This is a genomic window from Rhizobium sp. 01L410 (assembly GCF_056400165.1).
Genome location: NZ_JBFTST010000008.1, coordinates 56,483 through 167,033, shown reverse-complemented (window position 1 = coordinate 167,033; position 110,551 = coordinate 56,483). Strand labels below are relative to the sequence as shown.

Here is a 110,551-nt window from a genome sequence, read left to right as displayed (position 1 = left end):
GAGAAGGAGATCAGCTTGGGAGGACGCTGATCGCCTGAATTAGCGGGCGGCTGCCTCGCGAGCGACGCGATGGATCTCCGACCGGTCGATGCCGAGGTCGTGCAATTCGCGGTTGCTCATGCGGCCGAGTTCGCTAACGGTCTGACGGTACTTGCGCCAGTTGTTGAAAGAGCGAGTAATGTTCATTTTGATCCCCTTTCCGAGGGTTCGCATCTGCCAGCTGCAGCCTATCCGCGCTGGCTTTCATTTGATGGGCTGAATATATGCTGCGCCGCAAAGAACGAATAGAGACAAGATTTCAAGTCACCTATGCGCTTTGCGCAGGTCTGGCGCCGTGAATTACATGATTTTGCCGCTTTCTGGTCAATGAATAGGCAGAATGATATTCCCCAGCGTGCCTATTGCCGGTGGTCCGGCGCCAGCTGCGGCTGAGAGTGTTTTTCGAGGCGCGCAAAGGGAGGCCGGATGCCCGGAGTAGGCGCCGCCGCGGCAGCGCTCAACATTTCCGGCTTACGGCAGGATATGTATCTATAGCTTCTCGCGCGCCGCCGGCTCCATCCGCAGACATCAAGCGGCATATATGCATTCCGGCTGATTTAATCGTTTAACCACCCGTTAAACAAAACGCCCACCGGGGGAGGATCCGGTGGGCGTCATGTAGGTGACTGACAACTGGGAGGAGGAGTGTTGTCAGTCTATCGGAGTGCGCTGGGAGGAGGAGTGCGCATCTCCGAATTCTTTATACGGACATCATATCCGCAGGCTTCCGGTTAACCGGGCCGGGCTGCCACGCCCGCGCTTCTTGAAGATCTAAATAGTATGACTAATCATTATTTTGCAGTGCAATATTTTCATAGTGGCTATGCGCATCGTGCATGCCTTTCTACAATGACCATATATTAGAACATTGGCGTTAATTGTCGGTTAAGAAGTGCACCAAGTTCATGCAGGGCGTTTCTTGCATTTCGAGCGCGGGATTGCCTAACCGGATCACCGGCGATAACGCTAAGGGATGCCATCACGGGGGCGGAGGCTGATATGTATCGAGGCAGGTTGGAGCGTGATCTTTCGGTGTGGGTCGGCAAGGGATTAATCCCCGAGGCGACTGCCGAACTGCTGCTCGGGGAATATGACAGCCGTCCGGCGAGCTTCAGTCTCGGCCGGGTGCTGATGGTACTGGCCGCTGTCCTGCTGGGTGCGGCCCTGCTGCTGCTCGTCGCGTCCAACTGGGAGGCCATTCCACGGCTGGTGCGCGCCGGCGCGATCCTGGCGGTGATCTGGATGGCCTATCTCGGCGCTGCCGCCCTGTTTGCCCGCGGCGCGATTGCCGCAGCCAATGCGCTGCTTGTCGTCGGCGTCCTCAGCTTCGGCGGGGCCATATCGCTGATCGGGCAGATGTATCATCTGTCCGGCGACGAGCAGACGGTCATGTATCTCTGGTTCGCCATCGCTGCCATTTCGGCCGCGCTCTTCCGCTCGGGTCCGGCAACGGCAATCGCGGGCTTTCTCTCCTGGGCGTCCTTTGGTGTCTATCTCAGCAATTACGACACCCGCTGGGTCGGTGCCGGCGCCTGGGCGCCGCTGGCAATGAGCGTCGTCCTCATTGCGCTGGTTCGCTACACCGACGCCGGCCGGTCACGCCACCTTGCCTACTTCCTGGTGGTCGGCTGGCTGGCATGGCTTTATACCTTGCACGACGATTTCTGGCTGGCCGCAGCGTATGTGGTCTGCGGTCTCGCGGTGTTCCTGGCCGTCAGCCTGCCGCCGTTACGCAATTCCGCCTTCATCAAGGCCGCGGGGGCTGCGCCGGCCTTCTACGCATTCCTGATCGCCACCGTCGGTTTGCTGCTGCTCAATATAGAACTTCAGAAAGGCGGCGCGCTTGTCGTTCTCAGCCTGGTCACGCTGGCCATCGCCGTATTGGCAATCGCGCTGCAGGGCCGGGATAACGGTGCCGTTCGCTATCTGGCCTATCTGATGTTCGCAGCCGACGTTCTCTATCTGGCATCGGAGACGGTCGGCTCGATCCTTGGCACATCCAGTCTCTTCCTTCTCTCCGGCGTCTTCGTTGCTCTGGTCGCCTGGCTGGTGATCCGGCTGGAACGGCGCTTCGGTGGAAAAAAGGCGGAGGTGGCCCAATGAGCGCGATCGTCTCGAGCCGCAATCCGGCAAGGCGTTATATGGTGGCGGCGCTTGTCGCTGCCGGTCTGCAGACCGCGGTACTCGGCTATATCATAGAGAGCCGTGCTGCTATTCTGCGCGGCGGCGCGGAGGTCGTCCTCAAGACTGCGCCCGTCGATCCGCGCGACTTCCTGCGCGGCGATTACGTCGTCCTGAACTATGACATCTCCTCCGTGCCGGTCAGCAGCGTCAAGGGCGGGCTTCCATCTGCCGCCGGCGAACAGGTGCTGTGGGTGCGGTTGAAGCCGCAGGCCGATGGCTTCTGGAACGTCGCCGAATCGTCATTCTCTGCGCTGCCGGAAGAGAGCGGCAGCGCGGTGATCAGAAGCCAGCCTTTCTATAGTTATGGCCCGGCCGGCGGCGACAGCATGCGCGTCGAGTATGGCATCGAGCGCTATTATGTTCCTGAGGGCGAGGGCAAGCCACTTGAGGAGGCCCGGCAGGATGGTCAGGTCTCGGTTGCGGCCCGTGTTTCGGCCGATGGAACGGCGCAGATCAGGAGCCTGCTCGTCGATGGGAAGGCAGCCTATGAGGAGCCGCTTTACTGATTGGAGGAGAGGCCTGTGGATTGCCGCTCGCCGGGCGGTTGATCGCTGTCATCCGGCCTTCATTTTTCCTTTGCCTCTACCAAATCGGGTGATATAGAGACGCCGCGCTCCGGAAGGCCTCATGCGCAGGCATATGCATGCGGTTTTGCGAACGCGGGTATGGTGAAATTGGTAGACACGCCAGATTTAGGTTCTGGTGCCGCAAGGCGTGGGAGTTCAAGTCTCTCTACCCGCACCAAAGCTGGCTTGCAGGCGGGATATCCCGATTACCCGGCAGGATGGCGCCGTCCCCCTTAACGGCGGGATGTATTGGAATTTGAAGAACAAAGCCACGCGCGGCCAAATTGTCCGGCGTCGTGCTCATCGAAACGAAGGCGTCTGGGCACGGCCGCCAACGAAATGAAGGTAGGAAGACATGCAGGTTATCGAAACGCTCGCTGAAGGGCTGAAGCGCGAAATCAAGGTCGTTATCCCGGCCAAGGACATGGAAAGCAAGCTGAACGAGCGTCTTGCCGACGTGAAGGACAAGGTCCGTATCAACGGCTTCCGTCCGGGCAAGGTACCGCCGGCTCATCTCAAGAAGGTCTACGGCAAGTCGATCATGGCCGACCTCGTCAACGAGATCGTCCGCGAACAGCCGACCCAGATCCTTTCCAGCCGTGGCGAGAAGTCCGCTACCCAGCCGGAAATCGCCATGACCGAAGACAAGGACGAAGCCGAGAAGATCCTCGCCGCTGAGAAGGACTTCGAATTCACGCTGTCCTACGAAGTCCTGCCGCCGATCGAACTGAAGTCCACCAAGGGCATCAAGATCACCCGCGAAGTCGTCGATATCTCCGACGACGAAGTCAACGAACAGGTCCTGAAGGTTGCCGAGAGCGCCCGCTCTTACGAAACCAAGAAGGGCAAGGCTGCTGACGGCGACCGCATCACCATGGACTACGTCGGCAAGGTCGACGGCGTTGCCTTCGACGGCGGCACCGATCAGGGCGCCGAACTGGTTCTCGGCTCCGGCCGTTTCATCCCGGGCTTCGAAGAACAGCTCGTCGGCACCAAGGCTGGCGACGAAAAGACCATCACCGTGACGTTCCCGGCCGATTACCCGGCCAAGAACCTCGCTGGCGCTGAAGCCACCTTCGACGTCACCGTCAAGGACGTTGCTGCTCCGGGCGAAACCGAAATCAACGACGAACTGGCCAAGAAGCTCGGCCTCGAATCGGCTGACCGCCTGCGCGAAATCGTTCGCGGCCAGATCGAATCGCAGTACGGCTCGCTGACCCGCCAGAAGGTCAAGCGTCAGATCCTCGACCAGCTCGACGAGATGTACAAGTTCGATACGCCGAAGTCGCTTGTTGACGCTGAGTACAACGGCATCTGGAGCCAGGTGAACAACGACCTCGCACAGTCGGGCCGCTCGTTCGAAGACGAAGGCACGACCGAAGACAAGGCGCAGGAAGAGTACAAGACGCTCGCTGAACGCCGCGTCCGCCTCGGCCTCGTTCTCTCCGAAATCGGCGAAAAGGCCGGCGTCGAAGTCTCCGAAGACGAAATGCAGCGTGCGATCTACGAACAGCTGCGCCAGTATCCGGGCCAGGAAAAGCAGATCCTCGAGTTCTTCCGCAGCCAGCCGGGTGCAGCCGCTTCGATCCGCGCTCCGATCTTCGAAGAGAAGGTCATCGACCATCTGCTGACCGAAATCGACGTCACCGACAAGAAGGTCACCAAGGAAGAGCTGCTCGCCGACGAAGAAGGCGAAGGCTCCGACAAGGACGCCAAGAAGACCGCCCCGAAGAAGAAGGCAGCTGCCAAGGCTGAAGCTTCCGAAGGTGAAGAAGCAGCTCCGAAGAAGAAGGCTGCTCCGAAGAAGAAGGCTTCCGAAGGCGACGCTGAATAATCGGCTGATCCCTTATGGATTTTCGAAGGCCTCGCCGCTTGCGGCGGGGCCTTTTTGTTTGTCATCGAGCGTCCTGACTCCGAGCTGTGAAGAAGTTTCATATTTGCTAATCAGTGCCTTGCAGTGTGAAGCTGATCCTTTACACTTCTGGATTGCGACGATGTGCAAAGGGGAAAATCTTGGCCTTCCAGAACAGCGCCATTGAGTCCGAACAGGCCGATTGGCAGGCGGCAGAGTCCGGCTTTTTCACCTGGGATATCGTGGCGAACCTGCTCTATGCCGATGGTGCGGTCGCTGAGCTTTTCGGCCTTGATTACGTCAAGACCGAGCACGGCCTGCCGCTGGATATCTATATCGAGCGCATTCATCCGGAAGACCGCGCGAATGTGGCTGCGGCCATCCACGAATCGATCGCGACAGGCGAACCGGAGCAGCAGAGCTACAGGACGCGCCAGGCTGACGGTCGCTACAGCTATGTGATGGTCTTTGGCCGCTGCTTCCGCGACAAGGCGGGCATTCCGTCGCTCTATGCCGGCATCATTTGTCCGGTGTCCGATGAGCCGATGCTGACCAAGCCATTGGTGAAATACTGCCTCACGGCCTACGATATCGCCGTTCGCGAAGGTAACCACGCTGTTGCCAAGCACCTGCAGGCGGCGCTTGGCGAACTCGACTGGATGAAACCAGATGGTTTGCTGGCGAATTGAGCCGGCTTAGCCGGGAAGCGCTCTAAAGCTCCGACTTGATATCGCCCATGCGGTTCCAGGCGTCGAGGCCTGCAATCTTGTAGGCTTCGGCAAGCGTCGGATAGTTGAAGGTGTTCTCGACGAAATATTCGACGGTACCCTTCAGGTTCAGCACGGCCTGGCCGATATGAACGAGCTCGGTGGCGCCTTCGCCGACGATATGGACGCCGAGCAGGCGCCGCGTCTTCAGCGAGAAGATCAGCTTCAAAAGGCCGGTATCGAGGCCCATGATATGGCCGCGCGAGGTCTCGCGGAAACGGGCGATGCCGCATTCATAGGGAATGCCGCGTTCCTTCATCTCTTCCTCAGTCAGGCCGCAGGTGGAGATTTCAGGGACGGCATAGATGCCGTAGGGGAAGTATTTCGGCGGCTCCTTGGCAACGGCGCCGACGGCGACGCGTGCCGCGATGCGGCCCTGTTCCATCGAGGTCGAGGCAAGGCTCGGAAAGCCGACGACGTCGCCGGCGGCATAGATGTTCGGTACCGAGGTCTGGAACGTTTCCGGATTGACCTTCAGGCGGCCGCGATTGTCGGCTTCGAGGCCAATGGCCGGCAGGTTGAGCGTATCGGTGGCACCCATGCGTCCGGCGGCAAACAGCACCATGTCGGTGACCAGGTGGCGGCCATTATCGAGTGTCAGCTGCACCTTGCCATTGTCGAGCTTCTCCACCTTGTCGGCCTTCTGGCCGAGCAGCAGTTTCATGTTGCGGTCACGCAGCTGATAGGTGAAGTCCTCGATGATTTCCTTGTCGATGAAGTCGAGCATTGTCGACTTCGGATCGATGACGGTCACGGCGGTGTCGAGCGCGCTGAAGATCGTCGCATATTCGATACCGATAACGCCGGCGCCGATGACGACCATCGAGCGCGGCAGTTCCTCGATATCGAGCAGCTCGTCGCTGTCGATGATCGCCTTGCCGTCGAAGGGCATGTAATCGGGCCGGAACGGCTTGGTGCCGACAGCAAGCAGCACGCTTGCCGCGGAGACCTGGATCGTTTCACCGTCATCCTTGACGACCTGCAGCGTCGCGGCGTCGATGAAGCTCGCCTTGCCGCGCATATGCTGCACGCGGTTGCGGGCGAACTGATGTTCCAGGACTTCGACTTCATGATCAAGGGTGATCAGCAGGCGGCGGCGAAGGTCCTCTGCGCTGATCTGGTCCTTGACGCGATAGGCCCGGCCGTAGAAGCCGCGTTCGCGCCAGCCGGAGAGATTGAGCGCCGTTTCGCGCAAGGTCTTGGACGGGATCGTACCGGTATGGACGGAGACGCCGCCCACCCGCTTGCCCTGTTCGATGACCAGAACCTTCTTGCCGAGCTTGGCTGCCTGAATGGCGCCACGGCGGCCTGCGGGGCCGCTGCCCACAACAACGAGATCGTACTGGAACATGGCTCAGCCCCGGCTGGAAGAGGAATCAAATATTGCGCCGCAAAAATGTCGCGCATTCACCGGTAGCTGGTCAATGTTACAGATGGTTTAAGGCGCTGGTATCAAGAATTACCGAAGCCAAGCAGGGGTTCCATCTTCTCGAAGGTAATATCCATCGGGAAAGCATGCGAAAACGAGTAGGGGATATGGCCGTAAAGCAGCGACAGCTGGCCCTCCGCGACCTTTTCACTCTTGCCGGCGATGGCAGCGAGATAGAGCGCCGAAGCGAGCCCCGTACGGTCTGCGCCTGCCTGGCAATGGATCAGGAGCGGCTTCGGCGCGTCGCGCATGATGGCGATGAGCTGCAGAGCCTGTTCAGGCGTCAATTCCCTCGAGGAATTCATCTTGAAATCGATATGCTTGATCCCAAGCGCGTTCGATTGGGCGATCTCGCTGTCGTACCAGCTCTTGCTGCCGTTCTCGCCCCTTAGATTGAGGATCGTCTTGATGCCGTAGCTGCCTTCCAGCCGGGCGATCGCCGAGGCGGAAGGCTGCGAGGAGCGATAGACTTCCCCGGGCACGACGGCGTGGAAATTGTTCGTCGCCAGCAGATGGACATAGTAGCCGCCAATCAGCAGCACGAGCAGGCCGGTGAGGCTGAGAATGCGTTTGGCGATCGGGGAAATGGTCAGGCGCGGAAATCTCGGTGTCATCGAATCTCAAGCTCGGGTCGCGCTGCGAAAAGAGCAGCATGCGCTCTTTGCAAGTCGAAGCTGACAGACACCTGAAGGAAACTGTGATGGTAGCTAGATTAGCCTGAGCCCCTTAAGGCTGGCATGGCCGTCCTTGCCAATGATGATGTGGTCGTGAACCGTTATGCCGAGCGGCTTTGCCGTATCGATGATCATCTTCGTCATATCGATATCGGCGCGCGAAGGCGTCGGGTCGCCGGAGGGATGGTTGTGGACCAGGATCAGCGCGGTTGCCGAAAGCTCCAGCGCGCGCTTCACCACTTCGCGCGGATAGACAGGCGTGTGATCGACCGTGCCGCGCCCCTGCACCTCGTCGGCGATCAGCGCGTTGCGTTTATCGAGGAAGAGAATGCGAAACTGCTCACGGGTTTCGTGCGCCATCGCCGCATGGCAATACTGGATCACCGACGACCAGGAACCGAGCACTTGCTTGTTGCGCAACTCGCTCTTCAGCGTGCGTTGCGCCACCGCGGCGATCAGCTTGAGATCCAGCGCCACCGTCTCGCCGATGCCCTTGACCTCCTGCAGCAGCCCGGCCGGCGCGCCGAAGACGGCGGCGAGCGTGCCGAAGCGGTCGAGCAGGGCTTTGGCGATCGGCTTGGTGTCGCGCCGCGGGATCAGGCGGAAAAGCAGAAGCTCCAGGATTTCGTAATCGGCCAGCGCCCCGTCGCCATTTTCGCGGAAGCGGTTTCGTAGCCGCTCGCGGTGGCCGTGATAATGCTGCTCTCCGCCAAGGGCAGGCGGTGCTGAAGCCGCTTTCGCCATCGAGGGTTTTGCGGGCTGCTCGGCAAAGAACAGGCGCTCGTCGATATCCGGTTCGCCGACAGGCAAATCGTCGAAAGGCAGTTCGTCATCGGAAGTCAGAACCGGGCCTTTCGCCATCTTCGTTTCACCCGTTGAGCGGCGCGAGCCCCGGACGGTCGAGACCACCGGGCGACAGTGTGAAGATCTCGCATCCGCTGGCGGTGACGCCGACGGTGTGTTCGTATTGCGCCGAAAGCGAGCGGTCGCGGGTGACTGCCGTCCAGCCGTCGGCCAGAACCTTCACATGAGGACGCCCGAGATTGATCATCGGCTCGATGGTGAAGATCATGCCTTCCCGCAATTCCGGCCCCTCGTTGGCGCGGCCGTAATGCAGGATATTCGGCGAATCGTGGAACAGGCCGCCGACGCCGTGTCCGCAGAAATCACGCACGACAGAGCAGCGCTCGGCTTCGGCATAGGTCTGGATCGCTTCGCCGATCGCGCCGGTGCGGGCACCCGGACGCACGGCGCCAATTCCGCGCATCAGTGATTCATGGGTGACCTCGAGAAGCCGTTCGGCCGCGCGCTTCAGCTGACCGACCGGATACATGCGGCTCGAATCGCCGTGCCAGCCGTCGACCACATAGGTGACGTCGATATTGACGATGTCGCCATCGCGCAGTGGCTTGGCATCGGGAATGCCGTGGCAGACGACGTGATTGATCGAGGTGCAGGTCGATTTCGTGTAGCCGCGATAATTCAGTGTCGCCGGATAGGCGCCATTGTCCATGCCGAATTCGAAGACGAAACGGTCGATCGCATCAGTCGCAAGCCCGGGCTTGACGATCGCCGCCAGCTCGTCGAGACAGCGGGCGGTCACCTGGCACGCCTTGCGCATACCCTCGAAAGCCTCGGGGCCATAGAGCCTGATTGCGCCGGTATTTTTCGGCGGCGCCGATGCGGCTTCGATATAATTCACCATTGCAGGGCCTTAGCGGAAATTGTCCTTGTCGTACATAATGCAGCTATGCCGGGTTCGTCCATGCCGATCAATGGGCCTGTCGCGATTTGTGCCAGCATAACGCAGATGAGGCGGCCAGTTGCCTGGGCCGCCTCATCGATCAAATGCAGATACTGGACTTAGGATTGCTTGGAGAAGAGCGATGCCAGCGTCGATTTGGGCGAGGAGCCCGTCGAGCCGCCGGTGTATTTCGGCACGACGACGAGCTGTTTGACTTCGCCGCGCTTGAAAGCGGCCAGGAAGCGCTTGTAGTCCCTGAACGATACGCAGCCGTTGGAATCGCCACGCTTGCCGAGCATGTAGGTGTGGGCAAGCAGCCCGACGCGGTCATGGATGGCGCCTGGGCCGCCGACGGGATGCAGGCGGATTGCCTCGACGCCGTGGAACAACGCTTCGCGCATCTGGAGATTATAGGTATGCGGCGGCGTCGGTCCGCGCATCTTCTGGCTAACATAGCGCGGGTTGTCGCGCATTGCGCCAAGGCCGGAATGGGCTTCGAGGCGCTCGCCGTTCGGCATGTACACAGTGCCGGCGGAAATATCGTAGATCGCAATGCCGTTGCGGGCGACTGGGGCAAGCGCCGGCCGGCCGATCTTCGGCATGTCGCCGTCATCGTCGTCCTGATCTACCTTGGCATAGGCGAGTGCGGCGACCGGTGCATCGGCAGCAGGCTTCGGCCGGTTAGGGCGTGCCATCGGCAGCGGCACGTCGCCGCTTTCCGACAGAACGAGGCCGAACGGTGCGTCGGAAACGACGCTCTCGGCAAGCGCGGTCTCGACGGCCGGTGCAGCGGCGGCTTCCGGCTTCTGTTGTGGCAGAGCTTCTGCAGCTGCCATGGTCGGCGCCGGTTGCGGCGCCTTGACCGTGGCGACCTGGACTGGCGCAGGGAGGGAGGCCGGAACCGTGACGGCAGAGAATGCCGCAGCGCTTGCAATCGTTTCCGCCTGCTGCTTCAGGGCAGAGGCAATTTCACTGCCGTTGTTGCGCATGGCAAGCGCCGAGAGCCCGCGGCGCTGCATCAGCGCCACCATGTCCTTGGAGGATTTCGACTGCACCTCTGCCGTCATGCGATCGGACACGGTGATCTGGCCGGGCAGCCGGGAAAATTTGCCGATGTGGACGAGCGTATGGGCAGCCGATGCGTTGTGATGCACAGGCGCCATCGGCGCGATGGCGATATCCGCAAACAGCCGCTTGTCTTCGCGTTCCGGCATAGCCGACGAGTGCATCGTTGCGACCGATGCGAGCGCCCATGTCGATACAGCGGCCCCAAGGCCGATGGCAGCGATGACCGGCACGAGCCGGAGGAGCTTTGCCGAGCCAAAAATCGCCCAGCCGAAAGGGTTGACGCTTTCACACGTCTCGACAGCAAACGCCATATTACTCGGTTTCCAAACGCGTCACTCTACCGGCGGCTTACGCAGGACGCTTTCGCCGGAGCCGATAATGAAGCAAGAGGGCCTAATTGAGGCATCCCGCACATAATCAACTGTCTGGAACTATGCGGGATTATGGTTTCCAATTTCTTTATAAGCATGAAGGACCGCCCAAAAAAGATTCTGGTTCGGTTCTTCTGGCGGCGAAATCGGGCTAAAAATCGGCCGATCGGAGGCAGGTATAGCCTATGCCCGTTCCATCACGTAGCTGCCCGGTGCTTCCTCGATCGCATTCAGCGAGGCGCCGCCGGGCTTGCGGGCGGGCACGCGCTTGCCGTCCTTGGCTTCGATCCACGCCTGCCAGTGCGGCCACCAGGAACCTGGATTTTCCTCGGCCTTGTTGAGCCAGCTGTCGTAATCGCCTTTGGCAGGGCCGCCGGTCCAGTACTGATACTTCTTCTTGTCCGGCGGATTGACGACGCCGGCGATATGTCCCGATCCGGTGACAACGAAATCCACCTTGCCGCCAAAGAACTGGCTGCCGAGGAATACCGACTTTGCCGGAGCGATATGATCCTCGCGGGTCGCCAGATTGTAGATCGGAATCTTCACGTCCTTCAGCGACACGGTCTTGCCGTCGAGGATCATCTCATCCGCGGTCAGCGCGTTCTTGAGATAGCAGTTGCGCAGATAGAAGGCGTGGTTGGCAGCCGCCATGCGCGTCGAATCGGCATTCCAGAACAACAGGTCGAAGGGCATCGGCATTTCGCCCTTCAGGTAGTTGTTGACGAAATAGGGCCAGATCAGTTCCGAAGCGCGCAGCATGTTGAAGGCCGTCGCCATCTTCGAGCCGTCGAGATAGCCGACAGATTGCATATGCGCTTCGAGCGCCTCCAGCTGCTCCTCGTCGACGAAGACCTTCAGGTCGCCGGCATGGGTGAAATCCACCTGCGTGGTGAACAGCGTTGCCGAGCGGATGCGCTTGTTCTTTTCTTTGGCATGCAGCGCCAGCGTTGCGGCCAGCAGCGTCCCGCCGACGCAATAGCCGACGGCATTGACCTCCTTTTCGCCAGTCGCCTTCTCGATCGTCTCCAGCGCGAAATCGACGCCCTCGCGGGCATAGGCCGTCCAGTCCTTGTCGGCATGGCGCGAATCGGGATTGACCCAGGAGATCACGAACACCGTCTGCCCCTGATCGACGCACCACTTGATGAACGACTTCTGCGGATTGAGGTCGAGGATATAGAACTTGTTGATCCAAGGCGGGCAGATCAGGAGAGGGCGCTTCAGCACCGTCTCGGTCGACGCCTCGTACTGGATGATCTGGCAGATATCGTTCTGGGCAATCACCTTGCCCGGCGTCAGCGCCATATCCCGGCCGACGGCGAATTTCGTCATGTCGGTCTGGCGAAGCTTCAGATCGCCGTGCCCGGCAACGATATCTTCTGCCAGCATCTTCATGCCGCGCACCAGGTTTTCGCCGCTGCTGGCGATGGTTTCCCGGTAGAGCTGCGGGTTGGTGGCGACGAAATTGGTGGGCGAGAGCGCCGCGGTGATCTGCTTGATGTAGAAGCCGGCCTTGTGCTTTGTGTGCTCGTCCAGACCCTCGGTCTGCGTCACCATCTTCTCGGCCCAGTCGGCGGTGATGAAATAGACCTGCCGCAGGAAGTCGAAGAACGGGTTCTTCTCCCAGTCCTGATCGGAAAACCGCTTGTCCTTGCGCTCGGGCTCGGGTTCCGCCGCTTCGCCCTGCATCCGCTGCATCGAGCGCATCCAGACGCCGAAATAGCTGCTCATCAGCTGTGTCTGCGCCTCGAAGGTGCGGCGCGGATCGGACATCCAGTATTCGGTGATCTTCGACAGCGTCTTGACCATGTCGGTCATCGGCTCGGCGGCCTTGTCGCTGACGTCGCCCCGTTCGCGGGGCGCCAGCCATGCGGATGCGGCCTTGCCGAGATTTTCGAGGGCGCGGGCAAAATTCATCGCCATCGCCTCGGGATCCTTCATCAGATAGGGATCGAGGTCTGCCGTTTCGAAGCCTTGCGGCTTTCCCTTGTCGCCTGTCTTGCTGTCGGTCACACGTTTCCTCCGGGCGGCAGCAATCATCCTGAAATCGAATTGTACATCGTGCAAGATCGATAAAACAAGTTCAACACAACCACGCTCGTGCTATTGCTTTGTTGCTGCGACAAATTTAACAGTCGCAGAGGCTTGAGGATTTGGAAGATCTGGCATGACGAACAACGGCAGCTCTGGCATCGCAATCGCAACCCGCATGGTAATCATTGCCGCGGCCGCGGCGATGACGCTTGCCGGCTGCACGTCGACGCCGGATGAGAAGGCAGCCCTTGCCGCCAGGCGAGCGGCCCCCACGGCGGTCGTGATGACCGCCACCAAGGGTGAGGCTCCGGCCGAGAGCGGCCTTTCGCACTACAGGGACGGTTATCCGTCCTTCGGTGCGCCTCTGACGGCCGCCAACGTTCAGATGAACGATGACGAGGCAAAGGGCCTGCAGGCCAAGCTGACTGCGCTTGGCGCGCAGCGCAAGGCGGGCACGATTTCCGAGGCTGAGTATCAGCGCCGCGTTGCCGAATACCGCAAGCTTGCGGCCGATCACGGCACCGACACACTCTCGGAAATCACCAAGTAGGCCTTGCCTTTCAGGCAATTTGCACGCAAAGCCTTCCGCAGCTGGCGGGAGACGTAAATTTTCCCGATAATGCTTCGCAGCTGCGGCATCCGTCAAAGAATCGCCGCCTGCAGACAGTCTGATGAATACGGCGCATGCGATTCTGAAGTTCGTATCGCAAGCAGCCGGGAACAGGACGAACTTCGAGCGCGGCCGCGGTGGCCGCATTTCCATGGGGAATGAAATGGAAGAGTTTCACAAAGTCCGGCGTTTGCCGCCTTATGTTTTCGAACAGGTCAACCGTTTGAAAGCAAGCGCGCGAGCGGGCGGCGCCGATATCATCGATCTCGGTATGGGAAACCCTGACCTGCCGACCCCGAAAGCCATTGTCGACAAGCTCTGCGAAGTGGTCCAGGACCCGCGCACGCATCGCTATTCGTCCTCCAAGGGTATTCCGGGCCTCCGCCGCGCGCAGGCCGCCTATTACGCCCGCCGCTTCGGCGTGAAGCTCAACCCGGATACGCAGGTCGTCGCGACCCTCGGTTCCAAGGAAGGCTTCGCCAACATGGCGCAGGCGATCACCGCGCCTGGTGACGTCATCCTCTGCCCGAACCCGACCTATCCGATCCATGCCTTCGGCTTCCTGATGGCAGGCGGCGTGATCCGTTCGATCCCGGTCGAGCCGGATGAGAATTTCTTCGCGCCGCTCGAGCGCGCCGTGCGCCACTCGATCCCGAAGCCGCTGGCGCTGATCCTGAACTATCCGTCGAACCCGACGGCCTTCGTCGCCACGCTCGATTTCTACAAGGACGTCATCGCCTTCGCGAAGAAGCACGACATCATCGTGCTGTCGGACCTCGCCTATTCGGAAATCTACTTCGACGGCGAACCGCCGCCCTCCGTTCTGCAGGTTCCGGGCGCCATCGACGTCACCGTAGAATTCACCTCGATGTCGAAGACCTTCTCCATGCCCGGCTGGCGCATGGGCTTTGCCGTCGGCAACGAGCGCCTGATCGCCGCTCTGACGCGCGTGAAGTCTTATCTCGATTACGGCGCCTTCACGCCGATCCAGGTTGCGGCGACCCATGCCCTCAACGGCGACGGCTCCGACATCGCTGAGGTCCGCAACGTCTACAAGCGCCGCCGCGACGTCATGGTCGAAAGCTTCGGCAAGGCTGGATTCGAAGTGCCGCCGCCGGCAGCCACGATGTTCGCCTGGGCGAAGATCCCGGAGAAGTTCCGTCATCTCGGTTCGCTGGAATTCTCCAAGCTGCTGGTCGAAAAGGCCGACGTTGCCGTGGCGCCGGGCATCGGCTTCGGCGAAATGGGCGATGACTACGTTCGTCTCGCACTTGTCGAGAACGAGCACCGCATCCGCCAGGCTGCGCGCAGCATCAAGAAATTCCTGTCGACGGCCGACGAGACGATGCACAACGTCATCTCTCTGAACGCACACCGCTGATAGACACCTCCCAATCGGCAGCCGCGGTCCGCGGCTGCCACTCATGAACATTCAGGATCGCTTCATGGCAGACGCCCTCAAAATCGGCATTGCGGGTCTTGGTACCGTCGGTGCCTCGCTCGTCCGTATCATCCAGAAGAAGAGCAACGAGCTTGCTGCCACCTGCGGGCGTCCGATTCACATTACGGCCGTGACGGCACGCGACAAGACCAAGGATCGCGGCATCAATCTCGATGGCATCACCTGGTATGATACGCCGGAAGAGCTGGCCGCCAAGGCCGATATCGAGGTTTTCGTCGAGCTGGTCGGCGGTGCCGAAGGCGCTGCCAAGGCATCCGTCAAGGCGGCCCTCGATCGTGGTCTCCATGTGGTGACGGCCAACAAGGCGCTGCTGGCCTATAACGGCGTCGAGTTCGCCAAGATCGCTGAAGAGAAGGGCTCGCTGCTCAACTTCGAAGCGGCTGTTGCCGGCGGTATCCCCGTCATCAAGGCGCTGCGCGAATCGCTGACCGGCAATTCGATCTCCCGCATCTACGGGATTATGAACGGCACCTGCAATTACATCCTCACGAAGATGGAGAAGGAAGGCCTGTCCTTTGCCGATTGCCTCGCCGAAGCCCAGCGTCTCGGCTATGCCGAAGCCGATCCGGCCTTCGACATCGAGGGCAACGACACGGCGCACAAGCTGTCGATCCTGACGACGCTCGCCTTCGGCAACCAGATTGCCGCTGACGACATCTATCTCGAAGGCATCACCAACATTTCGATCGAGGACATCCGCGCGGCCGCCGATCTCGGCTACCGCATCAAGCTCCTCGGTGTTGCCCAGCGCACCGAAACCGGCATCGAGCAGCGCGTTCATCCGACCATGGTGCCTGTCGATTCCGTCATCGCCCAGGTCGATGGCGTTACCAATGCCGTGGCGATCGAATCCGATATTCTCGGCGAACTGCTGATGGTCGGCCCGGGTGCTGGCGGCAATGCAACCGCCTCGTCGGTTCTCGGCGACATCGCCGATATCGCCAAGAGCCAGCCGGGCGCCCAGCGCGTTCCCGTTCTCGGTCATCCGGCCAAGTCGCTGGAGCCCTATCGCAAGGCGCAGATGCAGAGCCACGAAGGCGGCTACTTCATCCGCCTGACGGTTCTCGACCGCACCGGCGTTTTTGCCAGCGTCGCCACCCGCATGGCCGAAAACCACATCTCGCTGGAATCGATCGTGCAGCGCTCGCAACAGCACCTGTCGCCGTCGCATCACCAGACGATCATCCTCGTCACCCATGCGACGACCGAGGATTCGGTTCGCAAGGCGGTTGCCGCGATCAAGGGCGAGGGCTATCTCGTCGGCGAACCGCAGGTCATCCGCATCGAGCGCCCCAAGGAAGACTGAGGGTAACGGCAGCCCGGGCGTTGCCACCGGCCTTAAGCCTGCATAAATGTGCTCATGCAATTTTTGCCGCCCCGTCACGGGGCGGTGACATTATGGGGCATTGGCAGAATGGTGGATATAGCCGCTGATCCGGTACAGCGCGCGTTCCTCGGGGTGGAGAAATCCATTCTCGACAATCGCTGGATTTCGCGGCTCGACCAGGCCGGGCAGAACCGCGCACTCGCCATGTCCCAAGTCCATGGCCTGCCGGATCTGATTGCGCGCGTGCTTGCCGGCCGCGGCGTTGCTGTCGATGAAGCCGTCGAGTTCCTCGATCCGACCATCCGTAGCCTGATGCCCGATCCCTACAAGCTGACCGATTGCGAGAAGGCGGCAAAGCGTCTGGCGGAAGCCATCCGGCGCGGCGAGAATGTTGCGATCTTCGGCGACTATGACGTCGACGGTGCCGCCTCATCGGCCCTGATGTACCGCTTCCTCGCCCATTTCGGCGTCAAGGCCGAGATCTATATTCCGGACCGCATTTTCGAAGGCTATGGACCGAATGCTGCCGCGATCAACCAGCTGATCGACAACGGCGCGAAACTCATCGTCACCGTCGATTGCGGATCGACCAGCCACGAGGCGCTCGACGCCGCCAAGGCGCGCAATATCGACGTCGTCGTCATCGATCACCATCAGGTGACACACGCGCTGCCGCATTGCCACGCGCTGGTGAACCCCAATCGCGAAGACGATCTTTCGGGGCAGGGACACCTCTGCGCCGCCGGCGTGGTCTTCCTGGTGCTGGTGGCCACGCTCCGATTGCTGCGCGAAGCCGGCGACAAGCGCATTCTGGCAATCGACCTCTTGCAATGGCTGGATATCGTGGCGCTCGCCACGGTCTGCGATGTCGTCCCGTTGAAGGGTCTGAACCGCGCCTATGTCGTGAAGGGCCTCGTCGCCGCGCGCCACCAGAGCAATGCGGGTCTTGCCGCGCTGTTTCGCAAGGCCAGCCTCTCCGGGCCGGTCACACCCTATCATTTCGGCTTTCTCGTCGGCCCCCGCATCAATGCCGGTGGCCGTATTGGCGACGCCGCCCTCGGCAGCCGCCTGCTGACGTTGGACGATGCCGGCGAGGCGGAGACGATCGCGCAGAAACTCGACGAACTGAACCGTGACCGCCAGGTCATGGAAGCCGCCATGCTGCAGGAGGCAGAGGCCGAGGCAATGGCTGAGTATGGCGATGGCCAGGGTGCTTCCGTCATCGTGACTGCCCGCGACAAGTGGCATCCCGGGATTGTCGGCCTTCTGGCCGCACGTCTGAAGGAGAAGTTCAAGCGCCCGGCCTTCGCCATCGCTTTCGATCCATCGGGCCGCGGCACCGGATCCGGCCGCTCGATCAACGGCTTCGATATGGGACGCATGGTCCGCGCCGCCGTTGATGAGGGGCTGCTGATCAAGGGCGGCGGCCATGCGATGGCCGCGGGTCTGACGGTCGAGCGCGAAAAGCTCGGCGCCCTGCGCAGCTTCTTCACCGAACGCGCCGAAAAGACCGTCGCCAGTCTCGTCGCCAACGAAACGCTGAAGATCGATGGCGCGATCGGTGCCAGCGGCGCGACGCTCGATCTCATCGACCGTCTGGAAACCGCAGGTCCGTACGGCTCCGGCCATTCGCAACCGGTCTTCGCCATCCCCGCTCATCGCTTGCGCGATGTCAGGACGGTCGGCGAAAAGCATGTCAAGGTGACGCTGGAAGCCATGGACGGCGCCCGTCTTGATGGCATCGCCTTCCGCGCCGCCGATACCGCTCTCGGGAACCTGCTGCTCAATTCACGCGGCGCCAATCTGCATGTCGCAGGCTCGCTCGGCGCCGACCATTACCAGGGCTCGCGCCGCATCCAGCTGCGCGTTTCCGATGCGGCGCCGGCGAAGTGAGCCCTACCAGTCGGCCGAGAGCTTGGTGAGATACTGCCCATAGGCGCTCTTGCCGAGCTTTTCTGCAAGCTTCGCCAGATCGTCCTGGCTGATATAACCCATGCGCCACGCCACTTCCTCGGGGCAGGCGATCTTGAAGCCCTGGCGCTTCTCCAGCGTGCTGACGAAGGCGGCCGCATCGAGAAGGCTATCGGGCGTGCCGGTATCCAGCCACGCATAGCCACGGCCCATCAGCTCCACATAGAGTTCGCCGCGCTCCAGATAGGTGCGGTTGACATCGGTGATCTCCAATTCACCGCGCGGTGACGGCTTCAGATTGGCGGCGATATCGACGACCTGCTGGTCGTAGAAATAGAGGCCGGTCACCGCCCACTGCGACTTCGGCTGCTTCGGCTTTTCCTCGATCGACAGCGCGTTCATCTTGCCGTCGAATTCGACGACGCCGTAACGCTCGGGATCGGTGACGTGATAGGCAAAGACCGTGGCACCCTTGCTGCGCGCCGTCCCCGACTTCATGATCTCCGGCAGACCGTGACCGAAATAGATGTTGTCGCCGAGAACCAGCGCGGAATTCTGGCCGTTGATGAAATCGGCGCCGATGATGAAGGCCTGCGCCAGGCCATCAGGGCTCGGCTGCACTGCGTAGTTCAGCGAAATGCCCCATTGCGAGCCGTCGCCGAGAAGCCGCTTGAAGGCCTCGACATCGTGCGGCGTGGTGATGATCAGGATGTCGTTGATGCCGGCCAGCATCAGCGTCGTCAGCGGGTAGTAGATCATCGGCTTGTCGTAGACAGGCATCAGCTGCTTCGACACCGCCTGGGTGATCGGATGAAGCCTGGTGCCGGTGCCGCCCGCTAGAATGATCCCCTTCATCTCAGTCTCCTCAAATCGCATTTTTCAAAATGGCTTTGACCGCAATTTCCGTCGAGCTTTTCCAGCCGGGCAAGCGGATGCCGTAGGTGGCAGCGAGTTTGTCGCCCGAAAGCCGCGAATTGGCGGGACGTCTCGCGGGCGTCGGATATTCGGCAGTGGTGATGGGCGTAACGACGGCACTGTTGCCGCCGATCGCTCGCGATTGCGCAAAGATCTCGGTGGCGAAATCGGCCCAGCTGGCTTCGCCGGTCCCGGTCAGATGAAACGTGCCGCGCAGCGCGGGATCCGCATCAGCTTTCAAACGCGCCGCAATGGCGAGGATCGCATCGGCAATATCAAGCGCCGCTGTCGGGCACCCCCGCTGATCGGCGACGACGCGCAGCTCGTCGCGCGTTTCGGCAAGCCGCAGCATCGTCTTCACGAAATTGGCGCCGAAGGGCGAATAGACCCAGGCGGTGCGCAGGATGACGTGATCGGCATTGCCCGCCGCCACCCGCAGCTCCCCTTCGAGCTTGGTGCTGCCATAGACCGAGATCGGACCGGTTGGGTCGGTCTCGACATAGGGCGCAAGCTTCTCGCCGGAGAACACGTAGTCGGTAGAGAGATGGATGACGGGGATGCCAAGCTTGGCCGCCGCTTCGGATACGGCGCCGGCACCAGCTGCATTCACGGCAAAAGCTGAATCAGGCTCGCTCTCGGCCTTATCGACAGCCGTATAGGCCGCGGCTGAGACGATCACGTCGGGCTGTGCGGCTGCCAGAGCCGGCAGCACACTAGCGAGATTGGCAAGATCGAGCTCAGGACGGCCAATCGCGATAACCTCAATGCCTGAGGGTGCTGTCGCCAGAAGCGACCGAGCGACCTGACCCTCTCTACCCGTTACGGCGATGCGCATCGTCATCGTCCCTTGAAGACGCCAAGGCGTTCGCCGGAATAGACGTTGTCGCGCAGCGGGCGCCACCACCATTCATTGTCGAGATACCAGCGCACGGTTTTGTCGATGCCGCTGTCGAAATTCTCCGCAGCCTTCCAGCCGAGCTCCGTCTCCAGCTTGGTCGCGTCGATCGCGTAGCGAGCATCGTGGCCAGGCCGGTCGGTGACATTGGTGATCAGGCGCGAATGCGAGGCCTTGTCCGGAAACACGGTGTCGAGAATGGCGCAGATGCGCTCGACCACCTCGATATTGCGGCGCTCGTTGCGGCCGCCGACATTGTATTTTTCACCCGGGCATCCGCGGGACGCGATCGTGAACAGCGCACGCGCGTGATCCTCGACATAGAGCCAGTCGCGGATATTGGCGCCGTTGCCGTAGACCGGCAGCGCCTTGCCATCTAGCGCGTTGAGGATCATCAGCGGAATGAGCTTTTCCGGGAAGTGGTAGGGTCCGTAATTATTGGAGCAGTTGGAGACCACGACCGGCAGCCCGTAGGTCCGGTGCCAGGCGATCGCCAGGTGGTCGCTCGCGGCCTTCGAGGCCGAATAGGGGGAGGAGGGGTCGTAGGCGGTCACCTCCTCGAACAGGCCCTGATCGCCGAGCGAACCATAGACCTCGTCCGTCGAGACATGCAGGAAGCGGAACGCCGCCTTGGGTCCCGCATCGAGGCCATCCCAGTAGTGTCGCGCGGCATCGAGCAGGCTGAAGGTGCCGACGATATTGGTCTGGATGAAATCGCCAGCACCGGAGATCGACCGGTCGACATGGCTTTCAGCGGCCAGATGCATGACGATGTCAGGGCGGAACGAGGCGAAGGCTTCCTGCATCTTCGCCCGGTCGCAGATATCGGCCTGCAGAAAGCGGTAGTTGGCGGCGTTCTCGACAGATGTCAGCGAGGCCAGATTTCCGGCATAGGTCAGCTTGTCGATATTCAGCACCTCGGCGCCGATCTCGCTCACCAGATGACGCACCAGCGCCGAACCGATAAAGCCTGCTCCCCCCGTTACGACGACACGCATTGCCGGAAATCCCCTGAATTACTGTGCTGAAAACTGAAAATGGCCTGGAATATCGGAAAGCTTCGGAAGCTTCCGGTCCTTGTCGGAAAGCACAGCATGCGCCTCATCGACCGGCCAGCGGATGCCGATATCAGGATCGTTCCACAGGATGCCATGGTCGTGTTCCGGGCTGTAGGGCGCCGTCACCTTGTAGCTGATCACGCTGTTCGGAGCGAGCGTCACGAAGCCATGTGCGAAGCCTGCCGGTACCCAAAGCTGGGCACCGTTATCGGGCGTCAGTTCTTCGCCGAGCCACTGGCCGAAGGTCGGAGAGCCCTGGCGAATATCGACGACGACGTCGAGAATGGCGCCCTGAAGGCAGCGCACCAGTTTTCCTTGGGCGAGGGGTGGCGTCTGAAAATGCAGCCCGCGCAGCGTGCCTGCTTGTCCCGAAAGCGACTCGTTGTCCTGGACGAAGGTGACGTCGGCGACATTCTCGCGAAACCATCCGTCCTTGAACACCTCGGAAAAATAGCCGCGGTGATCGCCATGCCGCGCCGGCGTGATCTTCAGGATACCCTCGATCGTCGTGGTCTCGATGCGCATGGTCTTTTTCTATCCGGCCTGCATCACGCTCATCAGCATATCCGCCTGCGAGCGGCTTTGCATGGCTGCAAATCCATTCGCTGCGATGAGCTCGCGCTCCTCGTCATCGGCAATAAGCTCCTTGCAGCGCTCGACGAGATCTTCGTAAAGCTCGACTGCCAGGCCGCCCATGAACGGCTCGAGATCCGGATCCTCGATATCGCCTTCGGTCAGAACGCAGACGCGGTTCGCCAGGAGATAGGAGATGCGGACGATCTCGAAGACGCCGCTTTCATAGTGGTGGATGTTGATGACGATCTTGGCGCGGGCGATCGCGGCGTCGCGCTCGGCACCGTAGACGTTGAAGAGATGGACGACCTTCAGCCCCGCCTCGTGGAGAGCCATGAGGATATCGCGACGGCGATCGTTCATCGAGCCGTAGAACAGGACGTCGATATCCTTCACCGGCGCCCATTCGATCTGCGTCAGCACCTCGCTGTAGCCGATTTCGAGAACGCCGGCGTGATCGATACCCTTGGCCGCCAGGTTCCGCCTGTTGCGCGGGCTGTAGTCGAGCACGGGAAAGGACTTGAGAACGGCGGTATAGCGCTCGTTCATCCAGGTGCTGTCGTCTGATACCTGCTCGAGATTGACGATGACGCTGTCCTTCGGCAGATGCGCGGTGATCTCCGGCGGCAGCAGATTGCCGCCATAGACGATCGGCGAGCGGCCAGCAAATTCGCTCATCTCGCGCACGATCGGCGCCGAGCCGCCGAGCTCCTCGAACGCGCCCTGCAGCCCGAGCGCCACTTCATCGAAGGCATGGCTGTGATTGTAACCCTTGGGCGTGACGATCCAGATGCAGTGCCGGTCCTTATGCGCATCCCAGCCGCCCTCGAACGCTTGCAAGCCCGAAAGACCTGACGCAACCGGTTCTGCGACAGAGAGCGGTGCCAGAGGCTGACTCATCGCCTGCAAGGCGGCGGCATTCGGTGCGGGCAGCGATTGGTCGCCGGCGCTTGACGCGCTTGCCGGCCGCGACTTGCCCTTGGGGAAATTGCCACGCGGCGTCCAGTCGGGCGGATCGTCGCCGGTCCAGATCAGCTGGGGCTGCTTGACGATAGGCATCCGGCCTTCCTGCCACAGCTCGAGCTTCGCCGGATCACGCGTCTGCAGGAACGCTTCCTTGCGGCCGTAGAGGCTGTGGAGCAGCTGGCCGGTCCGGGTGCCGAACTTCCATTCGAAATCTTCGGCGGAGGGCACGAAGGCGGAGACTTTCATGCCGCTTGCCACCGCATGCGGGATGTAGAGCCCAAGCAGCCGTTCGATCACGAAGGGCCGCATTGCGGCATCGCCGTCGCGGCTGTAATTCGCCGTGCCGCTATAGGCACGTCCGGCCGGCGTGCCGCGCGCCGCCTCCTGCTCCAGAGCCTGCAGGATATGTTCGCAAAAGGCGAAATAGCCGGACCAGAATTTCTGGTTTCCGACGAAATAGTTGCAGAAGAAGAATGAAGTGCGGCCCTGCGGCGGCGCGATCGGATAGCCCATCTCTTTGAGATGGCCGAAAACCGGCTCCATGCCGGGATGGCCGCCCATCATCGCGTGTTCCCAGACGTTGCTGTAAACAGCGGCGTGGCCGATCAGCGGATTGTAGAGATAGGCATCGGCGCCGCCGGCGCGCGCTTTTCTCGCCTCGGAGATGAAGGATTGCAGACTGGAGACCGATTTGGTCTCGAACTTGCTGGACAGCAGCCCCCAGAACACGTCCTCTTGCAGCCCGGCCTGCAGATGGTGTTCGTGCAGTATCCGGAAGAGTTCATATTCGCGCGTCGTCGATTGCGTGTTGAAGGAAATGTCGAAGGGCAGGGCGGCCGAATCGACATTCGCCCGCTGTTTAGCGTCGAGATAAGGCTGGTAGACGATCACCGATCCGGATTGCTGCGCCTTTCCGGTCAATTGCTGAAGGCTCGGCAATCCTGCGGGCAGGGTGGTCGGAATCTGCTGGTTGATCGTCAAAGTCGCGTCCTTCGAATGCCGCCTCCGCTGGAAACAGAGATTCCCGCGAGGCTATCCGGGCCGGACTATTGGCATTGAAGCTTGCGCCACCCTGTTGGATGCGCGGTGCATGCGACGGGCGGATATCGCTACGTCGAGTGTGTGTGTTTGCTTTAGCGTGAAGGTCCACGAAACTTAAAAACATTCTCTCAGAAATCGAGAGAGATGTGGCACGCCCTAGGGGAGTCGAACCCCTCTTCCCAGAATGAAAATCTGGTGTCCTAACCGATAGACGAAGGGCGCTTCCTTCGTGGTGGCGCCCTTATAGTCAGCACCTTTCTGACCCGCAAGCGGTAAAATGCGAAATTCCGTAGATTTTTTCTGAGCTTGTGGAAATACCTTGCAGCAGGCGCCGAAGTCCCTGGAATACAGGGGATGCCGCGCCTCGCAGTAAGATCGGCAGGACACGGTTTGCAGCCACTGACCCAAAAAAGATTGAAACGAATTCCGCCGCCACCGGTTTTCCAGATGTCACCACCTCAACAATGGAGACAGATATGAGCAAGACTGATGTGAAGGAAATCCAGAAGCGCGCCGAGCGCCAGGTCGAAAACACCAGCGGTGGCGGCCATCTCGGCGGAACCTATTTCGGCCAGCAGCCCGACGGCAAGACCGCCTCGGTGAGCAGCAAGGAAGGTCCGAAGGCGAGAGCCAATGACGGTTAAGGAGAGAGCCCCGCTTCGGCGGGGCTTTCTTTGCCGGCCGCGCACCAAAGGATTCGAATCGCCATCCAACGATGACAATCCGCCGTCGCGAAGAATACTCGAAAAGCCAGTTTTTCTGGATGGAAACAGGAAGAAGCAGATCACTCTGCAAGCGTCTCGATCATTGAAAATGAAAGAGAGAAGTGGCACGCCCTAGGGGAGTCGAACCCCTCTTCCCAGAATGAAAATCTGGTGTCCTAACCGATAGACGAAGGGCGCTTCCTTCGTGGTGGCGCCCTTATAGTCAGGGTCTTTGAATCCCGCAAGCGGGAAATTCGTATTTCCTTCAAAAAAATGACACGCCAACATCAGCGGGATTTTTTCGAGTTAAATCAACGCTCTGCGCAAGCTCTTTCGGAGACGCATAGTGGTTGACTTTGCGTTAGGGCAAAAGCGGCGCGGTGTCAGATGGCGCGGGCGCTTGGCGGCGTGTTGCGCCGGGCGCCGCATCCCCAGTTCCAGTCGCGATTGTTTCCGGTGTCGAGATGGACCGAATCCGTGTGGCAATACGTGCCGACGCCGCCGCGGCCGGGAAGCGAGCGGATATAGCTGGCGATATCCCATTTCGAGACGCCGTCGATCTGGATGTCGGCGGCATCGCAGCTCTTGTGCATCGATTCCTCGGCGCCGCCGACCTGACGGTTGTGCTCCGGATCGCGGTAACCCGACGTGACGATCACCGGGCGGCCGAAATGGGTCTCGACCGTTTTGATGACGTTCAGGAGGTTGGGCTTGAAACAGCTGACCTCGACATTGGCGTTCTGCACATGGATGCCATTCGGCGCCACGCGTGTCATGCCGGGCAGCGAGGCCTTCTGCAGGAGCCCGGAGAGGCTGCCGAGCAGATTCTGCTTCGGCGCGGCATAAAGCGCGTTGGTGGAGGCGCCCTGCAGGCTGCCTGTTGCCAGCGACGCTGCCTGATAGGGCGCAACCTGAGTGCTGGTATTCTGCGACGATTGTTGCGGCGGCAGAATCTCGCCCTGCGGCGCCTGTTGAGGCTGCTGTTGCTGTTGGGGCGTCCCGAAGACGCCGCCGCGCGACGTTGCAAATCCGCCCTGCACCGGCGCATAGGCGTTTGCATCGGCCGGCTGGATGACCGTCGAGGTGCGGTTGTTTTGAGGCGGTGCGGGCTGCGCCGAGAAGATGCTCATCGCATTGGCATTGATGCGGGTCGATTGCATCGCCATGCCGCCGATATTGGCGGGCTGCATCTGCGGTGCGCCGGGCGGCATGTTCGCGGCATTGGGATCCATCGCCGCTGTCTGCTGCTGGCCTCCGGCCGCTGCCACCATCGGGTCGCGATAGCCGGCCGTCTTGGAGCCGGGCTGGCCGGCGGGAGCGCTCGCCGCTTGCTGCGCGGCGGCTGGCGCGGGTGCAGCAGCCGCAGAATCAAGTGCCTTCTGGTCGGACACGCAGCCTGCAAGCGCAAGCGTCGAGACTGCGGCAAGAAGCAGGCACGGACGGGTTCGAAGATGGGGCAAGCGTAGGCTCTCCGGTCAAAACTGAAGCAGCCCGGCGCTAGCCCGACTGCAGGAATTGACCGGAAGGTGCCTGCGGCGGTTGGATGCGGCAAGTGCGAACCGGCGTCTCGGGCCGGAAATCGCAAAAGCCGCAAGCCTCACTAAAGCCTCAGCCTACCAGACGCCGGTATTGCCCATGGAAAGCCAGGGTTCGGCTGCCGGCAAGCTGCCGCTCTTCTGCAGAATCTCGATCGAGATGCCGTCCGGAGAGCGGACGAAGGCCATGCGGCCATCGCGGGGCGGGCGGTTAATGGTGATTCCACTGTCCATCAGCTGTTGGCAGGTGGCGTAGATGTCATCCACCTCATAGGCGAGGTGACCAAAGTTGCGTCCACCGGTATAATCCTCCGTGTCCCAGTTATAGGTCAGCTCGAGGCAGGGGGCGCCATAGGCTTCAGCGTCGGAAATGTCGTTGGTGGCAGCAAGGAAAACGAGCGTGAAACGGCCCTTTTCGTTCTCCGAGCGACGGATTTCTTTCAGTCCGAACAATGTGCAGTAGAAATGCAGCGAGGCATCGAGGTCCTTCACGCGGACCATGGTATGGAGATAACGCATTCTATTTCCTTTCGAATGTTGGGTCGTAACCCGGATAGGCGAGCGGACGTCAGCTTCGGGCAAGACATGACGCTAAAATCAGCAACTGGGAATAACCGAAAACAGGACTTGCGCTTATCCGTTACCAAGATGTTAATCTTGATTTCAAGAATCAGTTAACCGTAACAGTGTGACGCGTAATGAGGGGCTGGCGACATGGCTGATAGGATTTCATCGAAGGAGTTCATTGAGCTCGAAGAGCTATCGGGGGATAGCGTCGATCTCATTGAAATCACCGGTGTCGTTAAGTGGTTCGATGTCGCCAAGGGATTCGGTTTCATCGTCCCCGATAACGGCATGCAGGACGTGCTCCTTCATGTGACCTGCCTGCGCCGCGATGGCTATCAGACGATCCTCGAAGGCACCCGCATCGTCGCGCTGATCCAGCGCCGCGAACGTGGCTATCAGGCCTTCAAGATCCTCTCGATGGACCAGTCCACGGCAATCCATCCTTCGCAGCTGCCGCCGGTGCGCACCCATGTGCAGGTCACCGCGACGAGCGGCCTGGAGCGGGCTCTGGTGAAGTGGTTCAACCGCACCAAGGGCTTCGGCTTCCTGACACGCGGCGAAGGCACGGAAGATATCTTCGTCCATATGGAAACGCTGCGCCGCTTCGGCCTCACCGAGCTGCGTCCCGGCCAGGTCGTGCTGGTGCGCTTCGGGCCCGGTGACAAGGGTCTGATGGCCGCCGAGATTCACCCGGATATGCCAAGCCCGGCAAGCCGCGCCCACTGATGTTCAGGATTGATGAGAATGCATAGAATCAAAGGCGCCTTATTGGCGCTTTTTTTCATTGTGGCAGCACCCGCTTTTGCCCAGCAGCAACAGCCGATGGCCTTCGACAAGGAACCGCTGGCCGTGCAGACGGCCTCCGGCAAGATGCTGAACTTCACCGTCGAGATCGCCTCGACGAACGAGCAGCGTCAGTATGGGTTGATGTATCGCAAGGAAATGCCTGAGAATGCCGGAATGCTGTTCGACTTCGGGCAGTCGCGCCGGGTGACGATGTGGATGGAGAACACCATCCTGCCGCTCGATATGCTGTTCATCGACAGCAAGGGCGTCATCCGTCACATCAAGGAAAATGCCGTGCCCTTTTCGGAGGACATCATCGATTCGATGGGCGATGTGAAATACGTCGTCGAGCTGAACGCCGGCACAGTCAAGAAGCTCGGCATCAAGACCGGCGACAAAGCCGCCAGCGCGACAATCACGAAAAAATAAGGGGAAGCTTACTGCTTCTTCTTTGCAGCCTGCGCCTGGGTCACCGCAGCCTGACGCATGCGTTCCATGAAGCGCGCCATCTTCGCCTTGACCGAACCATAGGTGCCAAGCTCGAAATTGCAGCTGTAGCAGCTGATGATGTCGTTATCGAGCGGCTGCGGGCGCGGGAAATTCATCCGGGTCTTGCCGCATTTAGGGCAGGGGATTTCGACTTGCATGACCGGCTCCCGTACCAGCGGATGACCGCCTGCTTACCGTAGAAATCTAGGGAAAATGGTCGGAGTGGAGAGATTCGAACTCCCGACCCTCTGGTCCCAAACCAGATGCGCTACCAGACTGCGCTACACTCCGTCTGAGGGGGCAATACACGCTTCGCCGGGGGGCCGCAATATCAAAAACGCGTTTGTCCCATCCTTAAATGCGGCTTTTGCATTCAGGATAGTGTCAGGAAGCCTCTCCATGGTCGCCCGGATTTTAAGATGGGCGGCCAGAGGCTTGAGTCGATGGTCCGCCCGGCGCGGAGCGAACCTGACAGCATGGCCATGACACTGAAGACGGCGCGGATGCGCCCCAAGATCGGCAGCATTACGCTCGCCGTCATCGTTTCGCTCTATATTCTCGCCGTTGCCAACTACACGTTCTGGAGCCGGGCCTACATCTATTTCGACGGTCACCGGTTGGCTTTCGCCGGATTCGTTATCGGCATGATCGCGCTGACGGTGGCGATCGCCGTCACCGTTTCCGTCAAATATCTCATCAAGCCGGTGCTGATTCTGCTTTTGCTGGCGGCTGTCGCGGCCGCCTGGTTCACCGACAGGTTCGGCGTCATCATCGACCGCGAGATGATCCGCAATGCCGCCGTCACGACGCAGTCGGAAGCGCAGCACCTGATCACCACGAAATTCATTTTCTACATGCTGCTGGCCGGCGTCCTGCCGTCGCTGTTCATCGCGGCCGTGCGCGTCGTCCACCGGCCGTTCCCCAGCAAGTTTCTGCACAATATGGCCGTGATCGTGCCCTGCATCACAGTCATCGCGGTGATCGGCATGGGCTTCTATCCGACCTATGCCGCCGTCGGCCGCATCCATCGCGATCTGATGATGACCATCAATCCGCATTTTCCGCTGGGCAGCGCGGTCTATTTCACCGCGACCTATGGCGACAATCTCAATCTCGTGCGTCAGCCGATCGGCACGGACGCGCACCAGATCCCGGCGGCTTCGCCGGCCAAGCCGCGTGTGCTGATCATCGTTGCCGGAGAGACGGCCCGCGGGCAGGACTTTTCGCTCGGCGGCTATGGCCGCGATACCAATCCGGAGATGAAGGCGCGCGGTGTCACCTTCTTCCCGGATGTCACCAGCTGCGGCACGGAGACGGCCGTCTCCATTCCCTGCATGTTCTCGGTCTACAAGCGGACGGAATACAGCTACCGCAAGGGGCTGGTCACCGATAACCTGATCGATGTTCTCGGCCATGCGAAGGTCGGCGTCGAATGGTGGGACAACGATACCGGCATGTACGGCGTCGCCGACCGCATCAAGTACAAGTATCTGCCCGACAGCCGCGATCCGCGGTTCTGCAAGGACGGCGAGTGCCTGGACACCATCCTGCTCGACAAACTCGATGACTGGCTTTCCAGCGTCAAGGGCGACAGCGTGCTGGTGCTACACCAGCTGGGCAGCCACGGCCCGGCCTATTATCTGCGCTATTCCGACAGCGCCCGGCGCTTCACCCCCGATTGCCGCGCCGCCGATTTCGCCACCTGCAAGCCGGAAGAAATCACCAACGCCTATGACAACACCGTTGTCATGACCGACCAGGTGCTGGCCGCGGTGATCGACAAGCTGAAGGCGCATCAGGCCGCGCTGGCCGGTTCGATGATCTATCTCTCCGACCACGGCGAATCGCTGGGCGAAAACGGCATCTATCTGCATGGCGCGCCGTATTTCATCGCGCCGAAGGAGCAGACGCATGTGCCGATGGCGCTGTGGCTGTCGGATGATTTTGCCAGCGAGACGCGGCTCGACACCGCCTGCATTGCCGCTCGCGCCAAGCTGCCTGCCTCGCACGACAATCTCTTCCACAGCGTTCTCGGCCTGATGGAGGTGGAAACCAGCGTTCGCGACGCGTCGCTCGACCTTATCTCACCCTGCCGGCGGCCCACGGACAAGCTTGCCGCCAAGTAAACTGCGGCAGTTGGGTCTGGCTCGGCTTTTTTCTTGAAACCGCAAGGATTCGCGGATAAGCAAAATTCATCTCTTTGCGCTAGATGGCGCAGAGGGAACCGTGCTGGCGACGGCGCGACAGTTTGAAATTCCAGCGGATGTTGTCCGCGTATCCGGAGGCGAATGCAGCGATGTCTGCCAAGATCTACCGTCCAGCCAAGACCGCCATGCAGTCCGGCAAGGCCAAGACGCATCTCTGGGTGCTCGAGTTCGATCAGGAGCAGCCGCGCAAGATCGATCCGATCATGGGCTACACCTCTTCGGGCGACATGCGCCAGCAGGTCAAGCTGACCTTCGAAAGCCAGGAACTGGCCGAAGCCTATGCAAAGCGCAACGGCATCGAATACCGGGTTCTTCAGCCCAAGGATCCGATCCGTCAGACTGTCGCCTATCCGGATAATTTCCGTTATACCCGCACACAGCCCTGGACGCACTGAGCGTCCGTGCATGCCGCGTTTCGCCGCTATCGCTGGATAGCGGCTGGATGGCCCCTTAGCTCAGCTGGATAGAGCACCTGCCTTCTAAGCAGGTGGTCGCAGGTTCGAATCCTGCAGGGGTCGCCAATTCTTTTTTCCGAAAATTTTGAACGCAAAAGCGGCGCCTTGGTGCCCCTGCCGAGGAATTGAACCTGGATCGGCTGCTAACGGCGCAGCTGCTCTGACGTTGAGCTACGAGGGGCGTGAGGCATTGTATGCCTCCGGCGTGCCGCGGCTTCAACGCGTTCTTCGCCGGACGGTTAGCCGGTAAGCTTAATGCACATGATGCCGAAGGCATGATGATTGAAAAAGGCCCGGTGATGAACCGGGCCTTTTCTCGTTTACTGCGGGGTGTTGCCACCGGCTGCGGGCGGCGTAGCCGGGGCCGGAGTAGCGTTTGTATCGGCCGGTGCCATCGGCTTGACGGGAGCCGGTGCCGGGGCGGCCGGTTCCGACTTCGTAGAGGCCGTCGTCTGCGGGTCTGTAGTCGGCGTGCCGTTCCACTCCGTATAGGCAAAGGCCGCGACGGCGACCACGGCGATCGCTGCCACCCAGCCGACCCAGGCGTTGGATTTCTGAGCACCAACGGGTGTGGTCCGGTAGTCGGGAGTGCCCGCCGGATCCAGCGGGCGGTTCGGGTCATTCAGGTTGTTCGGATCGTATGTCATTGTCTCTTCTCCTCTTCACATGGGAGGGAAACTGACATTCACGCTTATTTGTTCCCGAGGCGGTCATTGCTGTTGCCGCTGTCCGGCCCGTGACTGCATCGCAGAGCCGTTCCATGCGGCAAGGGACGAGAGCAGGAGCGCCACCGGAAACGCAGGCCTGTTTGCCGGAATCAATCGTTCCAGCGGAAGATCGGGCGATAGACGCGATTGGCGATCATCAGGCTGCGGTCCGGCCGGATGATGTAGGTTTCCTCGACCTCGCGGCCGCGATTGTCGACGAAGGTGTGCGGAAACTGCGAGCCGATCGGCGACTTGGTCAGCTTCGTCCGGGGTTGGCCATTATAGGTGATGCTGCCCGGGATCGGTGCCAAGCCTGGGCCGGAGATATCGCCGGTCGCAGTGCAGCCAGAAAGAACAGCACCCGCGATGATCGCTGCGGCAAGAGAGAGTTTCATCGGGCGCTCCGTCGGTTGTTTGTTATCTCAGGCAATTAGGCTTTCGCTCGCTCTTGTCTATGGCCGGTATCACAGCGATTCGCCAACCGCCGCCTGTTGACGAAGAAGTGTATGCTTCCGGCACGCTTTGGCCGGATCTTTGCTTCGCGGTAACCGTGGCTCATTGTTGCGTGAAACAATGCTAATATTACTGCGTTCGCTTTTCATGGACCTGACCGCGATGGCCAAGTCCACGGACCGGCCAACGGCCGTGTCCAAGGACCGGGCTGGAGGCCCTGTCCATCTGATCGAAGGTGCGCGCGTTCCGTCGATTTTCGGCTGCCGGTGATCCGGCATTGAGAAAACGGAGGAATATCATGACTTACGCTCATTCGAGGACCGCGATCGCCGTCCTTGCATCCGCCTGCTCGATTTTCGTCATGCCGGTCAGTTCTGTGCACGCTCTCGATATCTCTATCGGCGGCAGCAACGGCGTCAATGCCAGTGTCGGCCTCGGCTCCGGAAGTTCCGGCGGCCTTGGCGCCAATGTCGGCGCTTCTGTCGGCGGCTCCGGTGGCATCAATGCGAATACCAACGCAACGGTCGGCGGGTCCGGCGGTCTCGTTGATGCCGATGTGAAAGCCAGCGTCGGCGGCAGCAATGGCGTGAATGCGGCGGTCGGCGCCAATGCGGGCGGCAGCGGTAACCTCGCGGACGTCGATGCCGGCGTATCGGCTGGCGGCGGCAGCGGTGTGAACGCCAATGCCGGCGCAACTCTCGGCGGCAGCAATGGTAATATCCTCGATACGGATGTGACCGCGTCGATCGGCGGATCGAACGGCATCAACGCCAATGTGGGCGCAAATATCGGCAATGGCGCAGGCGCCAATCTCGGCCTTGGTATCGGCGGCGGCTCGTCCGGTGGTGGTGCATCTGATGGCGGCAGTGGAAGCGGGATGACGCCGAGTGCGGTGACCCGCGAATTCAGCAGGATGGATGCCAGTGATCAGAGGAAGATGCTGGTTCGCTGCCGCGACATTGCCTCTGGTGGCTATGATGCCGGGCTGACCGGTCTCTGCAAGATGCTGCGGACGCTGGCATCCCGCTAAAGCCGCAAACAAAAAAGCCGCCGGATCGCTCCGGCGGCTTTTTTTGATCTATGATCGCTTAGTGCAGGATCTGGCTGAGGAACAGCTTGGTACGCTCGTGCTGCGGATTATCGAAGAACTCAGCCGGCGAATTCTGCTCGACGATCTGGCCCTGGTCCATGAAGATGACGCGGTTGGCGACCTGGCGGGCAAAGCCCATCTCATGGGTGACGCAGAGCATGGTCATGCCTTCTTCGGCCAGACCGACCATGGTATCCAGCACTTCCTTGATCATTTCAGGATCGAGCGCCGAGGTCGGCTCATCGAACAGCATGATCTTCGGATTCATGCAGAGCGAACGGGCGATCGCCACGCGCTGCTGCTGGCCACCGGAGAGCTGGCCCGGATATTTGTTGGCCTGTTCCGGAATCTTGACACGCTTCAGGAAGTGCATGGCGACTTCTTCCGCCTGCTTCTTCGGCATCTTGCGCACCCAGATCGGCGCCAGCGTGCAGTTTTCCAGGATCGTCAGATGCGGGAAGAGGTTGAAGTGCTGGAACACCATGCCGACTTCGCGGCGCACTTCGTCGATCTTCTTCAGGTCGTTGGTAAGCTCGGTGCCATCGACGACGATCTGACCCTTCTGGTGCTCTTCCAGACGGTTGATGCAACGGATCATCGTCGACTTGCCGGAGCCCGACGGGCCGGCGATGACGATGCGCTCGCCACGCATGACCTTCAGGTTGATGTCGCGCAGAACGTGGAAATCGCCATACCACTTGTTCATGTTGACGATATCGACGGCGACTTCGGTCGTGGAGACGGTGAGCTTCTTGGTTTGAGCTTCAGCCATATTTGTTACCCTCAATTCTTATCGTTTGTGGCCGGTGTCGAGATGGCGTTCCATGAACACCGAATAGCGAGACATGCCGAAGCAGAAAATCCAGAAGACAAAACCCGCAAAGATCAGACCTGTCAACGGTGTTACGGCCGACGCCCAGTTGCCGTCGGAGAAGTTCAGACGGACGATGCCGAGCAGGTCGAACATGCTGATGATCGAGACCAGCGAGGTATCTTTGAACATGCCGATGAACGTATTGACGATGCCGGGGATGACGAGCTTGATCGCCTGAGGCAGCACGATCAGGCGCATCTTCTGCCAATAGCCCAATCCAAGCGAATCCGCGCCTTCGTACTGGCCCTTCGGAATGGCCTGCAGACCGCCGCGGATGACCTCTGCCATATAGGCCGACGCGAAGATCGACACGCCGATCACGGCGCGCAGCAGCTTGTCGACGTTCCAGCCCTGCGGCAGGAACAGCGGCAACATGACGCTGGCCATGAACAGGACGGTGATCAGCGGAATGCCGCGGATGACTTCGATGAAGATGACGCAGACCATCTTCACGACAGGCATCTTCGAACGGCGCCCGAGCGCCAGGATGATGCCGAAGGGTAGGGAGACCGCGATGCCGACGAAGGAGACGACGAGCGTCACCAGAAGGCCGCCCCAGAGCGGGGTTTCTACGACTTCGAGGCCGAGGCCGCCATACAGCAGCCAGAGCGAAACGAGCGGCAGCGCCACGAAGAGCAGCAGAGCATTCAGCCCCTTGCGCGGCATCGACGGCATCAGCATCGGCACCAGCAGGGCGGCGAACATGATGAACACCAGCGTCGGACGCCAGCGGTCGGTGAGCGGATAGCGGCCATAGACGAACTGGTCGAGCTTTGCGTTGACGAAAGCCCAGCAGGCCCCGCTCCAGCCATCGGGCTGCGTGCCGCCCTGAACGGTGGTGGCGCAGAAGGTGCGGTCCGTACCGGTCCAGACGGCCTGGATGAACAGCCAGTTGATCATGTGCGGCAGCACCCAGGCAAGAACTGCGATGGCGATCACCGTCAGGATGATGTCCTTCGGGGTTGCAAGCAGGTTACGCCTGATCCAGGCGATTGTGCCGCGTTCGCTGGATGGAGCCGGTTCGGGCTGCAGCATGGCATTGCGGACGAAAGAAATGTTGGGACCCGACATCTTATCTCTCCACCAGTGCCATTTTGCCGTTGAACCAGTTCATGAACAGCGACGTCAGAATGCTGAGGGTGAGGTAGACGGCAATCCAGATGACCACGACTTCGATCGACTGGCCGGTCTGGTTGAGCGTCGTACCGCCGACGGCAACGAGATCCGAGAAGCCGACGGCGATTGCCAGCGATGAGTTCTTGGTCAGGTTGAGATACTGGCTGGTAAGTGGCGGGATAATGATGCGGAAGGCCTGCGGCACCACGACGAGGCGGGTGACGGAGGATGGATGCAGGCCGAGTGCGCCTGCCGCTTCCGACTGTCCCTTCGGCACGCCCCGGATACCGGCACGCACGATTTCGGCGATGAAGGCCGCGGTGTAGAAGGAGAGCGCCAGGAACAGCGACATGAATTCCGGCCCGACGACGGAGCCGCCGGTCAGATTGAACTTGCCCGCGACAGGAACGTCGAAGGTCATCGGCAGACCCGCCGCCAGGAAGGCCAGGATCGGCAGGCCGGCGATCAGTCCGATCGACACCCAGATCGTATGGAACTGCTTGCCTGTTGCCGCCTGGCGCTTGTGCGCCCAGCGGGCGATGATCACCGTGGCGACGATGCCGATCACCAAGGCTGCGAGGACAGCCCACATGCCGGTATCGAAGATCGGCTTGGGAAAGGCGAGGCCGCGATTGTTCAGGAACATGCTGAACGGCAGATGCACGGATTCGCGCGGCTGCGGCAGCACGGCCAGAACGCCGGAATACCAGAAGAAGATGACCAGCAGCGGCGGGATATTGCGGAACACCTCGACATAGACGGTGCACAGCTTGGCGATAAGCCAGTTATGCGACAGACGTCCGATGCCGACGATAAAGCCGATGATCGTCGCGGTGATGATGCCGGTGACGGCAACGAGAATGGTGTTCAGGATGCCGACGACGAGCGCGCGGCCATATGTCGAATCGCTCGAATACGGGATCAGCGACTGGCCGATCTCGAAGCCGGCGCGCCCATTGAGAAATGCGAAGCCAGATGCCGTATTGCTGCGCTGCAGGTTGAGCGCGGTGTTGTGAGCGACCCATGCCACGAACAGCACCAGCAGAAGTACGGTCAGAACCTGGAAAAATATGCCCCTGAATTTGGGGTCGTAAAGTGCCGACTGGAGCGTCCAGCGGCTCTCCGGCAAAGGTGTCGTGTGCACAGCCTCTTGCGTCATGCCGAGCCTAATCCCCTATGTGCCCGTTTTTGGGCTTTTTTCTTTGGAAGACGGAAAGGCGGTTTCCCGCCTTTCCGGCATTTATATCAGAAGCTTAGCGAACCGGCGGTGCGTACTGGATGCCGCCCTTGTTCCACAGCGCGTTCAGACCGCGTGCGATCTTCAGCGGGCTGCCCTGACCGACGTTGCGTTCAAAGACTTCACCGTAGTTACCAACGCCCTTGATGATGTTGTAGGCCCACTCGTTGGTCAGGCCGAGGTCGGTACCGATCTTGGTATCGGCTTCGGTGCCGAGGAAGCGCTTGATATCCGGGTTCGGCGAATTCTTCATCTCGTCGACGTTTGCCTGGGTGATGCCGAATTCTTCAGCGTTCACGAGGGCGTAAGCCGTCCACGAAACGATGTCGAACCACTGGTCGTCGCCCTGGCGCACTGCCGGGCCGAGCGGCTCCTTGGAGATGATCTCCGGAAGGATCATGTGCTCGTCGGGGTTCTTCAGCGTCAGACGCAGCGAATAGAGGCCGGACTGGTCGGTCGTGTAGACGTCGCAACGGCCGGAATCATAGGCAGCGTTGACTTCTTCGAGCTTCTCGAAAACAACCGGATTGTATTGAAGGTTGTTGGACTTGAAGTAGTCGGCGAGGTTGAGCTCGGTCGTGGTGCCGGACTGTACGCAGACAGCGGCGCCGGAGAGTTCGAGAGCCGACTTCACGTTCAGGCTCTTGCGAACCATGAAGCCCTGACCGTCGTAATAGGTGACCGGACGGAAGTTGAAGCCGAGAGCGGTGTCGCGGTTGATCGTCCAGGTGGTGTTGCGCGAGAGGACATCGACTTCGCCCGACTGCAGAGCCGGGAAGCGGTCCTTGGCGGACAGAGGCGTGTACTTGACCTTGGTCGGGTCGCCGAAGACGGCGGAAGCGACGGCCTTGCAGAAATCAACGTCGAAGCCGGCCCAGTTGCCGGATGCGTCAGGCTGCGCGAAACCCAGGAGGCCCGAGTTGACGCCGCACTGAACGAAGCCCTTTGCCTTCACGTCTTCAAGAGTGGTTGCCGAGGCCGCATGGGCGCCAAGAGCGAAAACTGCTGCGCCGACGGCGGCGGACAGGAGCTTAATCTTCATTTTTCCCAACCTTTTATCTGTTGTCTTATGTTTTTGTGGGAGGAGAGGCGAAGAAAACCCTGTCCCCCCAATTTCTCGACACCCTCCCGGCGCGAGTGGTTCTATCACAGTCGCAAATGCCAATACGGTCAAGTGTCGCGGCTAATAAATGCGGCAAAATTCGGCATTTTGGCAAAATGCGCCGTTCTGATAGGCAGTTGGGTAGTATTTGGGCAGTGTTTTGCGGAAAAATACCGCGCAATTCACTGATATATCTGCGAAAGTAACGTTCCGGGTAATTTTCGGCCCGTCGCGGCTACGGGGTTGACCCGACTTTTCCTGAGGTCCAAAACTCGCCCATTGCATCCCTCGCCAAAGGCTATTTCAGACTATGAAAGACAAAGACGGTCTCCTGCAGAACGCCGGTATCAACACCCGCCTCTCGCATATCGGCAACGACCCTTCGGAATACCACGGTTTCGTCAATCCGCCCGTCGTGCACGCATCGACGGTGCTGTTTCCGAATGCCAAGGCGATGGAAACACGCGGGCAGAAATACACCTATGGCACCCGCGGCACGCCGACCACCGATGCGCTCTGTGAGGCGATCGACGCGCTCGAAGGTTCCGCGGGCACGATCCTCGTGCCGTCGGGTCTTGCTGCCGTCACCGTGCCGTTCCTGGCGTTTCTGTCTTCCGGCGATCACGCGCTGATCGTCGATTCCGTCTACACGCCGACCCGCCATTTCTGCGACACCATGCTGACGCGCATGGGCGTCGAGGTCGAATATTACGACCCGGCGATCGGTGCCGGCATCGAGCAGCTGTTCAAGCCGAATACCAGGCTCGTCCATACGGAAGCGCCCGGCTCGAACACGTTCGAGATGCAGGACATTCCGGCGATCGCCGCGATTGCCCACAAGCACGGCGCCGTCGTTGCCATGGACAATACCTGGGCCACGCCCGTCTATTTCCGCCCGCTCGATTTCGGCGTCGATATCTCGATCCACGCGGCAACCAAATATCCGGCCGGCCATTCCGATATCCTGATGGGCACCGTCTCGGCCAATGCCAAGCATTGGGAGCAGCTGAAGGAAGCCAACATCACGCTCGGCATCTGCGGCGCGCCCGATGACGCCTATCAGGTTCTGCGCGGTCTGCGCACCATGGGCATCCGTCTGGAGCGCCACAATGAAAGCGCGCTGGCTCTCGCCAAGTGGCTGGAAGGCCGGGAAGAGGTGGCCAAGGTGCTGCATCCGGCACTGCCGAGCTTCAAGGGTCACGACATCTGGAAGCGTGACTTCAAGGGCGCCAGCGGCATCTTCTCCTTCGTGCTCAAGGTCGATTCCGCCGAGCACTACAAGGCGAAGGCGCATGCCTTCCTCGATGCACTCAGCATCTTCGGGCTTGGCTGGTCCTGGGGTGGCTTCGAATGCCTGGCCGTTCACGTCAATCTGAACGACCGCCGTATTGCCAAGGCGCCGGAAGGCGGTCCGCTGATCCGTCTGCAGATCGGTCTCGAAGACGTGGCCGATATCAAGGCCGATATCGAGCGGGGCTTTGCGGCGGCCAAAGCCGTCTGATCAGCCGAGCGGCCGGTAGCGGTAAATCCAGTCGAGATCCGCCGCGAGGCTTTGCGGCGGTTTCATCGACAAGACGATATCACGCCCGATCCTGACAGGGCCGCGGGCGTGATAGGCAAAGCGGTTGAATGCGCCGCGCTTGCGGATCTTGGCAATCCGCGGAGCGCGATGCGCCTCGAAGCGGGGCAGGGCTTGCTCGATGGGATTGCTGCCCAGAAAATAAGCTAGCTCATAGGCATCTTCGATCGCCATGGCCGCGCCCTGGGCGGCGAACGGCATCATAGCATGCGCGGCATCGCCGATCAGCACGCGGTCGCGCCCGTTCTGCCACGATCCCTCAGATACCTCATAGAGCGGCCAATAGGTCGGCTCGATATTGCGAAGCAGGGACAGAGCTTCGGGATGCCAGCCGCGGAAGCGTGAACGCAAAGTCTCCAGCTGGTGACTCGCCGCGCCACTATCCCACCGCTCGGTGTTTTCATTGCCGCTGGTGATGGCGACGAGATTGAAGCTCGCCGTTTCCTTCAGGGGATAGCAGACGAGATGCACCGATCCACCGAGAAACGCCGAGACGCTGTTCCTGTCGAGAAAGTCAGGCGCTGCGGCGGCTGTGATCGTGAAGCGATAGGCGATGTTGCCGGAAAATCGGGGCGAGGGCGAACCGTCGATCGCGGCTCGCGTCTTCGACCAGACGCCGTCCGCGCCGATCAGCACGCCTGGGCCATTAGACGGCAAGCGTGCGGATTCGATTGGAGTACCAAGGTGCAGCTGGCAGAGCGGATTGCCGCGCACAGCATCCAGAAGGACGCGCTGAAGCGTTGCACGGTGTAGGACACCGTAGGGAGCATCCCATCGCTCACGGGCGAAACGGCCGGCGGGGACGGCAGCGAGCTGCCGCAACGTGTCGCCCGCAACGAGCCGGATCATTTCCGGCTCGAGCCAGCATTTCTCGATCTCGCCGAGAACGCCGAGTTCACGGAGGATGCGCGATGCGTTGGGGGAAAGCTGCAGGCCGGCACCGACCTCTGCCAGTTCGCCGGCCTGTTCGAAAATATCGGAACGGATGCCCCGTTTGGCCAGCGCCAGCGCGGCTGTCAGGCCCGCAATTCCTGCGCCCGCAATGGCGGCGTGCTCGACCGGCATCGTTTGTCCGATCTTCAGGAGAGAATGATCAGGCGACCTTCACATGGAAGACGCAGCCGGCCGGGTTCGTCTGGTTGGCCTTCAGCGCGCCATTGAAACGAAACAGCGTCGAGCAATAGGAACAGACCTTTTCGTTGTCGTCGCCCATGTCGATGAAGATATGGGGATGGTCGAACGGCACGGATGCGCCGGTGCACATGAATTCCTTCACGCCGACTTCGATCACGCGGTGTCCGCCGTCGTTCTGGAAGTGAGGAATGCTGTGGCCGGCCATGTCTGTCTCCGAATGCTTTGAAATTTGGCCGGACATTACCGTCCTTCGCCGCAAATGTGTAGAGCCAAAGCGCCGCAAGCCGCATGGTTTTTTGCCCGCCGGGGTTCACCTCGCGGCAGCGATAAAATATGGTCCGGCGCAAACAGGGGCCTGCCTTTATGAATTTGAATACGCCTGCATTCTCCAGCTTCACGCATGATGGCCTGAAACTCGCCTATTTCGACGAAGGCGACCCGAATGGCCCGCCGGTCCTGCTCATTCACGGCTTTGCCTCGACGGCGAGCGTCAACTGGGTGCATCCGGGCTGGCTGAAAACGCTGGGCGATGCCGGTTACCGCGTGATCGCCATGGACAACCGCGGCCACGGCGCCAGCGACAAGCCGCATGACGCCGAAGCCTACCGCCCGTGGATCATGGCGGCGGACGCGATGGCGCTTCTCGATCATCTCGGCATCCCCGAAGCAAACGTCATGGGCTATTCGATGGGTGCCCGCATTTCGGTCTTTGCGGCGCTCGCAAATCCGTACCGCGTCCGCTCGCTGGTGCTTGGCGGCCTCGGCATCGGCATGACCGATGGTGTCGGCGACTGGGACCCGATCGCGGACGCGCTGCTGGCGCCGTCGCTCGAGACCGTGACCCACGACCGCGGCCGGATGTTCCGCGCCTTTGCAGAGCAGACCAAAAGCGATCGTGAGGCGCTGGCCATGTGCATTCGCGGATCCCGCGATCTCGTCGCCCGCGCCGACATGGCAAAGATCGAAGCGCCGACGCTGATTGGCGTCGGAACAAAGGACGACATTGCGGGTTCGCCTCAGGAACTTGCCGCCCTGATGCCGAATGCCGAAGCGCTCGATATCCCGGGCCGCGACCACATGCTGGCCGTCGGCGACAGGGTTTTCAAGAAAGCGGTTCTGGAGTTTTACGAGAAAGTCGCCTGACGGTGACATGCCGCTGTTGAGCGGATATTCACGGAAAAATCATTCTAGAAAGCGCTGGCGGCCCGACCCATTTATGTTACAGCCGTTTTGCTCTATACACTGACGTTCCCACGGGAAATGAGGAGACCGGTAATGGTCGCGACGACAGACATTCGTCCTCTTGAAGCTGCAAGCCCGCTCAAGGTGATGGATCCGATCTGGGACAGCCTGCGCGAAGAAGCGCGCATTGCTGCCGAGAAGGATCCGGTACTGGCGGCTTTCCTTTATTCGACGGTGATCAATCACCGCTCGCTGGAAGAATGCGTCATCCACCGTATCTGTGAACGCCTCGACCACCCGGACATGCAGGCAACGCTGCTGCGCCAGGCCTTCGATGAAATGCTGTCGGACTGGCCGGAATGGAGCGACATCCTGCGCGTCGATATCCAGGCGATCTATGACCGCGATCCCGCATGCCTCCGCTTCATGGAAGCCGTGCTCTATTTCAAGGGCTACCATGCCCTGCAGACGCATCGTCTGGCCCATTGGCTGCTGAACCGTGGACGCCGCGATCTGGCGCTCTATCTGCAGAGCCGTTCGTCCAGCGTCTTCCAGACGGATATCAATCCGGCGGCGCGGATCGGCAGAGGCATCTTTCTTGATCACGCAACCGGTCTCGTCGTTGGCGAGACGGCCGTGATCGGCGACAATGTTTCGATCCTGCATGGCGTGACGCTCGGCGGTACCGGCAAGGAAGGCGCAGACCGCCATCCGAAAATCGGCAGCGGCGTGCTGATCGGAGCCGGGGCGAAGATCCTCGGCAATATCGAGATCGGCTACTGCTCGCGCGTTGCTGCAGGCTCTGTTGTCTTGAAGGCCGTTCCGCCGAAGACGACTGTCGCAGGCGTGCCGGCGAAGGTCGTTGGGACCGCAGGGTGTTCGGAGCCGTCGCGGGTCATGGACCAGGTGATTGGCGCGGATATCTGAGCCGGTCATATTCGCAGAGGCTGAAAAAGCTGGCGAAAATCGCAAGGGGAAAGCCGGGCACGTTGGCTTGTCTCAACCTTTACAGCGCCACTTTTCGTGTGCAAGAAGCGGCCACCAGAGACCGCTAGGAGATCAAGTGTGAAGCCCGAAGAACTCAAGAAGCTCGACGCCTACTTCAAGAAAACGCTCAACCCGGAGATCGTCGTGAAGGCGCGCCCGCGCAAGAACGACTCGGCTGAAGTTTACCTCGGCGAGGAGTTCCTGGGTGTCGTCTATGTCGACGACGAGGACGGTGACCGCTCCTATAACTTCTCGATGGCGATCCTCGACGTCGATCTCTGATCCGGCGCCGATTGACATTGCGTGACGGGCCGCTTTTGCGGCCCGTTTGCGTTTTATGGCACGCAATCGGTCCTCAACGCTGGATCGCGCCGCTCTCTGCTCCATTTTAGTGATTGCGAATGCGATCAATCATCATGGAGGCCTGGGACATGGGAATTTTCGACAAGATCAAGCACGCGATTTTCGGGGAGGCGAAAGCGGCTCCCGTTACGGCGGCAGCCGCGCCAAAGGCTGAACCGGCCGCAACTCCAGCCCCGCCATCAGCAGCGCCCGCAGCTGCGTCTGCCGCCGCGGCACCCGCACCCGCGGCTTCCGCTGCGCCAAAGGCGGCCGCGGCTGCCGTCGATATCGTCCCGATCCTCGATGCTGCGGTGAAGAAAAGCGGCCAGAAACTCGACTGGCGCCGCTCGATCGTCGATCTCATGAAGGCCGTCGGCATGGATGCAAGCCTTGCCGAGCGCAAGGAACTGGCCGCCGAGCTTGGCTATTCCGGCGACACGGGCGACTCCGCCAAGATGAACATGTTCCTGCACAAGGCGCTGATGAAGAAGCTCTCCGAGAATGGCGGCAAGGTGCCCGCCGATCTGCTCGACTGAGCCGGTAAACGCAATGTATTGCGAGGCTTCGCTGGCTACCGGCGAAGCCTCTGGTTGCGCCTGACTGATATATGTCTGCAAAATCAACGATCGACGTACGTTCATCTTTTTTCGGACAATAGGCGGCATCGTGAATGCACGCATGAGTCGTTTTGCATCGCACAAAATCTCTTGACTCCTGATGGTTTGCGGCTACCATTTTTGCTGCAGAGCCGAAGAGGAGGATGCGCATGTTCAACTTTGACGATACGAGCCGCAAGAGCAAGGAAGCCATGGACACGATGCTCAAGAGCTATTCGGATAGCGCCAAGGGCTTCCAGGCAATTGCCACCGAAGCCGTCGAATATTCCAAGAAATCGTTTGAAGACACGGTCAGGCATTTCGAAGCGCTGTCGGGCGTTCGCAGCATCGAGGCTGCCTTCGACCTGCAGAGCAGTTTCGTGAAATCGTCCTATGAAAGCTTCGTCGCCGAAGCCACCAAGATGGGCGACATGTATTCCGACCTCGCCAAGGGCGCCTACAAATCCTACGAGGCGCAGGTTCCGGCCCCGGTCGTGAAGGCCGCGAAAGCTGCCGCACAGGCGACGCCCGCCGCTGCCTGATTCCATGCGCCCTGTGGCGCACCCCTTGAAAAACGAAGACCGGCTACGCACTTGCGGCCGGTCTTTTTTGTTTTCTGCTCTGTTCAAGAAATAGTCCGGGACTTTTTTGGCGTTTGCGTCAAGTCCTGCGGAATTGTGATTGCAGTCGGGAACAAGGGGCTTAAAATCGCAGCATTATGAACTAAGTTAGTGTTTCAGATATTCGGTGGGTAAAGCATCCTCCCATGCACCATCGGACTGATCGAGGAATGAATGAAAATGATCGCAAAGCCGATCCGGATGCAAAACGATGGCGAAAGGAACGGGGACAACGGAAATCGCGGAACCTCGGTCATTACACGTACGAAGCCGAAGACCAAGAAGCCTAATCTCTACCGCGTGCTCATCCTGAATGACGACTACACTCCCATGGAATTCGTCATCCACATCCTGGAGCGGTTTTTCCAGAAAGATCGCGAAAGTGCCACCCGCATCATGCTCCATGTCCATAACCACGGCGTCGGCGAGTGCGGGATATTCACATACGAGGTAGCGGAAACGAAGGTGAGCCAGGTGATGGACTTTGCCCGGCAGCATCAGCATCCGCTGCAATGCGTCATGGAAAAGAAGTGAGGATCACAACGTGCCAACATTTTCGCCTAGCTTAGAAAAGGCGCTCCATCAGGCACTGACCTTTGCCAACGAGCGGCATCACGAATATGCGACGCTCGAGCATCTGCTGCTCGCCCTTGTCGACGACTCCGATGCGGCCGCGGTCATGGGTGCCTGCAACGTCGATCTCGACGCGCTCCGCAAGACACTGATCGAGTATATCGACAATGAACTCTCCAATCTGGTCACCGGCTATGACGAGGACTCCAAGCCGACATCCGGCTTCCAGCGCGTCATCCAGCGTGCCGTGATCCATGTCCAGTCGTCGGGCCGCGAAGAAGTGACGGGGGCAAACGTCCTCGTCGCGATCTTTGCCGAACGCGAAAGCCACGCCGCCTATTTCCTGCAGGAGCAGGAGATGACCCGCTACGACGCGGTCAACTACATCTCGCACGGCATCGGCAAGCGGCCGGGCTCGTCGGAAAGCCGCACCCCGCGCGGTGCCGAGGATGAATCCGAGAGCAAGCCGAGCGCATCGCGCGGCGGCGCAGAGGACGATACCGCAGGCAAGAAGCAGCAGGATGCCCTGAAGGCCTATTGCGTCAATCTCAACGAGAAGGCCAAGACCGGCAAGATCGATCCGCTGATCGGCCGTCATGCCGAAGTCAGCCGCACGATCCAGGTTCTGTGCCGCCGTTCGAAGAACAACCCGCTTTATGTGGGTGATCCAGGCGTCGGCAAGACGGCGATCGCCGAAGGTCTCGCCAAGCGCATCGTCGAAGGCAAGGTGCCGGAAGCCCTCGCCGACGCGACGATTTTCTCGCTCGATATGGGCACGCTGCTGGCCGGCACCCGCTATCGCGGCGACTTCGAAGAGCGTCTGAAGCAGGTCGTCAAAGAGCTCGAGGAATATCCGGGCGCCGTGCTGTTCATCGACGAAATCCACACCGTCATCGGTGCGGGCGCCACGTCGGGCGGCGCCATGGATGCGTCGAACTTGCTGAAGCCTGCTCTGTCTTCCGGTGCGATCCGTTGCATCGGCTCGACCACCTACAAGGAATATCGCCAGTTCTTCGAAAAGGACCGGGCTCTGGTTCGCCGCTTCCAGAAGATCGACGTCAATGAGCCGTCGATCGATGATGCGATCGAAATCATGAAGGGCCTGAAGCCTTATTTCGAAGAATATCACCACCTGCGTTATTCGAACGACGCCATCAAGTCGGCTGTCGAGCTGTCGGCCCGTTACATTTCGGACCGCAAGCTGCCGGACAAGGCGATCGACGTCATCGACGAGACGGGTGCAGCCCAGATGCTGTTGCCGCCCTCGCGCCGCCGCAAGCTGATCACCGAAAAGGAGATCGAAGCGACGATCGCGACGATGGCTCGCATCCCGCCGAAGACCGTGTCGAAGGATGACGAAGCCGTTCTTGCCAATCTTGAGCAGGAACTGCGCTCGGTGGTCTATGGCCAGGATACAGCAATCGAAGCTTTGTCGACTGCGATCAAGCTGGCGCGTGCCGGCCTGCGCGAACCAAACAAGCCGATCGGCTCCTACGTCTTCTCCGGCCCGACAGGCGTCGGCAAGACCGAGGTCGCCAAGCAGCTTGCCTCGTCGCTCGGCGTCGAGATGCTGCGCTTCGACATGTCCGAATACATGGAGCGGCACACGGTTTCGCGTCTGCTCGGTGCACCTCCCGGCTATGTCGGCTTCGACCAGGGCGGTCTTCTGACCGACGGTGTCGATCAGCATCCGCATTGCGTGGTTCTTCTCGACGAAATCGAGAAGGCGCATCCAGACATCTACAACATCCTGTTGCAGGTCATGGACCACGGTACGCTGACCGACCACAACGGCAAGAAGATCGACTTCCGCAACGTCATCCTGATCATGACGACCAATGCGGGCGCATCGGAGATGGCCAAGGCTGCCTTCGGCTTCGGCTCGTCCAAGCGGTCGGGCGAAGACGAGGAAGCGCTGAACCGCCTCTTCACGCCGGAGTTCCGCAACCGTCTGGATGCGATCATTCCGTTCGCATCGCTGCCGACGGCTGTGATCCACAAGGTCGTCCAGAAGTTCATCATGCAGCTGGAAGCGCAGCTTTCCGAACGCAACGTGACCTTCGACCTGCATGAGGATGCGATCGCCTGGCTGGCGGAACGGGGTTACGACGAGAAGATGGGCGCCCGCCCGCTGGCTCGCGTCATCCAGGACGTCATCAAGAAGCCGCTCGCGAACGAAATCCTCTTCGGCAAGCTGAAGAAGGGTGGCGTGGTTTCCGTTACCGTCGGTCCGAAGGAAGACGGCAAGCCGGGTATCGTGCTCAATTCCGTTTCGGAACTGGCACCGATCAAGCCGAAGCCCGAGGCTGAGGTCATCCATCCCGACGCCGATGGCGAGGATGATGGCGAGCTGAAGACCAAGCCGAAGAAGGCAACGGTCAAGAAGGCCAAGGCCCAAGCCGAGCCGGAAGTGAAGGCGGCGCCGAAGAAGAGCAGCACGGTTCCCAAGGTTCCGCGCAAGAGCTGATCGTCACCGTCTGGTGAATTGAAAAAGGCCGCAGTGATGCGGCCTTTTTTGCGCCTGCCGGTGCGTGTTTCAGAGCGGCGTGTAGTCGATCTCCAGAAAGTCCTCGACCTCCGGAACCCAGCGGTCGCGCACGAAGGCGGTATGCGCCGGGTGGACATTATAGGCGTCGTAGCCCGCCTGGTTCTCGAATTCCATCGAGAAGCCGAAGGTGAAGGCGTTCTTGCCGCTGGTCTGCCGCAGCTGCTCGAAATTGCGCACGCTCGGAATGGCCGCAAGCGTCAGTGCTTCGGTGAGGAAAGCCTTTTCCTCTGCCGAGCCGGCTGGATGCTTCAGGCGGAATGCCACCGTATGACGGATCATCTTTATCTCCAGGTTCTGCTGCAGCTCAGGCGAGTTCGGCCCTGATCTTCTCGGCGTTGGCGGCGAGCACCGCGCCGTCTTCCATCGTGCCGGAATGCGGCTTCAGCGCCACGCCGTCATGGCGCGGGATGACGTGGAAGTGCAGGTGAAAGACGGTCTGTCCGGCGGCCGGTTCGTTGAACTGGCAGACGAAGACGCCATCGGCATCGAAGGCTTCCTGCACCGCATTGGCGATCTTCTGGACGACGGTGATCGAATGCGACAGCGCTGCCGGATCGGCGTCGAGAATATTGCGCGACGGCGCCTTGGGAACGACGAGAACATGGCCCGGCGCCTGCGGCATCACATCCATGAAGGCAACCGTATGATCGTCTTCATAGACCCGGTGCGAAGGGATTTCGCCGCGCAGGATCTTGGCGAAGATGTTGTTGTCGTCATAGGCGGCGCTGGTCATGGTGAAATCTCCTCGTGTTTGCAATCGGGTAGCGCGGTGACGGCGAGTGCGTCAATCCTCCTGCTGCCGCTCTCCCTTGCGGAACGGGCTGTGGTCGGTGAGGATCTCGTTCATGTGCTCGACATCCTCACGTTCGCGCTTGAGATAATCGGCGATCGCACGGCGCAGACCGGCATGGGCGACATAGTGGGCGGAATGCGTTGTCACCGGCAGGTAACCTCTGGCGAGCTTGTGCTCGCCCTGCGCTCCGGCCTCGACGCGCTTCAGGCCCTTGGCGAGGGCGAAATCGATCGCCTGATGATAGCAGACCTCGAAATGCAGATAGGGGTGATCCTCGATGCAGCCCCAGTGGCGGCCGTAGAGTGTGTCGCCGCCGATGAAGTTGATAGCGCCCGCCACATAGCGCCCCTCGCGCTTGGCCATGACAAGCAGGATATCGTCCGGCATCCGCTGGCCGATCAGCGAATAGAATTCACGGGTCAGATAGGGCCGGCCCCACTTGCGGCTGCCGGTATCCATATAGAAGGAAAAGAACTGGTCCCAGATCCGTTCGGTCAGGTCGCTGCCGGTCAGCCAGTCGATGCTGATGCCGTTTTCCAGTGCTGCGCGGCGCTCCTTCTTCAGTGCCTTGCGCTTGCGTGACGCCAGCGTTTCCAGGAAGGCGTCGTGATCGGCATAGCCTTCATTGATGAAGTGGAACTGCTGGTCGGTGCGATGGAGATAGCCGTCGGTCTCGAAGACCGAGATCTCATCCTCGGGCACGAAGGTGACATGCGCAGAGGAGACGCCGAGCTGACGCACGACTTCCTTCAGGCTCTCGGCAATCACGCTCTGAACCTGACGCCGCTCAAAACCCTCGGCAACGAGCAGCCGCGGGCCGGTTGCCGGTGTGAACGGGATCGAGCATTGCAGCTTCGGATAATAGCGCCCGCCGGCACGCTCGAAAGCATCCGCCCAGCCATGGTCGAAGACATATTCTCCCTGGCTATGGTTCTTGAGATAGCCGGGCAGGGCGCCGATCAGTTCTCCCTTGTCTGTCTCCAGAAGCAGGTGATGGCCGAGCCATCCGGTCTCTGCCGTTGCAGAGCCCGATTCTTCGAGCGAGGAGAGAAAGGCGTGAGACAGGAACGGATTGTACGGGACGGTGTTTGCCGTTTTAGACGTCCCGGAAAGCCGTGACCAGCTCTCCGGGGAAATCGCGGTAAAGGACCGTTCGACGCGGATCGATAGTTCATCAGTCATGGAGCAAAAGACGAGGCCGTTGGGGGAGGAAAGTGGCTCCCTTCCAGTCTGCGCATGATCTTGTCCAAAAAGCGAGCATCAAACCGAAGCGCGGGGATCAAAGCCTTCAAAAGTCATTTGATCTGCATTTTCGAATGTATGCTTGCGGGCCTTCTCGTCGCGCACGGTCCAGGTGATCACAGGGATACCCTTGTCGCGCTGGCCGGAGATGAACGGATTCGGCAGATCGGCGAAGAAATAGGAGATGAAATCGAGGCCGAGCGCCATCGCCTTCTCGTGAACCTCGAATTCCTCCGGCTTGTTACCGCCAGCCGTCAGGCCGACGGGGTAGGGCGCCTTCAGCTCCTTCAGGTCGCGCAGCAGCCAGTGGTCGAAGCTCATCAGCGCAACCTTGCCCTGGTAGCCTTCCAGCACCTCGAGCACGGTCTCGGCAAAGCCCTCGTCATCTGCTTCACGGCCTTTGAGCTCGAGCACCAGCGGAACCTTGCCCTGTACGAGATCGAGCAGCTGCTTCAGTGTCGGGATCTTGTCGGCGGTACCGCCGACGGAAAGCAGACCGAGCTCCTTGGAGGTCCGCTCGCGGATATCGCCCGGCATGTTGCAGAGGCGCTCGAGATTCTCGTCGTGGAAAACGATCGGAACGCCGTCGGAGGCGTAATGCAGATCGCATTCGATGGCGAAACCCGCCTCGACGGCGCGCGAAAACGCCGTCAGCGTGTTTTCCCAGACGAGCTTGTTGGTATCGTGATAGCCGCGGTGAGCGACTGGCAGTTCCTTGATCCAGGCGGCGGAGGTCATGTTATGCGATTTCCATGATGGCATCGATTTCAACGGCGGCGTTGAACGGCAGCGCCGCCATGCCGACGGCAGCGCGCGCATGCTTGCCGGCGTCACCCAGAACATTGGCGATCAGGTTGGATGCGCCGTTGATGACGAGGTGCTGCTCGACGAATTCAGGTGCGGAAGCGACGAAGCCGTTGAGCTTGATGACGCGCTTGATACGGCCGAGGTCGCCGCCGAGTGCGGCACTGGCCTGCGCCAGGATGTTGATAGCGCAAAGCTCAGCGGCGCGCTGACCCGCGGCAACGTCGACATTCTTGCCGAGATGGCCGGTGACGGCGACTTTGCCGCCTTCCATGGGGAGCTGGCCGGAAATGTAGAGAAGGCTGCCGCTGATCACATAGGGAACATAATTGGCAGCCGGAGCAGCGGCTTGCGGCAGGGTTATCCCCATTTCCTTGAGTTTTGCGGCAATCTGGTCGGACATTTTCGCCTCCACTTTCATTGTCAATGCTTCAAAAATTATGCATCAAGACTAGAATGTTGCGTATGACAGCTTCCAGCCTCGATTTGGCCGAAAGCGTTCTTATAACATCGCGGCCGAGTCCAACAGGAGATAATGGATGTTCCGATCGAGTCTTGCCGCTCTGCTTCTCGCAAGCGTTTCCGCACCGGCCCTAGCCGCCGCGCCCGCGGCGGGCGCTGCGATCGCGTCGGGCCTCGTGGCGCATCGCGCGATCTACGATCTCGAACTCAAGGACGCATCCGAACGTTCAGGCATCGCCGGCATGTCCGGCCGAATGGTCTATGAATTCAACGGCAGCTACTGCGAAGGCTTCACCACGAATTTCCGTTTCGTGACGCAGATCGATACGGGTGAAAACACCCGGGTCAGCGACCAGCAGACCAAGACCTTCGAGAACATCAAGGACCGCAAATTCACCTTCGAGACCAAGTCTTTCACCGACGACCAGTTGGACAAGGAAGTCAACGGCGCGGCAAGCGACAAGCCGAATGGCGTGACCGTCGACCTGACGAGCCCGCAGACGAAAGAATTGCAGCTGGCGGAAAGCCGCTTCCCTACGGAACACATGCTCGACGTGATCGAGAACGCCAAGTCCGGCAAACGCTTCTTTGAGGCCCGCGTCTTCGACGGATCCGATGATGGCGACAAGGCGCTGGCGACCACGACCGTCGTCGGCAAGCAGATTAGCCCCAAGGCGGGCGACGAAGCCGATGCAGGCAATGCCGGCGCCTTCGCCAAGCAGGCGTTCTGGCCGGTGACGATTTCCTACTTCAACGAGAACAGCAAGACGGACGCCTTGCCTGTCTACCGGATGTCGTTCAAGCTCTACGAGAACGGCATTACCCGCGATCTCACCATGGACTACGGTGATTTCGTCCTGACCGGCAAGCTCGCGAAGCTGGAAATGCTCGACAAGAAGCCCGAGACCTGTAAGTAGCTGAATAGCCGCTTCGACGCGGCAGGTCTTTTTCCGGGGGAGGATGGCATGACCTGCATGCCAGTGAAAATGCTTGCTTCTTCGGTCATTGCGCTCGCAGCCTTCTGCGCAGCCATGCCGGCATTTGCTGCCGATTGCGGCGAGACGCCAGCGTCCGGCGTTGATTGGAGCAATTGCAACAAGAAGAACCTTATGCTCGAATCGAGCGACTTCGAAGGCGCCAACCTGGCCGATGCCGACCTGTCGCAAACGAGCCTCAAGGGTGCCAACCTGACATCAGCCAATTTCGAAAAGGCGACCCTGATCCGCGCCTGGCTCGAGAATGCCAAGGCCGACGGCGCGAAATTCGACAAGATAGAAGCCTACCGATCGGTGTTCCAGAGCGCATCGGCGCAGAAGGCATCCTTTGCCGCGGCCGAGTTGCAGCGTGCCGATTTCACCGGTGCACAGTTGTCAGGCGCCAGCTTCGAGAAGGCGGAGCTTGGCCGCACCAACTTCGCCAAGGCGACGCTCAGCGAATCCAAGTTCGCGCTGGCAAACCTGTCGCGCGCCAATCTGGTTGGCGCGACGCTTGGCGGAAAGGTCAGTTTCGACCGCGCCTTCATGTATCTGACGCGCATCGAAGGCGTCGACCTTTCGACAGCGACCGGGCTGGAACAGGCGCAGATCGATCTCGCATGCGGCGACGCCACGACGAAGCTGCCCTCGGGGCTGAAGGCTCCCACAGATTGGCCGTGCCCCGCAGAGCCCAACTGATGCCAGTAACGCCCGGCGCTCATATCTCCGGGCGTCGGTTTTTTCAGAGAAACCCTTGCAATCGAGGTGAATCGACTGTAAGGGCACCCGCATTCCACACGTAAGGCATGGGATTGTCCGGGAGAAATCCGGATTGTTCCGCCCGGTGGCATTCTCGAAGAGGATGCTGTTCGCCTTGCGGAGGTTCAACCGGAAAAGGATAACAAGGCATGGCATTGCCCGATTTCTCTATGCGCCAGCTCCTCGAAGCAGGCGTCCACTTCGGCCACCAGACGCACCGCTGGAACCCGAAGATGAAGCCGTACATTTTCGGCGATCGTAACAACATCCACATCATCGACCTGGCTCAGACCGTTCCGATGCTGTCGCGCGCTCTGCAGATCGTCAGCGACACGGTTGCTCGTGGCGGCCGCGTTCTGTTCGTTGGCACCAAGCGTCAGGCTTCCGAGCTCATCGCTGACTCGGCCAAGCGTTCCGCTCAGTACTATGTCAACTCGCGTTGGCTCGGCGGGATGATGACCAACTGGAAGACGATCTCCAACTCGATCCAGCGCCTGCGCAAGCTCGACGAAATCCTTTCCAGCGATGCCTCCGGCTTCACCAAGAAGGAACGTCTGAACCTTGAGCGCGAGCGCGAAAAGCTCGACAAAGCCCTCGGTGGTATCAAGGACATGGGCGGCACGCCGGACCTGATGTTCATCATCGACACCAACAAGGAAAAGATCGCGATCGACGAAGCCAAGCGCCTCGGCATCCCGGTCGTCGCCATCATCGACTCGAACTGCGATCCGGACCTCATCGACTACCCGATCCCGGGTAACGACGACGCGTCGCGCGCCATCGCTCTCTACTGCGACCTGATTGCTCGCGCTGCCCTCGACGGCATTGCGCGTCAGCAGAGCTCGTCTGGCCGTGACCTCGGCGCTTCCTTCGAAGCTCCGGCCGAGCCGGCGCTCGATGAGACGGCTCAGGCCTGATAAACAAGCGGCGGATCTTACGGTCCGCTTTGCTTGACTGAATTGGGAAAAGGCCGCGCGAGACTTTGCGAAGTTCCGGCGGCCTTGACCTTTTCAGGCGAAGGCATCCGCCATTGCCTGACATGTTTCGTTATGGCGCGTCATTCATCACGCTGTCATACATACAGGTACATTTCGTGCCTCAATCCGGTGCCGCACGCGTTTCGCGGGCCACCGTTGAACCGACAAAGAGGAAGCTTATGACCGAGATTACGGCTGCACTGGTGAAGGAACTGCGCGAAAAGTCTGGCGCAGGCATGATGGACTGCAAGAAGGCGCTGCTCGAAAACAACGGCGACATCGAAGCATCGATCGACTGGCTCCGCGCCAAGGGCATCTCCAAGGCTGACAAGAAGGCTGGCCGCGCTGCTGCTGAAGGCCTGATCGCCATCGCCGGCGCTGGCCACAAGGCCGTTGTCGTCGAGCTCAACTCGGAAACCGACTTCGTTGCCCGTAACGACGCCTTCCAGGACCTCGTTCGCGGTATCGCCAGCGTTGCGCTTGCGACCGACGGCACGGTTGAAGCCATCGCGGCGGCGACCTACCCAGCATCCGGCAAGCCGGTTATCGACACCATCAAGGACGCGATCGCCACCATCGGCGAGAACATGACGCTGCGCCGCTCTGCCAAGCTCGAAGTCGAGCACGGCGTTGTTGCCACCTACATCCACAACGCTGCCGGCGACGGCATCGGCAAGCTCGGCGTTCTCGTCGCGCTGAAGTCGGAAGGCGACAAGGCTGTCCTGACGTCGATCGGCCGCCAGGTTGCCATGCACATCGCTGCGACCAACCCGCTCGCCATCCGTTCTGAAGAAGTCGATGCTGCTGTCGCCGAGCGTGAACGCAACGTCTTCATCGAACAGGCCCGCGAATCCGGCAAGCCGGAAGCGATCATCGAAAAGATGGTCGAAGGCCGCATGCGCAAGTTCTTCGAAGAAGTTGCTCTTCTCTCGCAGGCTTTCGTCATCAACCCTGACCTGACGGTCGGTGCTGCTGTCCAGGCTGCCGAAAAGGAAGCTGGCGCCAAGATCGAAGTCGTCGGCATGGCACGTCTCCTGCTCGGTGAAGGCGTCGAAAAGGAAGAGAGCGACTTCGCTGCCGAAGTCGCCGCTGTCGCCAAGGGCTGATAGCCTCTCTTACATGTGAAAACGCAAGGGCATCGCGTGACAACGCGATGCCCTTCGTGTATCCGGCAGTCAGCGGTGATAAACGAGGAGCCAAGATGTCGCGAGAGCCTGTCTACAAACGCGTTCTACTCAAGGCTTCCGGCGAAGCCCTCATGGGCAGCCAGGGTTTTGGCATCGACGTAGCGGTTGCGGACCGCATTGCTTCCGATATCGCGGAAGCCCGCCATATGGGCGTTGAAGTCGGCGTCGTCGTCGGCGGCGGCAATATTTTTCGCGGCGTTGCCGTAGCCTCCAAGGGCGGCGACCGGGTGACCGGCGACCACATGGGGATGCTCGCAACCGTCATCAATGCGTTGGCGCTGGCGACCTCGCTACGCAAGCTGAATATCGACACCGTCGTGCTGTCGGCTATCGCCATGCCGGAGATCTGTGAAAGCTTCTCCCAGCGCGCGACGCTCTATCACCTGTCGCTTGGCCGCGTGGTGATTTTCGCCGGCGGTACTGGCAATCCCTTCTTCACCACCGATTCGGCTGCAGCACTGCGCGCCGCCGAAATGGGCGCAGAAGCGATCTTCAAGGGCACGCAGGTTGACGGCATCTATTCGGCTGATCCGAAGAAGGTCCCCGATGCGACGCGCTTTGACCGCCTGACCCACAAGGAAGTGCTCGACAAGGGCCTTGCGGTCATGGACGTGGCAGCCGTAGCGCTCGCCCGCGAAAATTCCATTCCGATTATCGTCTTCTCGATCCACGAGAAGGGCGGTTTCGCTGAAATCTTGACGGGCGGTGGTCTCAAGACCATCGTATCCGACAACTGACAAAGACGGCGCCGCAAACACGGCGCGATTCCGACTGAGACGGGAGCATGACTATGAGCGAAGGCATCGACATCAAGGAAATCAAGCGCCGCATGGATGGCGCAGTTTCCTCATTCAAGAGCGATATCGCATCGCTGCGCACCGGCCGTGCCTCGGCCAACATTCTGGATCCGGTCACCGTCGAAGCCTATGGTTCGCGCATGCCCCTGAACCAGGTTGCCAACATCACCGTTCCCGAGCCGCGCATGCTGTCGGTCTCCGTCTGGGACAAGTCGATGGTCGGCGCCACTGACCGGGCAATCCGCGAATCGAACCTCGGTCTCAACCCGATCGTCGATGGTCAGAACCTTCGCATTCCGCTGCCTGAGCTCAACGAAGAGCGCCGCAAGTCGCTGGTCAAGGTTGCTCACGACTATGCCGAAAAGAGCAAGGTGGCGATTCGCCATGTTCGCCGCGATGGCATGGACGGCCTTAAGAAAGCCGAAAAGGACGGTGTCATTGGCCAGGATGAAAGCCGGGCGCAATCCGATCGTGTGCAGAAGATGACGGATGAGACGATTTCCGAAATCGATCGCTTGCTTGCCGAGAAGGAAAAGGAAATCATGCAGGTCTAGGCTTTCGCCTGCGCCCCAAGAGACCGGACGGGAAATGTCGGAACCAGCATTCGTGAGCATGCCAGAACATGTTGCCATCATCATGGATGGCAACGGCCGTTGGGCCAAGCAACGCGGCTTGCCGCGCGCCATGGGGCACCGCAAAGGCGTGGAGGCGGTCCGTGCGACCGTCCGCGCTGCCGGTGACGCTGGCATCAAGTATCTGACCCTTTTTGCATTTTCGTCCGAAAACTGGCGCCGGCCGGAGGCCGAGGTTTCCGACCTGATGGGCCTTCTCAAGGCTTTCATCCGTCGCGATCTCGCCGAGCTTCATTCGGAGAATGTCCGCATCCGCATCATCGGCGACCGCCACACGTTGCGCAGTGATATTCTCGACTTGCTGCTCGAAGCCGAAGAGACGACCAGCAACAATACCGCGCTGACGCTGGTCATCGCTTTCAACTACGGCTCGCGCGACGAGATGGCGAGAGCCATGGTCAGCCTTGCCAAGGACGTCGAGGCCGGCCGTCTGCGGACGCAGGACATTACGCCAGCGCTGATCAACGCCCGGCTCGATACGGCTGGCATTCCGGATCCGGACCTGATCATCCGCACCAGCGGCGAAGAGCGGCTGTCCAATTTTCTGCTCTGGCAGGCCGCCTATTCCGAGCTGATTTTCGTGCCGGAATACTGGCCGGATTTCGGACGCGAGCTGTTCTATTCGGCGCTTGAGAAATACGCCGCCCGCGACCGCCGCTTCGGCGGACTGTCGTCCCAAGCCGCGGCAGTGGGTACTTGATGCAGCAGGAACTGAAGCTTCGCATCATCTCGGGCATCATCCTTGCCATCATCGTGCTTGCGGCGACCTGGTACGGTGGCTTGGCGTTTCAGGCGCTGTCGGCGCTGATCGGGCTGCTGATCTACTATGAATGGTCGACGATCACCCGCCTTAGCGTCGAGCAGCCGGTTGCCAATGCCGCAGGCTGGGCCGGGCAGGGTGCTATCGCCCTCGCAATCCTCCTTGGCCGCTTCGATTGGGCCCTCGGACTTCTCCTGGCGGTTTTCATCGTCGCCATCGGCTTCACGCTGCTGCGGGGCGTCAGCCGCTGGTTTCCTGCAGGTGTCGTCTATGCCGGGCTGACGGGCATTGCCCTGGCCGAGATCCGTGGCGCCGATACCGGCGGCCTGCATGCCATGCTTTTCCTGTTTGCCGTGGTCTGGGCGACTGATATCCTCGCTTATTTCGTTGGCCGGGCAATCGGCGGGCCGAAGCTGGCGCCGAAGATTTCTCCCGGAAAGACCCAGTCGGGCGCGATGGGCGGCGCGGTCTCTGCTGTGATCGCTGGCAGCCTGATTGCCTATTTCCTGGTGCCTGAGGCCGATTGGCTGGTCGCCGCTGCGGTCGCGTTCATCCTGTCGGTCTGCAGCCAGGCCGGAGATCTCTTCGAATCCTTCATCAAGCGCCGCTTCGGCGTCAAGGATTCCAGCCGTCTCATTCCGGGACATGGCGGCGTCATGGACCGTGTCGATGGCCTGATTTTCGCCTGCTTTGCGGCTTTCTTGCTTGCAACGTGTTTTTCATTGATAAGAGGCGGCACAGCAGCGCCGCTTGGCGCGGCGTTGTTCGGACTTTGAATTCGCGGAAAGGCGGCGGAAGAAACTTATGGAAGGCTTGACCGGAATATTCGGCTTCCTGACGGGGTATATCATCCCCTTCGTCCTCGTTCTCTCGCTGCTCGTTTTCGTGCACGAGATGGGGCACTATCTCGTCGGCCGCTGGAGCGGCATCCGCATCCTGGCTTTTTCTGTCGGCTTCGGCCCTGAGATCATCGGCTTCAGCGACCGTCATGGCACGCGCTGGAAGATTTCCGCCATTCCGCTCGGCGGTTACGTGCGGTTCTTCGGCGACGAGGATGCATCGAGCAAGCCGGATGCCAGCGTTCTGAATGCCATGTCCGAAGAGGACAGGGCGCGGTCTTTCGCAGGCGCTAAGCTCTGGAAACGGGCCGCAACCGTGGCGGCGGGTCCGATCGCGAATTTCATCCTCGCGATCGCCATCTTTACCGTACTGTTTTCGATCTACGGCCGCTCGGTCGCCGATCCGGTCGTTGCCGAGGTCAAGCCGGAAAGTGCGGCTGCTGAAGCCGGTATATTGCCGGGCGACCTGTTGATCGCCATCGATGGCGGCAAGGTCGAGACCTTTGATGACGTGCGCCGCTATGTCAGCATCCGTCCGGAGCAGAAGATCGTCGTCAGCATCGAGCGCAATGGCGAAAAGCTGGACCTGCCGATGGTGCCGAAGCGCACCGACATGACCGACCAGTTCGGCAACAAGATCGAGATCGGCCTGATCGGTATCGTCACCAATCAGGAAGTCGGCCATTTCCGCGTCCAGACCTATACGCCGGTCGCTGCCCTGAAAGAGGGTACGATCCAGACCTGGCATATCGTTACCGGCACCTTCAAATATATCGGCAATCTCTTTGCCGGATACATGAAGCCCGACCAGCTGGGCGGCCCGATCCGCGTCGCTCAGGCCTCCGGCCAGATGGCGACGCTCGGCGTTGCTGCTTTGCTGCAACTCGCAGCAGTATTGTCCGTCTCTATTGGATTGCTTAACCTGATGCCTGTACCGGTACTTGATGGCGGGCATCTGATGTTCTATGCGATTGAAGCGGTGAGGGGAAAACCTTTAGGGTCCTCGGCTCAGGAAATTGCATTTCGCATCGGCCTGGCTATGGTGCTTTCGCTAATGGTTTTTGCCACCTGGAATGACATAAGCGCGCTAATTGGATAGCGCGTGCGGTGAGGGAAAATTACCGTTTATTTACGATGTTTCAAAGCTGTAGTGGCGAATGGGTCACGCTTCGAAATGAAGTAAACAGAAATTAACTTGCTACCTTGCTTGTATGTCAAAAGCGGGTAAAACGACACACGTGGCCGGAATCGGGTTCTCCCGGCGACGGGGACGAGAAAAAAGGTAATGGGTGAAATGAAGGCTGGTTCAAGATTTTTGAACGCAGTATCGGCGGTTGCGCTGTCTGCAAGTGTTGTGGCTTCCGGCGCAGGTGTCATTACAATCATCTCTGCGGGGGCGGCTGAGGCCGCAGTCATTCAGCGCATCGATGTACGCGGGGCAAGCCGCGTCGGTGCTGAGGCTGTGCGTTCCAACCTGACGATCGCACCAGGCAAGAGCTTCTCCAATACCGACATCGACGACTCGGTGAAGCAGCTCTACGGCACTGGCTATTTCTCCGACGTCAAGATTTCCGTCTCCGGCGGCACGCTCGTCGTGCAGGTTCAGGAAGCCCAGCTCGTCAACCAGGTCGTCTTCAACGGCAACCGCAAGGTCAAGGACGACAAGCTGGCCTCCGTTGTCGGTACGCACGCCTCCGGCCCATACAACGATGCGCAGATCCAGGCTGACATCGCCGCCATCAAGGAAGCTTACGCTGCCACCGGCCGTAGCGAAGTCAACGTCACGACGCAGGTCGTTCCGCTCGGCGAAGGCCGCGTGAACCTTGCTTTCGTCATCGACGAAGGTGACCGCACCAAGATCGATTCCATCAACTTCGTTGGTAACAACGCTTACAGCGCCGGCCGCCTGGCTGCTGTCATCTCGACGAAGCGTTCGAACTTCCTGTCGTTCCTGACGCGCAAGGACGTTTACAACGAAGACAAGCTGCATGCCGACGAAGAGGCGCTGCGCCAGTTCTACTTCAACCGTGGCTATGCCGACTTCAAGGTCGTCTCGTCCGACGCTCAGTTCGACGAAACCACGAACAAGTACACGCTCACCTTCAACATCGAAGAAGGTCCGCGCTACAATTTTGGTCCTGTTACGGTTCAGTCGACGGTCGATGGTGTCAGCGGCGAACAGCTTCAGGGTCTCGTCAAGACGCACGAGGGCGAAGTTTATAGCGCCAAGAGCGTTCAGCAGTCGATGGAAGCGATCTCCGACCAGGTCGCTTCTGCTGGTTATCCCTTCGCTCGTGTCACGCCGCGCGGCAACCGCGATCTCGGAAACAACACGATCGGCGTCGAATATCTCGTCGACCAGGGCGAGCGCGCCTATATCGAGCGCATCGAAATCCGCGGTAACAGCCGCACGCGCGATTACGTCATCCGCCGCGAATTCGACGTCTCCGAAGGCGACGCCTTCAACCAGCAGATGATCACCAAGGCGAAGCGCCGCCTTGAAGCGCTCGGCTTCTTCTCGTCCGTCAACATCTCGACGCAGCCGGGCAGCGCTGCTGACCGCGTCGTCGTTGTCGTCGACGTTCAGGATCAGTCGACCGGTTCGTTCGGTATCGGCGCCGGTTACGCTGCAGGCGGCGACGGCCTCATTCTCGAAGCCTCGATTGAAGAAAAGAACTTCCTCGGCCGTGGCCAGTACATCAAGGTTTCGGCCGGTGGTGGTCTCGAAGGATCGCAGAGCTACGGCCTGAGCTTCACCGAGCCCTACTTCCTCGGCTATCGTCTTGCGACCGGTTTCGACCTGAACCACAGCGAAACCTCGAGCAACGACAACTACGACTATACGGAAGACAGCGTCGTTCTGCGTGCAACCGCGCCGATCACCGAAGATCTGGCCTCGACGTTCCGCTACAACTTCAAGCGTATGGACTACGATCAGGACGGTTCGATCGACGATCTTTCGACCCCGTATCAGGACCTCGTCCAGAACGGTCCGTGGATCAAGTCGTCGATCTCGCAGACCTTCACCTACAATACGCTCGACGATATGACGTTGCCGCGTGAAGGTATCTACGCAAACCTGACGAACGAAATCGCAGGCCTCGGCGGAGACTCGCAGTTCTACAAGGTCTACGGTAAGGCCCGCTACTACCATGTGCTCGCTGACGATGCCGATATCATCGGTTCGCTCTCCGCTGGCGCTGGTTATGTTGTGGGCCTTGGCAAGGATCTGAACTTGTTCGACCAGTTTACCCTGGGCAACAACGACATCCGTGGCTTCGAGAACAAGGGTATTGGTCCACGTGTGGGTGGTGGTCCGGATGATCCGCTAGGTGGTACGACCTACTTCACGGTTTCGGCCGAGGCATCATTCCCGATGCCGGGGTTCCCGCGCGACTTTGGTTTGCGTGGTGCAGTCTTTGCTGACGCCGGAACACTGTTCGGTAATGACGTGAAGGTGGACAGCGCGGCAGGCGAGTATATTAACGGTGATGACGCAGCTTTGCGCGCTTCCGTCGGCCTCGGCCTGATCTGGCAGTCGCCCTTCGGTGCACTTCGCGTCGACTATGCGATCCCGGTCGTCAAGAAGGACTACGACAAGACGCAGTACTTCAAGTTTGGCATCAACAACCAATTCTGATATCGGCAGTCCGGAACCATACTGGAATTCCGTTCTGGAGCATTGCCGATGGAGCAAAATTCGTTCTTTAAGCCTCGGGATGGGGTGAAGCTCTCTGAGCTCGCTCAATATCTCGGGGCAGAACTCCCCGATTCGTCCAAGGCAGACGTCATCATCCATTCCGTGGCTCCTGTGAGCCGTGCCAAGGCTGGTGACATCTGTTATGTGATTTCGCGCAGGAGCCGCGCCGAGCTGGAAACATGCGAGGCATCGGCTGTTTTGTGCGATCCGGCTTTGCTGTCTGCAATCCCGGCGCATATACCGGCGCTCGTCTCAAAAAATCCTCACGCAGCATTTGCGATGGCTGGCGGATATTTGCATCCGTCGGCTCTGCAGCCATTGCCATCCATGTCGGTTGACAGCGCCATCGGCACTGGCGCCGTGGTCGATCCGACCGCCAAGCTGGAAGCCGGCGTCATCGTGGAGCCTTTGGCTGTCATCGGCGCCGGTGTGGAAATCGGTTCGGGCACCCGGATCGGAGCGGGCGCGATCATCGGCCCCGGTGTCAAGATCGGCCGCAATTGTTCGATCGCCAGCGGCGCGAGCGTGCTGTGTGCCTTTCTCGGCAATCACGTCATCATCCACAATGGCGCACGTATCGGCCAGGATGGATTCGGCTATGCGCCGGGTCCGCGTGGCATGATCAAGATCGTTCAGATCGGCCGTGTCATCATTCAGGACAATGTCGAGATCGGCGCTAACTCGACGATCGACCGCGGTACGATGGACGACACCGTCATTGGTGAGGGTACCAAGATCGACAATCAGGTGCAGATCGGACACAACGTCAAGATCGGCCGCCACTGTGCGGTTGTTTCGCAAGTTGGCATCGCCGGCAGTGCCGTGATCGGCGATGGTGTGCAGATCGGTGGTCAAACCGGGATTAATGGCCATATTACCATTGGCAACGGCGTTCAGATCGCTGCCAAGAGCGGTGTGGTACAAAGCATTCCGGACGGCGAGCGTTACGGTGGCATTCCGGCCAGGCCGATCAAGCACTTCCTGCGCGAATCTGCCGAGATCATGGCACGTTCGGCGGCACGGGCGAACAAAACGGGAGACAAGAATGACTGAAGAAGCAAAGGCTTCTCTTTCGTCGGCAGACATCATCGAGATCATGAAACTCCTGCCGCACCGCTATCCCTTCTTGATGGTCGACAGGATCATCGAGATCGACGGTGACGATTCCGCGATCGGTATCAAGAACGTCACAGCCAACGAACCGCAATTTACCGGCCATTTTCCCGATTCGCCGATCATGCCAGGCGTGCTTCTGGTCGAGGGCATGGCTCAGACGGCTGGCGCGATCTGTGCGCGCAAGGACGGCACGAGCGGCAATCTCGTCTACTTCATGACGATCGACAATGCCCGATTCCGCAAGCCTGTCATCCCCGGCGATCGCGTCGAATTTCACGTCAGGAAGCTGAAACAGCGCGGTAATATCTGGAAGTTCCACTGCGACGCCAAGGTTGATGGTAACCTGGCCGCGGAAGCCGATATCGGTGCAATGATCCTACGCAAGGACAAGGCATGAGCACGGTTGCTGCCAGCGCCCGCATTCACCCGATGGCCGTCGTTGAAGACGGCGCCGTCGTCGGTGAGAACGTGACCATCGGTCCCTTCGCCTATGTCGGTCCGAAGGTGACGCTTCATGACAATGTCGAGCTTCATCCCCATGCCATCGTCACCGGCCGGACCATCCTCGGCAAGGGTTCGAGGGTGTTTCCGATGGCCGTCATCGGCGGCGATCCGCAAAGCGTCCATCACGCCGGTGAAGAGACGACGCTGACCATCGGCGAAAATTGCACGATGCGCGAAGGCGTAACGATCAATACCGGCACCAGCGATTTCGGCGGCAAGACCATTGTCGGCGACAACAATCTGTTCCTCGCCAATTCGCATGTCGCCCACGATTGCCGTGTCGGCAACAATGTCATCATGTCGAACAACGTCATGCTTGCAGGTCACGTGACGATCGAAGATCGCGTCATTCTCGGCGGCGGTTCGGCGGTGCATCAGTTCACGCGCGTCGGCCGTCAGGCCTTTGTCGGCGGCCTCTCCGCCGTCAGCTACGACGTCATTCCCTATGGCATGCTGAACGGCAATCCGGGGCTGCTCGGCGGCCTGAACGTCGTCGGCATGACGCGTGCCGGCGTTGATCGCGCTGTCATTCACACCGTTCGGCGCGCCTACAAGGCGATTTTCGAAGGCTCCGGTTCGGTTCGCGATAACGCAGCCGCAATCCGCGCCGAGTATGCCGATTGCCCTCAGGTTGTCGAAATCCTCGATTTCATTGCCGCCGAGAGCGATCGGGCGCTGTCTTCGCCGACGCGGGGACAGAAAGGCTGAGCGTGTCCGTTTCTGGCGACACCGCGAAGGGCCGTCTTGCGATCATCGCTGGAAACGGCCTTTTGCCGGCTTACGTCGCCCAAGCTGCACGTGCCGCCGGCGATGAGCCTTTCGTGATCTCGTTGAAGGGCGAAGTCGACCGTTCCTGGCAGGGCTACGACCATGCCGTCATCGGCGTCGGCGATGTCTCCGCGCTCGAGGGGATCTTCAGCAAGCATGACATCCGCCGCGTCGTAATGTCCGGTGGCGTCCGCCGCCGTCCGGAATGGCGGGAAATACGCCCGACGTGGAAGTCTGTCGTCAAGATCCCGTCGGTCGTCAGGACATTGATCTCCGGCGGTGATGACACCGTCCTGCAGATGGTCATCAAGCTCATCGAAAATAACGGCCGCCGCGTGATCAGCGCTCAGGAAATCGCACCTGATCTCCTGGCTTCTGTCGGCTCTCTTGGTGCGGTGGCGCCGGGCAAGGACGATATCTCCGACATGCTGAAGGCAGCCGAGGCCGCCAACGCCTTGGGATTGCTGGATGTAGGGCAGGGTGCCGTCTCTGTGGGCGGACGCGTCGTCGCGCTCGAGGGACCAGAAGGTACCGACGGCATGCTGGAGCGGGTCGCGTCGCTGCGCAATGCGGGGCGGATATCGGCGCGCCGCAAGGGCGTGCTCGTCAAGCTCTGCAAGCCACAGCAGGATTTGCGCGCCGATCTGCCATCGATCGGCGTATCGACAATTGCGAATGCACAAAAAGCCGGTCTTGCAGGCGTCGCCGTCGAGGCGGGCAGGGCACTGATTCTGGAGAGAGATGAGATGATCGCTGCGGCGGATCAGGCTGGCCTTTTCGTGTGCGGCATCGACCGCGGCCTGCCGGGATGGGGGCTGACGTGAGCACCAGTCTGAAAATCGGTATCATTGCCGGAGAAGTTTCCGGCGACCTGCTGGGCGGCGATCTGATCGCTGCTCTGAAACAGATCCACAACGGCCCGGTCGAGCTTGTCGGCGTCGGCGGCGAAGCGCTGGAAGCCCAGGGCCTGAAATCGCTGTTCGACTATTCCGAACTGTCTATCATGGGCATCAGCCAGGTGCTCGCCAAGCTGCCGACGCTTTACAGGCTGATCCGCCAGACCACGGCGGCAATCATCGCCGCCAAGCCTGATGTTCTCGTCATCATCGACAGTCCCGACTTTACCCATCGCGTCGCCAAGCGCGTACGCGTGGCTCTCCCGGATCTGCCTGTCGTCAACTATGTCTGTCCGAGTGTCTGGGCGTGGAAGGAATACCGCGCACAACGCATGCTGGGATATGTCGATCATGTTCTGGCGGTGCTGCCATTCGAGCCCGGCGTGATGAAGGAACTCGGCGGGCCGCCGACGACCTATGTCGGCCACCGGCTGACGGCAGATCAGGATCTCATTGCGACACGAAACGCGCGCAGCGCAAGGGCAAACTCTGCCCAGCCCGCCGTCAAGTCGATCATGTTGCTTCCGGGCTCGAGGGCTTCGGAGATCAACCGCCTGTTGCCGCATTTCGGCGATGCGGTGAATGAGCTGGTCTCGCGCAACGGCGAAATGCGGTTCATGCTGCCTACCGTTGCGAGGCGCGAGGCTCAGGTGCGTGAGATGATCAAGGATTGGCCGGTGAAGCCGGAGATCCTTGTCGGCAGCGAGGCGAAGTGGCGGGCATTCGCCGAAGCCGACGCAGCGATGGCCGCATCCGGAACGGTGATCCTGGAGCTGGGACTTGCCGGCGTGCCGACGGTGTCGGCTTACAAGATCGACTGGATCATGAAGCTGCTAACGGGCCGCATCAAGACCTGGACGGCTGCCATTCCGAACCTGATCGCCGACTATGCGGTCGTGCCTGAATATATCAACGAGGTCGTCCGCGGTGGCAGCCTGTCGCGATGGATGGAGCGGCTGTCGGCAGATACGCTGCAGCGCCGCGCGATGATCGAGGGTTTCGATCTCGTCTGGCAGCGCATGCAGACGGACAAGCCGCCGGGACAAAAGGCGGCCGAGGTCGTTCTCGAGACTCTGGACAAGAAAAAACCCGGTCAGAAATGACCGGGTTTTTTGTTTCGCCGATATAGGCGCTTAGCGCTTGGAAACCGGAACGTAGTTGCGCTCCGCCTCGCCGATATAGAGCTGGCGCGGACGGCCGATACGCTGCTGCGGATCCTCGATCATCTCGTTCCACTGCGCGATCCAGCCGACGGTGCGGGCGAGAGCGAAGAGAACCGTGAACATGGTCGTGGGGAAGCCAAGAGCCTTCAGCGTGATGCCCGAATAGAAGTCGATGTTCGGGTAGAGCTTCTTCTCGATGAAATACTCGTCGGTGAGCGCGATGCGCTCGAGTTCCATCGCCACTTCGAGAAGCGGATCGTCCTTGATGCCGAGTTCGCCGAGAACTTCATGCGTCGTCTTCTGCATGATCTTGGCGCGCGGATCGTAGTTCTTGTAGACGCGGTGACCGAAGCCCATCAGGCGGAACGGATCGTTCTTGTCCTTGGCGCGTGCGACATATTCAGGGATGCGGTCGACCGAGCCGATTTCCGAGAGCATGTTGAGGGCAGCTTCATTGGCGCCGCCGTGGGCAGGGCCCCAGAGGCAGGCAATGCCGGCCGCGATGCAGGCGAACGGGTTCGCACCCGAAGAGCCGGCGAGACGAACGGTCGAGGTCGAAGCGTTCTGCTCGTGGTCGGCGTGCAGGATGAAGATGCGGTCCATGGCGCGGGAGAGAACCGGATTGACCGTGTACTCTTCGCACGGAACGGCAAAGCACATACGCAGGAAGTTCGACGCATAGTCGAGGTCGTTCTTCGGGTAAACGAAGGGCTGACCGATGTGATACTTGTAGGCCATGGCGGCCAGCGTCGGCATCTTGGCGATCATGCGCAGCGAAGCGACCATGCGCTGGTGCGGATCGGTGATGTCGGTCGAGTCGTGGTAGAAGGCCGAAAGCGCGCCGACACAGCCGCACATGACGGCCATCGGGTGGGCATCGCGGCGGAATCCGGTGAAGAAGCGGCTCATCTGCTCGTGCACCATGGTGTGGTGCGTGACGCGGTAATCGAAGTCCTTCTTCTGCGCTGCGGTCGGGAGTTCGCCGTAGAGCAGCAGATAGCAGACTTCGAGGAAGTCGCCGTGCTCGGCGAGCTGCTCGATCGGATAGCCGCGGTGCAGCAGAACGCCTTCATCGCCATCGATGTAGGTGATCTTCGATTCACAGGATGCGGTCGAGGTAAAACCAGGATCGTACGTGAAGGAACCGGTGTTCTTGTAGAGTGCGCCGATATCGATGACATCAGGCCCAATCGTTCCGCTCTTTACGGAAAGATTGGCGGACTTGTCGCCGATTTTGATTGTTGCGCTTTGATCCGTCATTCTGATCCTCCAAATTGGCGGCGGCGCCATAAAAGCGCCATAGGGTTAAGCGTCCGCTCAGATTGCTATATGATAGCGCGCCTAATGCCAAGTTACCGTGACGCCATTTTGTGCATCGCAGTATCAACTTTTAGGCACTCCTGCGATGCCGTAAACGCATAGCGGAAGCCGATGATTTATTTAGGCTTTTTGCACTCACGTTTTTTCATCATTTTTCAATCGATTATTGTTGCTGAAACGCGCGCAGGGTTGCATTCTGGTTGTATTCTATCGGGTCATCAGGCTCTTTGCATGCCGGAGTTGAAAACCAGCGACGTCAGCACGATCACCATCGGTGCCGCGGCCAAATTGCCGCAGACGCCGCTGATGCCGCCTGCAGCAGGCTCTCTCTTCGCACCTGTTAATCTAGGTCACCGCCGGCAGCTTTCTATTCATGCTCTTCGGTCGCTGCAGCGCCGTGTTGCGCAAAGCCTGCCGGCCTGCGCTGTCGAAGAACTGGCTTATGGCGGCCGCATGTTGTTTGCGCCGGTGGCGCTCGGACTGGGCTCCGTTCTCTGGTTTGCCTGCGGCGCAGACATTTCACCGGCTGTGCCGCTTTCATGCGCAATCGCGCTACTTCTGCTGCTCGCAGTGATGGATCGCGGCCGAGAGTGGAGCCGGATCTGCCTAGTCTCCATGATGTTGATCGCTGTCGGCATCCTCGCTGCACAATTCGAGACCTGGAGAGCCGGTACTGTCGTTCTCGATTCGGCGGTAACGACAACGCTGACAGGCCGGGTCGAGCGCCGGGAAAGCGATGGCCGCGGCGGCTGGCGGTATCTGCTGGCGCTCAAGGCGACGGAGAACCCGGCGCTGAAACGGCCGCCAGAGCAGGTGACTGTGATTGCACGCGGCCAGAAAGCGGAGTTCGAAACCGGGACTTGGCTGAAGGGTCGGGCAAGGCTGACGCCGCCCTCAGGCCCCGCTCTTCCCGGCCTCAACGACTTTTCGTTTGGTGCCTATTTCGACGGCGTCGGTGGCAACGGTTTCTTTTATGGTGCCCCTGCCGTGGTGCCAGCGGCCGAACCCGAGCCCTCATCGATGCAGGATCGCGCGCTTGAATGGCTCTACCGTCTGAGAAGCGGCATCGGCGATCGTATCAGAGGTATCCTGCCGGGGGATACCGGCGCTTTTGCCGCCGCGCTGGTCACAGACGAGCGTCGCGCCATTTCGAGTGGGACGACTGAGGCGCTGCGCCAATCCGGGCTTGCGCATATCATTGCCATTTCCGGTCTCAACATGGCGCTGTCGGCAGGCATCTTCTTCGTCGGCTTCCGCACCGTGCTCAGCCTGTTTCCGGCTGTCGTCCAGGCCTATCCCGTCAAGAAGATCGCCGCAGCCGGTGCGCTTGCCGCCGTCACCGCCTATTTCCTGATCTCGGGCTTCGCCGTCTCCGCCGAACGCGCCTTTATCATGATGGCAATCATGCTGGCGGCGGTCTTCTTCGACCGGCCGTCGATCAGTCTGCGCAACGTAGCCTTATCGGCGCTCGTGATCATTGTCCTCTCACCCTCGGAGATCATGGGGCCAAGCTTCCAGATGTCCTTCGCCGCGACACTGGCCCTCGTCGCCGGCTATGCGCTCTGGAAGGAGAGGCCGGTGCGCGACCGGCCCTTCGCAAAGTTTCGCGCCGTCAGGATGCTGTCTTCCGCCGCTGCGTTCTTCGGCGGCATCCTGCTGACCTCCGTCATCGGCGGCTTCTCGACTGCATTGTTCTCGGTCGAGCACTTCCACCGGCTGACGGCCTATGGCCTGCCAGCCAATCTCGCCGCCATGCCGATCATCTCCTTCATCATCATGCCGTTCGGCCTCATTGCCATGCTGCTGATGCCCTTCGGCCTCGATGCATGGGCGTGGCAGGTGACGGGCTTCGGGCTCGATCTGGTGATCGCCATCGCCAGGACGGTTGCCTCATGGGGCGGCGATATCGGCGTCGGGCGCCTGGCGTCTTGGTACTTTCCCGCGGCGGTGACAGGTTTCCTGCTGCTGACTTTGCTGCGCAGCCGCATGCGCCATCTCGGCACCGCGATCTTGATGGCATCGACGACAGCCGCCGCGATGTTTGGAGGTCCTCCGCCGCCGAAAATCGTGATTGCCGAGGACGGGAGCATGGCGGGCATCGTCAGCGACAACGGCCTCGCCACCAATCGCGAACGGCCACCGGGCTTCATCTTTGATCAATGGAGGCGCGCGCTGGTGCTCGATGAGCATCTACCACCGGCGTTCCCGGCGCTGCCGGATATTCCCATCGCACCGCGCGGTGAAAGGCTGAAACTGACGGAGACACAGCAGAACGACACCATGAACGCGATCAAGGCGAGTGCGACGGGCGAGCGCTTCTCATGCGTGAAAAATGCCTGGTGTACGGCGAAGCTCGACAACGGTTCGATCCTGACCGTGGTCGAGAATGCGGCGTTCCTTGGCCCAGCCTGCGACATATCCGATATCGTCGTCACACCGATTCGCCTGCGCCTCGATACCTGCCGCTCAGGCGCCATGCTTTTCACCGGGGAGACATTGCGGAAGACAGGCGCTGTCGAGCTTCGTTTCCCCAATGGGATCGCCGAAATCACCACATCATTCGAGGGTCTCGATCGTCCCTGGACCCGCCACCGCGCCTATGACTGGCGCAGTGGAGCTTTTGGTGAAAGCGAACCGCTCAGTGATAGCGGCGGATAAGGCCGACGAGTTTGCCCTGAACCTTGACGCGGTCAGGTCCAAAAATGCGGGTTTCGTAAGCCGGGTTGGCAGCTTCGAGCGCAATGGACGCGCCCTTGCGGCGGAAGCGCTTCAGTGTTGCCTCTTCGTCATCGACGAGCGCAACGACGATATCACCGGCATTGGCGGTATTGGTGTTGCGGATGATGACCGTGTCGCCGTCGAAGATGCCGGCCTCGATCATGGAGTCGCCCTTGACCTCAAGAGCATAGTGCTCACCGTTTCCGAGCATGTCGGCGGGAACTGTAATGTCGTGGGTGTTCTGCTGGATCGCCGAAATCGGCACACCGGCTGCGATCCGGCCCATGACCGGCACGGAGATCGACGTGTGATTGTCCTCGTTCGCCGGCTTCGGCGGCGCGACCGGCTGCGGCTTGCCGAGGCTGCCTTCGATGACGCTCGGCGAGAATCCGCGGCGCGGCTGAATGCTCGGGCTGTAGGCTTCCGGAAGCTTGATGACCTCGAGTGCGCGCGCCCTGTTCGGTAGGCGGCGAATGAAACCGCGCTCTTCCAACGCGGTGATCAGGCGATGGATGCCCGACTTGGAAGCCAGGTCGAGCGCGTCCTTCATTTCGTCGAAGGACGGCGGTACGCCGGACTCCTTCATCCGCTCGTGAATGAAGAGGAGAAGCTCCTGTTGTTTGCGCGTCAGCATCGAAGTCTTTCCCCAGATTCGTGAAACAAAGCCAGAACGGACACTATATGTTCCATATGTGTTCCGCAAGTGCCTAAATATTGGTAAAACTTCCGATGATTTTTCGTCGTTTTTGAAAGTTTATTTGCCGGATTGGTGATCCACGCTTGCGCTTTGCCGGGCAGGGCGTGCAAATCTCTGCCGGCTTCACCGGAGGGAACCGCCATGACGCATCCGCTCGATCATCTGGTACTGCCCGTCACCCATATAGATGTTGCCCGCGAGCGACTCGGCCGTCTCGGTTTCACCGTCGCGGCCGATGGCCGTCATCCGTTCGGAACGGAGAATGCCTGCGTCTTCCTTGCCGACAGGACCTATCTCGAACCGCTCGGTGTCGCCAACCAGGCGGAGTGCGACGCGGCCGTCGCGAAGGGCAACAGCTTCGTCGCCCGCGATCAGGCCTTCCGCTTCCGCTGCGGCGATGACGGCTTTTCGGCTGTTGTCTTCGGCACCGATGATGCCGATGCGGACAAGGCTTCCTATGACGGCGCACAGCTGAGCGGCGGTGATATGGTCGAATTCTCGCGGCCGATCGTCATGCCCGACGGAACACAGGCGACAGGCGCCTTCAAGCTCGCCTTTGCCGCCGATCTCCGGGCACCCGATGTCTTCTTCTTCGCCTGCCAGCGGATCAACGCCTTTCCGGCCGATCGCAAGGCACTGGAAACCCATGCAAACGGCGTCACCGGCATCAGCGAGATTGCCCTGAGCGCTGAGGATCCGCAGGCCTTCGCTGAATTTCTGGAGACGGCCAGCGGTGGAGTGGAGCCTAAGGAGGCGGCACTCGGCCTATCCTTCGAATTGCCGAACGGGAGACTTTCCATCTTCTCGAACGAGGGCATGGAGGCCTATTTCGATGCCGAGCCACTTGTCACCGATAACGGCCTCAGGGCGCGCGCAATCGTCTTTTCGGTCGGTGATCTGGCCGTGACAGCGGCGCATTTGGCTGCTAACGGGATCACCCATGTCAGTATGAACAATCGTCTGCTGGTGAAGCCGGCGCCGGGACAAGGCGCAATCTTTGCCTTCGAGGAGACCCAATGACAAATACCAATGCAGAAGTCGTCGCCGGCGAGGGTGCTGGACGCGTTACTTTTTCGAATACGGGCAAGCTGTCGCTGATCGCCGGTCCTTGCCAGATGGAAAGCCGCGACCATGCTTTCATGGTCGCCGGTGTTCTGAGCGAACTCTGCAAGTCGCTCGGTATCGGCCTCGTGTATAAGTCGTCTTTCGACAAGGCGAACCGCACATCGCTTTCTGCCGAGCGCGGCATCGGTCTTGAAAAGGCGCTCGAAGTCTTCTCCGATCTGAAGAAGGAATTCGGCTTTCCTGTTCTGACCGATATCCACACGGAAGAGCAGTGCGAGCAGGTGGCAACCGTCGCCGACATCCTGCAGATCCCGGCCTTCCTCAGCCGCCAGACGGACCTTCTCGTTGCTGCCGCCAAGACCGGCCGGATCGTCAACGTCAAGAAGGGCCAGTTCCTGGCGCCCTGGGACATGAAGAATGTCCTCGCCAAGCTGAATGCCAGCGGCAATCCGAACATCCTGCTCTGCGAACGCGGTGCCTCCTTCGGGTACAACACACTGGTATCGGACATGCGCTCGCTGCCAATCATGGCTGCACTTGGCGCCCCTGTTATCTTCGACGCCACGCATTCCGTGCAGCAGCCGGGCGGGCAGGGCGGTTCGAGCGGCGGCCAGCGCGAATTCGTCGAGACCCTGGCGCGTGCCGCCGTTGCCGTCGGTGTCGCGGGTGTCTTCGTCGAAACGCACGAAGACCCGGACAACGCGCCGTCCGACGGACCGAATATGGTCTATCTGAAGGACATGCCGCGGCTTCTCGAAAAGCTTCTCGCCTTCGACGCCATCGCGAAAGCGGCCTGACGTTCAAAAGGCTGACATGATCCTGTAATAGGCCTCGAATGAGGCTGGAAACGAAGGCATGTTAGGCGGCTCAAAAACGGCCATTGTAATTTGCGTGCCTTCGATTAAGACGATTTCAAACGATTTATCCCACCCACCGAGCAGGAAGAAACCCATGACTGCAATTACCGATATCATCGCCCGCGAGATTCTCGATAGCCGTGGCAACCCCACCGTCGAGGTCGACGTTTATCTGGAAGATGGCAGCATGGGCCGCGCGGCTGTTCCGTCGGGTGCCTCGACCGGCGCGCACGAAGCCGTCGAAGTTCGCGATGGCGGCAAGCGCTATCTCGGCAAGGGTGTTGAAAAGGCTGTCGAAGCCGCCAACACCGAGATCTTTGACGCCATCGGTGGTATCGACGCCGAAAACCAGATCCAGATCGACAACATCATGATCGAATTGGACGGCACGCCGAACAAGTCGCGTCTCGGCGCCAACGCCATCCTCGGCGTTTCGCTCGCTGTCGCCAAGGCTGCCGCCGAAGCTGCCGGCCTGCCGCTCTATCGTTACGTCGGTGGCGCTTCGGCCCACCTGCTGCCGGTTCCGATGATGAACATCATCAACGGCGGTGCCCATGCAGATAACCCGATCGACTTCCAGGAATTCATGATCCTGCCTGTCGGCGCCGACTCGATCCGTGAAGCCGTCCGCATGGGTTCGGAAGTCTTCCACGTCCTCAAGAAGGAACTCTCGGCTCAGGGCCACAACACCAACGTCGGCGACGAAGGCGGTTTTGCACCGGGTCTGAAGAGCGCGCCTGAAGCCCTCGATTTCATCATGAAGTCGATCGAAAAGGCTGGCTACAAGCCGGGCGAAGACATCTATCTCGGCCTCGACTGCGCCTCGACCGAATTCTTCAAGGACGGCAAGTACGTTCTCGAAGGCGAAGGCCGCACGCTGGAGCCGGGCGCAATGGCCGAATACCTGGCGCAACTCGCTGCCCGGTACCCGATCATCTCGATCGAAGACGGCATGGCTGAAGACGATTGGGACGGCTGGAAGGCCCTGACCGATCTGGCCGGCAAGAAGGTTCAGCTGGTCGGCGACGATCTCTTCGTCACCAATTCGGCCCGCCTGCGCGACGGCATCAAGATGGGCGTTGCCAACTCCATCCTCGTCAAGGTCAACCAGATCGGCTCGCTGACGGAAACCCTCGACGCCGTCAACACTGCGCACAAGGCAGCCTACACCGCCGTCATGTCGCACCGTTCGGGCGAAACCGAAGATTCCACGATTGCCGATCTCGCGGTTGCCACCAACTGCGGTCAGATCAAGACCGGCTCGCTGTCGCGCTCGGATCGTCTTGCAAAGTACAACCAGCTGATCCGCATCGAAGAGGGCCTCGGCCCGCAGGCCCGCTACGCCGGCCGCTCGATCATCCGCGGCTGATAGCCGTTAGCGATCAATGCCTTGAAACCCGCGCTTCACCGGCGCGGGTTTTTTCTTGCTCGCAAGAATTCATAGTCAACGGACGGTTAATCTCTGAGCGCTACTCTCATCGCATAGGTAATGCGTTTTAGAGCATGTGTGCGTATGTGGACAAAGCATCATAAGAAAAAGAAGATCGGCCGGTTCGTTGTTCCGGCTATGACGGTCGCCTTTCTCTCCTATTTCGGCTATCATTGCATCCATGGCGATTACGGCCTGCGTGCGACGGAAGTCTTCGAGCAGCGGCGCATCGCCCGCGAGAAGGAGCTTGCGACGCTGAAGGCCAAGCGCGAGCATATCGAGCAGCAGGTCGCGCTCTTGAGTGACGGCTCTCTCGACAAAGATATGCTGGACGAAAAAGCCCGTTACCAGCTGAATATGTCACGCGCCGACGAGGTCGTCATATTCAATTCATATTCCAATTAACCGAAAACAAGTTAATCGTTAATTATATAGAATTATCAGCGGCTTAATCCTGAATACGTGCCATGCATTTATGGCATTGCTGTGGCCATATTTCTTCCCTATGGTACGCGCCACCTAAGAACCACAAACCCATAGGGAGGGTTGAATGGCGCCGCGAAAGAACGCGACCGTTTCCAGCCGCAAGACCAGCGCAAAATCCGCAGCCAAGGCCTCGAATGGTGGTCCTGTCGCCGATTTCGATCGCGACGAGGAGCTCAAGGCTTACCGCGAGATGCTGCTGATCCGCCGCTTCGAAGAGAAGGCCGGCCAGCTTTACGGCATGGGCTTCATCGGTGGTTTCTGTCACCTTTACATCGGTCAGGAAGCTGTCGTCGTCGGCATGCAGATGGCGCAGAAGGATGGCGATCAGGTCATCACTGCCTATCGTGACCATGGCCATATGCTGGCAACCGGCATGAGCGCCCGCGGCGTCATGGCCGAACTGACCGGCCGCCGCAACGGCTATTCCCACGGGAAGGGCGGTTCGATGCACATGTTCTCCAAGGAAAAGCACTTCTACGGCGGACACGGCATCGTCGGCGCGCAGGTCTCGCTCGGCACCGGTCTGGCATTTGCCAACCGCTACCGCGGCAATGACTCTGTCAGCGTTGCCTATTTCGGTGACGGCGCGGCCAACCAGGGCCAGGTCTACGAAAGCTTCAACATGGCGGCACTCTGGAAGCTGCCGATCATCTATATCGTCGAAAACAACCGCTACGCCATGGGCACCTCCACGGCTCGCGCCACCGCACAGTCGAACTATTCGCTGCGCGGCTCCGGCTTCGGCATTCCGGGCGTTCAGGTCGATGGCATGGATGTGCGCGCCGTCAAGGCTGCCGCCGACGAGGCGCTCGAGCATTGCCGCTCCGGCAAGGGCCCGATCATCCTGGAAATGCTGACCTACCGCTACCGCGGCCACTCCATGTCGGACCCGGCCAAGTACCGTTCCAAGGACGAAGTGCAGAAGATGCGCTCGGAGCATGATCCGATCGAGCAGGTGCGTCAGCGCCTCGTCGAAAAGGGCTGGGCCTCCGAAGACGATCTGAAGGCGATCGACAAGGACGTTCGCGACATCGTCGCCGACAGTGCCGATTTCGCCCAGAACGATCCGGAGCCGGATGCATCCGCGCTCTACACCGACATTCTGCTCTAATCGGGGAGGGAACCAATGCCTATCGATATCCTCATGCCCGCCCTCTCTCCGACGATGGAAGAAGGCACGCTGTCCAAGTGGCTCAAGAATGAAGGCGACAAGGTCACGTCCGGTGACGTGATCGCCGAAATCGAAACCGACAAGGCGACGATGGAAGTCGAAGCCGTCGATGAAGGCGTGATCGGCAAGCTGCTGGTTCCGGCCGGCACCGAGAACGTCAAGGTCAACGCCAAGATCGCGATCCTCTTGCAGGACGGCGAATCGGCTTCCGACATCTCGGCAGCACCCGCTGCTGCACCGGCGCCTGCCGCTGCTCCGGCACCGGCCGCAGAAGCCAAGCCTGCCGCAGCACCGGTTCCGGCTGAGCCGAAGGCAGCAGCACCGAACGATCCGGAAATCCCCGCTGGCACCGAGATGGTCTCGATGACCGTCCGTGAAGCGCTTCGCGACGCCATGGCCGAAGAAATGCGCGCCGACGACAACGTCTTCGTCATGGGCGAAGAAGTGGCCGAGTACCAGGGCGCCTACAAGGTGACCCAGGGCCTGCTGCAGGAATTCGGCGCCCGCCGTGTCATCGACACACCGATCACCGAGCACGGCTTTGCCGGCGTCGGCGTCGGCGCTGCGATGGCCGGCCTGAAGCCGATCGTCGAGTTCATGACCTTCAACTTCGCCATGCAGGCGATCGACCAGATCATCAACTCCGCTGCCAAGACGCTCTACATGTCCGGCGGCCAGATGGGCGCTCCGATCGTCTTCCGCGGCCCGAACGGTGCAGCCGCACGCGTCGGCGCTCAGCACAGCCAGGATTATGCCTCCTGGTACAGCCAGATCCCGGGCCTCAAGGTCGTCATGCCCTACACGGCAGCCGACGCCAAGGGCCTGCTGAAGGCTGCGATCCGCGATCCGAACCCGGTCGTCTTCCTCGAAAACGAAATTCTCTACGGTCAGCACTTCGACGTGCCGAAGCTCGACAATTTCGTCCTCCCGATCGGTAAGGCCCGCATTCACCGCCAGGGCAAGGACGTCACCATCGTCTCCTTCGGCATCGGCATGACCTATGCGGTCAAGGCTGTCGCCGAACTCGAAAAGATCGGCATCGACGTCGAACTGATCGATCTTCGCACGCTGCGCCCGATGGACCTTCCGACCGTTATCGAATCGGTAAAGAAGACTGGCCGCCTGGTCACCGTCGAAGAAGGCTACCCGCAGAACTCGGTCGGCACCGAAATCGCCACCCGCGTCATGCAGCAGGCCTTCGATTATCTCGATGCACCGGTCCTGACGATCGCCGGCAAGGACGTTCCGATGCCCTACGCCGCAAACCTCGAAAAGCTGGCGCTGCCGAATGTCGACGAAGTCGTCCAGGCAGTGAAGACCGTCTGCTACAAATAAGGGGAGGCTAGCGCGTGGCTGACGTCGAGTCGCTGATGCCGATTACTTGGTCGATCTATTGGAAGCACCTTCTTTCAACGGCGCTTGTTGTGCTTGTTTGGACGTTCATATCGGGCTTCTTCATCGCATTGGTCGGAGGCTTGTTTCAGCTTTCCGATCAGGCTTTGGAATTGACCCGTATGGCGGTACAGCTGGTGATTGTTCTAGGCGCTTCCTTTTTTACGCTAAACTATTTCCTCTCCGCGAGTATCGGTAAGAATATTCGCGGTAAAAGACTTGAGCTGGTAAGCAAAATACCGGGAGAGAGAAGCGATGCCCATTAATATCACGATGCCTGCCCTCTCGCCGACGATGGAAGAAGGCAACCTGGCCAAGTGGCTGGTCAAGGAAGGCGACACGGTCAAGTCCGGCGATGTCATCGCCGAGATCGAAACCGACAAGGCGACGATGGAAGTCGAAGCCGTCGATGAAGGCACCGTTGCCAAGATTGTCGTTCCGGCTGGTACGGAAGGCGTCAAGGTTAACGCGCTGATTGCTGTTCTGGCAGCCGATGGCGAAGACGTGAAGGCGGCCGCAAGCGGCGCCGGTTCGTCCGCGCCGGCTCCGAAGGCCGAAGCGGCCCCGGCACCGAAGGCTGAAGCCGCAGCTGCCCAGCCAGTCGCCGCTGCTGCAGCTCCGGCTCCGGCCGCAGCACCCGCTGCTGCCGCATCGTCTGGCAGCCGCACCTTCTCTTCGCCGCTGGCACGCCGCCTTGCGAAGGAAGCCGGTATCGATCTCGCTGCCGTCGCCGGCTCCGGCCCGCATGGCCGGGTCGTGAAGAGCGATGTCGAAGCTGCCGTATCCGGTGGTGGCGCCAAGGCGGCTGCGCCTGCTGCTGCAGCTGCGCCCCAGGCCGCTGCCGCGCCTGCCGCAGCCCCGAAGGGTGCTTCGGAAGAAGCCGTTCTCAAGCTCTTCGAGCAGGGTTCCTACGAGCTCGTGCCGCATGACAACATGCGCAAGACGATTGCCCGCCGTCTGGTGGAATCGAAGCAGACCGTGCCGCATTTCTACGTCACCGTCGATTGCGAACTCGACGCGCTGATGGCGCTTCGCGCACAGCTGAACGATGCCGCTCCCCGCAAGGACAGCGCACCGGCCTACAAGCTCTCGGTCAACGACATGGTCATCAAGGCGATGGCTCTGGCGCTGCGCGACGTTCCGGATGCGAACGTCTCCTGGACCGACAACAACATGGTCAAGCACAAGCATGCCGATGTCGGCGTCGCGGTGTCGATCCCGGGCGGCCTGATCACCCCGATCATCCGCAAGGCCGAGCTGAAGACGCTGTCTGCCATCTCCAACGAGATGAAGGACCTCGGCAAGCGCGCCAAGGATCGCAAGCTGAAGCCTGAAGAATATCAGGGCGGTACGACCTCGGTTTCGAATATGGGCATGATGGGCGTGAAGGATTTCGCAGCCGTCATCAACCCGCCGCATGCAACGATCCTGGCGGTCGGCGCAGGCGAGCAGCGTGTTGTCGTCAAGAAGGGCGAGATGGCCATCGCAACGGTCATGAGCGTCACCCTGTCGACCGATCATCGCTGCGTCGACGGCGCGCTCGGCGCGCAGCTGCTGCAGGCCTTCAAGGGCTATATCGAAAACCCGATGGGCATGCTCGTCTGAGCATTGAGCGGAGGCGGAAATGACGAAGACCGTTCTTTGCTATGGTGACTCGCTGACCTGGGGCTACAGCGCCGAGACGATCGGCCGCCATGCCTACGAGGATCGTTGGCCGAGCGTGTTGCAGGCAGCGCTCGGCAACAGCACGCGCGTCATCGCTGAAGGCTTGAACGGCCGGACCACCGCCTTCGACGACCATCTGGCCGATTGCGACCGCAACGGCGCGCGCGTTCTGCCGACCATCCTGCAGACGCATGCGCCGCTCGATCTCGTCATCCTGCTGCTTGGCACCAACGACATGAAGCCTGTCGTGGCGGGTTCGGCCTTTGCCGCCTGCCAGGGCATTGCCCGCCTGGTGCGGCTGATCCGCAATCACGCGTGGCCCTTCGAGTTTGATGGGCCGGATATCCTGATCGTCGCGCCGCCGGTTTTGTGCGAGACGGCGAACGCGCCGTTTGCTGCGTCCTTTGCCGGTGGTGTCGAGGAGTCTGCAAAGCTCGCGACCCTCTATCGCGACCTCGCCGACGAGCTCGGCTGCGGTTTCTTCGACGGCAGTTCGGTTGCGAAAACCACGCCGCTCGATGGCGTGCATCTCGATGCGGAAAATACCCGCGCTCTCGGGCGCGGTCTGGAATCGGTCGTCCGGATGATGCTGGGAGTGTGACCGTGGGAACCTTCGCCGCGCTGCGGCCGGCGGAACGGCGGGATGCGGCAGAGCTCGCGATCCTCGTCGATATCGGCTCTCACGGTTTCGCCTCCTGGCTTTGGTTCTCCGAGGTCTCCGGCGGCAAGGTCGATACGCCCCTCGAGCAGGGCCGGCTGAAGATGAGCCGGGATGGCGAGTGGGGCAGCTGGCAGAATGCTGTCGTCGCCGAAGCCTATGGCGAAATCGCCGGAGCGGCGGTGGGTTACGAACTCGGCGCTGGCATCAGCGCCATCGAAACGGATCGCCCGGCACTGGTGCCAGTGATCACCATGCAGAAGACGGTCGCCGGCGGCTGGTTCATCGGTACGCTGGCCGTCTACCGCCATCTGCGCGGCATCGGCATTGGAATGAAACTGCTCGGCGATCAGATCGACAAGGCAAATGGTTTACCGGTCAGCCTGATCACATCGAGCGACAATGAGGCAGCGCTGGCGCTGTACAAGAAAAATGGTTTCTCGGAAGCGGATCGCGCGGATGCCGTCCCGATTTTCGAGAGCAGCAAGAAACACGAGTGGGTGCTTTTGACCCGCCTCGCCGGATAAAAAGGCAGGAAAACATGGCTGAGAATTACGACGTCATCATCATCGGTTCTGGTCCGGGCGGTTATGTCGCTGCGGTGCGCGCCGGTCAGCTCGGTCTGAAGGTCGCGATCGTCGAGCGCGAGCATCTGGGCGGCATCTGCCTGAACTGGGGCTGCATTCCGACCAAGGCGCTGCTGCGCTCGGCCGAAATCCTCGATCATTCGAACCACCTGAAGGATTACGGCCTGGTTCTCGAAGGTTCGGTCAAGGCCGACACCAAGGCCGTCGTCGCCCGCTCGCGTGCCGTTTCCGGCCGCCTGAATGCCGGCGTCGGCTTCCTGATGAAGAAGAACAAGGTCGATGTCATCTGGGGCGAGGCGAAGATCACCAAGCCCGGCGAGATCACTGTCTCCAAGTCGACGAAGCCGGTTGTCGAGCCGCAGCATCCGCTGCCGAAGAACATAAAGGCCGAAGGCGGCACCTATACCGCCAAGCACATCATCATCGCCACCGGCGCTCGTCCGCGCGCGCTGCCGGGCATCGAGCCGGATGGCAAGCTGATCTGGAACTATTTCGAAGCGCTGAAGCCGGATGTTCTGCCGAAGTCGCTGATCGTCATGGGCTCGGGCGCCATCGGCATCGAGTTCGCCAGCTTCTATCGCTCGATGGGCGTCGACGTCACCGTCGTTGAAGTCATGCCGACCATCATGCCGGTCGAAGATGCCGAAATCACCGCGATCGCCCGCAAGCAGCTGGAAAAGCGCGGCCTGAAGATTTTCACCAGCGCCAAGATCACCAAGGTCGAAAAGGCCGCAGACAGCGTCACCGCGCATGTCGAGACGGCTGATGGCAAGGTGCAGCAGATCACCGCCGATCGCATGATCTCCGCCGTTGGCGTCCAGGGCAATATCGAGAACCTCGGCCTCGAGGCGCTCGGCGTGAAGACAGACCGCGGCTGCGTCGTCATCGACGGCTACGGCAAGACCAATGTCCCCGGCATCTACGCCATCGGCGACGTCGCCGGCCCGCCGATGCTCGCTCACAAGGCAGAACACGAAGGCGTCGTCTGCATCGAGAAGATCGCCGGCCTGCCGAACGTACACCCGACCGACAAGAGCAAGGTTCCCGGCTGCACCTATTGCAACCCGCAGGTCGCCTCCGTCGGTCTGACGGAAGCCAAGGCCAAGGAGCAAGGCCGCGATATCCGCGTCGGCCGCTTCTCCTTCGTCGCCAATGGCAAGGCGATCGCGCTCGGCGAAGACCAGGGCATGGTCAAGGTGATCTTCGACAAGAAGACCGGCGAACTGCTTGGCGCCCACATGGTCGGCGCCGAAGTCACCGAGCTCATCCAGGGCTTCGTCGTCGCCATGAACCTGGAGACGACGGAAGAAGAACTGATGCACACGATCTTCCCGCATCCGACCGTTTCGGAATCAATGAAGGAAGCCGTGCTCGACGCTTACGGACGCGTGCTGAACGCTTGATAATTTCCGTTTCCGCCCTCTTTCTTGAGAATGGCAGAGGCCATCCCTGAAAGAGGGAAAAACGAAAGGAAATCATCATGTCAATGAGTACGCAGGCATTGCTCATCTTCCTGCTGATCGGGCTTGTCGCCGGTTTTCTGGCAAGCCTCGTGGTCGGCGGGGGCGGGCTGATACGGTGCCTGTTGAGCGGCGTCATCGGCGCCTTCGTGGGCGGGTTTCTGTTCAATGCACTGGGCATCTCGCTCGGCATTGAAAATGCATTGGTGGTGCAGATCATTCACGCCACGGTCGGCGCCATCATTGTGGTGCTGATCGCAAGGGCAATAGCGTAGGGAAAAAGGTTTCATATGGAAGGCGTCGGCTGGATAGCAGCAATCATCATCGGCGGTTTTGCGGGCTGGCTCGCAGGCAAGCTGATGGAGGCACGGTACGGCATTCTGCTGAACATCGTGCTCGGCATCGTCGGCTCCGTCGTCGCCACCGCCATTCTGGCGCAGTTCCATATCGAGGTGGCCGGCGGGCGGCTCGGCTACTTCGTCACCGGCTTCTTGGGCGCCTGCCTGCTGATTTTTCTCGCCCGGCTCGTCCGGCGATGATGCACATGACGGCTCGATTGTAAGATCTGAGTAAAACACTTATGTGCAGACTGATGATGAAGCCGCATGGGGCGGCGGAAAGTTGAAACTGCAATGGTCACCATTCTCGACACGATCAATCCTGATGCAAAGCGCGTGCGTCATCCCGAAAAGGCCCACAGGCCGGACCAGGAAGTGCTGCGCAAGCCGGACTGGATCCGTGTGAAGGCGCCGACGTCAAAGGGCTACTCCGAGACGCGTTCGATCGTGAAGGAGCACAAGCTCGTCACCGTCTGCGAGGAAGCCGGCTGCCCGAATATCGGCGAGTGCTGGGACAAGAAGCACGCCACTTTCATGATCATGGGCGAGATCTGTACCCGCGCCTGCGCCTTCTGCAATGTCTCGACAGGCAAGCCGAATGCGCTCGACATGGCCGAGCCCGAGAATGTCGCCAAGGCCGTCAAGCAGATGGGCCTTTCCCACGTCGTCATCACGTCGGTCGATCGTGACGATCTGGCCGATGGTGGCGCCGAGCATTTCGAAAAGGTGATTTGGGCGATCCGCGCCGCATCGCCGATGACGACGATCGAAATCCTGACGCCCGACTTCCTGAAGAAGCCGGGTGCGCTGGAGCGTGTTGTTGCCGCCAAGCCTGACGTTTTCAATCACAACATGGAAACTGTCCCGGGCAATTATCTGACGGTTCGTCCTGGCGCCCGCTATTTCCACTCCATCCGCCTGCTGCAGCGCGTGAAGGAACTGGATCCGACGATGTTCACCAAATCGGGTATCATGGTCGGTCTCGGCGAAGAGCGGAATGAAGTGCTCCAGCTGATGGACGACCTGCGCACCGCCGACGTCGACTTCCTGACGATCGGCCAGTACCTGCAGCCGACCAAGAAGCACCATGCCGTCATGAGCTTCGTCACGCCAGACGAATTCAAGTCCTACGAGACGGTCGCCTATACCAAGGGCTTCCTGATGGTCGCCTCCAGCCCGCTGACGCGCTCCTCGCATCACGCCGGCGACGACTTCGCCCGTCTGAAAGCTGCGCGCGAAAAGAAAACGCTGATCGCCGCAGAATAAAATCCCTGCTTGCATTTTCTGAAAGCCGCGGCGATTTTCGCCGCGGCTTTTTGTTTGCGAGCGAGAGACGCGATGCCTGCTTATATCGACGATATCGGTGAAGCCGTCCGCCTCGCGCGCCGGTCCTCCCGGATCATGGTCATCGGCTGCTCCGGCGGCGGCAAGAGCACGCTGTCGCGAAAGCTCTCCGCAAGGCTCGGCCTCACCCATATCTCGATGGACAGGGAATTCTTCTGGCTGCCGGGCTGGGTGAAGCGTCAGAAAGCCGAGGAACGGCAATTGATCACCGACACCGTCAACGGCGAAGGTTGGCTGATGGACGGAACCGGCCCATCGACTTTCGATATCCGCGTCCCGCGCACGCAACTGATCCTCTGGGTGCGCATGCCGCGCTGGCTTTGCCTATGGGGCATCTGCAAGCGCGCTTTCCTTCATCTCGGCAAGACGCGGCCGGATATGGCGCCCGGATGCCGGGAACAGCTGCCGGATCGCGAGTTCCTCACCTATATCTGGACGTTCGAGCGGCGGTTCGCACCGCTCGTCATCGCCGGTATCGATCGCCACGGCCCCGATGTCCCGGTTTTCCAGCTGAAAAGCCGGCGAGAGGTGAGCCGCCTTCTTGATCTTCTCGATGCGCCCGCTTAACTGCCCTTCATGCCGCAATTCGAAACGCATCGCCCCGTTCCCCATAGTGCCGAGCAGATGTTCGACCTCGTTGCCGATGTCGAACGCTATCCGGAATTCCTGCCGCTCTGCGAGGCACTGACCGTGCGCAGCCGCAAGGAGCGCGATGGCAAGATCCTGCTCGTGGCCGACATGACGGTTGGCTACAAGGCGATCCGCGAAACCTTCACGACCCAGGTGCTGCTCAACAAGGCCGAACACGTCATCGACGTCAAATATATCGACGGCCCGTTCAAGTATCTCGACAACCGCTGGAGCTTCACCGGCGCCGCCAACGGCTCGACGGTGAATTTCTTCATCGACTACGAGTTCAAGAGCCGCATTCTCGGCGCGCTCATGGGCACGATGTTCGACAGGGCGTTCCGCATGTTCACGGAAGCCTTCGAAAAGCGCGCGACGGCGATCTACGGCAGCTGAGCTCAGCGGTCGAGGAAGTGGTCGAAGACCTGCGTTGCCGGATAGGCATAGTAGCCGCGATCGACGAAGCTACGGCGGTAGAGGCAGTTCCTCAGCGCGGTATTGTAGCGAAGGCTGCGCGTGTCGGGTGAACCGCGCCACGACACCGATTCTCGCTCGCAATAGGTGAGGGCGCGGTCGTAACGCGCCAGCAGCACCGGATCGGAATCGACACGGATGCCGGTATAGGTCTGGTAATTGGACGGTGCTTCCGCGGCGGAAATGCAGCCGAGGCTCAATGCAACGCCGAAGACGGCCAAGTATCGCATGGGAACAATCCTTCAAAACCGGCATTGGCCGGCAACGCGGCAGGAACGGTAGCAGAAGACTTTTGTTCCGGCATGCTACTTCAGCGACAGCAGCATTTCCAGTGCTGTCGCAACGGTCGCGAGCCGAACCTGTTCGCGGCCGATATCGCCATAGAGCATCTTGCGATGGAGGAGTTCGCCGCGCCGTGATTTGGCTGCGAGATGCACGAGACCGACAGGCTTCTCCGGCGAGCCGCCGCCAGGTCCCGCAATGCCGGTAACGGCAACCGCCACAGCGGCGCGCGAGCGGAAGAGGGCGCCATGAACCATCTGCCTCGCCGTCTCCTCGGAGACCGCGCCGAAGCGGGCGAGCGCCTCGTCGTGAACGCCGAGCATCTCCATCTTGGCGGTATTCGTATAGGTCACAAAGCCACGGTCGACGACGGCTGACGACCCGGAAATCTCGGTCAATGCACCGGCAATCAATCCGCCCGTGCAGGATTCGGCGGTCGAGACCGTCAGGCCAGCGGCCGAAAATTCCCGGATGATCTTTTCTGAGAGAGCAAGGATATCAGCCGGAAACATCGTCACTCCTTCGTGCCGCGGAAGACGACCGTGGCCGTGGCGATTGCCGCGATACCTTCACGGCGGCCGACGAAGCCGATCGTTTCGTTGGTGGTGGCCTTGACCGAGCAGCGGCCGATCGAGATGCCGAGGAATTCGGCCAGATTGGCGCGCATCTGATCGCGGTGAGGGCCGACCTTCGGCGCTTCGGCGATCAGCGAGACGTCGGCATTCATGATCGTGCCGCCGCAGTCGCGGACGATTTTCGCCGCGTGCTCAAGGAAAATCCGCGAGGCGGCACCCTTCCATTGCGGGTCGGATGGCGGGAAATGATCGCCGATATCGCCGGCGCCGCAGGTGGCAAGCAGCGCATCCGTCAGGGCATGTAGCGCGACATCGGCGTCCGAATGGCCCTTGAGCTTCTGGTCGTGCGGAATGAATAGCCCGCAGAGCGTCACGCCGTCGCCGGGCACGAGCTGGTGGACGTCGTAGCCATTGCCTGTGCGAACATCGGGTAAGGCAGACGACGACAGCCGGTTGTCGGCAAGGGCGATATCGCGTTTGACGGTCAGTTTCATGTTGTCGGCTGATCCTTCCACGATGGTGACCGGCATTCCGGCCCATTCGGCAATCGAAGCGTCGTCGGTGAAATCGATGCGGCCTGCGGAATGGGCCTTCTCATGAGCTGCAAGAATGGCTTCATAGGCGAAGGACTGCGGTGTCTGCGCTGCGAAGAGATGCTCGCGAGACACGGTTTCGAGAACCGTTCCGTCTTTGTCGGCGCGCTTCAGCGTATCGGCGACCGGTGTTGCCGGGAGAACCGCGGGCGCGCCGTCGGTTAGCGCACCGGCAATGCGATCGAGCAGGTCATGGTCGAAGAACGGCCGTACCGCATCGTGGATCAGCACGTGGGTGATGCCCCTGTCCTTGAGATGCCTGAGACCCGCCAGGACCGACTGCTGGCGCGTCGCGCCGCCATGAACTGCCACGATCGGCGTTGCCGAGAGGATATGGCGCAGCGCCTTGTCGAACAGCGCCTCGTCGTCTGGATGAATGACGACGACGATCTGCGAGGCATGTTCCCATGTCATGAAGTTTTCAAGCGTATGGGCAATAACCGGCTTGCCGCCGATCATCCGGTACTGCTTCGGACCCTCGGTGGACGCGCCTGCACGCTCGCCGCGCCCGGCGGCAACGACAACGATCCCGGCCGATAATGGTTGCTTCGAATGCATTTGCGCCATAAATCCCTAAAATAAGCAGAAAGTGACACAGGTGCTCTATAGGCTCGGCCACCGGCTTTCCAGCTTCTGCCCAAAAAATATCAATTCTAACCAAAGCCTCTTGGCAAGCCATTCGTCTATGGCTAAAAATAGTGCAGCCATATTGTGTGCCTGAAAGATAATCAATTGCATCGAGTGAACCTAGCAGCGCCTTTGCAGATCGGAAATGTCTCCGTGCGCAACCGTGTTGCGCTGGCGCCCATGTCCGGCGTCACCGATATGCCGTTCCGGCAATTGGCCTGGCGATACGGCGCCGGTCTCGTCGTCACCGAAATGGTCGCGAGCCGTGAACTGGTCAACAACACCGCCGAATCCTGGTCACGGCTGCAAGCCGCCGGTTTCAAGCCGCATATGGTGCAGCTTGCCGGTCGCGAGGCCTATTGGATGGGAGAGGCGGCAAAGGTCGCTGCCGACGCAGGTGCCGATATTATCGACATCAACATGGGTTGCCCGGCAAAGAAGGTCATCGGCGGTTATTCGGGCTCGGCGCTGATGCGCGATCCTGATCATGCGCTTACCCTGATCGAGGCGACGGTGAAGGCCGTCAATGTGCCTGTCACGCTGAAGATGCGCCTCGGCTGGGACGAGAATTCGCTGAACGCTCCCGAGATTGCCAAGCGCGCCGAGGATGCCGGCGTCCAGCTGATCACCGTCCATGGCCGCACCCGCATGCAATTTTACGAAGGCAAGGCGGACTGGGATGCGATCCGCGCCGTCCGCGATGTCATTTCCGTGCCGCTGATCGCCAATGGCGACGTGAACACGCCTGAGGATGCTCAGGAAATCCTCCGCCGCTCGGGCGCCGATGCGGTAATGCTCGGCCGTGGCTGTCAGGGCCGCCCCTGGCACGCGGGCGTCATTGCCGGTGCCGCCGGCCCGAAGCGACGGGAGATGGCTGATATCGCCGTCGAGCATTACCGGATGATGCTCGAATTCTACGGCGAACATGTCGCCATTCGCCATTCGCGCAAGCATCTCGGCTGGTATCTGGAGCGCTATGCGCCAGCGCTGTCAAAGGACGACAAAGCCGTGATCATGACTTCGAAGCAGCCGCTGGAGGTGGAGCGGCGGCTTTACGATGCGCTCTCTGCAGAGGCAGAAGCAGCTGAGAGCCGGGAGGCGGCATGACCGACAAGACGCAGACGGATCAGGCGGGTGGCGTAGCGATGGCGGTTCTGAACGCCATCCAGAACCCGGTCATCATGGTGGACGAGCAGGGCCTCGTTGCCTTTGCCAACTGGGAGGCGGAGGCTTTCTTCGGCGCCAGCGCATCGCATTTGGCGCGCTACAAAATCTCGACATTCATTCCCTTCGGCAGCCCGCTGCTGGCGCTGATCGATCAGGTGCGCGAACGCCGCGCACCGGTCAACGAATACCGCGTCGACCTGAGCTCGCCCCGCCTTGGCCAGGACAAGCTGGTGGATCTCTATGTGGCGCCGGTGATCAGCGCGCCGGCTTCCGTCGTCGTCGTCTTCCAGGAACGCTCCATGGCCGACAAGATCGACCGCCAGCTGACGCATCGTGCCGCGGCCCGGTCGGTGACCGGCCTTGCATCGATGCTGGCGCATGAGATCAAGAACCCGCTGTCGGGCATCCGCGGCGCCGCCCAGCTTCTGGAACAATCCGCCATCGATGAGGACCGGGCGCTGACGCGGCTGATCTGCGACGAGACTGACCGCATCGTATCGCTCGTCGACCGCATGGAAGTCTTCTCGGACGAGCGCCCCGTCGATCGCGTCCCGGTCAATATCCACTCCGTTCTCGATCATGTGAAAGCCGTGGCCCAGGCTGGCTTCGCCCGCCAGATTCGCATCACCGAGAACTACGACCCTTCGCTTCCGGCCGTTTACGCCAATCGCGACCAGCTGGTGCAGGTGTTCCTCAATCTGGTGAAGAACGCGGCAGAAGCCGTCGGGGAAAGGCAGGATGGCGAAATTCTGCTGACGACGGCCTATCGTCCGGGTATCCGCCTCTCCGTCGCCGGAACCCGCGAGAAGATTTCGCTGCCGCTGGAATTCTGCGTGCAGGACAACGGCCCCGGCGTTCCCTCCGACCTGCTGCCGCATCTCTTCGATCCCTTCATCACCACCAAGACCAATGGCAGCGGCCTCGGTCTGGCACTGGTCGCCAAGATCATCGGCGACCATGGCGGCATCATCGAATGCGACAGCCAGAACAACAAGACCACCTTCCGCGTCCTGATGCCGGCATCCAAGGATGCCTCTTCCGATGACGCGGCAATTGCAAACCCCACAGGAACTTCTCGATGACAGCAACGATCCTCGTCGCAGATGATGATGCGGCCATTCGTACGGTGCTCAATCAGGCGCTCAGCCGGGCCGGGTACGATGTTCGCATTACCTCGAACGCCGCCACGCTCTGGCGCTGGGTTTCGGCAGGCGAGGGCGATCTTGTGGTGACCGACGTTATCATGCCCGATGAGAATGCCTTCGATCTGCTGCCGCGCATCAAGAAGGCGCGGCCGGATCTGCCGGTGCTTGTCATGAGCGCCCAGAATACCTTCATGACGGCGATCAAGGCCTCCGAAAAGGGCGCCTACGACTACCTGCCGAAGCCGTTCGATCTGACGGAGTTGATCGGCATTATCGGCCGGGCGCTTTCCGAGCCGAAGAAGAAGCCGGCAAAGCTCGACGAGGACATGCAGGACGGCATGCCGCTGGTCGGCCGTTCGGCGGCAATGCAGGAAATCTATCGCGTTCTGGCGCGTCTGATGCAGACCGACCTGACGCTAATGATCACCGGCGAATCCGGTACCGGCAAGGAACTCGTCGCCCGCGCGCTCCACGATTACGGCAAGCGCCGCAACGGCCCCTTCGTCGCCATCAACATGGCCGCAATCCCGCGCGACCTGATCGAATCCGAATTGTTCGGCCACGAGAAGGGCGCCTTTACCGGTGCGCAGAACCGCTCGACCGGCCGCTTCGAGCAGGCCGAGGGCGGCACGCTCTTCCTCGATGAAATCGGCGACATGCCGATGGACGCGCAGACCCGCCTTCTGCGCGTCTTGCAGCAGGGGGAATACACCACGGTCGGCGGCCGCACGCCGATCCGCACCGATGTGCGCATTGTTGCCGCCACCAACAAGGATCTGAAGCAGGCGATCAATCAGGGTCTGTTCCGCGAGGATCTGTATTACCGCCTCAACGTCGTCCCGCTGCGCCTGCCGCCGCTGCGCGACCGCGCCGAAGATATTCCGGATCTCGTCCGCCACTTCATCCAGCAAGCTGAAAAGGAAGGCCTGGGTACCAAGCGATTCGATCAGGAAGCACTGGAGCTGATGAAGGCCTATGCCTGGCCCGGCAACGTGCGCGAGCTTGAGAACCTTATTCGCCGTCTGATGGCACTTTATCCACAGGATGTGATCAGCCGCGAAATCATTGAAAGCGAGCTGCGCTCCGACGTCCCCGACAGCCCGATCGACAAGGGTCCGATCCGCTCCGGTTCGATGACAATCGCGCAGGCTGTCGAAGAGAATATGCGCACATACTTTGCAAGTTTTGGCGAGAATTTGCCGCCACCGGGGCTTTATGACCGTGTGCTGACGGAACTGGAATATCCGCTGATCCTCGCGGCCCTGACGGCGACACGCGGCAACCAGATCAAGGCAGCCGATCTGCTCGGTCTGAACCGCAATACACTGCGCAAAAAGATCCGCGAGCTCGGCGTTTCGGTCTACCGGAGTTCCCGCACAGCTTGACAATGTGGCGGCATGCGTTGCATTTTCGCCACAATGCGTTGCTTAAAGGTCACGCATAGGGTTTGGACAATCGCAACCATAACAGATGGTCTGTGCCGCCGATCTCGATAGACCGGGATTGCGCGGGCGCTGATGGTTTTTCGGCCCGGTGATTGCAGATGTGGCGTGGCGGCTTGCCGCCAGGAGAATGACCAGATGAAGCAGGATGCGGCATCGCCTGCGGCAGAAGACGAAGGGGTGGCAATCGTCACCGATCGTCGCGCGCTCTTTGCATTGCCCGGTCTCATGCTGGCCGGTGGTGCGCTTCTTTGTGCCACCGCCACACTCTTCGTGCTTCTCGGCTTCACGCCGATCGAACCGACCTCCCGCGTGGTCATCACCTCCGTCGTCGTCAATTCGTTCTTCGTTCTCGGCCTGATGGCGCTGATTGGCCGCGAGGTCGCACGGCTGATGAAGGCGCGTACGCGCGGAAGGGCGGCCGCCCGCCTCCACATCCGCATCGTCGTGCTGTTCTCGCTCGTGGCGATCACGCCGGCGATCCTCGTCGCACTCTTCGCCAGTATCACGCTGAATGCCGGTCTCGATCGCTGGTTCGCGCTCCGCACTCAGTCGATCGTCAGTTCGTCGCGTAATGTCGGCCAGGCCTACATGATGGAGAACGCCAGCTATCTCCAGGGCCAGACCGTATCGATGGCCAATGATCTGGAGCGCAATCGCACCCTCTACAATCTCGATCGGACCGGCTTTGCCGAATTGATGACCCGCCAGGCGCGTGGCCGCGGCCTGCTCGGAGCTTTCCTCGTCGAAAGCAATGGCGATGTCATCACGCAAGCCGATATCAAGACCGAGAAGCCGCTGCCGGCGATCCCGCCGGATGCGCTGACCAAGGCCGCTGCCGGCCAGCCGACGCTGATTCCGCCGGGCGTGACCAACCTTGTCGGCGCCATCATCAAGCTCGAATCCATTCCGGATGCTTTCCTCTACACCGTGCGTGCAGTCGATCCGAAGGTTATGGGCGCGATGCGGCTCATGCAGGAAAATGCCAACGAATATCAGTCGATGGAGGCGGGCCGGGTCTCGCTGCAGATTGCGTTTGCCGTTCTCTATATCGGCTTCGCGCTGATCGTTCTGCTTGCCGCTATCTGGACCGCGATTGCCGTTGCCGACCGTATCGTCCGGCCGATCCGTCTGTTGATCACGGCCGCCGACAGCGTTGCCTCGGGCAACATGGATATCGTCGTGCCCGTGCATGCCGTCGATGGCGACGTTGCCAATCTTTCGCGCACCTTCAACAAGATGATCTCCGAGATCCGCACGCAGCGGGACGAAATTCTGGAAGCGAAAGACGAGGTCGACGACCGCCGCCGCTTCATCGAGGCGGTCCTATCCGGTGTGACCGCCGCCGTCATCGGTGTCGAGGGCGACCGGGCAATCACCATCGTCAACAGCTCGGCCGAGGCATTGATGACGCTCGACGCGTCCGACATGCTCGGCAAGCAGCTGGCCGATATCGCCCCCGAGGTCGATCAGGTGCTGACCGAGGCCGCCCAGCGCTATCGCGGCGATTTCCGCAAGCAGATCGCCCTCGTGCGCGGCGGTACCGTTCGCACGCTCAGTGTCCAGGTGACGCGCGAAGAGGTGCGTGATGGCGCCGAATCCTACGTCATCACGCTCGACGACATCACCGATCTGGTCATTGCCCAGCGCTCGACGGCTTGGGGCGACGTGGCGCGCCGCATTGCCCATGAGATCAAGAACCCGCTGACGCCGATCCAGCTGTCGGCCGAGCGCATTCAGCGCCGCTACGGCAAACAGATCAATCAGGACGACAAGACCGTCTTCGACCAATGCACCGATACGATCATCCGCCAGGTCGGCGACATCGGCCGCATGGTCGACGAATTCTCGGCCTTTGCGCGCATGCCGAAGCCGACCAAGGAGCAGAGCGACCTGCGCGATATCCTGCGCGACGCGATGTTCCTGCGGGAGATGGGCAACACCCATGTCAGCTTCCTGCAGGATCTCGGCGAACGGCCGCTCGAAGGCATGTTCGACAGCCGCATGCTCGGCCAGGCCTTCGGCAACCTCATCAAGAATGCCGTCGAGGCCATCGAGTCGGTGCCGAGCGAGGAGCGCGACGAGCGCAAGGTGCTCGTGCGCGCCGGCATGGACGAGGGCAGAGACCGCTTCACCGTCGATGTCATCGACAACGGGCGCGGTCTGCCAGTCGAAAACCGGCACAGCATTCTGGAGCCCTACATGACGATGCGCGAGAAGGGCACCGGGCTCGGCCTGGCGATCGTCAAGAAGATTATTGAAGAGCATGGCGGGCAGCTTGAGCTGCATGATGCGCCCGCAGATTTTGACCAGGGGAGAGGAGCCATGATCCGCGTGCATCTGCCGCGTCTCGAGCCGGCCTCGTCCGCTCCTGCTGAAACCGACAAGGAAAGCGTTTATGGCCTCTGATATTCTCGTCGTCGACGATGAGCACGATATTCGCGAGATCGTCTCGGGCATCCTTTCGGATGAAGGTCATGAAACGCGCACGGCGCATGACAGCGACAGCGCGCTGGCGGCGATTTCCGATCGCGCCCCGCGGCTGATCTTCCTCGACATCTGGATGCAGGGCAGCAAGCTTGACGGCCTGTCGCTGCTCGACGAGATCAAGACCCGCCATCCCGATATCCCGGTCGTCATGATCTCCGGCCACGGAAACATCGAGACCGCCGTCTCCGCCATCAAGCGCGGTGCCTTCGATTTCATCGAGAAGCCCTTCAAGGCCGATCGCCTGATCCTGATTGCCGAGCGCGCGCTCGAGAATTCCAAGCTGAAGCGCGAAGTCTCGGAACTGAAGAAGCGGGCAGGCGATGCCGTCGAGCTGATCGGTACTTCGGTTGCCGTCTCCCAGCTTCGCCAGACGATCGAGAAGGTGTCGCCGACCAACAGCCGCATCATGATCTTCGGTGCATCCGGCTCTGGCAAGGAGCTGGTGGCACGGATGATCCACAAGAAGTCGGCGCGCGCCAGCGGACCGTTCGTGGCGCTGAATGCCGCCAACATCACGCCTGATCGCATGGAAATCGCGCTCTTCGGCACCGAGGGTTCGCCAGGCCAGGCCCGCAAGACCGGGGCGCTCGAAGAAGCGCATCGCGGCATTCTCTATCTCGACGAAGTCGGGGAGATGCCGCGCGAGACGCAGAACAAGATCCTGCGCGTGCTTGTCGACCAGCAGTTCGAACGCGTCGGCGGCTCGAAGCGCGTCAAGGTCGATGTCCGCATCATTTCCTCGACGGCCTATAATCTCGAAAGCCGCATTGCCGAGGGCTGGTTCCGCGAAGATCTCTATCATCGCCTGGCAGTGGTCCCGGTCCGCGTGCCGGCGCTCGCCGAGCGGCGCGAAGACATTCCGTTCCTCGTCGATCAGCTGATGCGGCAGATCTCCGAACAGGCCGGCATTCGCCTGCGCCGGATCGGCGACGACGCGATGGCGGTGCTGCAGGCCCATGACTGGCCGGGCAATATCCGCCAGCTGCGCAACAATATCGAGCGCCTGATGATCCTTGCCCGTTCCGACGGTCCGGATGCGCCGATCACCGCCGACATGCTGCCGACCGATCTCGGCGACATGCTGCCGAAGGTCTCCGCCAAGAACGACTACCACATCATGACGCTGCCGCTGCGCGAGGCCCGCGAGATGTTCGAGAAGGACTATCTCATCGCCCAGATCAACCGCTTCGGCGGCAACATCTCGCGCACGGCCGAGTTCGTCGGCATGGAGCGCTCGGCGCTGCATCGCAAGCTGAAGTCGCTCGGCGTCTGACAATTTTCCGGCGCGCAAGCCCGCGCCGGCTCTCTTCATTGCCCCACAGCCAGGTTTCCCGATGCCAAGAATTTCCTACGTCAACGGCCAGTATGTTCCCCATGCCCAGGCGGGCGTTCACATCGAGGATCGTGGCTACCAGTTCGCCGATGGGGTCTATGAGGTCTGCGAAGTCAGGCATGGCTATATCGTCGATATCACCCGCCACCTCGACCGCCTGAACCGCTCGTTGAGTGAACTCCGGATCGCAGCGCCGATGAGCCGCGCGGCACTGGTCACCGTGATTCGCGAGACGCTCCGCCGCAACAAGGTGAAGAACGGCCTGTTCTACATGCAGGTGACGCGCGGCGTTGCAAGACGCGACCACGTTTTCCCGGCCGAAGGTACCAAGCCGTCAATCGTCATCACCGCCAAGAGCACTGATCCGTCGATCATCGCCAGGAAGAATGCCGGCGGCATCAAGGCCATCAGCGTGCCCGACAACCGCTGGGACCGCATCGATATCAAAACCGTCGGCCTGCTGCCGAATGCGATGGCCCGCCAGCAGGCCAAGGAAGCCGGCGCCCAGGAAGCGATCTATGTCGATCGCGACGGCTTCGTCACAGAGGGGGCTGCAACGAACGTCTGGATCGTCGATGCCGATGGCACGCTGATCACCCGTCCGGCTGAACACGGCATCCTGCGCGGCATCACCCGCACGACGCTGATCGATGTCGGTGCCAAGCTCGGCCTTGAGATCGCCGAGCGCAAGTTCACCGTCGCCGACATGCTGGCGGCCCGTGAAGTCTTCATCACCGCCGCGACAAGCATTTGTTTTCCCGTCGTTTCCCTGGATGGCCAGACGATCGCCAACGGTCACCCCGGCAGCGTCTCCCAGAATATCCGGGAAGCCTTTTTCGACGTTGCGGAAAAGATTGCGATTTGATACCAAGATTTGCTGGACGCAGGGGATGAGGGTTACCTGCTGATGGCTTGGAGAGGCTGATTAGTATTCCACCGGCTGAGACATGCCGGCAATAAAGAAAGAAGCGGCGCGATGGCGGAACGTTCTCAGAATTTGCAGGACTTATTTCTCAATACTGTTCGCAAACAAAAGATTTCCCTGACAATTTTTCTGATTAACGGCGTTAAGCTGACCGGCGTTGTCACTTCCTTCGACAACTTCTGTGTTCTTCTTCGCCGTGACGGTCATTCGCAACTCGTGTATAAGCACGCGATCTCGACCATCATGCCGGGCCAGCCGATGCAGATGTTCGAGAGCGAAGAAGCCGCTTCCTGATAGGATCAGACGTTATTTCGACACGCGATACGAAGAATGATTCCATCATCCCGGAAGCCGAAAAGCTCCGGGACGATATGAACGCGACCGTCGTCGTGCCTGTTCTCAAGCAGGCACGCGGACGCGGCGCATCCGCTGACGGTGCGATCACCGTCACCCGCTCTCCCGAAAGCCGTCTCGAAGAGGCCAGCGGCCTCGCCGAAGCGATCGACCTCGATGTCGTCTATGGCGCCATTGTGCCAATCAGCGATCCGCGGCCGGCGACACTGCTCGGGACCGGCAAGATCGAAGAGATCAAGGCCAAGCTCGAGGAATACGATTCGGGTCTGGTGATCGTCGATCACCCGCTGACGCCCGTGCAGCAGCGCAATCTCGAGAAAGCATGGAACGTCAAGGTCATCGACCGGACCGGCCTGATCCTTGAAATCTTCGGCCGCCGTGCGTCCACCAAGGAAGGCACGCTGCAGGTCGATCTGGCGCATCTGAACTACCAGAAGGGCCGTCTGGTCCGCAGCTGGACCCACCTTGAGCGCCAGCGCGGTGGTGGTGGTTTCATGGGTGGTCCGGGCGAAACCCAGATCGAGGCCGACCGGCGCATGCTGCAGGACCGGATCATCAAGCTGGAGCGCGAGCTGGAGCAGGTGGTACGTACCCGCCAGCTGCATCGCGCCAAGCGCCGCAAGGTGCCGCATCCGATCGTGGCCTTGGTCGGCTATACCAATGCCGGCAAGTCGACGCTGTTCAACCGCATCACCGGTGCTGGCGTGCTCGCCGAAGACATGCTCTTCGCAACGCTCGATCCGACGCTGCGCCGCATGAAGCTGCCGCATGGCCGCACCGTTATTCTCTCCGACACCGTCGGCTTCATTTCCGACCTGCCGACGCACCTGGTCGCAGCCTTCCGCGCGACGCTTGAAGAAGTGCTGGAAGCCGATCTCGTGTTGCATGTCCGCGACATGGCCGATGACGACAATCCGGCCCAGAGCGCCGACGTGCTGCGCATCCTCAACGACCTCGGCATCGACGAGGCGGAAGGCGCCAAGCGCATCATCGAGGTCTGGAACAAGATCGACCGGCTGGAGCCGGAAACGCATGATGTCATGGTCCAGAAGGCGGCCGGCACCAAGAATGTGGTGGCGGTTTCGGCCGTCAGTGGCGAGGGCGTCGATCAGCTGATGGAAGAAATCAGCCGCCGCCTGTCTGGCGTCATGACCGAAGCAACCATCACGATTCCGGTCGGCAAGCTTGCTCTTCTGCCGTGGATTTACGAGCACGCCATCGTCGATGCCCGCGAAGACAACGAAGACGGGTCGATCACGCTCGACCTGCGCCTGTCGGAGACGGAAGCTACGGCGCTCGAAGGGCGGCTCGGCAGCGGATCGAAGGCCAAGGAAGATTGGGAGCGCTGAGCGCTCCAGGGTCCGAACTGCATTTCCGGTTCACTGGAGGGGATGGCATGGCTGAGATCAAGGCGCGCGCCGGAGGGCTGCTGCTGATTGCGCTTGGATGCGCGATCGCCTGGTTCTTTCTCCTGCAGCCGCTTGAGGAAGCGCAGGCCGGTGTTCCTGAAGTCAGCTATCAGCTGAAAGCCTTTCTTGCCGTACCCGCCTGCCTCGTCTTCGGCCTGGGCTTTCTGGTCGCCGGTGCGAAGCTCAACTATCGCGATGCCGCCGCGAAAAAGCTGACGGTAACCGGCTGGATACTGTTTGCCATCGTCGCCGTTCTGACGGCCGCAGGCTACTGGTGGTTCCAGCAGCAGTTCTCAGCGCTCGGCTATAGCAGCGCCGTCTGATCGCTCATTGGCAACGCTCCATTGGGCGAAAGCCACTCAAGGCCAATGCGACCGACCGGATCGAGCAGCTCGCCCGTGACCAGCGTCGTGATCAGGTTTCGCAGCAGTGGCAGTTTGGTCGCTGGACCGATCATCACATCTCTGCTCATCGGTAGCAGACGGCTGTCCGACTGATAGAAGGGCGTCAGCACCCGGCTCAGCAGTTGATAGAACCGGATGTGCAATTGCCGTTGCCTGAGATGGCGGGCGATCGCCTCGCTGACCGACGGTTCGCGGGCAAGCGCCGCGCACAGCGAGGCGGCGTCGAGCAGCGCCATATTGGCACCCTGTCCGAGCTGCGGGCTGGTCGCGTGCCAGGCATCGCCGATCTTGACGCTGTTTACTGCCGCAAGCGGTAGCCGCGTATGATGCCGGTAGCGGGCATGGACGGGTTCGGCTGCCGCCGCCAAATGCGCCGCCTCGGGCCAGAAGCGATGCACGGCCTCCATCCAGGCCTCGCGCCCAGCGTCCCGCCAAGCCGCCACATCCTTATTGCGGATGCTCCAGAAGAAGGTCGCCATCGCCGCCGCGCCATCCTTCGCCGTCCCGACCGGCAGGACGCCCGCCATTTGGCTGGCGCGGTGGTAGCGCTGCTCCAGTTCGTCGGAGCGGAAGACGCCTGAGCCATCCCAGGGAACGGTGGCCCAGAGTGCGCCATAGTCCAGTTCAGTCGAAGACTTGTAGCCGATCGGCGAACTGGCACCCATGGCGTCGACGACGATGTCGGATGCCGCTGACATCTTGCCATTGCCGAGCTTCAACCGCGGCCGCACGCCCGGCTCGATTGCCGTCACCCGCGATGCGGTCTCGAAGCCGACGCCGGCGGCGACCGCGGCATCGAGCAACAGGTCGAAAAGTGCGACACGCTGGATGGCGATGCCGGAGGCGCCGTTGCGGTAGCCCACCTCGAGAACGGTGCGGCCCGTCGTCGAGAGCCTTCCATGCATGCGCCGGATCCTGGCGCCGCGTTGCTCGACCTGATCAAGCAGCCCCATCGCGGAGAGAACCGCCGATCCCGTCGGCTGCAGCACGAAGCCCGATCCAACCGGCTGTGGTGCCGCCATCTGGTCGTAGATGGTCACGGCGGCACCGTGGCGGGCCAAGAGTGCCGCCAGCGACAGTCCGCCGATCCCGGCGCCAGCAATCGCGATCTCAAGGCCGGTGAGCTTCATGGCGCCTCAGCCAAGTTGCCGTTCGATGGCCTTGGCGGCCTGCCAGATTTCTTCCATCCGTTCCAGGCTGGCGGCTTGCAAAGTCTCGCCTTCTTTCTCAAGAACAGTTTCTATATGATTGAAACGGCGCCTGAATTTGGTATTGGTTCCGCGCAGGGACTGTTCCGGATCGGCATCGACATGGCGGCCGATATTGACGACGGCGAAAATCAGATCGCCAAGCTCGTCGCTGACCTTGGCCCTGTCTCCATGTGCCAGTGCTTCCCGCAATTCCCCGATCTCTTCCTCGATCTTGTCGAGGATCGGCTCTGGCGCCGACCAGTCGAAACCGACCTTGGCGGCGCGCTCCTGCAGCTTCAGCGCTTCGGTCAGTGCCGGAAAGCTGCGCTGCACGGAGCCGAGATGCCCGGCATTGAAATCCTCGCTCACGCCACGCTTGGCGCGGCGTTCAGCGCGGTCGCGCTTTTCGGCCTGCTTGATCTCGTCCCATTGCTGCTTCACCCGCGCAGGCGTATCGGCATCCGAGCGGTCGAAGACATGCGGGTGGCGGCGGATCATCTTGCGGGTGATCGCTTCCACGACGTCGCCGAATGAAAACTCGCCGGCTTCCTCGGCTATCCGCGCATGAAAGACCACCTGCAGAAGCAGGTCGCCAAGCTCGTCGCAGAGATCGTCCATATCGTTGCGCTCGATTGCGTCGGAGACCTCGTAGGCTTCCTCGATCGTATAGGGCTTGATGGTCTCAAAGGTCTGGACGATGTCCCAGGGGCAGCCGGTCTCAGGATTGCGCAGCGCCGCCATGATCTCGATGAGGCGCGAAATGTCTTTCGAAGGTTCCATGATCGCTCAATTCAGGGGAATGTCGTTGGCGCTTTTCGAGGACTGGTAGCTGTCGGACAGCGCCGCATACCGCGCCTTGATTCTGGCCGTCTGTTCCTTGAGCTCAGCGCTGAGACCATGCTCCTCGGTTTCCACCAGGTCGGCAATCGCAAAACTGTTCCAGAAGGCGTTCTGCTTGCGGTAGCCGCCGGGCTCGAGCCCGAAGACTTCCTTGAGGATTTTCAGGTCGTGCGGGATCGCGAAGGCATCGCGCGAATCCTCGTGGCTGAAGAAATAGTAGAAATTGTCGAACCCAGCCCAGGTGATCGCCGACATGCACATCGTGCAGGGCTCGTGGGTCGACAGGAAAATCAAGTCCTTCGTCGCCGGTTTCTCGCCAAGTTCGTAGAAGCGCTTGAGCGTATGAACCTCGCCATGCCAGAGCGGATTTTCGAGCTCGTTATTGGTCTCGGCGATGACCAGCGAAAGATCGGATTTGCGCAGGATCGCTGCGCCGAACACCTTGTTTCCGGAAGCGACGCCGCGCTCGGTCAGCGGCAGGATATCGCGTTCCATCACGTCGAGCAGGCGAGGGGCGATCGTCTTTGAGGCCATGGCTTTCTCCTTGTGCCCCGAAGTCTATCCCGCCCGGGCAAGAAGAAAAATGCCGAAATGCCAGATGGACGTTTTTGATCACAGGCTTTACATTGCACTGCAGCGACAACGGCGTCGCTCGGGCGACTTTTCTCAAATCAGTGGCATGCAGGCAAAAGATTACGCGGACCGCGTAGGCTTTCGAATTTCTGTTTCTTCAACGCCTTGCCCGTTACAGGCATATTGGCGCAACTTCGAAGTGGAATGATAATGCCTTCCAAGAGCGAACAGCTATCGGTTTTCCCTGCCTTCTTCCGTGTGGAAGGGCGGGTCGCAGCCGTCTTTGGCAACGGAGACGAGGCCTATGCGAAGGTGCGCCTGCTGTTGAACACGCAGGCGCGGATCGTTGCCTATGCCGACCGCCCTGAGGCCAGCTATCACGCCTTCCTCATTGCCAATCGCATCGAGACGGTTCGCGCGGATTTCAGCGCTGATCAGGTAAATGGCGCAGCGCTCGTCTTTGCCGCCACCGGTGAGGCCGGGCAGGATCGCGCGATCGTCGATGCCGCGCGCGCCGCAAAGATCCCGGCGAATGCCGTCGATCAGCCCGACTATTGCGATTTCTATACGCCGGCCCTCGTCAATCGCGCGCCCGTCGCCGTCGCGATTGGCACCGAAGGCGCTGGTCCCGTGCTGGCGCAGATGATCCGCGCACAGGTCGATCAGCTGCTCTCGCCGTCGCTTGGGCGTCTTGCAACACTGGCGACCAGCTACCGCCGCGCCGTCGAACAGCTAATTCCGCGCGGCGTTTCCCGCCGCGTCTTCTGGCGCGGTTTCTTTTCCGGTGCCGTCGCCGATGCCGTGGCAAACGGCAATCTGCCGGAAGCCAAGCGTGCTGCCAATGCGCTGCTGCAGGAAACCGGCAGGGCGCAGGGCCGCGTCTGGCTGGTCGGCGCCGGTCCTGGTGCCGAAGATCTGCTGACGCTGCGCGCCCAGCGCGTCATGATGGAAGCCGACGTTCTGGTTTTCGATGCGCTTGTACCCCAGGCGATCGTCGATATGGGCCGCCGCGATGCCGAGCGCATTTCCGTCGGCAAGCGGAAGGGCTGCCATTCGAAGTCGCAGGAAGAGATCAACGATCTGCTCGTCCAGCTTGGCCGTGAGGGCAAGCGCGTCGTGCGCCTGAAGTCCGGTGATCCCCTGGTCTATGGCCGGGCAGGCGAGGAGATGGCGGCGCTGCGCGCTGCCGGCATCGCCTACGAGATTGTCCCCGGTATCACTTCCGCCTTTGCTGCCGCCGCCGATTTCGAGCTGCCGCTGACCCTGCGCGGCGTTGCCTCGTCGCTGGTCTTCACCACCGGCCACGATCTGACCGGCGATGTGCTGCCCGATTGGGCAAGCCTTGCGGTCTCCGGCGCGACGATTGCCGTCTATATGGGCCGCACCGTCGCTGCCTCGGTCGCCGAGCAGTTGATAGCGGCAGGCATCCCGGCGGAGACCACGGTCGCCGTCATCGAGAATGCCAGCCGCGCCGATCGACGCCTGCTGCATGGCATTCTGCGCGATCTTCCCGACCTGCAGCATCGTGACGAATTGACGGGACCCGTCATGGTCATTATCGGCGATGCGGTAGCAGGCGCCAATTTCGAACTGTCCGAGCCTCTGGTGCGCCGTCAGGCGACCGTGCCGGAACTTGCAAGGAGCTGATTATGGTAGACAAGGTACTGACCGCCAACCGCCTGACAGATGGCATTGCCGTCTGGCTCGATGCCAATGGCGCTTGGGTCACCTCGTTGCAGGATGCGCTGATTGCCCGCCATGCCGAAGCGGTGGCGGCGCTGGAGGAAATCGGCAAGAAGGCTTACGCCGACAACAAGGTTGTTGACGTGAATGTCATCGAAGTTCAGGAAACCAACGGAGTTCTGTGGCCGCTGCGCCTACGCGAACGTATTCGCGCGCAAGGGCCGACCATGGAATATGCGCCGGGCTACAAGCCTGCTGATCCGGAATTCATTGCAGTCTGAGGAAGCAGATGTACCGTTACGACGAATTTGACCACGCCTTTGTCGCCGAGCGCGTTGCGCAGTTCAGCGATCAGGTCCAGCGCCGTCTCGCCGGCGAGCTTTCCGAAGATGCGTTCAAGCCGCTGCGCCTGATGAACGGCGTCTATCTGCAGCTGCATGCCTACATGCTGCGCATCGCCATCCCCTATGGCACGCTGAGCTCAAAGCAGATGCGCATGCTGGCCCATGTCGCCCGCACCTACGACCGCGGCTATGGCCATTTCACCACCCGCCAGAACCTGCAGTTCAACTGGCCGAAACTCTCCGACATGCCGGCGGTTCTCTCGGAGCTGGCGACCGTCGAGATGCACGCGATGCAGACATCGGGCAACTGCATCCGCAATGTCACGGCCGATCATTTTGCCGGTGCTGCCGCCGATGAAGTCGCCGATCCCAGGCCCTATGCAGAAATCCTGCGCCAGTGGTCGTCGGTCCACCCGGAATTCTCCTTCCTGCCGCGCAAGTTCAAGATCGCCGTCACCGGCGCCGAGCGCGACCGTGCGGCGATCCAGGTCCACGATATCGGCCTGCATCTGAAGAAGAACGACAAGGGCGATATCGGCTTTGCCGTCTATGTCGGCGGTGGCCAGGGCCGCACGCCGATGGTCGCCAAGCTGATCCGCGACTTCCTGCCGGAAGAGGATTTGCTGTCCTATACGACCGCCGTCATGCGCGTGTACAATCTGCACGGCCGCCGCGACAACAAGTACAAGGCCCGCATCAAGATCCTCGTCCATGAGACCGGCGCCGAAGAACTCGCCCGCCAGGTCGAGGTCGAGTTCGCGCAGCTGAAGGATACCGAGCTCAGGCTTCCCGAGCAGGATGTCGAGGCGATCACCGCATACTTTGCGCCGCCGGCCCTGCCGCAACGCGCCGAAGGCTGGGAAAACCTCGCCCGCTGGAAGAAGGCCGATCCGGCATTCGCGCGCTGGGTCCAGCAGAATGTCCAGCCGCACAAGAACCCAGACTACGGCATGGTGACGATCTCGCTGAAGCCGATCGGTGGCATTCCGGGTGATGCGTCCGACAGCCAGATGGACTCGATCGCCGATATCGCCGAGGAATATGCCTTCGACGAGATCCGCGTCAGCCACGAGCAGAACCTGATTCTGCCGCACGTGGCACTTGCTGATCTCGAAGCCGTCTATCGTGGTCTCGTCGCCATCAATCTGGCCGAAGCCAATGCCGGGCTGATTACCGATATTATTGCCTGTCCGGGCTTGGACTATTGCGCGCTCGCCAATGCGCGCTCGATCCCGCTGGCGCAGGAAATCTCGCGCCGCTTCGGCGATGCCGAGCGTCAGGCCGAGATCGGTGAACTCAAGATCAAGATTTCGGGCTGCATCAACGCCTGTGGCCACCACCATGTCGGCCATATCGGCCTGCTAGGTGTGGAAAAGAAGGGTGCCGAACTCTATCAGATCACCCTTGGCGGATCGGGCGACGAGCACACCTCGATCGGCGAAATCATCGGCCGCGGCTTCGAGCCCGAGAAGGTGACGGATGCGATCGAGACGATCGTCGATACCTATCTGAAGATCCGCAAGGACCCGTCGGAAATCTTCCTCGAAGCCTACCGCCGCGTCGGACCGCAGCCTTTCAAGGATGCGCTCTACGGCTCGGCAGCGGAAGCGGCATAAGGAGGGGATGATGACCAAGATCTGGAGAGAAACCGGCTTCGTCGAAAACGATGCCTGGGTCATCGAGACCGAGGAAGTGAAGGCGACCGGCGATCAGAAGCCGCTGCTTCCCCTCGATGAGCTGCTTGCCAAAGTGCAGGAGAGCAACGATGTCGGCCTCGGCGTGCTGATCAAGCCGGCCGACGATGTTCGCAAGCTCGTGCCCTATCTCGACCGCCTCGCGATCATCGCGGTTGCCTTCCCGGCATTCAACGATGGCCGCGCCTTCAGCCACGCCTCGCTGCTGCGCGATCGCCTCGACTACAAGAGCGAATTGCGCGCCGTCGGCGACGTGCTGATCGACCAGGTGCCGTTGATGCTGCGCGTCGGTATCGACAGCTTTGCTGTCACCAACGAGACGGCCTTAAAGCGTCTATCGGAAAACCGTCTTCCGGGAATTCAGCATCATTATCAGCCTGCTGTGCGTGACGCGGACAGTGGCAAGGGCTATAGTTGGCGCCGTCAGGCGAAGCCGGCGGCATAAAGCCGGCTCGCCGTCATCTGATGACGGAAGCGATGCGATGAAGAATTTCGAAGTGGCGGTGATCGGTGGCGGTCTCGCCGGCATGGTTGCCGCGGTAGCGATTGCCCGCGGCGGCCGCAATGTGGCGCTCATCGCGCCGCCTGCACCCACGGAAGACCGGCGCACCACGGCGCTGATGGATCAGTCGATCCGCTTCCTGGATCGCCTGACCCTCTGGGACAAGCTGAAACCGGCCACCGCGGCGCTGACCAGCATGCGCATCATCGACGGCACGAATCGCCTGCTGCGCGCACCGGCAACGACCTTCCGCGCCCCGGAAGTCGGCCTCGATGCCTTCGGCTGCAATTTCCCGAATGCGGTCTTGATGAAAGTGCTTGAGGCTGTCATCGCGGGCGAGGGCAATATCACCCGCTTCACGGTCTTCGCAGAGACCATCGAGATCGGCGCAGATGCGGTGACGATCACACTGGCGGATGGCGACGCGGTGAGCGCGGATTTCGCCATCGGCGCCGATGGCCGCAAGTCGAAGCTGCGCGAGACGGCGGGGATCGATGTTAGAAACTGGTCCTATCCGCAGTCGGCCATGGTCCTGAATTTCGCGCATGCGCTGCCGCACCAGACGATCTCGACCGAATTCCACACCGAGCACGGTCCGTTTACACAAGTCCCGTTGCCGGGCAACCGATCGAGCCTCGTCTGGGTGCAGAACCCGGCGGAAGCCGCCGCCAAGATGGAACTGCCTCTGGAAGAGCTCAGCCGGCTCGTCGAGGAGCGCATGCAGTCGATGCTTGGCAGGGTCAGCGTCGAGGAGGGCGTCCAGGTCTGGCCGCTGTCCGGCATGATGGCGCATCGCTTCGGCAAGGGCCGGATCGCGCTGATCGGCGAGGCCGCGCACGTCTTCCCGCCGATCGGCGCTCAGGGCCTCAATCTCAGCCTGCGCGATATCATGGCGCTGACCGACATTCTCTGCAGCCGCGCCGAGCTGCCGGTGGCAGCCGATTCGGGCGATCAGTTCGATCGCAAACGCCGCGCCGATATCATGACGCGCACCGCGAGCGTCGACTTGTTGAACCGGTCTCTGCTGTCCGATTTCCTGCCGGTACAGATGCTGAGGGCCGCTGGGCTGCATATTCTGTCAGCCATCCCGCCGCTGCGCAGCATCGTGATGCGCGAGGGCATAGAGCCAGGCCGCGGCCTGCGCGGCATACCGGCTGCGCTGAAGGAAAGGCTAAGTCGGCAGAAAGCCTGATTTGATCGCGATCAGAAACACCGACACCGTCACGACGGAAAGTGCGGTCGCGATCAGGATCGTTGCCGAGGCGCGCTCCTGCCAGACATGATACTGCTGGCCGATCACGAAGACGTTGGTCGCGGTCGGCAGCGCCGCGAGCAGAACCGCGGCATAGACCCAGATCGGATCGAACCCGCCGACCAGTGTCAACGCTCCATAGACGACGAGCGGGTGGACGATCAGCTTTGCCGGAACGATATAGCCGATTTCGGCGGGGATTCGCTTCAGCGGTCTAAGCGCCAGCGTCACGCCCATCGCAAACAGCGCACAGGGCGCGGCGGCCTGCGCCAGATAATCGACGAACTGCCGCAGCGCTGACGGTTGCTCGAATTGCAATGCGGCTGCGAGAAAGCCTGCTGCCGTCGACAGGATGAACGGGTGCAGCGCCACCTTCCTGATAATATCGGCGGCGATCTGGCCGCGTGAACGATCGTCATCGCCAGCCGCCGCCATCATCGCCGGCGCGACGATGAAATGCATCGCATTCTCCAGGCAGACGATCAGCGCCACCGGCACGGCCGCCTTGTCGCCGAAGGCGATCAGCGCCAGGCCCGGCCCCATATAGCCGATATTGCCGTAAGCACCCGCAAAGGCCTGGATCGTCGATTCGTCCATGCGGCTTTTCCTGAGATAACGGCCGATGACGAAGAGTGCGATGAAGATCGAATAGGTGGCGGCGAGATCGGTGGCGATGAAGTCGATCCGCGCCAGATCCTCGACCGGTGTCCGCGACACCAGCTTAAAGAACAGCGCAGGCAGCGCGGCGTAGATGATGAAGGTGTTCAGCCACCCGAGCGCCTCGGCAGGCTGATTGGTCGCCTTTGCGGCAATATAGCCGATCAGGATCAGGCCGAAGAAGGGCAGAAGAAGGCTGATAATGTCGGTCACGGGACCGTCCGATGATGTTGCAGTGCGAAACTTATGCTTCCGGCTTAGCCGATCTGCATCAGGATTGGAAAGGTCTGCTGGAACCAGATTGCGGCTTGACTGATGAATCCGAACATGAAGGCCAGCCCCGTCAATACCAGAAATGCGCCGAGAACCTTCTCGACCGTGCCGAGGTGACGGCGGAAACGCGCCAGGAAGCGCATGAACGCGCCGGAAAAGCCTGCAGCAATCCAGAACGGAATGGCAAGCCCGAGCGAATAGATCGCCAGCAGGCCAGCCCCGGAACCGACCGTCTCGCGCGAAGCGGCAACACCAAGGATCGCACCCAGTACCGGACCGATACACGGCGTCCAGCCGAAGGCGAAGGCAAGGCCCATGACATAGGCACCGGTCAGCGTCGCCGGCTTGCCGCCGCTCTGGAACCGCGCCTCACGTGCCAGCAGGCCGATTCGGAAGAGGCCGAGAAAATTCAGCCCCATGATGACGATGATCAGCCCGCCGATCTTCGACAGCAGATCAAGGTGCTGGCGAAGAGCCATGCCAATACTGGAGGCGCCGGCACCCAGCGCCACGAAAACGGTGGCAAATCCAAGTGTAAAGAACAGCGCCGAAAAGAACACGCTGCGGCGTACATCGGGCGCGACGGTCACCGCCGCGCCGCCACGGAACTGATCGACGGAAATGCCTGCCATATAGCAGAGATAGGGCGGAACGAGCGGCAGGACACAGGGAGACAGGAATGAGAGGGCGCCGGCGATCAACGCGCTCCACAAGGAAATATCGGCAATCGACACGCATTCTCTCCGGCTGCAATCCAGGCCGTTGTCTAGCGCTACGACCTGCCGATTGCCAATCACCTTTTTGCGCTCCCGCAAGAAATGTGCCTAACGCTTGTGAAAGTCATGATTTTTCGGTTGACCGCAATGGGTCGCCTGCCTATGTTCCGCGCACTTCCGGCAGGGGCAGCAAAAATGCTGTTCTTGGGGTTAGGTTGCGTAGCTCAGCTGGTAGAGCATTTGACTTTTAATCAAAGGGTCCTGGGTTCGAACCCCAGCGCAGCCACCACACACTTCAAGCTTTGTTTTTCGCAATCGATGCGCCGGGTTGTCCGCGTGTCGTTCTAAGCTTTGCCTGAAATGCAATGGGCCTGCACCGTAGCGCCGGTGCAAGCCCATGGAATAGCCGGTTAGCGTCTTCCGGTCAGGCTGAGTTAGACCGGTGAGGGTCCGGAACCGCCGCGGTTGCCCGGCTTGTCATTGCCTGGCTTGTCGTTGCCCGGCTTGTCGTTGCCCGGCTTGTCGTTGCCCGGCTTGTCGTTGCCTGGCTTGTCGTTGCCTGGCTTGTCGTTACCCGGCTTGTCGTTGCCCGGCTTGTCATTGCCTGGCTTGTCATTGCCTGGCTTGTCATTGCCTGGCTTGTCGTTGCCTGGCTTGTCATTGCCTGGCTTGTCGTTGCCCGGCTTGTCGTTGCCTGGCTTGTCGTTGCCTGGCTTGTCATTGCCCGGCTTGTCATTGCCTGGTTTGTCGTTGCCTGGCTTGTCATTGCCTGGCCTGTCATTGCCCGGCTTGTCATTGCCCGGCTTGTCATTGCCCGGCTTGTCATTGCCTGGCTTGTCATTCCCCGGCTTGTCATGACCAGGATTGTCATTGCCCGACTTACCATGACCAGGCTTTCCATCACCGGGCTTGCCATGACCAGGCTTTCCATCACCGGGCTTGCCATGACCAGGCTTTCCGTCACCGGGCTTGCCATGACCAGGCTTTCCATCACCTGGCTTGCCATGACCAGGTTTTCCATCACCGGGTTTACCGTGGCCAGGCTTTCCGTCACCGGGCTTGCCATGACCAGGCTTTCCGTCACCTGGCTTGCCGTGGCCAGGCTTTCCGTCACCGGGCTTGCCATGACCAGGCTTTCCATCGCCGGGCTTGTCATGGCCCGGCTTTCCGCCGCCACCGTTGTCACCGCCGCCACCGTTGTCACCGCCGCCACCGTTGTCACTGCTGCCGCCGTTGTCGCTATTGCCGCCATTGCCGCCATTGCCATCGCCGCCGGCCGTCCCGGCGTTGGATGACTGCTGGCCTCTGCTGCTGCCCTGGCTGCCGCCCTTGCTATCGTTCGACCCGCTGTAGCCAGCGTCCGGGATCGACTCGGTCGGCTTGCAGAGCCGGTATTCAAGCGTGCCTGGCTTGGCAATTCTGCAGTTCAGGAGGGTGGTAGGCGCTGCAAATGCGAGACTGCTGCTGGCCAATAGGTAAGCAACGGCGACGCTGTACTTCGCTGCTTTGCGGATCATTGATTTGTCTCCCAAGGTTAACGAAATGCTAACGGAGACAATTCTTATATTAGCAACTAATTAATATGAAGAAATATTTGTGGATAACCGGATGAGTTCTTAATCTATAGTTAATTACGCAAGTATAAAATTTTACTAAAGCTCTAATAAAAAGCATGTTATTGTCCCGCCGCAAATAGAGGGACTTACATATGATTCGTCTTATTGCTGCTGTTTTCGCTTTGTTTCTTTCTCTGCAATTTCAAGCCTTTGCGGGTCAGTTCCTGCCGGTCACGCGCAGTATCGGCGCGCCCGTCGGATTCGCGTCGGCCTGCGCCAAGTACAGGTGGCTTTGTCACAAGACGTCGTCGCATCAGGCCGGTGAGGGCGCCGGTGTGCCGTTGCTGCAAAAAGTCAACCGTGCCGTAAACGGACGGGTCATTCCGCAAAATGATGGTCCGCTGGCCGCAAATGGCGACGACTGGTCGCTGCCGACAGGCGGCCGCGGCGATTGCGAAGACTACGCGCTGCAGAAGATGAAGGATCTGATCGATGCGGGTTTCCCGGCGGACCGGCTGGCGCTGTCGGTGGTGATTGGCCCGCACGATCAGAATCACGTTGTGCTGATTGCCCGCACCGACGGCAGCGACTACGTGCTCGATAATCTGACGAATGCGGTGCGGCCCTGGCAGCGTACGCCTTACACCTTCCTGGCAACCCAGGATTTCCGGGCGCGATCGGTCTGGCGCGTGACGCTTGCAGGCCCTCGGGCGGGTGAGTTCTCCTGATGGCGATGCGGCCGGAAAGGCGTGCGTGGTGCACACGTCGTTAATGCTGGATTAATCGCAATGATGCCATTGTTTCCATGTTTGAGTGCGGTGCGCGAAGCGCGGAAGCTCGACTGGAGACATGATGAAGAAGATACTCATTTCGACCCTTGCGGCGGTCATCGCGGGAAGCGCCATGCTGGCGACCGCGCCGGCTTCCGTCGCTCAGGATTATGGTTGGCAGCGGCGTGACCGCGGCTATTACCCGCCACCACCACCGCCGCGCCGCCGCCACCATGACAATACTGGTGCTGCGATCGCCGGTGGCCTGGCTGCCGGCGTGGTCGGTGGCATGATTGGTGGCGCGATCGTCAATAACAGTGGTCCGCGCTATGTCGAGCCGCCACCACCGCCTCCGCCGCGCTGCTGGTTCGAGGACCGACGCGTACCCAACGCCTATGATGGCGGCTGGCACATGGAGAGCATGCGCGTCTGCCGCTGATCGCAGACAAGCCTCAAAAGAAAAGCGCGCCGTCAGGGCGCGCTTTTTTGTTTCCAGCTGTCAAAAGAAATGCGGGATCAGCGCCGGGGAAAGTCGTTCCAGCCCGAGGCGCGTGCCTTCGCAACCACCGTCTGCGCCTCGCGGCCGATGAACAAGATGCTGAAGATTGCGACGATCGTAATGATATCCCACATGGCCTGATCCCTCGTTTTGCGGCCCCGCCTCGGGCCCGCTCTATCCTGGCGCGACCGCCATCGCGCGTTTGGATGGCATAGTTATGATCGAAGGCCGCGTTTCAGGATATCGTGAGATTTGGGGATGCCCCGCTGAACGCGCAGCGGGGCATGGCATCACATCCGGCTATGCTTAGCTCTTCAACTTCGCATTGCAGAGGCTGTAGTAACCGCCGCCTTTCTGGATCCACTTCAGACCGCCAAGCGAATTGCTGGCCTTGTCCTCGTTATAGGCGTCGACGCAGGTATGCATGCGTGCCTTGCCGGGTTTTTCGCTGGCATATTTCGTCGAGATCGCCGTCGGGAACTTGACGCCTGACGGAGCTGCCGTGGTGGGTTTTTCCGGCTCTTCGTTGGTGTTGAGCGAGACATCGGGCTCGGCGGTAGCATCCGCGCCGCACTGCGCCTTGCGGAAGTCGTTCCACTTGACGCCCTTGGCCGAACCATCCGTCTGCGCGGACTTATACTTGGCGCTACATTCCTTCATCGTCAGTGCCGAAGCGGGCGTTGCCATGAAGGCGGTGGCGCCGAGAAACGCAAGCGAGGTCAGCAGAACTGCACGATTAAGCATTGGTCCATCCTCCGATTGTACCTTGTACGGGTAAACTATCGGTCCGGACGAAATTCTTAGTCAACGTGGCATTTCATCTCACCAACCATAAGTATAATTCCTGAAAATATTGAAGGTTGCACTTTCGCCTTCCTGGCTGATCTGTCCTTTCCATCATGCGGCGGCGCCCTAGTTTCTTTTGGAACCGAAGGAGGGATGTTTCATGTCAGAGCAATCAGGCGAGGGGATCACTGCGCCCCGCAAAGTGCTGCGCGGGCGCCCCTACAGCATCAGCGAGTTCGCCCGCAAATACCGGCTCGACGATGAGGAGGCGAAACGGCTGTTCGAGAAATTCGGACCATCGGCGACCGAACTCGACCTGCTGATGGCGGCCAAGCGCAAGCCGCCGCTCCCGGCGCCGGGTGTCCGCATGTGAGCCTATCGCAAACAGGCGGTTGCCTCTGCGGCGCGGTCCGATACGTCATTGCCGGCGCGCCCTTGCTCTCCGGTCTTTGCCATTGCGCGGATTGCCGCAAGGAAAGCGGCTCCCTCTTTTCAGCCTTCGCCATCTGGCCGCGCGCTGCATTATCTTATTCGGGCACGGTCTCAGCCTTTGCGGGCCGCAGTTTCTGCCCGCTCTGCGGCGGCCGGCTTTTCTGTCTGACCGAAGACAAGGCCGAGATTCGATTGGGTTCGCTCGATGACACACCGGTGGAGGTCCAGCCGGACCAAGAAATTTGGACGCGCCGCCGCGAGAGCTGGCTGCATCCGGTCGCCGGTGCTGCCCAGTTTACCGGCGATGCGGATTAAAACCGGATTTTCATTACCAAGATTTAATTGCACATCGCCCGCTTTCCGTGGCAATGCGCCTCTATCGCTAATCTCCGGTTCATCTTGCCTATGACTATCTAGGGCTGAACCGAGCAGATGCTCTTATATCTCTGTTTGAGGACTTTCATGAGCGATTCCGAATCTGGAACCGGCCCGAAACCGTCTGCCCCGCAAGCTCCCGGCCATGCCGATCTGGCAGCCGTTCTCGCCGCGTCGGGCAAGCAGCGCCGGTCCGGCCGGTGGCGCGGCAGGCTGCTGGCAGCAGTGGCAATCATCATCATCGGTGGCGGCACGGCCTATTATTATGCCGGCCGCGGCGGCAACGAATATAGCTACACGACCCAGCCGGTGAAGCGCGGCGATCTGACGGTTCTGGTGACCGCGACCGGCTCCGTTCAGCCGACCGAGCAGGTCGATATATCGAGCGAGCTGTCCGGCACCGTCCGGGACGTCAATGTCGATTACAACAGCACCATCAAGGCAGGCGACGTGCTTGCCGTTCTCGACACCACCAAGCTGGAGGCTGACGCCAAGAGCTCACGGGCGAAGCTGGCATCGGCACAGGCCAATGTCACGAAGGCCAGCGCCGATCTCGAATCGGCCCGCACCTCACTGGATCGCGTGAAGAACCTCGTGCAGAGCAACGTCACCACCCGCCAGAGCCTCGAC

At 60.7% G+C, this 110,551-nt stretch carries 113 protein-coding genes and 7 tRNA genes (1 of these 120 only partly in view); 76 read left to right on the top strand and 44 right to left on the bottom strand.

Annotated features, from left to right (window positions below; translation table 11 throughout):
• Positions 1-39: 39 nt before the first annotated feature.
• Positions 40-186 (bottom strand): DUF1127 domain-containing protein, encoded by a 147-nt coding sequence (locus tag AC1DV9_RS18835; RefSeq protein WP_112387991.1) that lies wholly within the window; start codon positions 184-186, stop codon positions 40-42.
• 852 nt (positions 187-1,038) lie between these two features.
• On the opposite strand from AC1DV9_RS18835, the gene AC1DV9_RS18830 reads away from it, so the two are divergent.
• The 5 genes from AC1DV9_RS18830 to AC1DV9_RS18810 all read left to right on the top strand — a co-directional run bounded on the left by AC1DV9_RS18830 (position 1,039) and on the right by AC1DV9_RS18810 (position 5,330).
• Positions 1,039-2,142 carry a DUF2157 domain-containing protein gene (locus tag AC1DV9_RS18830; protein ID WP_477949670.1) on the top strand — a complete coding sequence of 368 codons (1,104 nt, stop codon included), beginning with the start codon at positions 1,039-1,041 and terminating at the stop codon, positions 2,140-2,142.
• Entirely contained in the window at positions 2,139-2,729 is a 591-nt protein-coding gene (locus AC1DV9_RS18825; RefSeq protein ID WP_477949669.1) for a GDYXXLXY domain-containing protein, read from the top strand. Before AC1DV9_RS18830 ends, AC1DV9_RS18825 begins: the two co-directional genes overlap by 4 nt.
• A gap of 153 nt (positions 2,730-2,882) precedes the next feature.
• Positions 2,883-2,967, top strand: a tRNA-Leu gene (locus tag AC1DV9_RS18820).
• Between the two features lie 177 nt (positions 2,968-3,144).
• Positions 3,145-4,623, top strand: a complete 1,479-nt coding sequence (tig, locus tag AC1DV9_RS18815; protein WP_477949668.1) for a trigger factor — start codon at positions 3,145-3,147, stop codon at positions 4,621-4,623.
• A gap of 179 nt (positions 4,624-4,802) precedes the next feature.
• Entirely contained in the window at positions 4,803-5,330 is a 528-nt protein-coding gene (locus AC1DV9_RS18810) for a PAS domain-containing protein (protein ID WP_310299018.1), read from the top strand.
• 22 nt (positions 5,331-5,352) lie between these two features.
• Here AC1DV9_RS18810 and sthA read toward each other — a convergent pair whose 3' ends face one another.
• The 6 genes from sthA to AC1DV9_RS18780 form a co-directional block, all read right to left on the bottom strand.
• The gene (sthA, locus tag AC1DV9_RS18805) at positions 5,353-6,759 is read right to left on the bottom strand and encodes a Si-specific NAD(P)(+) transhydrogenase (RefSeq protein WP_112387995.1); all 1,407 of its coding nucleotides are present in this window, start codon (positions 6,757-6,759) and stop codon (positions 5,353-5,355) included.
• A gap of 101 nt (positions 6,760-6,860) precedes the next feature.
• Positions 6,861-7,451: a dual specificity protein phosphatase family protein gene (locus AC1DV9_RS18800; protein WP_477949667.1), complete on the bottom strand. Its 591-nt coding sequence runs from the start codon at positions 7,449-7,451 to the stop codon at positions 6,861-6,863.
• 93 nt (positions 7,452-7,544) lie between these two features.
• Positions 7,545-8,372 carry a RadC family protein gene (gene radC, locus AC1DV9_RS18795; RefSeq protein WP_112387997.1) on the bottom strand — a complete coding sequence of 276 codons (828 nt, stop codon included), beginning with the start codon at positions 8,370-8,372 and terminating at the stop codon, positions 7,545-7,547.
• A gap of 7 nt (positions 8,373-8,379) precedes the next feature.
• A complete protein-coding gene (gene map / locus AC1DV9_RS18790; RefSeq protein WP_112518646.1) occupies positions 8,380-9,216 on the bottom strand; it encodes a type I methionyl aminopeptidase in 837 nt (278 codons plus the stop codon).
• A gap of 158 nt (positions 9,217-9,374) precedes the next feature.
• A complete protein-coding gene (locus AC1DV9_RS18785; protein WP_112518645.1) occupies positions 9,375-10,634 on the bottom strand; it encodes a DUF2778 domain-containing protein in 1,260 nt (419 codons plus the stop codon).
• 243 nt (positions 10,635-10,877) lie between these two features.
• Positions 10,878-12,737, bottom strand: coding sequence for a PHA/PHB synthase family protein (locus AC1DV9_RS18780; protein ID WP_477949666.1), 1,860 nt, complete (start codon positions 12,735-12,737; stop codon positions 10,878-10,880).
• A 127-nt stretch (positions 12,738-12,864) separates the two neighbouring features.
• Here AC1DV9_RS18780 and AC1DV9_RS18775 point away from each other — a divergent pair, with 127 nt between their 5' ends.
• The 4 genes from AC1DV9_RS18775 (at position 12,865) to recJ (ending at position 18,023) form a co-directional block, all read left to right on the top strand.
• Positions 12,865-13,281, top strand: a complete 417-nt coding sequence (locus tag AC1DV9_RS18775) for a hypothetical protein (RefSeq protein WP_477949665.1) — start codon at positions 12,865-12,867, stop codon at positions 13,279-13,281.
• 223 nt (positions 13,282-13,504) lie between these two features.
• On the top strand, positions 13,505-14,722 hold the full coding sequence (locus AC1DV9_RS18770) for an LL-diaminopimelate aminotransferase (RefSeq protein WP_112388164.1): 1,218 nt from the start codon (positions 13,505-13,507) through the stop codon (positions 14,720-14,722).
• Between the two features lie 64 nt (positions 14,723-14,786).
• Positions 14,787-16,109 carry a homoserine dehydrogenase gene (locus tag AC1DV9_RS18765; protein WP_112388165.1) on the top strand — a complete coding sequence of 441 codons (1,323 nt, stop codon included), beginning with the start codon at positions 14,787-14,789 and terminating at the stop codon, positions 16,107-16,109.
• 108 nt (positions 16,110-16,217) lie between these two features.
• Entirely contained in the window at positions 16,218-18,023 is a 1,806-nt protein-coding gene (recJ, locus tag AC1DV9_RS18760) for a single-stranded-DNA-specific exonuclease RecJ (RefSeq protein WP_477949664.1), read from the top strand.
• Positions 18,024-18,026: 3 nt separating this feature from the next.
• On the opposite strand, the gene rfbA is transcribed toward recJ, so the two are convergent.
• The 6 genes from rfbA to AC1DV9_RS18730 all read right to left on the bottom strand — a co-directional run bounded on the left by rfbA (position 18,027) and on the right by AC1DV9_RS18730 (position 23,711).
• Entirely contained in the window at positions 18,027-18,896 is an 870-nt protein-coding gene (gene rfbA / locus AC1DV9_RS18755; protein WP_477949663.1) for a glucose-1-phosphate thymidylyltransferase RfbA, read from the bottom strand.
• A 10-nt stretch (positions 18,897-18,906) separates the two neighbouring features.
• Positions 18,907-19,791 (bottom strand): dTDP-4-dehydrorhamnose reductase, encoded by an 885-nt coding sequence (gene rfbD / locus AC1DV9_RS18750; protein ID WP_477949662.1) that lies wholly within the window; start codon positions 19,789-19,791, stop codon positions 18,907-18,909.
• A 2-nt stretch (positions 19,792-19,793) separates the two neighbouring features.
• Positions 19,794-20,849: a dTDP-glucose 4,6-dehydratase gene (gene rfbB, locus AC1DV9_RS18745; RefSeq protein WP_477949661.1), complete on the bottom strand. Its 1,056-nt coding sequence runs from the start codon at positions 20,847-20,849 to the stop codon at positions 19,794-19,796.
• An 18-nt stretch (positions 20,850-20,867) separates the two neighbouring features.
• Positions 20,868-21,434: a dTDP-4-dehydrorhamnose 3,5-epimerase gene (gene rfbC, locus AC1DV9_RS18740; protein ID WP_477949660.1), complete on the bottom strand. Its 567-nt coding sequence runs from the start codon at positions 21,432-21,434 to the stop codon at positions 20,868-20,870.
• Between the two features lie 9 nt (positions 21,435-21,443).
• Entirely contained in the window at positions 21,444-23,429 is a 1,986-nt protein-coding gene (locus AC1DV9_RS18735) for a CgeB family protein (protein ID WP_477949659.1), read from the bottom strand.
• Positions 23,430-23,636: 207 nt separating this feature from the next.
• Positions 23,637-23,711: transfer RNA gene (locus tag AC1DV9_RS18730), tRNA-Glu, on the bottom strand.
• Between the two features lie 254 nt (positions 23,712-23,965).
• On the opposite strand from AC1DV9_RS18730, the gene AC1DV9_RS18725 reads away from it, so the two are divergent.
• On the top strand, positions 23,966-24,133 hold the full coding sequence (locus AC1DV9_RS18725) for a hypothetical protein (protein ID WP_016553479.1): 168 nt from the start codon (positions 23,966-23,968) through the stop codon (positions 24,131-24,133).
• 183 nt (positions 24,134-24,316) lie between these two features.
• On the opposite strand, the gene AC1DV9_RS18720 is transcribed toward AC1DV9_RS18725, so the two are convergent.
• The 3 genes from AC1DV9_RS18720 to gloA all read right to left on the bottom strand — a co-directional run bounded on the left by AC1DV9_RS18720 (position 24,317) and on the right by gloA (position 26,247).
• Positions 24,317-24,391 (bottom strand) — tRNA-Glu (locus AC1DV9_RS18720).
• Positions 24,392-24,576: 185 nt separating this feature from the next.
• Positions 24,577-25,653 (bottom strand): YcbK family protein, encoded by a 1,077-nt coding sequence (locus AC1DV9_RS18715; RefSeq protein ID WP_477949658.1) that lies wholly within the window; start codon positions 25,651-25,653, stop codon positions 24,577-24,579.
• 153 nt (positions 25,654-25,806) lie between these two features.
• Complete coding sequence (gloA, locus tag AC1DV9_RS18710) at positions 25,807-26,247, bottom strand: lactoylglutathione lyase (RefSeq protein WP_310299046.1); 441 nt, start codon at positions 26,245-26,247, stop codon at positions 25,807-25,809.
• A gap of 195 nt (positions 26,248-26,442) precedes the next feature.
• On the opposite strand from gloA, the gene AC1DV9_RS18705 reads away from it, so the two are divergent.
• Positions 26,443-27,021, top strand: coding sequence for a cold-shock protein (locus AC1DV9_RS18705; RefSeq protein ID WP_112388009.1), 579 nt, complete (start codon positions 26,443-26,445; stop codon positions 27,019-27,021).
• 12 nt (positions 27,022-27,033) lie between these two features.
• Positions 27,034-27,510, top strand: a complete 477-nt coding sequence (locus AC1DV9_RS18700; protein ID WP_112518634.1) for a DUF192 domain-containing protein — start codon at positions 27,034-27,036, stop codon at positions 27,508-27,510.
• An 8-nt stretch (positions 27,511-27,518) separates the two neighbouring features.
• Here AC1DV9_RS18700 and AC1DV9_RS18695 read toward each other — a convergent pair whose 3' ends face one another.
• A complete protein-coding gene (locus tag AC1DV9_RS18695; protein ID WP_148194348.1) occupies positions 27,519-27,728 on the bottom strand; it encodes a hypothetical protein in 210 nt (69 codons plus the stop codon).
• A 56-nt stretch (positions 27,729-27,784) separates the two neighbouring features.
• Positions 27,785-27,861: transfer RNA gene (locus AC1DV9_RS18690), tRNA-Pro, on the bottom strand.
• A 185-nt stretch (positions 27,862-28,046) separates the two neighbouring features.
• On the opposite strand from AC1DV9_RS18690, the gene AC1DV9_RS18685 reads away from it, so the two are divergent.
• The 3 genes from AC1DV9_RS18685 (at position 28,047) to AC1DV9_RS18675 (ending at position 30,298) form a co-directional block, all read left to right on the top strand.
• Entirely contained in the window at positions 28,047-29,696 is a 1,650-nt protein-coding gene (locus tag AC1DV9_RS18685) for a phosphoethanolamine transferase (protein ID WP_477949657.1), read from the top strand.
• A 170-nt stretch (positions 29,697-29,866) separates the two neighbouring features.
• Positions 29,867-30,172, top strand: a complete 306-nt coding sequence (locus tag AC1DV9_RS18680; RefSeq protein WP_112388167.1) for an ETC complex I subunit — start codon at positions 29,867-29,869, stop codon at positions 30,170-30,172.
• Between the two features lie 49 nt (positions 30,173-30,221).
• Positions 30,222-30,298: transfer RNA gene (locus AC1DV9_RS18675), tRNA-Arg, on the top strand.
• Between the two features lie 40 nt (positions 30,299-30,338).
• Here AC1DV9_RS18675 and AC1DV9_RS18670 read toward each other — a convergent pair.
• The 3 genes from AC1DV9_RS18670 to AC1DV9_RS18660 form a co-directional block, all read right to left on the bottom strand.
• Positions 30,339-30,414 (bottom strand) — tRNA-Thr (locus AC1DV9_RS18670).
• Positions 30,415-30,552: 138 nt separating this feature from the next.
• The gene (locus AC1DV9_RS18665; protein ID WP_477949656.1) at positions 30,553-30,879 is read right to left on the bottom strand and encodes a hypothetical protein; all 327 of its coding nucleotides are present in this window, start codon (positions 30,877-30,879) and stop codon (positions 30,553-30,555) included.
• A gap of 170 nt (positions 30,880-31,049) precedes the next feature.
• Complete coding sequence (locus tag AC1DV9_RS18660) at positions 31,050-31,334, bottom strand: hypothetical protein (protein WP_112388084.1); 285 nt, start codon at positions 31,332-31,334, stop codon at positions 31,050-31,052.
• Positions 31,335-31,690: 356 nt separating this feature from the next.
• Between AC1DV9_RS18660 and AC1DV9_RS18655 the strand changes: the two genes are divergently transcribed.
• Positions 31,691-32,422 carry a hypothetical protein gene (locus AC1DV9_RS18655; protein ID WP_477949655.1) on the top strand — a complete coding sequence of 244 codons (732 nt, stop codon included), beginning with the start codon at positions 31,691-31,693 and terminating at the stop codon, positions 32,420-32,422.
• A gap of 58 nt (positions 32,423-32,480) precedes the next feature.
• Here AC1DV9_RS18655 and AC1DV9_RS18650 read toward each other — a convergent pair whose 3' ends face one another.
• The 4 genes from AC1DV9_RS18650 to AC1DV9_RS18635 form a co-directional block, all read right to left on the bottom strand.
• Complete coding sequence (locus tag AC1DV9_RS18650) at positions 32,481-33,254, bottom strand: amino acid ABC transporter ATP-binding protein (RefSeq protein WP_112388086.1); 774 nt, start codon at positions 33,252-33,254, stop codon at positions 32,481-32,483.
• 18 nt (positions 33,255-33,272) lie between these two features.
• Positions 33,273-34,427 (bottom strand): amino acid ABC transporter permease, encoded by a 1,155-nt coding sequence (locus AC1DV9_RS18645; RefSeq protein ID WP_477949654.1) that lies wholly within the window; start codon positions 34,425-34,427, stop codon positions 33,273-33,275.
• Between the two features lies 1 nt (position 34,428).
• Positions 34,429-35,631, bottom strand: a complete 1,203-nt coding sequence (locus AC1DV9_RS18640; protein ID WP_112539574.1) for an amino acid ABC transporter permease — start codon at positions 35,629-35,631, stop codon at positions 34,429-34,431.
• A gap of 94 nt (positions 35,632-35,725) precedes the next feature.
• The gene (locus AC1DV9_RS18635) at positions 35,726-36,751 is read right to left on the bottom strand and encodes an amino acid ABC transporter substrate-binding protein (RefSeq protein ID WP_112388089.1); all 1,026 of its coding nucleotides are present in this window, start codon (positions 36,749-36,751) and stop codon (positions 35,726-35,728) included.
• Between the two features lie 370 nt (positions 36,752-37,121).
• Between AC1DV9_RS18635 and AC1DV9_RS18630 the strand changes: the two genes are divergently transcribed.
• Complete coding sequence (locus AC1DV9_RS18630) at positions 37,122-38,312, top strand: cystathionine beta-lyase (protein ID WP_477949653.1); 1,191 nt, start codon at positions 37,122-37,124, stop codon at positions 38,310-38,312.
• Here the strand turns inward: AC1DV9_RS18630 and AC1DV9_RS18625 are convergent, their stop codons facing one another.
• Both AC1DV9_RS18625 and AC1DV9_RS18620 read right to left on the bottom strand, forming a co-directional pair.
• The gene (locus AC1DV9_RS18625; RefSeq protein ID WP_477949652.1) at positions 38,313-39,455 is read right to left on the bottom strand and encodes an FAD-dependent monooxygenase; all 1,143 of its coding nucleotides are present in this window, start codon (positions 39,453-39,455) and stop codon (positions 38,313-38,315) included.
• 28 nt (positions 39,456-39,483) lie between these two features.
• Positions 39,484-39,729 (bottom strand): zinc-finger domain-containing protein, encoded by a 246-nt coding sequence (locus AC1DV9_RS18620; protein WP_477949651.1) that lies wholly within the window; start codon positions 39,727-39,729, stop codon positions 39,484-39,486.
• A 158-nt stretch (positions 39,730-39,887) separates the two neighbouring features.
• On the opposite strand from AC1DV9_RS18620, the gene AC1DV9_RS18615 reads away from it, so the two are divergent.
• From AC1DV9_RS18615 to clpA, 7 genes are all read left to right on the top strand, one after another.
• Positions 39,888-40,667 carry an alpha/beta fold hydrolase gene (locus AC1DV9_RS18615; RefSeq protein WP_477949650.1) on the top strand — a complete coding sequence of 260 codons (780 nt, stop codon included), beginning with the start codon at positions 39,888-39,890 and terminating at the stop codon, positions 40,665-40,667.
• A gap of 132 nt (positions 40,668-40,799) precedes the next feature.
• Positions 40,800-41,633, top strand: a complete 834-nt coding sequence (cysE, locus tag AC1DV9_RS18610) for a serine O-acetyltransferase (RefSeq protein ID WP_477949649.1) — start codon at positions 40,800-40,802, stop codon at positions 41,631-41,633.
• A 138-nt stretch (positions 41,634-41,771) separates the two neighbouring features.
• Positions 41,772-41,975 carry a DUF3126 family protein gene (locus tag AC1DV9_RS18605; protein WP_477949648.1) on the top strand — a complete coding sequence of 68 codons (204 nt, stop codon included), beginning with the start codon at positions 41,772-41,774 and terminating at the stop codon, positions 41,973-41,975.
• Between the two features lie 149 nt (positions 41,976-42,124).
• Positions 42,125-42,571 (top strand): DUF3597 domain-containing protein, encoded by a 447-nt coding sequence (locus AC1DV9_RS18600; protein ID WP_477949647.1) that lies wholly within the window; start codon positions 42,125-42,127, stop codon positions 42,569-42,571.
• 230 nt (positions 42,572-42,801) lie between these two features.
• Positions 42,802-43,173 (top strand): phasin family protein, encoded by a 372-nt coding sequence (locus AC1DV9_RS18595; protein WP_112388097.1) that lies wholly within the window; start codon positions 42,802-42,804, stop codon positions 43,171-43,173.
• 258 nt (positions 43,174-43,431) lie between these two features.
• Positions 43,432-43,785 (top strand): ATP-dependent Clp protease adapter ClpS, encoded by a 354-nt coding sequence (gene clpS / locus AC1DV9_RS18590; RefSeq protein ID WP_112388172.1) that lies wholly within the window; start codon positions 43,432-43,434, stop codon positions 43,783-43,785.
• A gap of 10 nt (positions 43,786-43,795) precedes the next feature.
• On the top strand, positions 43,796-46,291 hold the full coding sequence (gene clpA / locus AC1DV9_RS18585; protein ID WP_112388098.1) for an ATP-dependent Clp protease ATP-binding subunit ClpA: 2,496 nt from the start codon (positions 43,796-43,798) through the stop codon (positions 46,289-46,291).
• Between the two features lie 69 nt (positions 46,292-46,360).
• On the opposite strand, the gene AC1DV9_RS18580 is transcribed toward clpA, so the two are convergent.
• From AC1DV9_RS18580 to AC1DV9_RS18560, 5 genes are all read right to left on the bottom strand, one after another.
• A complete protein-coding gene (locus AC1DV9_RS18580; protein WP_477949646.1) occupies positions 46,361-46,651 on the bottom strand; it encodes a Dabb family protein in 291 nt (96 codons plus the stop codon).
• A 25-nt stretch (positions 46,652-46,676) separates the two neighbouring features.
• Positions 46,677-47,105: an HIT family protein gene (locus AC1DV9_RS18575; RefSeq protein WP_477949645.1), complete on the bottom strand. Its 429-nt coding sequence runs from the start codon at positions 47,103-47,105 to the stop codon at positions 46,677-46,679.
• Positions 47,106-47,156: 51 nt separating this feature from the next.
• Entirely contained in the window at positions 47,157-48,347 is a 1,191-nt protein-coding gene (locus AC1DV9_RS18570; RefSeq protein ID WP_477949644.1) for a GNAT family N-acetyltransferase, read from the bottom strand.
• A gap of 78 nt (positions 48,348-48,425) precedes the next feature.
• Complete coding sequence (locus AC1DV9_RS18565; protein WP_112539557.1) at positions 48,426-49,145, bottom strand: glycerophosphodiester phosphodiesterase; 720 nt, start codon at positions 49,143-49,145, stop codon at positions 48,426-48,428.
• Position 49,146: 1 nt separating this feature from the next.
• Positions 49,147-49,614: a RidA family protein gene (locus AC1DV9_RS18560; protein ID WP_477949643.1), complete on the bottom strand. Its 468-nt coding sequence runs from the start codon at positions 49,612-49,614 to the stop codon at positions 49,147-49,149.
• 136 nt (positions 49,615-49,750) lie between these two features.
• Between AC1DV9_RS18560 and AC1DV9_RS18555 the strand changes: the two genes are divergently transcribed.
• From AC1DV9_RS18555 to lpxB, 15 genes are all read left to right on the top strand, one after another.
• On the top strand, positions 49,751-50,590 hold the full coding sequence (locus AC1DV9_RS18555) for a cell envelope integrity EipB family protein (protein WP_310299102.1): 840 nt from the start codon (positions 49,751-49,753) through the stop codon (positions 50,588-50,590).
• A 48-nt stretch (positions 50,591-50,638) separates the two neighbouring features.
• Positions 50,639-51,346, top strand: a complete 708-nt coding sequence (locus tag AC1DV9_RS18550) for a pentapeptide repeat-containing protein (RefSeq protein WP_477942655.1) — start codon at positions 50,639-50,641, stop codon at positions 51,344-51,346.
• 209 nt (positions 51,347-51,555) lie between these two features.
• The gene (gene rpsB / locus AC1DV9_RS18545) at positions 51,556-52,323 is read left to right on the top strand and encodes a 30S ribosomal protein S2 (RefSeq protein WP_112388105.1); all 768 of its coding nucleotides are present in this window, start codon (positions 51,556-51,558) and stop codon (positions 52,321-52,323) included.
• Positions 52,324-52,562: 239 nt separating this feature from the next.
• On the top strand, positions 52,563-53,489 hold the full coding sequence (tsf, locus tag AC1DV9_RS18540; RefSeq protein WP_112388106.1) for a translation elongation factor Ts: 927 nt from the start codon (positions 52,563-52,565) through the stop codon (positions 53,487-53,489).
• A gap of 95 nt (positions 53,490-53,584) precedes the next feature.
• On the top strand, positions 53,585-54,307 hold the full coding sequence (gene pyrH, locus AC1DV9_RS18535; protein WP_112388174.1) for a UMP kinase: 723 nt from the start codon (positions 53,585-53,587) through the stop codon (positions 54,305-54,307).
• Positions 54,308-54,360: 53 nt separating this feature from the next.
• Positions 54,361-54,921: a ribosome recycling factor gene (frr, locus tag AC1DV9_RS18530; protein ID WP_112388107.1), complete on the top strand. Its 561-nt coding sequence runs from the start codon at positions 54,361-54,363 to the stop codon at positions 54,919-54,921.
• Positions 54,922-54,955: 34 nt separating this feature from the next.
• Positions 54,956-55,699: an isoprenyl transferase gene (locus AC1DV9_RS18525; protein WP_112388108.1), complete on the top strand. Its 744-nt coding sequence runs from the start codon at positions 54,956-54,958 to the stop codon at positions 55,697-55,699.
• On the top strand, positions 55,699-56,535 hold the full coding sequence (locus AC1DV9_RS18520; protein ID WP_112518619.1) for a phosphatidate cytidylyltransferase: 837 nt from the start codon (positions 55,699-55,701) through the stop codon (positions 56,533-56,535). The genes AC1DV9_RS18525 and AC1DV9_RS18520 overlap by 1 nt, the downstream gene beginning before the upstream one ends.
• A gap of 28 nt (positions 56,536-56,563) precedes the next feature.
• Positions 56,564-57,697 carry an RIP metalloprotease RseP gene (gene rseP, locus AC1DV9_RS18515; protein WP_112518618.1) on the top strand — a complete coding sequence of 378 codons (1,134 nt, stop codon included), beginning with the start codon at positions 56,564-56,566 and terminating at the stop codon, positions 57,695-57,697.
• Between the two features lie 195 nt (positions 57,698-57,892).
• Complete coding sequence (gene bamA / locus AC1DV9_RS18510; protein ID WP_477949737.1) at positions 57,893-60,238, top strand: outer membrane protein assembly factor BamA; 2,346 nt, start codon at positions 57,893-57,895, stop codon at positions 60,236-60,238.
• A 48-nt stretch (positions 60,239-60,286) separates the two neighbouring features.
• Positions 60,287-61,351: a UDP-3-O-(3-hydroxymyristoyl)glucosamine N-acyltransferase gene (gene lpxD / locus AC1DV9_RS18505; RefSeq protein WP_477942878.1), complete on the top strand. Its 1,065-nt coding sequence runs from the start codon at positions 60,287-60,289 to the stop codon at positions 61,349-61,351.
• On the top strand, positions 61,344-61,811 hold the full coding sequence (gene fabZ / locus AC1DV9_RS18500; RefSeq protein ID WP_477949642.1) for a 3-hydroxyacyl-ACP dehydratase FabZ: 468 nt from the start codon (positions 61,344-61,346) through the stop codon (positions 61,809-61,811). The genes lpxD and fabZ overlap by 8 nt, the downstream gene beginning before the upstream one ends.
• Positions 61,808-62,626 (top strand): acyl-ACP--UDP-N-acetylglucosamine O-acyltransferase, encoded by an 819-nt coding sequence (gene lpxA / locus AC1DV9_RS18495; protein ID WP_477949641.1) that lies wholly within the window; start codon positions 61,808-61,810, stop codon positions 62,624-62,626. Before fabZ ends, lpxA begins: the two co-directional genes overlap by 4 nt.
• Before the next feature lie 2 nt (positions 62,627-62,628).
• Complete coding sequence (locus AC1DV9_RS18490) at positions 62,629-63,510, top strand: LpxI family protein (RefSeq protein ID WP_477949640.1); 882 nt, start codon at positions 62,629-62,631, stop codon at positions 63,508-63,510.
• A complete protein-coding gene (gene lpxB / locus AC1DV9_RS18485; protein WP_477949639.1) occupies positions 63,495-64,685 on the top strand; it encodes a lipid-A-disaccharide synthase in 1,191 nt (396 codons plus the stop codon). The genes AC1DV9_RS18490 and lpxB overlap by 16 nt, the downstream gene beginning before the upstream one ends.
• Before the next feature lie 30 nt (positions 64,686-64,715).
• Here the strand turns inward: lpxB and gltA are convergent, their stop codons facing one another.
• Positions 64,716-66,005, bottom strand: coding sequence for a citrate synthase (gene gltA, locus AC1DV9_RS18480; protein ID WP_112388116.1), 1,290 nt, complete (start codon positions 66,003-66,005; stop codon positions 64,716-64,718).
• 366 nt (positions 66,006-66,371) lie between these two features.
• Between gltA and AC1DV9_RS18475 the strand changes: the two genes are divergently transcribed.
• Positions 66,372-68,723, top strand: coding sequence for a ComEC/Rec2 family competence protein (locus AC1DV9_RS18475; protein WP_477949736.1), 2,352 nt, complete (start codon positions 66,372-66,374; stop codon positions 68,721-68,723).
• On the opposite strand, the gene lexA is transcribed toward AC1DV9_RS18475, so the two are convergent.
• Positions 68,704-69,417: a transcriptional repressor LexA gene (lexA, locus tag AC1DV9_RS18470; protein ID WP_112388118.1), complete on the bottom strand. Its 714-nt coding sequence runs from the start codon at positions 69,415-69,417 to the stop codon at positions 68,704-68,706. The two genes, AC1DV9_RS18475 and lexA, sit on opposite strands and share 20 nt — an antisense overlap.
• Before the next feature lie 204 nt (positions 69,418-69,621).
• Here lexA and AC1DV9_RS18465 point away from each other — a divergent pair, with 204 nt between their 5' ends.
• The 16 genes from AC1DV9_RS18465 (at position 69,622) to AC1DV9_RS18390 (ending at position 82,955) form a co-directional block, all read left to right on the top strand.
• Positions 69,622-70,500, top strand: a complete 879-nt coding sequence (locus AC1DV9_RS18465) for a VOC family protein (protein ID WP_477949638.1) — start codon at positions 69,622-69,624, stop codon at positions 70,498-70,500.
• Positions 70,497-71,342, top strand: a complete 846-nt coding sequence (gene kdsA / locus AC1DV9_RS18460; RefSeq protein ID WP_310299137.1) for a 3-deoxy-8-phosphooctulonate synthase — start codon at positions 70,497-70,499, stop codon at positions 71,340-71,342. Before AC1DV9_RS18465 ends, kdsA begins: the two co-directional genes overlap by 4 nt.
• A 154-nt stretch (positions 71,343-71,496) precedes the next feature.
• A complete protein-coding gene (gene eno, locus AC1DV9_RS18455) occupies positions 71,497-72,771 on the top strand; it encodes a phosphopyruvate hydratase (RefSeq protein WP_477949637.1) in 1,275 nt (424 codons plus the stop codon).
• A gap of 144 nt (positions 72,772-72,915) precedes the next feature.
• Positions 72,916-73,236, top strand: coding sequence for an FtsB family cell division protein (locus tag AC1DV9_RS18450; RefSeq protein ID WP_112518610.1), 321 nt, complete (start codon positions 72,916-72,918; stop codon positions 73,234-73,236).
• A gap of 145 nt (positions 73,237-73,381) precedes the next feature.
• Positions 73,382-74,428, top strand: coding sequence for a pyruvate dehydrogenase (acetyl-transferring) E1 component subunit alpha (gene pdhA / locus AC1DV9_RS18445; protein WP_112388123.1), 1,047 nt, complete (start codon positions 73,382-73,384; stop codon positions 74,426-74,428).
• A 15-nt stretch (positions 74,429-74,443) separates the two neighbouring features.
• Entirely contained in the window at positions 74,444-75,823 is a 1,380-nt protein-coding gene (locus tag AC1DV9_RS18440; RefSeq protein WP_477949636.1) for a pyruvate dehydrogenase complex E1 component subunit beta, read from the top strand.
• A gap of 14 nt (positions 75,824-75,837) precedes the next feature.
• A complete protein-coding gene (locus AC1DV9_RS18435) occupies positions 75,838-76,146 on the top strand; it encodes a hypothetical protein (protein ID WP_477949635.1) in 309 nt (102 codons plus the stop codon).
• Complete coding sequence (locus AC1DV9_RS18430) at positions 76,136-77,485, top strand: pyruvate dehydrogenase complex dihydrolipoamide acetyltransferase (RefSeq protein ID WP_477949634.1); 1,350 nt, start codon at positions 76,136-76,138, stop codon at positions 77,483-77,485. Before AC1DV9_RS18435 ends, AC1DV9_RS18430 begins: the two co-directional genes overlap by 11 nt.
• Before the next feature lie 19 nt (positions 77,486-77,504).
• Positions 77,505-78,146 carry an SGNH/GDSL hydrolase family protein gene (locus AC1DV9_RS18425; RefSeq protein WP_477949633.1) on the top strand — a complete coding sequence of 214 codons (642 nt, stop codon included), beginning with the start codon at positions 77,505-77,507 and terminating at the stop codon, positions 78,144-78,146.
• Between the two features lie 2 nt (positions 78,147-78,148).
• The gene (locus tag AC1DV9_RS18420; protein ID WP_112388127.1) at positions 78,149-78,730 is read left to right on the top strand and encodes a GNAT family N-acetyltransferase; all 582 of its coding nucleotides are present in this window, start codon (positions 78,149-78,151) and stop codon (positions 78,728-78,730) included.
• Between the two features lie 14 nt (positions 78,731-78,744).
• Positions 78,745-80,193, top strand: a complete 1,449-nt coding sequence (gene lpdA / locus AC1DV9_RS18415) for a dihydrolipoyl dehydrogenase (protein WP_477949632.1) — start codon at positions 78,745-78,747, stop codon at positions 80,191-80,193.
• Between the two features lie 77 nt (positions 80,194-80,270).
• Positions 80,271-80,525 (top strand): GlsB/YeaQ/YmgE family stress response membrane protein, encoded by a 255-nt coding sequence (locus AC1DV9_RS18410; RefSeq protein ID WP_112539526.1) that lies wholly within the window; start codon positions 80,271-80,273, stop codon positions 80,523-80,525.
• 15 nt (positions 80,526-80,540) lie between these two features.
• Positions 80,541-80,789, top strand: a complete 249-nt coding sequence (locus tag AC1DV9_RS18405) for a GlsB/YeaQ/YmgE family stress response membrane protein (protein WP_112388129.1) — start codon at positions 80,541-80,543, stop codon at positions 80,787-80,789.
• Positions 80,790-80,882: 93 nt separating this feature from the next.
• The gene (gene lipA / locus AC1DV9_RS18400; RefSeq protein WP_477949631.1) at positions 80,883-81,854 is read left to right on the top strand and encodes a lipoyl synthase; all 972 of its coding nucleotides are present in this window, start codon (positions 80,883-80,885) and stop codon (positions 81,852-81,854) included.
• A 72-nt stretch (positions 81,855-81,926) separates the two neighbouring features.
• Positions 81,927-82,499 carry a P-loop NTPase family protein gene (locus tag AC1DV9_RS18395; protein WP_477949630.1) on the top strand — a complete coding sequence of 191 codons (573 nt, stop codon included), beginning with the start codon at positions 81,927-81,929 and terminating at the stop codon, positions 82,497-82,499.
• Between the two features lie 9 nt (positions 82,500-82,508).
• Positions 82,509-82,955, top strand: a complete 447-nt coding sequence (locus AC1DV9_RS18390) for a type II toxin-antitoxin system RatA family toxin (RefSeq protein WP_477949628.1) — start codon at positions 82,509-82,511, stop codon at positions 82,953-82,955.
• Between the two features lie 2 nt (positions 82,956-82,957).
• Here AC1DV9_RS18390 and AC1DV9_RS18385 read toward each other — a convergent pair whose 3' ends face one another.
• The 3 genes from AC1DV9_RS18385 to AC1DV9_RS18375 form a co-directional block, all read right to left on the bottom strand.
• Positions 82,958-83,263: a hypothetical protein gene (locus AC1DV9_RS18385; protein WP_477949626.1), complete on the bottom strand. Its 306-nt coding sequence runs from the start codon at positions 83,261-83,263 to the stop codon at positions 82,958-82,960.
• 75 nt (positions 83,264-83,338) lie between these two features.
• Positions 83,339-83,833 (bottom strand): CinA family protein, encoded by a 495-nt coding sequence (locus AC1DV9_RS18380; RefSeq protein WP_477949624.1) that lies wholly within the window; start codon positions 83,831-83,833, stop codon positions 83,339-83,341.
• Positions 83,830-85,050, bottom strand: coding sequence for a bifunctional 2-C-methyl-D-erythritol 4-phosphate cytidylyltransferase/2-C-methyl-D-erythritol 2,4-cyclodiphosphate synthase (locus tag AC1DV9_RS18375; RefSeq protein ID WP_477949622.1), 1,221 nt, complete (start codon positions 85,048-85,050; stop codon positions 83,830-83,832). Before AC1DV9_RS18375 ends, AC1DV9_RS18380 begins: the two co-directional genes overlap by 4 nt.
• A gap of 144 nt (positions 85,051-85,194) precedes the next feature.
• On the opposite strand from AC1DV9_RS18375, the gene dusB reads away from it, so the two are divergent.
• The 9 genes from dusB to AC1DV9_RS18330 all read left to right on the top strand — a co-directional run bounded on the left by dusB (position 85,195) and on the right by AC1DV9_RS18330 (position 95,698).
• Entirely contained in the window at positions 85,195-86,217 is a 1,023-nt protein-coding gene (gene dusB / locus AC1DV9_RS18370; protein ID WP_477949620.1) for a tRNA dihydrouridine synthase DusB, read from the top strand.
• The gene (locus tag AC1DV9_RS18365; protein WP_477949618.1) at positions 86,214-87,359 is read left to right on the top strand and encodes a two-component system sensor histidine kinase NtrB; all 1,146 of its coding nucleotides are present in this window, start codon (positions 86,214-86,216) and stop codon (positions 87,357-87,359) included. The genes dusB and AC1DV9_RS18365 overlap by 4 nt, the downstream gene beginning before the upstream one ends.
• On the top strand, positions 87,356-88,807 hold the full coding sequence (ntrC, locus tag AC1DV9_RS18360; protein WP_112388138.1) for a nitrogen regulation protein NR(I): 1,452 nt from the start codon (positions 87,356-87,358) through the stop codon (positions 88,805-88,807). The genes AC1DV9_RS18365 and ntrC overlap by 4 nt, the downstream gene beginning before the upstream one ends.
• 195 nt (positions 88,808-89,002) lie before the next feature.
• Positions 89,003-91,273 carry a sensor histidine kinase NtrY-like gene (locus AC1DV9_RS18355; RefSeq protein WP_112388139.1) on the top strand — a complete coding sequence of 757 codons (2,271 nt, stop codon included), beginning with the start codon at positions 89,003-89,005 and terminating at the stop codon, positions 91,271-91,273.
• On the top strand, positions 91,263-92,627 hold the full coding sequence (ntrX, locus tag AC1DV9_RS18350) for a nitrogen assimilation response regulator NtrX (RefSeq protein ID WP_477949616.1): 1,365 nt from the start codon (positions 91,263-91,265) through the stop codon (positions 92,625-92,627). Before AC1DV9_RS18355 ends, ntrX begins: the two co-directional genes overlap by 11 nt.
• A 61-nt stretch (positions 92,628-92,688) precedes the next feature.
• Positions 92,689-93,552: a D-amino-acid transaminase gene (locus AC1DV9_RS18345; protein WP_477949614.1), complete on the top strand. Its 864-nt coding sequence runs from the start codon at positions 92,689-92,691 to the stop codon at positions 93,550-93,552.
• A gap of 111 nt (positions 93,553-93,663) precedes the next feature.
• Positions 93,664-93,906 carry an RNA chaperone Hfq gene (gene hfq, locus AC1DV9_RS18340; protein WP_003539403.1) on the top strand — a complete coding sequence of 81 codons (243 nt, stop codon included), beginning with the start codon at positions 93,664-93,666 and terminating at the stop codon, positions 93,904-93,906.
• A gap of 77 nt (positions 93,907-93,983) precedes the next feature.
• Positions 93,984-95,315, top strand: a complete 1,332-nt coding sequence (gene hflX, locus AC1DV9_RS18335; protein ID WP_112388142.1) for a GTPase HflX — start codon at positions 93,984-93,986, stop codon at positions 95,313-95,315.
• A gap of 47 nt (positions 95,316-95,362) precedes the next feature.
• Positions 95,363-95,698, top strand: a complete 336-nt coding sequence (locus AC1DV9_RS18330; RefSeq protein WP_477949612.1) for a hypothetical protein — start codon at positions 95,363-95,365, stop codon at positions 95,696-95,698.
• Here AC1DV9_RS18330 and AC1DV9_RS18325 read toward each other — a convergent pair.
• Genes AC1DV9_RS18325 through AC1DV9_RS18315 form a run of 3 tightly spaced genes read right to left on the bottom strand, consistent with a single transcriptional unit; the run spans position 95,680 to position 98,343 of the window.
• Positions 95,680-96,909, bottom strand: a complete 1,230-nt coding sequence (locus AC1DV9_RS18325; RefSeq protein WP_477949610.1) for an FAD-dependent oxidoreductase — start codon at positions 96,907-96,909, stop codon at positions 95,680-95,682. The two genes, AC1DV9_RS18330 and AC1DV9_RS18325, sit on opposite strands and share 19 nt — an antisense overlap.
• A gap of 6 nt (positions 96,910-96,915) precedes the next feature.
• A complete protein-coding gene (gene mazG, locus AC1DV9_RS18320; protein ID WP_477949608.1) occupies positions 96,916-97,749 on the bottom strand; it encodes a nucleoside triphosphate pyrophosphohydrolase in 834 nt (277 codons plus the stop codon).
• A 6-nt stretch (positions 97,750-97,755) separates the two neighbouring features.
• On the bottom strand, positions 97,756-98,343 hold the full coding sequence (locus AC1DV9_RS18315; RefSeq protein WP_477949606.1) for a deaminase: 588 nt from the start codon (positions 98,341-98,343) through the stop codon (positions 97,756-97,758).
• A gap of 249 nt (positions 98,344-98,592) precedes the next feature.
• Here AC1DV9_RS18315 and cysG point away from each other — a divergent pair, with 249 nt between their 5' ends.
• Genes cysG through AC1DV9_RS18290 form a run of 5 tightly spaced genes read left to right on the top strand, consistent with a single transcriptional unit; the run spans position 98,593 to position 103,797 of the window.
• Positions 98,593-100,029, top strand: a complete 1,437-nt coding sequence (cysG, locus tag AC1DV9_RS18310; protein ID WP_477949604.1) for a siroheme synthase CysG — start codon at positions 98,593-98,595, stop codon at positions 100,027-100,029.
• A gap of 2 nt (positions 100,030-100,031) precedes the next feature.
• Entirely contained in the window at positions 100,032-100,346 is a 315-nt protein-coding gene (locus tag AC1DV9_RS18305) for a DUF2849 domain-containing protein (protein ID WP_477942598.1), read from the top strand.
• 8 nt (positions 100,347-100,354) lie between these two features.
• On the top strand, positions 100,355-102,025 hold the full coding sequence (locus AC1DV9_RS18300) for a nitrite/sulfite reductase (protein WP_477949602.1): 1,671 nt from the start codon (positions 100,355-100,357) through the stop codon (positions 102,023-102,025).
• 10 nt (positions 102,026-102,035) lie between these two features.
• Positions 102,036-102,548 (top strand): DUF934 domain-containing protein, encoded by a 513-nt coding sequence (locus tag AC1DV9_RS18295; protein WP_477949600.1) that lies wholly within the window; start codon positions 102,036-102,038, stop codon positions 102,546-102,548.
• 37 nt (positions 102,549-102,585) lie between these two features.
• Complete coding sequence (locus AC1DV9_RS18290) at positions 102,586-103,797, top strand: UbiH/UbiF family hydroxylase (RefSeq protein ID WP_477949598.1); 1,212 nt, start codon at positions 102,586-102,588, stop codon at positions 103,795-103,797.
• Here the strand turns inward: AC1DV9_RS18290 and AC1DV9_RS18285 are convergent.
• Both AC1DV9_RS18285 and AC1DV9_RS18280 read right to left on the bottom strand, forming a co-directional pair.
• A complete protein-coding gene (locus tag AC1DV9_RS18285; RefSeq protein WP_477949597.1) occupies positions 103,777-104,727 on the bottom strand; it encodes an AEC family transporter in 951 nt (316 codons plus the stop codon). The genes AC1DV9_RS18290 and AC1DV9_RS18285 overlap by 21 nt on opposite strands.
• Before the next feature lie 44 nt (positions 104,728-104,771).
• Positions 104,772-105,521: a cytochrome c biogenesis CcdA family protein gene (locus AC1DV9_RS18280; RefSeq protein ID WP_112387438.1), complete on the bottom strand. Its 750-nt coding sequence runs from the start codon at positions 105,519-105,521 to the stop codon at positions 104,772-104,774.
• Positions 105,522-105,716: 195 nt separating this feature from the next.
• On the opposite strand from AC1DV9_RS18280, the gene AC1DV9_RS18275 reads away from it, so the two are divergent.
• Positions 105,717-105,792: transfer RNA gene (locus AC1DV9_RS18275), tRNA-Lys, on the top strand.
• Between the two features lie 145 nt (positions 105,793-105,937).
• On the opposite strand, the gene AC1DV9_RS18270 is transcribed toward AC1DV9_RS18275, so the two are convergent.
• The gene (locus AC1DV9_RS18270; RefSeq protein WP_477949595.1) at positions 105,938-107,020 is read right to left on the bottom strand and encodes a hypothetical protein; all 1,083 of its coding nucleotides are present in this window, start codon (positions 107,018-107,020) and stop codon (positions 105,938-105,940) included.
• Between the two features lie 191 nt (positions 107,021-107,211).
• On the opposite strand from AC1DV9_RS18270, the gene AC1DV9_RS18265 reads away from it, so the two are divergent.
• Both AC1DV9_RS18265 and AC1DV9_RS18260 read left to right on the top strand, forming a co-directional pair.
• Positions 107,212-107,787, top strand: a complete 576-nt coding sequence (locus AC1DV9_RS18265; RefSeq protein WP_112387435.1) for a transglutaminase-like cysteine peptidase — start codon at positions 107,212-107,214, stop codon at positions 107,785-107,787.
• A gap of 124 nt (positions 107,788-107,911) precedes the next feature.
• The gene (locus AC1DV9_RS18260; RefSeq protein ID WP_477949735.1) at positions 107,912-108,268 is read left to right on the top strand and encodes a hypothetical protein; all 357 of its coding nucleotides are present in this window, start codon (positions 107,912-107,914) and stop codon (positions 108,266-108,268) included.
• Between the two features lie 366 nt (positions 108,269-108,634).
• Here AC1DV9_RS18260 and AC1DV9_RS18255 read toward each other — a convergent pair whose 3' ends face one another.
• Positions 108,635-109,072, bottom strand: coding sequence for a hypothetical protein (locus tag AC1DV9_RS18255; RefSeq protein ID WP_112387433.1), 438 nt, complete (start codon positions 109,070-109,072; stop codon positions 108,635-108,637).
• 202 nt (positions 109,073-109,274) lie between these two features.
• Between AC1DV9_RS18255 and AC1DV9_RS18250 the strand changes: the two genes are divergently transcribed.
• The 3 genes from AC1DV9_RS18250 to AC1DV9_RS18240 form a co-directional block, all read left to right on the top strand.
• On the top strand, positions 109,275-109,487 hold the full coding sequence (locus AC1DV9_RS18250; RefSeq protein WP_112518449.1) for a hypothetical protein: 213 nt from the start codon (positions 109,275-109,277) through the stop codon (positions 109,485-109,487).
• Positions 109,484-109,861, top strand: a complete 378-nt coding sequence (locus AC1DV9_RS18245) for a GFA family protein (protein WP_477949592.1) — start codon at positions 109,484-109,486, stop codon at positions 109,859-109,861. Before AC1DV9_RS18250 ends, AC1DV9_RS18245 begins: the two co-directional genes overlap by 4 nt.
• A gap of 147 nt (positions 109,862-110,008) precedes the next feature.
• Positions 110,009-110,551, top strand: the 5' portion of a protein-coding gene (locus tag AC1DV9_RS18240) for an efflux RND transporter periplasmic adaptor subunit (RefSeq protein WP_477949590.1). 768 nt of this gene lie beyond the right edge of the window; 543 of the gene's 1,311 nt are visible here — the first part of the coding sequence; the start codon lies at positions 110,009-110,011; the stop codon falls past the right edge of the window.

Excerpts from the sequence above, each read along its gene's own strand:
- AC1DV9_RS18835 (WP_112387991.1), bottom strand. The coding sequence starts at position 186 with ATGAACATTACTCGCTCTTTCAACAACTGGCGCAAGTACCGTCAGACC.
- AC1DV9_RS18830 (WP_477949670.1), top strand. The coding sequence starts at position 1,039 with ATGTATCGAGGCAGGTTGGAGCGTGATCTTTCGGTGTGGGTCGGCAAG.
- AC1DV9_RS18825 (WP_477949669.1), top strand. The coding sequence starts at position 2,139 with ATGAGCGCGATCGTCTCGAGCCGCAATCCGGCAAGGCGTTATATGGTG.
- tig (WP_477949668.1), top strand. The coding sequence starts at position 3,145 with ATGCAGGTTATCGAAACGCTCGCTGAAGGGCTGAAGCGCGAAATCAAG.
- sthA (WP_112387995.1), bottom strand. The coding sequence starts at position 6,759 with ATGTTCCAGTACGATCTCGTTGTTGTGGGCAGCGGCCCCGCAGGCCGC.
- AC1DV9_RS18800 (WP_477949667.1), bottom strand. The coding sequence starts at position 7,451 with ATGACACCGAGATTTCCGCGCCTGACCATTTCCCCGATCGCCAAACGC.
- radC (WP_112387997.1), bottom strand. The coding sequence starts at position 8,372 with ATGGCGAAAGGCCCGGTTCTGACTTCCGATGACGAACTGCCTTTCGAC.
- map (WP_112518646.1), bottom strand. The coding sequence starts at position 9,216 with ATGGTGAATTATATCGAAGCCGCATCGGCGCCGCCGAAAAATACCGGC.
- AC1DV9_RS18785 (WP_112518645.1), bottom strand. The coding sequence starts at position 10,634 with ATGGCGTTTGCTGTCGAGACGTGTGAAAGCGTCAACCCTTTCGGCTGG.
- AC1DV9_RS18780 (WP_477949666.1), bottom strand. The coding sequence starts at position 12,737 with ATGATTGCTGCCGCCCGGAGGAAACGTGTGACCGACAGCAAGACAGGC.
- AC1DV9_RS18775 (WP_477949665.1), top strand. The coding sequence starts at position 12,865 with ATGACGAACAACGGCAGCTCTGGCATCGCAATCGCAACCCGCATGGTA.
- AC1DV9_RS18770 (WP_112388164.1), top strand. The coding sequence starts at position 13,505 with ATGGAAGAGTTTCACAAAGTCCGGCGTTTGCCGCCTTATGTTTTCGAA.
- AC1DV9_RS18765 (WP_112388165.1), top strand. The coding sequence starts at position 14,787 with ATGGCAGACGCCCTCAAAATCGGCATTGCGGGTCTTGGTACCGTCGGT.
- recJ (WP_477949664.1), top strand. The coding sequence starts at position 16,218 with ATGGTGGATATAGCCGCTGATCCGGTACAGCGCGCGTTCCTCGGGGTG.
- rfbA (WP_477949663.1), bottom strand. The coding sequence starts at position 18,896 with ATGAAGGGGATCATTCTAGCGGGCGGCACCGGCACCAGGCTTCATCCG.
- rfbD (WP_477949662.1), bottom strand. The coding sequence starts at position 19,791 with ATGCGCATCGCCGTAACGGGTAGAGAGGGTCAGGTCGCTCGGTCGCTT.
- rfbB (WP_477949661.1), bottom strand. The coding sequence starts at position 20,849 with ATGCGTGTCGTCGTAACGGGGGGAGCAGGCTTTATCGGTTCGGCGCTG.
- rfbC (WP_477949660.1), bottom strand. The coding sequence starts at position 21,434 with ATGCGCATCGAGACCACGACGATCGAGGGTATCCTGAAGATCACGCCG.
- AC1DV9_RS18725 (WP_016553479.1), top strand. The coding sequence starts at position 23,966 with ATGAGCAAGACTGATGTGAAGGAAATCCAGAAGCGCGCCGAGCGCCAG.
- gloA (WP_310299046.1), bottom strand. The coding sequence starts at position 26,247 with ATGCGTTATCTCCATACCATGGTCCGCGTGAAGGACCTCGATGCCTCG.
- AC1DV9_RS18705 (WP_112388009.1), top strand. The coding sequence starts at position 26,443 with ATGGCTGATAGGATTTCATCGAAGGAGTTCATTGAGCTCGAAGAGCTA.
- AC1DV9_RS18700 (WP_112518634.1), top strand. The coding sequence starts at position 27,034 with ATGAGAATGCATAGAATCAAAGGCGCCTTATTGGCGCTTTTTTTCATT.
- AC1DV9_RS18695 (WP_148194348.1), bottom strand. The coding sequence starts at position 27,728 with ATGCAAGTCGAAATCCCCTGCCCTAAATGCGGCAAGACCCGGATGAAT.
- AC1DV9_RS18685 (WP_477949657.1), top strand. The coding sequence starts at position 28,047 with ATGGCCATGACACTGAAGACGGCGCGGATGCGCCCCAAGATCGGCAGC.
- AC1DV9_RS18680 (WP_112388167.1), top strand. The coding sequence starts at position 29,867 with ATGTCTGCCAAGATCTACCGTCCAGCCAAGACCGCCATGCAGTCCGGC.
- AC1DV9_RS18665 (WP_477949656.1), bottom strand. The coding sequence starts at position 30,879 with ATGACATACGATCCGAACAACCTGAATGACCCGAACCGCCCGCTGGAT.
- AC1DV9_RS18660 (WP_112388084.1), bottom strand. The coding sequence starts at position 31,334 with ATGAAACTCTCTCTTGCCGCAGCGATCATCGCGGGTGCTGTTCTTTCT.
- AC1DV9_RS18655 (WP_477949655.1), top strand. The coding sequence starts at position 31,691 with ATGACTTACGCTCATTCGAGGACCGCGATCGCCGTCCTTGCATCCGCC.
- AC1DV9_RS18650 (WP_112388086.1), bottom strand. The coding sequence starts at position 33,254 with ATGGCTGAAGCTCAAACCAAGAAGCTCACCGTCTCCACGACCGAAGTC.
- AC1DV9_RS18645 (WP_477949654.1), bottom strand. The coding sequence starts at position 34,427 with ATGTCGGGTCCCAACATTTCTTTCGTCCGCAATGCCATGCTGCAGCCC.
- AC1DV9_RS18640 (WP_112539574.1), bottom strand. The coding sequence starts at position 35,631 with ATGACGCAAGAGGCTGTGCACACGACACCTTTGCCGGAGAGCCGCTGG.
- AC1DV9_RS18635 (WP_112388089.1), bottom strand. The coding sequence starts at position 36,751 with ATGAAGATTAAGCTCCTGTCCGCCGCCGTCGGCGCAGCAGTTTTCGCT.
- AC1DV9_RS18630 (WP_477949653.1), top strand. The coding sequence starts at position 37,122 with ATGAAAGACAAAGACGGTCTCCTGCAGAACGCCGGTATCAACACCCGC.
- AC1DV9_RS18625 (WP_477949652.1), bottom strand. The coding sequence starts at position 39,455 with ATGCCGGTCGAGCACGCCGCCATTGCGGGCGCAGGAATTGCGGGCCTG.
- AC1DV9_RS18620 (WP_477949651.1), bottom strand. The coding sequence starts at position 39,729 with ATGGCCGGCCACAGCATTCCTCACTTCCAGAACGACGGCGGACACCGC.
- AC1DV9_RS18615 (WP_477949650.1), top strand. The coding sequence starts at position 39,888 with ATGAATTTGAATACGCCTGCATTCTCCAGCTTCACGCATGATGGCCTG.
- cysE (WP_477949649.1), top strand. The coding sequence starts at position 40,800 with ATGGTCGCGACGACAGACATTCGTCCTCTTGAAGCTGCAAGCCCGCTC.
- AC1DV9_RS18600 (WP_477949647.1), top strand. The coding sequence starts at position 42,125 with ATGGGAATTTTCGACAAGATCAAGCACGCGATTTTCGGGGAGGCGAAA.
- AC1DV9_RS18595 (WP_112388097.1), top strand. The coding sequence starts at position 42,802 with ATGTTCAACTTTGACGATACGAGCCGCAAGAGCAAGGAAGCCATGGAC.
- clpS (WP_112388172.1), top strand. The coding sequence starts at position 43,432 with ATGATCGCAAAGCCGATCCGGATGCAAAACGATGGCGAAAGGAACGGG.
- AC1DV9_RS18580 (WP_477949646.1), bottom strand. The coding sequence starts at position 46,651 with ATGATCCGTCATACGGTGGCATTCCGCCTGAAGCATCCAGCCGGCTCG.
- AC1DV9_RS18575 (WP_477949645.1), bottom strand. The coding sequence starts at position 47,105 with ATGACCAGCGCCGCCTATGACGACAACAACATCTTCGCCAAGATCCTG.
- AC1DV9_RS18570 (WP_477949644.1), bottom strand. The coding sequence starts at position 48,347 with ATGACTGATGAACTATCGATCCGCGTCGAACGGTCCTTTACCGCGATT.
- AC1DV9_RS18565 (WP_112539557.1), bottom strand. The coding sequence starts at position 49,145 with ATGACCTCCGCCGCCTGGATCAAGGAACTGCCAGTCGCTCACCGCGGC.
- AC1DV9_RS18560 (WP_477949643.1), bottom strand. The coding sequence starts at position 49,614 with ATGTCCGACCAGATTGCCGCAAAACTCAAGGAAATGGGGATAACCCTG.
- AC1DV9_RS18555 (WP_310299102.1), top strand. The coding sequence starts at position 49,751 with ATGTTCCGATCGAGTCTTGCCGCTCTGCTTCTCGCAAGCGTTTCCGCA.
- AC1DV9_RS18550 (WP_477942655.1), top strand. The coding sequence starts at position 50,639 with ATGACCTGCATGCCAGTGAAAATGCTTGCTTCTTCGGTCATTGCGCTC.
- rpsB (WP_112388105.1), top strand. The coding sequence starts at position 51,556 with ATGGCATTGCCCGATTTCTCTATGCGCCAGCTCCTCGAAGCAGGCGTC.
- tsf (WP_112388106.1), top strand. The coding sequence starts at position 52,563 with ATGACCGAGATTACGGCTGCACTGGTGAAGGAACTGCGCGAAAAGTCT.
- pyrH (WP_112388174.1), top strand. The coding sequence starts at position 53,585 with ATGTCGCGAGAGCCTGTCTACAAACGCGTTCTACTCAAGGCTTCCGGC.
- frr (WP_112388107.1), top strand. The coding sequence starts at position 54,361 with ATGAGCGAAGGCATCGACATCAAGGAAATCAAGCGCCGCATGGATGGC.
- AC1DV9_RS18525 (WP_112388108.1), top strand. The coding sequence starts at position 54,956 with ATGTCGGAACCAGCATTCGTGAGCATGCCAGAACATGTTGCCATCATC.
- AC1DV9_RS18520 (WP_112518619.1), top strand. The coding sequence starts at position 55,699 with ATGCAGCAGGAACTGAAGCTTCGCATCATCTCGGGCATCATCCTTGCC.
- rseP (WP_112518618.1), top strand. The coding sequence starts at position 56,564 with ATGGAAGGCTTGACCGGAATATTCGGCTTCCTGACGGGGTATATCATC.
- bamA (WP_477949737.1), top strand. The coding sequence starts at position 57,893 with ATGAAGGCTGGTTCAAGATTTTTGAACGCAGTATCGGCGGTTGCGCTG.
- lpxD (WP_477942878.1), top strand. The coding sequence starts at position 60,287 with ATGGAGCAAAATTCGTTCTTTAAGCCTCGGGATGGGGTGAAGCTCTCT.
- fabZ (WP_477949642.1), top strand. The coding sequence starts at position 61,344 with ATGACTGAAGAAGCAAAGGCTTCTCTTTCGTCGGCAGACATCATCGAG.
- lpxA (WP_477949641.1), top strand. The coding sequence starts at position 61,808 with ATGAGCACGGTTGCTGCCAGCGCCCGCATTCACCCGATGGCCGTCGTT.
- lpxB (WP_477949639.1), top strand. The coding sequence starts at position 63,495 with ATGGGGGCTGACGTGAGCACCAGTCTGAAAATCGGTATCATTGCCGGA.
- gltA (WP_112388116.1), bottom strand. The coding sequence starts at position 66,005 with ATGACGGATCAAAGCGCAACAATCAAAATCGGCGACAAGTCCGCCAAT.
- AC1DV9_RS18475 (WP_477949736.1), top strand. The coding sequence starts at position 66,372 with ATGCCGCCTGCAGCAGGCTCTCTCTTCGCACCTGTTAATCTAGGTCAC.
- lexA (WP_112388118.1), bottom strand. The coding sequence starts at position 69,417 with ATGCTGACGCGCAAACAACAGGAGCTTCTCCTCTTCATTCACGAGCGG.
- AC1DV9_RS18465 (WP_477949638.1), top strand. The coding sequence starts at position 69,622 with ATGACGCATCCGCTCGATCATCTGGTACTGCCCGTCACCCATATAGAT.
- kdsA (WP_310299137.1), top strand. The coding sequence starts at position 70,497 with ATGACAAATACCAATGCAGAAGTCGTCGCCGGCGAGGGTGCTGGACGC.
- eno (WP_477949637.1), top strand. The coding sequence starts at position 71,497 with ATGACTGCAATTACCGATATCATCGCCCGCGAGATTCTCGATAGCCGT.
- AC1DV9_RS18450 (WP_112518610.1), top strand. The coding sequence starts at position 72,916 with ATGTGGACAAAGCATCATAAGAAAAAGAAGATCGGCCGGTTCGTTGTT.
- pdhA (WP_112388123.1), top strand. The coding sequence starts at position 73,382 with ATGGCGCCGCGAAAGAACGCGACCGTTTCCAGCCGCAAGACCAGCGCA.
- AC1DV9_RS18440 (WP_477949636.1), top strand. The coding sequence starts at position 74,444 with ATGCCTATCGATATCCTCATGCCCGCCCTCTCTCCGACGATGGAAGAA.
- AC1DV9_RS18430 (WP_477949634.1), top strand. The coding sequence starts at position 76,136 with ATGCCCATTAATATCACGATGCCTGCCCTCTCGCCGACGATGGAAGAA.
- AC1DV9_RS18425 (WP_477949633.1), top strand. The coding sequence starts at position 77,505 with ATGACGAAGACCGTTCTTTGCTATGGTGACTCGCTGACCTGGGGCTAC.
- lpdA (WP_477949632.1), top strand. The coding sequence starts at position 78,745 with ATGGCTGAGAATTACGACGTCATCATCATCGGTTCTGGTCCGGGCGGT.
- AC1DV9_RS18410 (WP_112539526.1), top strand. The coding sequence starts at position 80,271 with ATGTCAATGAGTACGCAGGCATTGCTCATCTTCCTGCTGATCGGGCTT.
- AC1DV9_RS18405 (WP_112388129.1), top strand. The coding sequence starts at position 80,541 with ATGGAAGGCGTCGGCTGGATAGCAGCAATCATCATCGGCGGTTTTGCG.
- lipA (WP_477949631.1), top strand. The coding sequence starts at position 80,883 with ATGGTCACCATTCTCGACACGATCAATCCTGATGCAAAGCGCGTGCGT.
- AC1DV9_RS18395 (WP_477949630.1), top strand. The coding sequence starts at position 81,927 with ATGCCTGCTTATATCGACGATATCGGTGAAGCCGTCCGCCTCGCGCGC.
- AC1DV9_RS18390 (WP_477949628.1), top strand. The coding sequence starts at position 82,509 with ATGCCGCAATTCGAAACGCATCGCCCCGTTCCCCATAGTGCCGAGCAG.
- AC1DV9_RS18385 (WP_477949626.1), bottom strand. The coding sequence starts at position 83,263 with ATGCGATACTTGGCCGTCTTCGGCGTTGCATTGAGCCTCGGCTGCATT.
- AC1DV9_RS18375 (WP_477949622.1), bottom strand. The coding sequence starts at position 85,050 with ATGGCGCAAATGCATTCGAAGCAACCATTATCGGCCGGGATCGTTGTC.
- AC1DV9_RS18365 (WP_477949618.1), top strand. The coding sequence starts at position 86,214 with ATGACCGACAAGACGCAGACGGATCAGGCGGGTGGCGTAGCGATGGCG.
- ntrC (WP_112388138.1), top strand. The coding sequence starts at position 87,356 with ATGACAGCAACGATCCTCGTCGCAGATGATGATGCGGCCATTCGTACG.
- AC1DV9_RS18355 (WP_112388139.1), top strand. The coding sequence starts at position 89,003 with ATGAAGCAGGATGCGGCATCGCCTGCGGCAGAAGACGAAGGGGTGGCA.
- ntrX (WP_477949616.1), top strand. The coding sequence starts at position 91,263 with ATGGCCTCTGATATTCTCGTCGTCGACGATGAGCACGATATTCGCGAG.
- AC1DV9_RS18345 (WP_477949614.1), top strand. The coding sequence starts at position 92,689 with ATGCCAAGAATTTCCTACGTCAACGGCCAGTATGTTCCCCATGCCCAG.
- hfq (WP_003539403.1), top strand. The coding sequence starts at position 93,664 with ATGGCGGAACGTTCTCAGAATTTGCAGGACTTATTTCTCAATACTGTT.
- hflX (WP_112388142.1), top strand. The coding sequence starts at position 93,984 with ATGAACGCGACCGTCGTCGTGCCTGTTCTCAAGCAGGCACGCGGACGC.
- AC1DV9_RS18330 (WP_477949612.1), top strand. The coding sequence starts at position 95,363 with ATGGCTGAGATCAAGGCGCGCGCCGGAGGGCTGCTGCTGATTGCGCTT.
- AC1DV9_RS18325 (WP_477949610.1), bottom strand. The coding sequence starts at position 96,909 with ATGAAGCTCACCGGCCTTGAGATCGCGATTGCTGGCGCCGGGATCGGC.
- mazG (WP_477949608.1), bottom strand. The coding sequence starts at position 97,749 with ATGGAACCTTCGAAAGACATTTCGCGCCTCATCGAGATCATGGCGGCG.
- AC1DV9_RS18315 (WP_477949606.1), bottom strand. The coding sequence starts at position 98,343 with ATGGCCTCAAAGACGATCGCCCCTCGCCTGCTCGACGTGATGGAACGC.
- cysG (WP_477949604.1), top strand. The coding sequence starts at position 98,593 with ATGCCTTCCAAGAGCGAACAGCTATCGGTTTTCCCTGCCTTCTTCCGT.
- AC1DV9_RS18305 (WP_477942598.1), top strand. The coding sequence starts at position 100,032 with ATGGTAGACAAGGTACTGACCGCCAACCGCCTGACAGATGGCATTGCC.
- AC1DV9_RS18300 (WP_477949602.1), top strand. The coding sequence starts at position 100,355 with ATGTACCGTTACGACGAATTTGACCACGCCTTTGTCGCCGAGCGCGTT.
- AC1DV9_RS18295 (WP_477949600.1), top strand. The coding sequence starts at position 102,036 with ATGACCAAGATCTGGAGAGAAACCGGCTTCGTCGAAAACGATGCCTGG.
- AC1DV9_RS18290 (WP_477949598.1), top strand. The coding sequence starts at position 102,586 with ATGAAGAATTTCGAAGTGGCGGTGATCGGTGGCGGTCTCGCCGGCATG.
- AC1DV9_RS18270 (WP_477949595.1), bottom strand. The coding sequence starts at position 107,020 with ATGATCCGCAAAGCAGCGAAGTACAGCGTCGCCGTTGCTTACCTATTG.
- AC1DV9_RS18265 (WP_112387435.1), top strand. The coding sequence starts at position 107,212 with ATGATTCGTCTTATTGCTGCTGTTTTCGCTTTGTTTCTTTCTCTGCAA.
- AC1DV9_RS18260 (WP_477949735.1), top strand. The coding sequence starts at position 107,912 with ATGAAGAAGATACTCATTTCGACCCTTGCGGCGGTCATCGCGGGAAGC.
- AC1DV9_RS18255 (WP_112387433.1), bottom strand. The coding sequence starts at position 109,072 with ATGCTTAATCGTGCAGTTCTGCTGACCTCGCTTGCGTTTCTCGGCGCC.
- AC1DV9_RS18250 (WP_112518449.1), top strand. The coding sequence starts at position 109,275 with ATGTCAGAGCAATCAGGCGAGGGGATCACTGCGCCCCGCAAAGTGCTG.